Annotated in this window: 109 protein-coding genes and 1 tRNA gene (2 of these 110 cut by a window edge); 62 read left to right on the top strand and 48 right to left on the bottom strand. The window is 65.9% G+C overall.

Annotation, left to right across the window (positions count from 1 at the left end):
• Together P0204_RS14930 and P0204_RS14925 are read left to right on the top strand one after the other, a co-directional pair.
• Nucleotides 1–162, top strand: the 3' end of a protein-coding gene (locus P0204_RS14930; protein ID WP_276180650.1) for a phosphoribosylamine--glycine ligase. Its footprint begins 1,149 nt before the window's first position; only the last 162 of its 1,311 coding nucleotides appear in the window; its start codon lies off the left edge, out of view; its stop codon occupies nt 160–162.
• Nucleotides 163–254: 92 nt separating this feature from the next.
• Complete coding sequence (locus P0204_RS14925; protein WP_276180648.1) at nt 255–1,250, top strand: DUF368 domain-containing protein; 996 nt, start codon at nt 255–257, stop codon at nt 1,248–1,250.
• A gap of 12 nt (nt 1,251–1,262) precedes the next feature.
• On the opposite strand, the gene P0204_RS14920 is transcribed toward P0204_RS14925, so the two are convergent.
• The 4 genes from P0204_RS14920 to crtD form a co-directional block, all read right to left on the bottom strand.
• Entirely contained in the window at nt 1,263–2,363 is a 1,101-nt protein-coding gene (locus tag P0204_RS14920; RefSeq protein ID WP_276180646.1) for an NADH:flavin oxidoreductase/NADH oxidase, read from the bottom strand.
• 61 nt (nt 2,364–2,424) lie between these two features.
• Nucleotides 2,425–3,291: a bisanhydrobacterioruberin hydratase gene (gene cruF / locus P0204_RS14915; RefSeq protein WP_276180644.1), complete on the bottom strand. Its 867-nt coding sequence runs from the start codon at nt 3,289–3,291 to the stop codon at nt 2,425–2,427.
• Nucleotides 3,284–4,168: a prenyltransferase gene (locus P0204_RS14910; RefSeq protein WP_276180642.1), complete on the bottom strand. Its 885-nt coding sequence runs from the start codon at nt 4,166–4,168 to the stop codon at nt 3,284–3,286. The genes cruF and P0204_RS14910 overlap by 8 nt, the downstream gene beginning before the upstream one ends.
• Nucleotides 4,165–5,652 (bottom strand): carotenoid 3,4-desaturase, encoded by a 1,488-nt coding sequence (crtD, locus tag P0204_RS14905; RefSeq protein WP_276180640.1) that lies wholly within the window; start codon nt 5,650–5,652, stop codon nt 4,165–4,167. The genes P0204_RS14910 and crtD overlap by 4 nt, the downstream gene beginning before the upstream one ends.
• 139 nt (nt 5,653–5,791) lie before the next feature.
• Here crtD and P0204_RS14900 point away from each other — a divergent pair, with 139 nt between their 5' ends.
• Nucleotides 5,792–6,664, top strand: a complete 873-nt coding sequence (locus tag P0204_RS14900; protein ID WP_276180638.1) for a ZIP family metal transporter — start codon at nt 5,792–5,794, stop codon at nt 6,662–6,664.
• 50 nt (nt 6,665–6,714) lie between these two features.
• Nucleotides 6,715–7,260: a cupin domain-containing protein gene (locus tag P0204_RS14895; RefSeq protein ID WP_276180636.1), complete on the top strand. Its 546-nt coding sequence runs from the start codon at nt 6,715–6,717 to the stop codon at nt 7,258–7,260.
• A 5-nt stretch (nt 7,261–7,265) separates the two neighbouring features.
• Here the strand turns inward: P0204_RS14895 and P0204_RS14890 are convergent, their stop codons facing one another.
• Nucleotides 7,266–8,141 carry a hypothetical protein gene (locus P0204_RS14890; protein ID WP_276180634.1) on the bottom strand — a complete coding sequence of 292 codons (876 nt, stop codon included), beginning with the start codon at nt 8,139–8,141 and terminating at the stop codon, nt 7,266–7,268.
• 63 nt (nt 8,142–8,204) lie between these two features.
• A complete protein-coding gene (locus P0204_RS14885; RefSeq protein ID WP_276180632.1) occupies nt 8,205–8,750 on the bottom strand; it encodes an NUDIX hydrolase in 546 nt (181 codons plus the stop codon).
• A gap of 215 nt (nt 8,751–8,965) precedes the next feature.
• Here P0204_RS14885 and P0204_RS14880 point away from each other — a divergent pair, with 215 nt between their 5' ends.
• Together P0204_RS14880 and P0204_RS14875 are read left to right on the top strand one after the other, a co-directional pair.
• A complete protein-coding gene (locus P0204_RS14880; RefSeq protein ID WP_276180630.1) occupies nt 8,966–10,096 on the top strand; it encodes a hypothetical protein in 1,131 nt (376 codons plus the stop codon).
• A 136-nt stretch (nt 10,097–10,232) separates the two neighbouring features.
• Nucleotides 10,233–10,481 carry a hypothetical protein gene (locus P0204_RS14875; RefSeq protein ID WP_276180627.1) on the top strand — a complete coding sequence of 83 codons (249 nt, stop codon included), beginning with the start codon at nt 10,233–10,235 and terminating at the stop codon, nt 10,479–10,481.
• 210 nt (nt 10,482–10,691) lie between these two features.
• On the opposite strand, the gene P0204_RS14870 is transcribed toward P0204_RS14875, so the two are convergent.
• From P0204_RS14870 to P0204_RS14845, 6 genes are all read right to left on the bottom strand, one after another.
• The gene (locus tag P0204_RS14870; RefSeq protein ID WP_276180625.1) at nt 10,692–11,015 is read right to left on the bottom strand and encodes a transcription factor S; all 324 of its coding nucleotides are present in this window, start codon (nt 11,013–11,015) and stop codon (nt 10,692–10,694) included.
• A gap of 32 nt (nt 11,016–11,047) precedes the next feature.
• Nucleotides 11,048–11,740: a DUF8135 domain-containing protein gene (locus P0204_RS14865; RefSeq protein WP_276180622.1), complete on the bottom strand. Its 693-nt coding sequence runs from the start codon at nt 11,738–11,740 to the stop codon at nt 11,048–11,050.
• Nucleotides 11,733–12,596 (bottom strand): ribbon-helix-helix protein, CopG family, encoded by an 864-nt coding sequence (locus P0204_RS14860; RefSeq protein ID WP_276180620.1) that lies wholly within the window; start codon nt 12,594–12,596, stop codon nt 11,733–11,735. The genes P0204_RS14865 and P0204_RS14860 overlap by 8 nt, the downstream gene beginning before the upstream one ends.
• Before the next feature lie 66 nt (nt 12,597–12,662).
• On the bottom strand, nt 12,663–13,499 hold the full coding sequence (locus P0204_RS14855; RefSeq protein WP_276180618.1) for an RAD55 family ATPase: 837 nt from the start codon (nt 13,497–13,499) through the stop codon (nt 12,663–12,665).
• An 80-nt stretch (nt 13,500–13,579) separates the two neighbouring features.
• Complete coding sequence (locus P0204_RS14850) at nt 13,580–14,338, bottom strand: hypothetical protein (protein WP_276180616.1); 759 nt, start codon at nt 14,336–14,338, stop codon at nt 13,580–13,582.
• Nucleotides 14,328–15,221 (bottom strand): hypothetical protein, encoded by an 894-nt coding sequence (locus P0204_RS14845; RefSeq protein WP_276180614.1) that lies wholly within the window; start codon nt 15,219–15,221, stop codon nt 14,328–14,330. Before P0204_RS14845 ends, P0204_RS14850 begins: the two co-directional genes overlap by 11 nt.
• A 124-nt stretch (nt 15,222–15,345) precedes the next feature.
• Here P0204_RS14845 and P0204_RS14840 point away from each other — a divergent pair, with 124 nt between their 5' ends.
• The 5 genes from P0204_RS14840 to P0204_RS14820 all read left to right on the top strand — a co-directional run bounded on the left by P0204_RS14840 (nt 15,346) and on the right by P0204_RS14820 (nt 19,002).
• Nucleotides 15,346–16,239, top strand: a complete 894-nt coding sequence (locus P0204_RS14840) for a Vms1/Ankzf1 family peptidyl-tRNA hydrolase (RefSeq protein ID WP_276180611.1) — start codon at nt 15,346–15,348, stop codon at nt 16,237–16,239.
• A 40-nt stretch (nt 16,240–16,279) separates the two neighbouring features.
• Nucleotides 16,280–17,290 (top strand): N-acetyltransferase DgcN family protein, encoded by a 1,011-nt coding sequence (locus tag P0204_RS14835; RefSeq protein ID WP_276180609.1) that lies wholly within the window; start codon nt 16,280–16,282, stop codon nt 17,288–17,290.
• Entirely contained in the window at nt 17,287–18,330 is a 1,044-nt protein-coding gene (locus tag P0204_RS14830; RefSeq protein WP_276180607.1) for a dipeptide epimerase, read from the top strand. Before P0204_RS14835 ends, P0204_RS14830 begins: the two co-directional genes overlap by 4 nt.
• A 184-nt stretch (nt 18,331–18,514) precedes the next feature.
• Nucleotides 18,515–18,736 (top strand): DUF8106 domain-containing protein, encoded by a 222-nt coding sequence (locus tag P0204_RS14825; protein ID WP_276180605.1) that lies wholly within the window; start codon nt 18,515–18,517, stop codon nt 18,734–18,736.
• An 83-nt stretch (nt 18,737–18,819) separates the two neighbouring features.
• A complete protein-coding gene (locus tag P0204_RS14820) occupies nt 18,820–19,002 on the top strand; it encodes a hypothetical protein (RefSeq protein WP_276180603.1) in 183 nt (60 codons plus the stop codon).
• Nucleotides 19,003–19,022: 20 nt separating this feature from the next.
• On the opposite strand, the gene P0204_RS14815 is transcribed toward P0204_RS14820, so the two are convergent.
• The 6 genes from P0204_RS14815 to P0204_RS14790 all read right to left on the bottom strand — a co-directional run bounded on the left by P0204_RS14815 (nt 19,023) and on the right by P0204_RS14790 (nt 24,716).
• On the bottom strand, nt 19,023–19,496 hold the full coding sequence (locus P0204_RS14815) for a redoxin domain-containing protein (RefSeq protein WP_276180601.1): 474 nt from the start codon (nt 19,494–19,496) through the stop codon (nt 19,023–19,025).
• Nucleotides 19,497–19,563: 67 nt separating this feature from the next.
• Nucleotides 19,564–21,519: a glutamate-cysteine ligase family protein gene (locus P0204_RS14810; RefSeq protein ID WP_276180598.1), complete on the bottom strand. Its 1,956-nt coding sequence runs from the start codon at nt 21,517–21,519 to the stop codon at nt 19,564–19,566.
• A 13-nt stretch (nt 21,520–21,532) separates the two neighbouring features.
• The gene (locus P0204_RS14805) at nt 21,533–22,045 is read right to left on the bottom strand and encodes a gamma carbonic anhydrase family protein (protein ID WP_276180596.1); all 513 of its coding nucleotides are present in this window, start codon (nt 22,043–22,045) and stop codon (nt 21,533–21,535) included.
• Nucleotides 22,046–22,086: 41 nt separating this feature from the next.
• Nucleotides 22,087–22,641, bottom strand: coding sequence for a DUF7504 family protein (locus tag P0204_RS14800; protein WP_276180594.1), 555 nt, complete (start codon nt 22,639–22,641; stop codon nt 22,087–22,089).
• Nucleotides 22,642–24,171, bottom strand: coding sequence for an RAD55 family ATPase (locus tag P0204_RS14795; RefSeq protein WP_276180592.1), 1,530 nt, complete (start codon nt 24,169–24,171; stop codon nt 22,642–22,644).
• Between the two features lie 113 nt (nt 24,172–24,284).
• Complete coding sequence (locus tag P0204_RS14790) at nt 24,285–24,716, bottom strand: universal stress protein (RefSeq protein ID WP_276180590.1); 432 nt, start codon at nt 24,714–24,716, stop codon at nt 24,285–24,287.
• Nucleotides 24,717–24,944: 228 nt separating this feature from the next.
• On the opposite strand from P0204_RS14790, the gene thrS reads away from it, so the two are divergent.
• Genes thrS through P0204_RS14775 form a run of 3 tightly spaced genes read left to right on the top strand, consistent with a single transcriptional unit; the run spans nt 24,945 to nt 29,910 of the window.
• On the top strand, nt 24,945–26,873 hold the full coding sequence (thrS, locus tag P0204_RS14785; RefSeq protein WP_276180588.1) for a threonine--tRNA ligase: 1,929 nt from the start codon (nt 24,945–24,947) through the stop codon (nt 26,871–26,873).
• Nucleotides 26,874–26,912: 39 nt separating this feature from the next.
• The gene (locus P0204_RS14780; RefSeq protein WP_276180586.1) at nt 26,913–27,947 is read left to right on the top strand and encodes a DUF7972 family membrane protein; all 1,035 of its coding nucleotides are present in this window, start codon (nt 26,913–26,915) and stop codon (nt 27,945–27,947) included.
• 37 nt (nt 27,948–27,984) lie between these two features.
• Complete coding sequence (locus tag P0204_RS14775; protein WP_276180583.1) at nt 27,985–29,910, top strand: SLC13 family permease; 1,926 nt, start codon at nt 27,985–27,987, stop codon at nt 29,908–29,910.
• A 106-nt stretch (nt 29,911–30,016) separates the two neighbouring features.
• Here P0204_RS14775 and P0204_RS14770 read toward each other — a convergent pair whose 3' ends face one another.
• Nucleotides 30,017–30,865 carry a PspA/IM30 family protein gene (locus P0204_RS14770; protein ID WP_276180581.1) on the bottom strand — a complete coding sequence of 283 codons (849 nt, stop codon included), beginning with the start codon at nt 30,863–30,865 and terminating at the stop codon, nt 30,017–30,019.
• A 118-nt stretch (nt 30,866–30,983) separates the two neighbouring features.
• Here P0204_RS14770 and P0204_RS14765 point away from each other — a divergent pair, with 118 nt between their 5' ends.
• From P0204_RS14765 to guaA, 6 genes are all read left to right on the top strand, one after another.
• The gene (locus tag P0204_RS14765; RefSeq protein ID WP_276180578.1) at nt 30,984–31,598 is read left to right on the top strand and encodes an alpha/beta hydrolase; all 615 of its coding nucleotides are present in this window, start codon (nt 30,984–30,986) and stop codon (nt 31,596–31,598) included.
• Nucleotides 31,599–31,646: 48 nt separating this feature from the next.
• Complete coding sequence (locus P0204_RS14760) at nt 31,647–32,486, top strand: hypothetical protein (protein ID WP_276180575.1); 840 nt, start codon at nt 31,647–31,649, stop codon at nt 32,484–32,486.
• A gap of 51 nt (nt 32,487–32,537) precedes the next feature.
• Nucleotides 32,538–32,720 (top strand): hypothetical protein, encoded by a 183-nt coding sequence (locus tag P0204_RS14755; RefSeq protein ID WP_276180573.1) that lies wholly within the window; start codon nt 32,538–32,540, stop codon nt 32,718–32,720.
• Nucleotides 32,721–32,772: 52 nt separating this feature from the next.
• On the top strand, nt 32,773–33,744 hold the full coding sequence (locus P0204_RS14750) for a DUF7972 family membrane protein (protein WP_276180571.1): 972 nt from the start codon (nt 32,773–32,775) through the stop codon (nt 33,742–33,744).
• 79 nt (nt 33,745–33,823) lie between these two features.
• Nucleotides 33,824–35,485 (top strand): glutamine hydrolyzing CTP synthase, encoded by a 1,662-nt coding sequence (gene pyrG, locus P0204_RS14745; RefSeq protein WP_276180569.1) that lies wholly within the window; start codon nt 33,824–33,826, stop codon nt 35,483–35,485.
• A complete protein-coding gene (guaA, locus tag P0204_RS14740; RefSeq protein ID WP_276180567.1) occupies nt 35,485–36,402 on the top strand; it encodes a glutamine-hydrolyzing GMP synthase in 918 nt (305 codons plus the stop codon). The genes pyrG and guaA overlap by 1 nt, the downstream gene beginning before the upstream one ends.
• Nucleotides 36,403–36,432: 30 nt before the next feature.
• On the opposite strand, the gene P0204_RS14735 is transcribed toward guaA, so the two are convergent.
• On the bottom strand, nt 36,433–37,398 hold the full coding sequence (locus P0204_RS14735; protein WP_276180565.1) for a beta-ribofuranosylaminobenzene 5'-phosphate synthase family protein: 966 nt from the start codon (nt 37,396–37,398) through the stop codon (nt 36,433–36,435).
• 99 nt (nt 37,399–37,497) lie between these two features.
• On the opposite strand from P0204_RS14735, the gene P0204_RS14730 reads away from it, so the two are divergent.
• The 6 genes from P0204_RS14730 (at nt 37,498) to P0204_RS14705 (ending at nt 42,540) form a co-directional block, all read left to right on the top strand.
• The gene (locus P0204_RS14730) at nt 37,498–38,355 is read left to right on the top strand and encodes a DUF8073 domain-containing protein (RefSeq protein WP_276180564.1); all 858 of its coding nucleotides are present in this window, start codon (nt 37,498–37,500) and stop codon (nt 38,353–38,355) included.
• A 126-nt stretch (nt 38,356–38,481) separates the two neighbouring features.
• Nucleotides 38,482–40,209, top strand: coding sequence for a dihydroxy-acid dehydratase (ilvD, locus tag P0204_RS14725; protein WP_276180563.1), 1,728 nt, complete (start codon nt 38,482–38,484; stop codon nt 40,207–40,209).
• A 94-nt stretch (nt 40,210–40,303) separates the two neighbouring features.
• Nucleotides 40,304–41,050 carry a mechanosensitive ion channel family protein gene (locus tag P0204_RS14720; protein ID WP_276180561.1) on the top strand — a complete coding sequence of 249 codons (747 nt, stop codon included), beginning with the start codon at nt 40,304–40,306 and terminating at the stop codon, nt 41,048–41,050.
• 67 nt (nt 41,051–41,117) lie between these two features.
• The gene (locus P0204_RS14715; RefSeq protein ID WP_276180559.1) at nt 41,118–41,357 is read left to right on the top strand and encodes a hypothetical protein; all 240 of its coding nucleotides are present in this window, start codon (nt 41,118–41,120) and stop codon (nt 41,355–41,357) included.
• A gap of 42 nt (nt 41,358–41,399) precedes the next feature.
• The gene (locus P0204_RS14710; RefSeq protein ID WP_276180557.1) at nt 41,400–41,846 is read left to right on the top strand and encodes a peroxiredoxin; all 447 of its coding nucleotides are present in this window, start codon (nt 41,400–41,402) and stop codon (nt 41,844–41,846) included.
• A 52-nt stretch (nt 41,847–41,898) separates the two neighbouring features.
• Nucleotides 41,899–42,540: a hypothetical protein gene (locus tag P0204_RS14705; RefSeq protein WP_276180554.1), complete on the top strand. Its 642-nt coding sequence runs from the start codon at nt 41,899–41,901 to the stop codon at nt 42,538–42,540.
• Nucleotides 42,541–42,574: 34 nt separating this feature from the next.
• Here P0204_RS14705 and P0204_RS14700 read toward each other — a convergent pair whose 3' ends face one another.
• Nucleotides 42,575–43,945 carry a sensor histidine kinase gene (locus P0204_RS14700; protein ID WP_276180552.1) on the bottom strand — a complete coding sequence of 457 codons (1,371 nt, stop codon included), beginning with the start codon at nt 43,943–43,945 and terminating at the stop codon, nt 42,575–42,577.
• A 361-nt stretch (nt 43,946–44,306) separates the two neighbouring features.
• Between P0204_RS14700 and P0204_RS14695 the strand changes: the two genes are divergently transcribed.
• The gene (locus P0204_RS14695; protein ID WP_276180550.1) at nt 44,307–46,232 is read left to right on the top strand and encodes a cation:proton antiporter domain-containing protein; all 1,926 of its coding nucleotides are present in this window, start codon (nt 44,307–44,309) and stop codon (nt 46,230–46,232) included.
• 81 nt (nt 46,233–46,313) lie between these two features.
• Here P0204_RS14695 and P0204_RS14690 read toward each other — a convergent pair.
• The 5 genes from P0204_RS14690 to P0204_RS14670 all read right to left on the bottom strand — a co-directional run bounded on the left by P0204_RS14690 (nt 46,314) and on the right by P0204_RS14670 (nt 49,671).
• Nucleotides 46,314–46,384: transfer RNA gene (locus tag P0204_RS14690), tRNA-Pro, on the bottom strand.
• Between the two features lie 118 nt (nt 46,385–46,502).
• Nucleotides 46,503–47,393 (bottom strand): RNA-guided pseudouridylation complex pseudouridine synthase subunit Cbf5, encoded by an 891-nt coding sequence (locus P0204_RS14685; RefSeq protein WP_276180549.1) that lies wholly within the window; start codon nt 47,391–47,393, stop codon nt 46,503–46,505.
• On the bottom strand, nt 47,393–47,971 hold the full coding sequence (gene cmk, locus P0204_RS14680) for a (d)CMP kinase (RefSeq protein WP_276180547.1): 579 nt from the start codon (nt 47,969–47,971) through the stop codon (nt 47,393–47,395). The genes P0204_RS14685 and cmk overlap by 1 nt, the downstream gene beginning before the upstream one ends.
• Nucleotides 47,972–48,090: 119 nt before the next feature.
• A complete protein-coding gene (locus P0204_RS14675; protein ID WP_276180545.1) occupies nt 48,091–48,984 on the bottom strand; it encodes a DUF106 domain-containing protein in 894 nt (297 codons plus the stop codon).
• A gap of 36 nt (nt 48,985–49,020) precedes the next feature.
• Nucleotides 49,021–49,671 carry an adenylate kinase gene (locus P0204_RS14670; RefSeq protein ID WP_276180543.1) on the bottom strand — a complete coding sequence of 217 codons (651 nt, stop codon included), beginning with the start codon at nt 49,669–49,671 and terminating at the stop codon, nt 49,021–49,023.
• Nucleotides 49,672–49,899: 228 nt separating this feature from the next.
• Between P0204_RS14670 and P0204_RS14665 the strand changes: the two genes are divergently transcribed.
• Complete coding sequence (locus P0204_RS14665) at nt 49,900–51,624, top strand: BGTF surface domain-containing protein (protein WP_276180541.1); 1,725 nt, start codon at nt 49,900–49,902, stop codon at nt 51,622–51,624.
• Nucleotides 51,625–52,052: 428 nt separating this feature from the next.
• Here P0204_RS14665 and P0204_RS14660 read toward each other — a convergent pair whose 3' ends face one another.
• The 7 genes from P0204_RS14660 to P0204_RS14630 form a co-directional block, all read right to left on the bottom strand.
• A complete protein-coding gene (locus P0204_RS14660; protein ID WP_276180539.1) occupies nt 52,053–52,877 on the bottom strand; it encodes a M48 family metallopeptidase in 825 nt (274 codons plus the stop codon).
• A 151-nt stretch (nt 52,878–53,028) separates the two neighbouring features.
• Nucleotides 53,029–53,640: an ArsR/SmtB family transcription factor gene (locus P0204_RS14655; protein WP_276180537.1), complete on the bottom strand. Its 612-nt coding sequence runs from the start codon at nt 53,638–53,640 to the stop codon at nt 53,029–53,031.
• Nucleotides 53,641–53,678: 38 nt separating this feature from the next.
• Nucleotides 53,679–55,013, bottom strand: coding sequence for a S8 family peptidase (locus P0204_RS14650; protein ID WP_276180535.1), 1,335 nt, complete (start codon nt 55,011–55,013; stop codon nt 53,679–53,681).
• 234 nt (nt 55,014–55,247) lie between these two features.
• Nucleotides 55,248–56,384, bottom strand: coding sequence for an ABC transporter permease (locus tag P0204_RS14645; RefSeq protein ID WP_276180533.1), 1,137 nt, complete (start codon nt 56,382–56,384; stop codon nt 55,248–55,250).
• Nucleotides 56,381–57,046: an ABC transporter ATP-binding protein gene (locus tag P0204_RS14640; protein ID WP_276180531.1), complete on the bottom strand. Its 666-nt coding sequence runs from the start codon at nt 57,044–57,046 to the stop codon at nt 56,381–56,383. The genes P0204_RS14645 and P0204_RS14640 overlap by 4 nt, the downstream gene beginning before the upstream one ends.
• Nucleotides 57,047–57,051: 5 nt before the next feature.
• Nucleotides 57,052–58,224, bottom strand: a complete 1,173-nt coding sequence (locus P0204_RS14635; RefSeq protein WP_276180529.1) for a COG1361 family protein — start codon at nt 58,222–58,224, stop codon at nt 57,052–57,054.
• A gap of 157 nt (nt 58,225–58,381) precedes the next feature.
• Nucleotides 58,382–59,257 carry a homoserine kinase gene (locus P0204_RS14630; protein ID WP_276180527.1) on the bottom strand — a complete coding sequence of 292 codons (876 nt, stop codon included), beginning with the start codon at nt 59,255–59,257 and terminating at the stop codon, nt 58,382–58,384.
• A gap of 103 nt (nt 59,258–59,360) precedes the next feature.
• On the opposite strand from P0204_RS14630, the gene P0204_RS14625 reads away from it, so the two are divergent.
• A complete protein-coding gene (locus P0204_RS14625) occupies nt 59,361–60,689 on the top strand; it encodes an NAD(P)/FAD-dependent oxidoreductase (protein WP_276180525.1) in 1,329 nt (442 codons plus the stop codon).
• A 61-nt stretch (nt 60,690–60,750) separates the two neighbouring features.
• A complete protein-coding gene (locus P0204_RS14620; RefSeq protein ID WP_276180523.1) occupies nt 60,751–61,365 on the top strand; it encodes a hypothetical protein in 615 nt (204 codons plus the stop codon).
• A gap of 5 nt (nt 61,366–61,370) precedes the next feature.
• On the opposite strand, the gene P0204_RS14615 is transcribed toward P0204_RS14620, so the two are convergent.
• Nucleotides 61,371–61,973 (bottom strand): DUF6149 family protein, encoded by a 603-nt coding sequence (locus tag P0204_RS14615; RefSeq protein WP_276180521.1) that lies wholly within the window; start codon nt 61,971–61,973, stop codon nt 61,371–61,373.
• Between the two features lie 127 nt (nt 61,974–62,100).
• Here P0204_RS14615 and P0204_RS14610 point away from each other — a divergent pair, with 127 nt between their 5' ends.
• The 10 genes from P0204_RS14610 (at nt 62,101) to P0204_RS14565 (ending at nt 73,388) form a co-directional block, all read left to right on the top strand.
• On the top strand, nt 62,101–63,348 hold the full coding sequence (locus P0204_RS14610) for an NAD(P)/FAD-dependent oxidoreductase (RefSeq protein WP_276180519.1): 1,248 nt from the start codon (nt 62,101–62,103) through the stop codon (nt 63,346–63,348).
• 56 nt (nt 63,349–63,404) lie between these two features.
• Nucleotides 63,405–63,821, top strand: a complete 417-nt coding sequence (locus P0204_RS14605; protein WP_276180517.1) for a DUF7124 domain-containing protein — start codon at nt 63,405–63,407, stop codon at nt 63,819–63,821.
• A gap of 83 nt (nt 63,822–63,904) precedes the next feature.
• The gene (locus P0204_RS14600) at nt 63,905–64,750 is read left to right on the top strand and encodes a DUF7847 domain-containing protein (protein WP_276180515.1); all 846 of its coding nucleotides are present in this window, start codon (nt 63,905–63,907) and stop codon (nt 64,748–64,750) included.
• A 72-nt stretch (nt 64,751–64,822) separates the two neighbouring features.
• Nucleotides 64,823–65,590, top strand: coding sequence for a DUF7847 domain-containing protein (locus P0204_RS14595; protein WP_276180513.1), 768 nt, complete (start codon nt 64,823–64,825; stop codon nt 65,588–65,590).
• A gap of 48 nt (nt 65,591–65,638) precedes the next feature.
• Nucleotides 65,639–66,172, top strand: coding sequence for a DUF5815 family protein (locus P0204_RS14590; RefSeq protein WP_276180511.1), 534 nt, complete (start codon nt 65,639–65,641; stop codon nt 66,170–66,172).
• A gap of 36 nt (nt 66,173–66,208) precedes the next feature.
• Complete coding sequence (locus P0204_RS14585) at nt 66,209–66,991, top strand: hypothetical protein (RefSeq protein ID WP_276180508.1); 783 nt, start codon at nt 66,209–66,211, stop codon at nt 66,989–66,991.
• Nucleotides 66,992–67,086: 95 nt separating this feature from the next.
• Nucleotides 67,087–67,317 carry a hypothetical protein gene (locus P0204_RS14580; protein ID WP_276180506.1) on the top strand — a complete coding sequence of 77 codons (231 nt, stop codon included), beginning with the start codon at nt 67,087–67,089 and terminating at the stop codon, nt 67,315–67,317.
• Nucleotides 67,318–67,440: 123 nt separating this feature from the next.
• Nucleotides 67,441–70,731, top strand: coding sequence for a carbamoyl-phosphate synthase large subunit (gene carB / locus P0204_RS14575; protein ID WP_276180504.1), 3,291 nt, complete (start codon nt 67,441–67,443; stop codon nt 70,729–70,731).
• A 108-nt stretch (nt 70,732–70,839) separates the two neighbouring features.
• Nucleotides 70,840–72,522 carry a histidine kinase N-terminal 7TM domain-containing protein gene (locus P0204_RS14570; RefSeq protein WP_276180502.1) on the top strand — a complete coding sequence of 561 codons (1,683 nt, stop codon included), beginning with the start codon at nt 70,840–70,842 and terminating at the stop codon, nt 72,520–72,522.
• Between the two features lie 320 nt (nt 72,523–72,842).
• Entirely contained in the window at nt 72,843–73,388 is a 546-nt protein-coding gene (locus tag P0204_RS14565) for a hypothetical protein (protein WP_276180500.1), read from the top strand.
• A gap of 193 nt (nt 73,389–73,581) precedes the next feature.
• On the opposite strand, the gene carA is transcribed toward P0204_RS14565, so the two are convergent.
• A complete protein-coding gene (carA, locus tag P0204_RS14560; protein WP_276180498.1) occupies nt 73,582–74,628 on the bottom strand; it encodes a glutamine-hydrolyzing carbamoyl-phosphate synthase small subunit in 1,047 nt (348 codons plus the stop codon).
• Between the two features lie 102 nt (nt 74,629–74,730).
• Here carA and P0204_RS14555 point away from each other — a divergent pair, with 102 nt between their 5' ends.
• Nucleotides 74,731–75,144 (top strand): Lrp/AsnC family transcriptional regulator, encoded by a 414-nt coding sequence (locus P0204_RS14555; RefSeq protein ID WP_276180496.1) that lies wholly within the window; start codon nt 74,731–74,733, stop codon nt 75,142–75,144.
• 15 nt (nt 75,145–75,159) lie between these two features.
• Here the strand turns inward: P0204_RS14555 and P0204_RS14550 are convergent, their stop codons facing one another.
• From P0204_RS14550 to btuC, 3 genes are read right to left on the bottom strand one after another with little or no spacing between them, the layout of a single operon-like run.
• Nucleotides 75,160–77,559, bottom strand: a complete 2,400-nt coding sequence (locus P0204_RS14550; protein WP_276180494.1) for a DEAD/DEAH box helicase — start codon at nt 77,557–77,559, stop codon at nt 75,160–75,162.
• A 55-nt stretch (nt 77,560–77,614) separates the two neighbouring features.
• Complete coding sequence (locus tag P0204_RS14545; protein ID WP_379801849.1) at nt 77,615–78,793, bottom strand: heme ABC transporter ATP-binding protein; 1,179 nt, start codon at nt 78,791–78,793, stop codon at nt 77,615–77,617.
• Entirely contained in the window at nt 78,790–79,860 is a 1,071-nt protein-coding gene (gene btuC / locus P0204_RS14540; RefSeq protein WP_276180492.1) for a vitamin B12 ABC transporter permease BtuC, read from the bottom strand. The genes P0204_RS14545 and btuC overlap by 4 nt, the downstream gene beginning before the upstream one ends.
• A 60-nt stretch (nt 79,861–79,920) precedes the next feature.
• On the opposite strand from btuC, the gene P0204_RS14535 reads away from it, so the two are divergent.
• The 12 genes from P0204_RS14535 (at nt 79,921) to P0204_RS14480 (ending at nt 92,629) form a co-directional block, all read left to right on the top strand.
• Entirely contained in the window at nt 79,921–81,024 is a 1,104-nt protein-coding gene (locus P0204_RS14535) for a PGF-CTERM-anchored ABC transporter substrate-binding protein (protein ID WP_276180490.1), read from the top strand.
• Nucleotides 81,025–81,204: 180 nt separating this feature from the next.
• Nucleotides 81,205–83,184 (top strand): ABC transporter substrate-binding protein, encoded by a 1,980-nt coding sequence (locus P0204_RS14530; RefSeq protein WP_276180487.1) that lies wholly within the window; start codon nt 81,205–81,207, stop codon nt 83,182–83,184.
• Nucleotides 83,185–83,204: 20 nt separating this feature from the next.
• A complete protein-coding gene (locus P0204_RS14525) occupies nt 83,205–84,158 on the top strand; it encodes an ABC transporter permease (RefSeq protein ID WP_276180485.1) in 954 nt (317 codons plus the stop codon).
• 2 nt (nt 84,159–84,160) lie between these two features.
• Complete coding sequence (locus tag P0204_RS14520) at nt 84,161–85,201, top strand: ABC transporter permease (protein WP_276180482.1); 1,041 nt, start codon at nt 84,161–84,163, stop codon at nt 85,199–85,201.
• Nucleotides 85,198–86,298, top strand: a complete 1,101-nt coding sequence (locus tag P0204_RS14515; RefSeq protein ID WP_276180480.1) for an ABC transporter ATP-binding protein — start codon at nt 85,198–85,200, stop codon at nt 86,296–86,298. The genes P0204_RS14520 and P0204_RS14515 overlap by 4 nt, the downstream gene beginning before the upstream one ends.
• Nucleotides 86,288–87,613, top strand: a complete 1,326-nt coding sequence (locus P0204_RS14510) for an ABC transporter ATP-binding protein (RefSeq protein WP_276180478.1) — start codon at nt 86,288–86,290, stop codon at nt 87,611–87,613. The genes P0204_RS14515 and P0204_RS14510 overlap by 11 nt, the downstream gene beginning before the upstream one ends.
• A 40-nt stretch (nt 87,614–87,653) precedes the next feature.
• Nucleotides 87,654–88,190, top strand: coding sequence for a DUF7974 family protein (locus P0204_RS14505; RefSeq protein WP_276180476.1), 537 nt, complete (start codon nt 87,654–87,656; stop codon nt 88,188–88,190).
• Nucleotides 88,191–88,221: 31 nt separating this feature from the next.
• Entirely contained in the window at nt 88,222–89,088 is an 867-nt protein-coding gene (locus tag P0204_RS14500; protein WP_276180474.1) for a DUF8054 domain-containing protein, read from the top strand.
• A 2-nt stretch (nt 89,089–89,090) separates the two neighbouring features.
• A complete protein-coding gene (locus P0204_RS14495) occupies nt 89,091–89,825 on the top strand; it encodes a 5-formyltetrahydrofolate cyclo-ligase (RefSeq protein WP_276180472.1) in 735 nt (244 codons plus the stop codon).
• Nucleotides 89,826–89,881: 56 nt separating this feature from the next.
• Nucleotides 89,882–91,561 carry a response regulator gene (locus P0204_RS14490; RefSeq protein ID WP_276180470.1) on the top strand — a complete coding sequence of 560 codons (1,680 nt, stop codon included), beginning with the start codon at nt 89,882–89,884 and terminating at the stop codon, nt 91,559–91,561.
• The gene (locus tag P0204_RS14485; protein WP_276180468.1) at nt 91,528–91,809 is read left to right on the top strand and encodes a sensor histidine kinase; all 282 of its coding nucleotides are present in this window, start codon (nt 91,528–91,530) and stop codon (nt 91,807–91,809) included. The genes P0204_RS14490 and P0204_RS14485 overlap by 34 nt, the downstream gene beginning before the upstream one ends.
• Nucleotides 91,810–91,849: 40 nt before the next feature.
• A complete protein-coding gene (locus P0204_RS14480; protein ID WP_276180466.1) occupies nt 91,850–92,629 on the top strand; it encodes a DUF7847 domain-containing protein in 780 nt (259 codons plus the stop codon).
• A 21-nt stretch (nt 92,630–92,650) separates the two neighbouring features.
• Here P0204_RS14480 and P0204_RS14475 read toward each other — a convergent pair whose 3' ends face one another.
• The 3 genes from P0204_RS14475 to P0204_RS14465 all read right to left on the bottom strand — a co-directional run bounded on the left by P0204_RS14475 (nt 92,651) and on the right by P0204_RS14465 (nt 98,574).
• Nucleotides 92,651–94,054: a dihydrolipoyl dehydrogenase family protein gene (locus tag P0204_RS14475; protein ID WP_276180464.1), complete on the bottom strand. Its 1,404-nt coding sequence runs from the start codon at nt 94,052–94,054 to the stop codon at nt 92,651–92,653.
• 67 nt (nt 94,055–94,121) lie between these two features.
• Complete coding sequence (locus P0204_RS14470; protein ID WP_276180462.1) at nt 94,122–96,641, bottom strand: efflux RND transporter permease subunit; 2,520 nt, start codon at nt 96,639–96,641, stop codon at nt 94,122–94,124.
• Between the two features lies 1 nt (nt 96,642).
• Nucleotides 96,643–98,574, bottom strand: a complete 1,932-nt coding sequence (locus P0204_RS14465; RefSeq protein ID WP_276180460.1) for a COG1361 S-layer family protein — start codon at nt 98,572–98,574, stop codon at nt 96,643–96,645.
• A gap of 238 nt (nt 98,575–98,812) precedes the next feature.
• Between P0204_RS14465 and P0204_RS14460 the strand changes: the two genes are divergently transcribed.
• The gene (locus P0204_RS14460) at nt 98,813–99,439 is read left to right on the top strand and encodes a TetR/AcrR family transcriptional regulator (protein ID WP_276180458.1); all 627 of its coding nucleotides are present in this window, start codon (nt 98,813–98,815) and stop codon (nt 99,437–99,439) included.
• 12 nt (nt 99,440–99,451) lie between these two features.
• On the opposite strand, the gene P0204_RS14455 is transcribed toward P0204_RS14460, so the two are convergent.
• Entirely contained in the window at nt 99,452–100,072 is a 621-nt protein-coding gene (locus P0204_RS14455; RefSeq protein WP_379801894.1) for a HalX domain-containing protein, read from the bottom strand.
• Nucleotides 100,073–100,112: 40 nt separating this feature from the next.
• Between P0204_RS14455 and P0204_RS14450 the strand changes: the two genes are divergently transcribed.
• Nucleotides 100,113–100,712, top strand: coding sequence for a hypothetical protein (locus P0204_RS14450; protein ID WP_276180455.1), 600 nt, complete (start codon nt 100,113–100,115; stop codon nt 100,710–100,712).
• A gap of 12 nt (nt 100,713–100,724) precedes the next feature.
• Here P0204_RS14450 and P0204_RS14445 read toward each other — a convergent pair whose 3' ends face one another.
• Nucleotides 100,725–101,288 carry a response regulator gene (locus tag P0204_RS14445; RefSeq protein WP_276180453.1) on the bottom strand — a complete coding sequence of 188 codons (564 nt, stop codon included), beginning with the start codon at nt 101,286–101,288 and terminating at the stop codon, nt 100,725–100,727.
• Between the two features lie 111 nt (nt 101,289–101,399).
• On the opposite strand from P0204_RS14445, the gene P0204_RS14440 reads away from it, so the two are divergent.
• The gene (locus P0204_RS14440) at nt 101,400–101,684 is read left to right on the top strand and encodes a DUF8006 family protein (RefSeq protein WP_276180451.1); all 285 of its coding nucleotides are present in this window, start codon (nt 101,400–101,402) and stop codon (nt 101,682–101,684) included.
• On the opposite strand, the gene P0204_RS14435 is transcribed toward P0204_RS14440, so the two are convergent.
• The 4 genes from P0204_RS14435 to P0204_RS14420 form a co-directional block, all read right to left on the bottom strand.
• Nucleotides 101,681–102,532 (bottom strand): NAD(+)/NADH kinase, encoded by an 852-nt coding sequence (locus P0204_RS14435; protein WP_276180449.1) that lies wholly within the window; start codon nt 102,530–102,532, stop codon nt 101,681–101,683. The two genes, P0204_RS14440 and P0204_RS14435, sit on opposite strands and share 4 nt — an antisense overlap.
• Before the next feature lie 56 nt (nt 102,533–102,588).
• Nucleotides 102,589–102,747: a hypothetical protein gene (locus P0204_RS14430; RefSeq protein ID WP_276180447.1), complete on the bottom strand. Its 159-nt coding sequence runs from the start codon at nt 102,745–102,747 to the stop codon at nt 102,589–102,591.
• Between the two features lie 179 nt (nt 102,748–102,926).
• Nucleotides 102,927–104,027 (bottom strand): DNA topoisomerase IV subunit A, encoded by a 1,101-nt coding sequence (locus P0204_RS14425; RefSeq protein ID WP_276180445.1) that lies wholly within the window; start codon nt 104,025–104,027, stop codon nt 102,927–102,929.
• A gap of 1 nt (nt 104,028) precedes the next feature.
• Nucleotides 104,029–106,416 (bottom strand): DNA topoisomerase VI subunit B, encoded by a 2,388-nt coding sequence (locus P0204_RS14420; protein WP_276180443.1) that lies wholly within the window; start codon nt 106,414–106,416, stop codon nt 104,029–104,031.
• Nucleotides 106,417–106,637: 221 nt separating this feature from the next.
• On the opposite strand from P0204_RS14420, the gene gyrB reads away from it, so the two are divergent.
• From gyrB to P0204_RS14390, 6 genes are all read left to right on the top strand, one after another.
• Complete coding sequence (gene gyrB / locus P0204_RS14415) at nt 106,638–108,566, top strand: DNA topoisomerase (ATP-hydrolyzing) subunit B (RefSeq protein WP_276180441.1); 1,929 nt, start codon at nt 106,638–106,640, stop codon at nt 108,564–108,566.
• Nucleotides 108,563–111,013 (top strand): DNA gyrase subunit A, encoded by a 2,451-nt coding sequence (gene gyrA / locus P0204_RS14410; protein WP_276180439.1) that lies wholly within the window; start codon nt 108,563–108,565, stop codon nt 111,011–111,013. The genes gyrB and gyrA overlap by 4 nt, the downstream gene beginning before the upstream one ends.
• Before the next feature lie 94 nt (nt 111,014–111,107).
• A complete protein-coding gene (locus P0204_RS14405) occupies nt 111,108–111,308 on the top strand; it encodes a hypothetical protein (protein ID WP_276180437.1) in 201 nt (66 codons plus the stop codon).
• 57 nt (nt 111,309–111,365) lie between these two features.
• Nucleotides 111,366–112,601, top strand: a complete 1,236-nt coding sequence (locus P0204_RS14400; RefSeq protein WP_276180435.1) for a hypothetical protein — start codon at nt 111,366–111,368, stop codon at nt 112,599–112,601.
• A gap of 104 nt (nt 112,602–112,705) precedes the next feature.
• Nucleotides 112,706–113,050 (top strand): ArsR/SmtB family transcription factor, encoded by a 345-nt coding sequence (locus P0204_RS14395; RefSeq protein WP_276180433.1) that lies wholly within the window; start codon nt 112,706–112,708, stop codon nt 113,048–113,050.
• Nucleotide 113,051: 1 nt separating this feature from the next.
• Complete coding sequence (locus P0204_RS14390) at nt 113,052–113,384, top strand: DUF7521 family protein (RefSeq protein WP_276180431.1); 333 nt, start codon at nt 113,052–113,054, stop codon at nt 113,382–113,384.
• 39 nt (nt 113,385–113,423) lie between these two features.
• Here the strand turns inward: P0204_RS14390 and rocF are convergent, their stop codons facing one another.
• Nucleotides 113,424–113,450, bottom strand: the 3' portion of a protein-coding gene (gene rocF, locus P0204_RS14385; protein WP_276180429.1) for an arginase. It continues 888 nt past the right edge of the window; 27 of the gene's 915 nt are visible here — the last part of the coding sequence; the start codon falls outside the window, past its right edge; it ends in the stop codon at nt 113,424–113,426.

Raw genomic sequence — 113,450 nt, 5'->3', positions numbered from 1 at the left:
GTCACGGGCATGGGGGAGACGATGCAACAGGCCCGCGAGCAGTGTTACGACCGGCTCGACGACATCGTGATGCCGAACATGTACTACCGGGACGACATCGGCGAGCGCTGGATCGACGGCGACGGCGACCGGCTCCAGGCGTGGGGGTATCTGGGGCCGTAGGGTGACAGTGTGTCTCTCGGGACGAACCGTGACGACAGCCCGGAGTCGGGACTTCACAAGAGACTTCACCACCATCGGAGAAATGATCGCCAATGACGACCGTGCCCGAGGAGGTGCCGACGCTGCGTAGTTCGGTGCCGTCTGCCCGCGAGTGGCTCCGGACCTTCGTGATCGGAATCTGCATGGGCAGTGCCGACGCCGTTCCGGGCGTCTCCGGGGGGACGATCGCGCTCATCGCGGGGATCTACGAGCGGCTCATCGGCGCGGTCAACGCGATCACACCCGAACGCGTCGTCCGATTCCTGCGAGCGCTGACGCCCCTCGACGGCGGCCCCTCGCCCCGAGGCGCGCTCGCCGTCTTTGAGGAGGCCGACGGCTGGTTCGTCGTCGGCCTCTGTGCGGGGATCGCTATCGCCGTCGTTCTCGTCACGCGGCTCATCCACATCCTCGATCAGACGGTCCCGACGCTGCTGTTCGGGTTCTTCTTCGGGCTCATCGCCGCGTCCGCGTTCGTCCTGGTCCAGGACCTCTCGGTCGAGACGCGGCTTCAGGCCGTCGCCGGCGTCACCGGCTTCCTGCTGGCGTTCCTGCTGTCGGGCGAGGCCGAGTTTCTGGAGGGTGGCGGGCTCCTGGTAGTCTTCGTCGCCGGCGCCATCGCCGTCAGTGCGATGATCCTCCCGGGGATCTCCGGCTCGCTGTTGCTCGTCATCCTCGGCCAGTACACCCGGATGTCCGAAACCCTCAGTGAGTTCATCGACTCGCTGCTCGGCCTCGTCACCGGCGGTGGCCTCGGCGACGTGCTCGCCTACGGTACCGTGGTCGTGACGTTCATGCTGGGCGGGCTGGTCGGGCTGTTCACCATCTCGCGTGCCGTCCGGCGTGCGCTGGACCGGAACCGGCGGGCGACGCTCGCGTTCCTCGTCGCGCTCGTCGTCGGCGCGCTGCGAGCGCCCGTCCAGGAGGTTCACGACGAGGTGGGGTTCAGCCCGGAGGTCGCCGCGGCGTTCCTGGCGGCCGGCGTCGTCGGCGCGGCCCTGCTGCTCGTGCTCGACTGGTACGCCGTCGATCTGGACCTGGATTCGGTCTGAGCCGACGCGGCGTCAGAACCCGATGGCACGGCGGTACTGGGGCGGTCCCTCGATCTCGTCGGTCGCGTCCAGCGCGTCGGCGGCGTGGAGCGCGAAGTACGGGTCCCGGAGGTGTTCCCGACCGACGATCGCCAGATCGGCCCGCTCGTTGGCGATGACCGCTTCGGCCTGTTCCGGCGTGGTGATGCCGCCGACCGCACCGACGGCGATGTCGCTGTCCGTCTCGGCGCGGATGCGTTCGGCGTACCGCAGTTGGTAGTTCGGGCCGGCGGACTCCGGCCGGGACTGTGGGTGGATGCCGCCGCCGCTGACGTCGATCAGGTTCGCGCCGACGTCGGCCAGTTGGTCGGCCAGCCGGACCGAGTCCTCGACCGTCCAGGCGTCCCAGTCGGGGAGCCAGTCCGTCGCGGAGATCCGCACGAAGACCGGCTTGTCGTCGGGCCAGACCTCGCGGACGGCCGCCGTCACCTCGCGGGTCAGGCGGGTCCGATCGTCGAAGTCGCCGCCGTAGTCGTCCTCGCGGTGGTTTGTCACGGGCGAGAGGAACTCGTGGAGCAGGTAGCCGTGGGCAGCGTGGACCTCGGCGACCTCGAACCCCGCGGCGAGTGCTCGCTCGGCACCGCTCCGGAAGGAATCGATCACCCGCTCGATCCCCTGCTGATCCAGTTGCTCGGTCCGGGGGGCCTCGCCGTCGTAGGGCCAGGGCTCGCCGCTGGGGCCGACCACGTCCCAGCCGCCGTCCTCGGGAGCGACCGGTTCGTGTCCCTCCCAGGGCCGACTCGTCGAGGCTTTCCGCCCGGCGTGTGCCAACTGGATCGCCGGGACGCTCCCCTGTGCGCTGACGAACTCGGTGATCGGTTCCAGTGCGGCCCGGTGGTCGTCGCTCCAGATCCCCAGGTCCTCCGGGGAGATGCGTCCGCGCGGCTCGACGGCGGTGGCTTCGGTCATCACGAGACCCGCCCCGCCGACGGCACGCGAGCCCAGGTGGACGCGGTGCCAGTCGGTCGCCAGGCCGTCCCTGTCGTCACAGGAGTACTGACACATCGGCGAGACCATCACGCGGTTCGGGACCGTCGTCTCGCGGAGTTCCAATGGTGAGAACAGCGCTGTCATCGTTTGGAACAGGGGATCGACGCTGAAAGACCCGCCGACGGCTGTCGATCCTGCCGGTTTCTCAGCGCCGGACCGCCCGGCCCAGTCGCGTCTCCGAGAGGTCGAAGTCGAAGCGGTCGGTCCAGAGCAGACTGCCCCCCAGCAGCGCCGCTAGCCCGACGGGAACCCAGTTCGCGTAGAAGAGGTTGATCCCGCCCCACAGGAGGACGAAACTCACCAGGTCGTCGAGCATGAACTCGCAGGACTCCAGCCGGCGACGGAGGCCTGCCCGGTCGAAGCCCAGATCGAACAGCAACACGGCGATCGACCCCGACAGGAGCCACCCCTGGTAGTTCTGCCAGGGGACGCCGTAGAACTGCCCCAGTTCGTACTCCCAGAAGCCGATCGCCACCGCGCCGGGGTCCAGTATCAGGTCGACGAGCAGTACCGTCGCCAGCGTCGCAAGCAGGCGCGGGAGAGCGGACTCGGCGCGTCGGCCGAGCAGGAGCAACACGAGCAGGTAGCTGTTCAACACCAGCGGGAAGAAGAAGACCGGCAGGCCGAGCGGGACCTCCCCCAGCAGCATCGGCCCGAGGTCGACGCCGTACGTGAACTCGCCGTAGGGCCAACCGGTTCGGACGCCGTACAGTTCGATGCCGTACGAATAGGCCGTCAACAGCCCGAGGGCGGCGACGGCCTTCCGATCGAGCAGGGGAGCGATCCCGGCGACCAGCGGCAGGCGCATCACGAGCGTCCCGAAGAGGACGAAGAAGGGGTTGAACGCCAGCGGCGGCGGGAGCAGGTTCTGGGCGCTGGCAAGCAGTGTCACTGCACCGACCAGCGGGAAGACGACGGCGATCGTAAACCGATGTTCACGGACGAGCGCATCCAGCCGCCGGGTCGCCGCCGCCCTGTCTTCGGGGACTTGCCAGCCCAGCAGCTCAGCCATACAGCATCACCCACAGGCCGAGCATCGTGAACACCATCCCGACGACGGTGTTGATCGCCGGATACCACCAGTATGCCTCGTCGATGTCGACGCCGATGCCGAGGATGCCGAAGACGAGTCCGGGGTAGATCAACAGGAGCAACCCGAACACCCAGTGGGTGTAGGTGAAGACGAACGCGGCGGTGAGCCAGCACATCACGCAGTAGTAGTAGGTGTTGGACTCCCCCAGGAACGTCGCGGTCGTCTCGATACCGGCCGCGCGGTCGGGTTCGATATCGGGGATCGCCGAGAAGGTGTGCATCCCCATCGTCCAGAGCCAGGCACCGGCGACGGCCGTGGCCGGCGGCGCGACCCCCTCGATGGCGGCGTAGGCGACGACACCAGGGAGGATATACAATCCGTTCGAGATCGAATCGAGAAACGGCGTGGTCTTGAACCGCATCGGCGGCGCGGAGTACTCCACCGAGAGGACCGCCCACGCACCGAGCGCGAGTAGGCCGAGCGGCGGCAGCCACGGGACGAACGCCAGCGCGAGGAGCCCGGAGACGACGATCGTCGCGGTGACGGCGGCGTCCTCGCTCCGGAAACTCACCTCGCGGCCCTCGTCTTTCTTCGGGTTGTGCTCGTCGACATCGGCGTCGAAGACGTCGTTGACGCCGTAGAGGAAGACGTTGGCCGGCACCGTGAAATACAGGAACAGCGCGATCGACAGCGGCGAGAACAGTTCGGCCGGTCCGTCGGCCGCGTAGGTCGCTGCCACGATGACCGGACCGCCCTGGTAGAGCCAGAACCGGGGTCGGGAGAGCCGCAGTAGGTAGCCGATACGGCTCTCTTCCGAGGGGACGACCTCGGCGAGACGGTCCGTGACGGTGCTCATTGGGCGTCGTCGATCAGTGCCTGTGCCGTGTGTTCGCCGCTGATGAGACACATCGGGACCCCGATGCCGGGCGTCGTAAACGAGCCCGTGAAGTAGAGCCCGTCGACGGCCGAAGAGCGGTTGTTCGGCCGGAGCAGCGCCGTCTGGCGCAGCGTGTGGGCCAGGCCGAGCGCGGTGCCCTCCGTGGCGTTGTACCGCTCGCCGAAGTCCGAGACGGCGAACTGTTTCTCGTAGACGATGCGGTCCCGCAGGTCCACGCCCGTGTTCTCGGCGATGTCGGCCAGGATCTTCTCGCGGTACTCCTCACGGATCGCCTCGCCGTCGTGGAGTCCCGGCGCGACGGGGACGAGGGCGAACAGATTCGAGTGTCCGTCGGGAGCGACCGTGTCGTCGGTCTTCGAGGGGACACAGAGGTAGTAGGCCGGGTCGTCGGGCCAGTCGGGTTCCTCGAAGATGTCGTCGAAGTGGGGCTCCCAGTCAGTCGGGAGCACGAGCGTGTGGTGTTCCAGGGGCTCGACGTCGCCCTCGACGCCCAGGTACATGAGAAACGCCGACGGGGCGTAGGTCCGGTCGTCCCAGTAGTCGTCGTCGTACTGGCGTTCGTGGTCGGGCAACAGTTCCCGCTCGGCGTGGGCGTAGTCGGCGTTGACGACCACGCGGTCGGGGTGTGACACGTCGCCTGCCTTGGTCTGGACGAGGAACCCGTCCTTCCGGCGGGTGATCTCGTCGACTTCCGCGCTCGTCTCGTAGGTGACTCCGAGGTCGGTCCCCAGTTCCACGAGCCCGTCGACTACGCTGTAGATGCCCCCCTCGGGGTAGTAGACGCCGAGGTTGAAGTCGACGTGGCTCATCATGTTGTACAGCGCCGGCGTGTTCTTCGGCGAGCCACCGAGGAACACCAGCGTGTACTGCATGATCTGCTGGAGCTTCGGGTGTTCGAAGTAGTCCTCGACGTGGCCCTGCATCGAGCCGATGAGCTGGAGCCCGACCGGTGCGGCGGTCAGCACGTCCAGATCAATCCAGTCACGCAGGCGCGAGCGGTCCTCGTAGACGAACTTGTTCATCGCCGTCTCGTAGTGGGACTCGCTGGTCTCCAGGTAGTCGTCGAACGCCTCGCCGGCCCCGGGTTCGTAAGATTCGAACAGGTCACGCATCTCCTCGTGGTCGCCGGTCACGTCGAGTCGGTCGCCGTCCTTGAAGAAGATCCGATAGTGGGGGTCGAGGGGCTCCAGGTCGTAGAAGTCGCTCGGCTCGCGCCCGAAGTACGCGAAAAAGCGCTCGAAGACGTCGGGCATCAGATACCAGGAGGGACCCATATCGAACCGGAACCCCTCGGCCTCCAGTTGTGAGGCTCGGCCGCCGACATGGTCGTTCTTTTCCAACACACGGACGTCAGCACCGGCATCGGCCAGATAGCAGGCCGCTGAAAGCCCGCCGAAGCCGCCCCCGACGACCGTAACTGCCGTTCCGGAGAGGGAACTCATTGTCTCTACACCGGGGCGGAACGACCATAAAACGGTTGCCAAACAGCGTTGTGTGTGTGATACACGTCACTCCCCCGGACACTGCTGTCGGTCCTATCACCCGATGGATTTATTAGTAACTATGCGTTGTTAGTAGTTAATGGCTATTAACGAAGTTAGAGTTTTTAATAACCCCGATCGCCCGTCTCTCGTCGGTGTCGCCAGCGTCGTCGTGCTGATCGCGCTCTCGGCACTGGCCGTCACTGGCGGGCTCGTCAAAGTACTCGTCATCTCGTGGGTCGCGTTCGCGGCGATGGTCGCGGGTGCGTGGCTGAGCGTGCGGGCTGAACGGACCAACCCGCATCGGCTCGTCTGGGGGTACGGACTCGCCAGCGGGGCGATGGTCACCTCGGCAGCGATGTTTCTGGTCCCCCAGGCGATGGGACTGGGCGGGCAGGCCGGTTCACCCCGCATCGGCGGCATCGGCATCGCGCTGGGGCTTGTCGTCGGCTACGGGAGCCACACGATCGGCCATCGACTCACCCACGTCGAGACGAGTTTCGACACGACGACGGCGGCCATCGCCGCCCACGCGCTCTCGGCCGGGCTCATCATCGGGTTGGTCTACGGCTCGATGCCGACGCTGGGCCTCCTGCTCGGACTGGCGATCGTCTCACACAAGGGTCCCGCGGGCTACGCGGCCGCTCGACGGCTGAGTCGGAACGGGAAGTCCGCGACCGCACTCCTGTTGCCAGCAGCCGGCGTCGGTCTGACGGCGATCCCGTCGGCGCTGCTCGCCGTCCCGCAGGCACCGGCGCTCAACGCCGTCGTCTTCGGGTTCGCCGCGGGCATCTTCCTCCACGTCGCGATGGACTTCCTGCCCAACTGCGAGGCCGGCAGCGAGATCGACGAGGTCTGTTCGCTGCACGAACACTCCCACGACCTGCTCGACGAGTTGCGGACCCACGCCGTCGGCTCCACCGTCGTCGGCGCAGGCGTTGTCGTCGTCGCCTGGCTCGCGTTGCCGGTCTGAATCGGGGGAGCGTTTTTTACTCTCGTCTCGGTTGTCGGTGCTGTTCCGGTATGAGCGACGAAAGTGATTCGAACAGCCGTTCCGATCTGACCCCGCGATCCCTCGATTACACCCACCTCCCCGACCAGACGATGTACAAGGTGTCCCTCGACGACGCGAGTTGTGTCCAGCAGGGCGGCGAGGACATCCGGACGTACCCCGTCTGTGTCACGAACGAGTTCAAACAGCTGTACTTCGAGATGGGTCCCGGCGCGACGATCGACTGGCACACCCACACCCCGAGCTTCGACGAAGTCTGCCTGTGTCTGGCCGGGAGAGCCCGTTACACGCTAGCACAGGAAGACGGCACTGAGCAGGTCATCGAAGTACAACCGCGCGAGTTCGTCTACCTCCCGGGCGGCGCCCGTCACACGATCGAGGCGATCGGTGACGAGCGACACGAGGGCCTCGTGACGATGCCGCCCGAGCCGGTCGGCCGGATGGAACTGCTCGAAGGCGCTGCCCCGTACGATCCCGACAACTGGCCCATCGCCCTCTGGGTCGACCGTAAACACGACGAACTCGTCCGCAAGGACGCCGCGGCCGTCTCCGAGTGAATCGGTCACTCCGTACCGCTCGCGGTCGCGGTCCCCTCGTCGGTCCAGCCCGGCGTCTTCGTCCGTTCTGTCGGCTCGATCGTGTGTGAGCGTCCCCGGTCCTCGCCGGGGACGTCGAGCCGGTAGGTCACCGCACTCGGATCGGCATCCGGCGAGAACGGACTCCGGGCGTCGTGGCTGATCGTCCGCTCCTCGCCCGGTTCGAGCGTCCCGGCGATACGTCGGATCGGTGCCGACGCAATCAGCGGCCCGGAACGGTTGAGCGCGAGCGTATACCAGCCCGAGCGGTCGCTCTCGTTCGTCACCGTCACCAGCAGTACCGGGTCCCTGTCCGGCCCGACCCGGTCGGGGCCGCGCATCGTCACGTCGAACGTCGGTAGCGGTGCTTCGAGTCGGTCGCGCACCGGCTGTGGCGGTTCCCACGTTCGGTCGCCGAACTGTAGCCGCGCGTCGCTGGCGTCGCCGGTCTCCGGCAACCCGAACAGCACCGGCCCGCTGCCGTCACTGTACCTGACTCCCCACTCGTCGTCCCGGTAGAGCCCGCTCTGGAGCGTGGTCGACGGGAACAGCTGGCCGTCGAACCGAAAGTCGAAGGCGTCGTACGCAGGACCCGCTCGCGCGACCTGGACGACGAGGTACTGCCCGAACTCGTCGAAGACGCCGATCGAATCCGGCGTGTTCGGGCCGACGACGCCCGGCTGGACGGCTGCGCTCGTGATCTCGACAGCCGAAGGGTCCGTTCCGGATGCCGTCGTCGGTGGCGTCGACGAGCGATCCGTCCGACGCTCCGGCGGGTCGGCGGGTCCGTCGGTCCCCTGGAGACAGCCGGCGGTCCCGGCGACCAGCGAGCCACAGAGCCCGAGGAAGTGGCGGCGGCGCATACGGGACGCTTCCACCCGTCGGTGTAAGTGTCTTCAGTAGGCTTCGAGCGGGTTTTGACCGACTCACTCGGCTTCCTCGGACTTCCGTTGTGGAATCTCGTGGAGACGTTCGGGGAGGTTCTGGAACCACGTCGCCGCCAGCACGCCGTGGTCGGCCTCGCCCTCGACGATGTCGGTCGAGACAGCCGTTCCCTCGAACACCACGCTGAGCATGTGGAGCCGGTCGTCGGCGTCGGCCTCGTTGACGACCGTCTGCCAGCGGACGTAGTACAGCGAGTCCAGGTCGGCCTCAACGCCGGTCTGTTCGGTCAGCGTCCGCAGGGCCGTCCCGTCGAGACCGTCGTCGGTCCCCGGTTCGTGACCGCCACCGGGTGTCCCCCAGGTGTCGGGCTCGCCCTCGTGTCGAATGAGCAGGACACGTCCCGAATCGTCAGTGACCCAGGTCCCCGCGTCGCCCAGCCACCCCTCCTGGGCGAGGTCTCGTCCCGCCTCGAACAGGTCGGGTTCGTTGGTTACGGTCTGGCGGTCAACTTCGACCTCACCGTACCGGTCGAGGAGTCGCTGTAGTTCCGTCCGGACCGCCTCCCGGGTCCGTTCTTCCAGTGTCATACGGAGACGGCGTCGGGCAGCGGGTTAATTGTACTCCCGCCAGCGGTGGCCACAGTCCTGGCAGATGAAACAGCTTGCTGGCGTAAGCAGATTGTTTAGGTTGCCTATCGAGGAGATTCGGGCTGTTCGTACCGATCGGTGGGACTCTATCAGTCAGTCGAGAGCTGCTGGCGAAGCGAGACAGGTTTTTTATTCAGGTCCACATGTGCCGAGACGTGCCGCGAACGTACACCGCCCTCGTCGTCCAGACACGCGAACCCGACGCGTTCCACGAGAGGATCAGTACGTTGGTCGATACCGAGGAGTGGTCGAACAACTACGAAGAAACTGCGCCGCGCGACCCTGTTGAGGGTCGACTACGGTACGAGTTCAGTGGACGGACGCCACACCGCGGTGCAATCGACGACGCGATTGAACAGGGGGATCTCGGGCCGCTAGAGTGGGCGATCCTCTCGTGGACGCTGGACGAGGCCATTGGCGTCCACGCCAAGGTGTACGAAGGCGGGACGTGTATCGATGAGTTCGAGGGGGCACGGACCCACAGCGGTGCCGATACCGAGGCCTATCTGGAGCGGTATCACGGCGTCAGCGTCGAGAGTGCCGGACCGTACCGGACCTCACCGTACTACCACCCCTCGATCGACATCGCACGCCCCGAGATCGTGCCGGATAAGACACTCACAGACGATCCGCCGACTGGTCCGTTCACTATCGAGGACGCAAACGACTGGCTCATCGTCGAGGGACGGCTCGATAACCCGCATGCGTTCGCCGAAGGCTACAGTATTGGAGACGACTTCGTCGACTGGCTCCGCGTCAACTTCCGTGAGGAGGGACTTGTCCTCGTGGACCGTGGTGACCTCGTCGACCGACCCTGGGTGACCGACGGCGCAACTGACCTCGTTCGCGAACAGCCCTCCGAGGATGAGCCAGGCCGAGTCAGAGTTCGCGTTCCGCTCACCGGCGTTGCAGTCAACGACGAGGGTCCTCGGCTCGGCTTCGGTCCCGGCAGCTACGATGGCGATGTCGACTGGGTCGTGTTCTGCTACGGTGATGGGGGTACGGGCCAGGTGGACGGCTACGTCTACTTGGCGGACTCGAGGTTCACGTTCGAAGACGGAATTGACGCAGTCCGCGGCGATGAAGGACGCTACGGGGCTGACGTCGCTGCCTACTTCCGTCACTACTACGGTTGGCAGATCGACCCTACCCCGGATAGTGTCGATATGCCGACAGAACCAGACGTGGTTCCCGAAAGGATATCACCTCCCTCCTCACGAACGGCAACACGACTTCTCGACAGTGGGCTTAAGCCTGGTCCAGAGATGCCGCCCCCCGACAACTGAACGGGATAGAACGCGCTTGCGCATTGATTTCCGAGGATTCTACCAGCTCAGAGAGGTGTCCCAATAGTCGTGCAAGATACAGGGCGCGAGTCGGTCATTGGCGAAGTTTAATTCCCACAACAACTTACTTAACGATATGGCGGATACCCTCACAGAACTCTCCCAGCGGAACGAAGCCTTCTGGATTGGTTTGGCTCTCTTCCTTCTCGGGGTAATTACTCCCGAGACCCTCCTCCTCGGAGGGATTGAACTCTCACGGGTTCTCATCTGGGTTGGTGGTGGGATTCTCATGGTCAGGGTTCTCGTTGGAATATACCGAATCCTGAAAACAACGGCTGAGTCAGGAGTATTAGGCTATCGTGAAGGGAAACAGAACGACCGATAACCCTCTGTATCTCACACGCAGTTTCTGACGGAGTGTGGGTAGATCGGTGATAGGCGTCGGCATGTGGATCACCAGTACTGAGCGATTCCTGTGTAGGTGTGGGAAGACTTCTATGACACCCTCTACGATGTAATCATTGCAAGAACTAATGCCCACCCGAAAAAGCCTATTCTGCCCCTAACGGAAGTTTTGGGCCTTCTATAGCCACCTTCAGTTATATTCTCGCCAGCGGTGGCCACAGTCCTGACATTTGAAGAACCTCGTCGGCGGTTCGTCGGCCGAGCCGGTCTGTTTGATCGTATACCAGGCCTTCCCGTGGCCACACTCGTCGCAGGTGACGTCGTTGGCCGTCGGTTTCCCCTCGAAGTTCGCGCCCTCCTCGGTCTCGATGACGTCGTCGTCGCTCTGTTCGTCCGTCGTGACGAACTCGGCGGCGCGGTCCGCGTCTTTCGCCGCCCGTGTGCCACAGGACTGACAGACCATCTCGTCGCCGTCGGCGTGCATCATCGAGCCGCAGTCGTCGCAGAACTGCATGTGTACCGGTCGTCGGTCCGCGAGGAAAACCGTTACTCCTCGTTCTCCAGAGCCCGTTGCTCGGCGACGATCGGACAGTCCGCCAGCCGGACCGTCTCCATGTCGACGAACTCCAGAATCCGTGCCTCGTCGTGAGAGCAGTTCACCTCCGGCGGCCCGGAGAAGAACTCACACTGCTCGCAGTACCGGTGTTTGGACACCTCGGCGTAGCCCACGTCCGGCACCTCCGTGACTGACTCGCCTGCCGGCCCATCGTCGTCCTCGGCGGTGATCTCCTCCCAGACCGAGTCGGCGTCGATACTGCCGACGTCGACACGTTCGAAGGCACTCTCGCCCCCCTCGAAGGGGTCGCCTTCTCGGTCGTCCATCCCGTCGAAGGGGTCGTCGGCCGACCCCGGGGCCGGCCCGTCGTCGACTGTGGGACCGGTCGGTTGTGCCCCCTGTGGGTCCGAGTGGCTCCGGGTGGCACCGTCGTCTGTGGCCTCACCGGTACCCGTTCGCTCGAAGACGTCGTCCCCGTCCGCCTCGTCGGACCATCCCTGCTCGAAGTGGTCGTCGCCGTCGTCGTTGGGGGCCGGAGGGGTGTCTTCGAAGACATCGGTAACTTCCGGCGCCGTATCGTCGGTCGACTCCTCGTCGTCCCCAGTGAGCCGTTCGAACGGGTCCCCCTCCCGGTCGTCGGTGTCGAGGTCCGCAAACGGGTCCTCCGGGTCGTCGTCACTCATTCGTCTCGCCCGCTTCGAGTTGCGACGCAGTCACCAATCGTGCCTTCTTCCGGAGGAAGCCGCCGTCGGGGCGAACGTCGGTGACGGTCGTCTCACAGTGAGGACACTGGGGGTCGGTCAGCAACGCGATGTCGACCTGTTCGTCACAGCTCTCACAACTGGCCGTCGAGATCCCTTCCTGGGCAGCGGCGCGTTTGATCCGGTCGACCGCCCGCTTGTGGGTGCCCTGGCCGCCCTGTTCCTCTCGGAGATCGGTGACAACCCAGGCGACCCGCTTGAGCTTGTCTTCCACGTCGTCGAGGCGGTCGGCGAGGTCCGCTATCTCCTCGTTCTGGTCGGCGAACGACGCGTCGACCTCGTCGCGAAACGACGCCAGGTCGTCGGTCAGCAGCTCCAGTTCACGATCGAGTTGGTCGATCTCCTCGAATGCCTCATGATCGTGTGTCTTCGGTGCCTTCTGGTCGAGTTCGCGTTTGAGCTGGACAACTCGATCACGGACGTCGTCGATCTTTTCGTCGAACTCCGACTCGACCTCGGAGAGATCGGCGTCGATCCGCCCCTCGACCGCGTCTGCGATGTCCGGTAGTCGGTCGCCGATGATCCGTTCCGCCTGTTCGTTGACGCGGTCGTCGACGGTGGCAGTGATCTCTTCTCGAACCACGTCGTCGCCGTCGCCGGCCGGGGACAACGCGATGTCGTCACCCAGGTCGTCGGCGGCCCGATACGACGACAGGAGCTGGCGGACCACTTCGTCTCGGGAGACTCCGAGCCGGGCAGCCCGGTCGTCGAGCCACTCGTCGAGTTCCCCCGAAAGCTCGACGGTGATACTCACGTCCTCCGTCGACTCACTGGCCATTACGTACCGGTATTTGAACCAGACAGTTAAGCGTTTGCCGCTGATTTCAGCCGTCGAAAGTCACACCTACCGGATTTTCCGGACATCGCTGATGTCGAAGCCCGCGTCGCCGATCTCGGTCTCGAACTGGACGATGTTCTCGTCCTCGATCTCGGAGAGGACCCCGCGGAACTGTTTGATGACGAGTGTCCGGGCCCGCGTCGAGCCACCGGACTCCCAGGCGAAACTCATCGTCCCGTGGGCGGCGTCGCTGAGCTGGCCGTGTCTGACATCCGAGAGTGTGTCGTGGTTGACGTACAACAGGATGAGTCCACCCCATTCGTGGGCCGCCTTCTGGAGCCCCGAGACGAGGAAGCTGATGTCGGCCCAGTTGATCTCCTCACCCATCGCACTGACCAGGTCCGACAGCGAGTCGATAACCACGAGGTTGCCGCTTGCGACATCGTTCAGCAGGATCCCCAGCGCGCCCAGCAGGTCGTCGCGCTCGTGACGAGCCCGGAGGTCTTTGATGTTGTCCGTCCGCTCGGCGTACCACTCCCGCGGGACCGGACTGATGTGGAAGTACCGCTCCGAGAGGTCGTGGAACTCGACACCCTCGGTCCCGGCGTCGACGATATCGTCGTCCATCGCGATACGCATCTCTTCGGTGAGCTGTGAGCCACTGGCAGTAAAGGAGATGTAGTGGACCTCGTCGGGCAGGACGGCGTCGGCCGACGGCGTTCCGTAGTAGAGGTCGAACAGTTCGTCGTCGACCTCGGCCAACCCGTTGATGAGGGCGCTGGTGTGCATGAACTCACGTGCACCGGCACCTGCTTCGCCCGACAGGAGGACCACGCTACCGGTCGGCGCCCCACCGTTGACGATGGAGTCCAGTTGCCCGACACCGAACGGAATCCGCTCCATACACTCAGTCACTACCATACTCGCTTAAACCTGTGGGGACTGGACTCCCGGCATCCGTGCGGTCCCCTCGGACACGGAGCCTAGTCCCGGCGGCCCCCCGGATCGGCCGTGAGTGTCCCGTCGGGGAGCACCCACAGAAGCAGCAGCGTCAGGTAGCCGAGGGTGTAGCCGACACCGCCGGCCACGAAGACGCTGATGTCGCCACCGATCGACGAGAGGTTGACGACCTCCGCACCGCTCAGAACGAGCACCGTCCCGTAGAGCAGATAGGCCGGGAGATCGACCGTCGAGACCTTCCAGAACAACCCCAGAAGCGAGATGACGAACGTGAGGACGGTCCAGACGACGACGAGCAGGTTCCCGGCCGGCACCGAGAGCCCGTTCACGTAGAGGAGCGAACCGACGAACGCGTAGAACGCGATCATCCCGAGGAGAAACAGCACGAGCCCCCGGAGAAGCTTCTGTGTCATCGTCGTCTGCCCCGGCGTCGACCACGTCCTGCGGACCTCCGAGAAGTTGCGTGCGACGTAGGCGAGCTTCGGGTAGATGATGACCGCCGACGCCCCCTCGATCCACTTGGCGCTGAAGGCGAACAGAATCGCGTACGTCGTCGGATTGCGGACGACGAACCCCGGGAGTGCGAGCAGGTTGGTCATCGCCCACACGTAGACGAGTCCGGCCAGCCCGGGGACCAGGTACTCGAAGTTCGAACTCACACCCGTGAACAGTTGTCGCAATCCGCTCCGGAACAGCCCGATCGAGCAGACGAACAACCCGAGGACGATCACTGTCGGACCGAGCCATCCCGGGACGAACTCGACGACCCAGTCAAGAACCATACGTGTGCTCGGCTTTCCGGAGGAACTCTCTCGTGACCGCGCCGACGACCAGCAACAGGAGGAAGATCGGCGCGGCGAGGACGGTGAAGTTGCCGGTCAGCTCCACGGGAGCGTTCGGCGGGATGACCGTCACCCCGAAGACGGTGAGACCGAACACCGAGAGGACGACGGCCGGGAGGATGACGATCTGTGCACCGGCACCCGTGACGAGATAACTGTACTTCATCTGCCGCGGGCCGATGTCCCGCCCCAGCGGGAACATGGCCAACAGCGTGATCAGACCGATCACCAGGTACAGATCGAGCCGGACGACCTTGAGCAGTTGTACCACGAACTCGTAATCGTCGTGGAACAGTTCCGACTGGTAGACAGCGACTTCCGGCGCCGAGAGCAGGGACGCGCCGGAAGAGGGGATCGGCGGGAACACGACAGCGACCAGACGGGCGAGGACGAGCGAACAGAGGAAAAGCACGACGATAGCTTCCCCGCGGACGCGGGCGGAGCGGCCCGGGTTCGGACTGACAGTCCCCCGACCACTGTCCGAGCTATCGCCCCGGAGACGATCGATCCACGAGTCGCTGCGGGCGTGCCGCTCGGGATCAGAGCCGATCTCGTCTCTCACCCAGAACACGACCCCACAGAGACCGACGACGACGAGGAAAATCGCCTCCTGGAAGAGCGCCAGGTACGCACGGACCGCGAGCGCTACCGACGTAACCGACGAGAATATCATATCGAGGACGAGGCCGGTCGCGACGACCTGGCCCAGCAGATACGCCTTTACTCCGACCGGAAGCGAGGTGTAGACGTTCGCCACGATGAACCCGAACGGGAGGAGATGGAGCAGCGCCATCGTCTTCAGTAAGTTCGCGAACCCTGTCACGGACCACTGTGGATACGTTCAGAAAATATGCTCTTCGGTCCCGTCTGTTTTTCCCGGAGCCGCGATGTCCGCGCCGACGCCGACTACTGTACTTTTATACTCGTCCCTACCGGCCATCTACCACATGCTGGACAGGGTGTTGGGTCGGGCCTCGCTGAAAGAGCGCATCGCCGACCTCGAAGAGGAGAACCACCACCTCGAACGGCAACTTGCGGCCGAAGAGGAGCGGCGGGCCGAAGCAGCGACCGCCCGACAACGCGCCGAAGAGCGCGAGAACAAGCTCGAAGATCGGATCGAGGAACTGGAAGACCGCGTCGAACGCCACCGGAGCGGCGAGCGGGAGATGGGGTTCCGGGCCGAGGAACGGCTCCGGCGAGACCGACTCGCCGAGGTGCTCGATCGACTGTCGAGCGTCGAGAGTGGGCCGGAAGGCGTTCTCACGGCGTACGTCGACGACGAAGGGCGGGTCCCGGGTGCTGTCTCGACGGCGTTCGGCGACCGTGCAGAACTGGTCTCGCGGGCCGCGCCCTGTCTTGCGGTCGCCGACGACACGGGGCTGCTCTCGGCCTGCCTCTCAGTGCCGAACCCGCCGGAGCCGTTCGCCGAGTGGGGCGACCGCGTCAGCCTGGAGCGGTCGTGGTTCGAACCGTCCGGGAGCTACAGCGTGGCGTTGGTTCGTTCGGACCTGTTCGCGCTGGGCGAGTACGAGGGCCGCGAACGGACGGCCTTCCACGGGTTCGACTCCGAACTCAAGAGCCAACACTCGAAAGGCGGGTTCTCGCAGTCCCGGTTCGAGCGGTTGCGCGACCAGCAGATCGACAGCCACCTCGACCGCTGCCGGGCGGCCATCGAAACCGTCGACCCCGACCGGCTCTACGTCGTCGGCGAGCGGTCGGTCATCCACGAGTTCGAAGGGCTCGCGACCGTGACCAGCGCCGTCGACGCGACCGGCGATCCGGAACCCGCACTCGACGACGCCGTCGAGTCGTTCTGGACGGTCCAGTTACGGGTCCCGTAGCAACCGTAGCTTTACCCACGCCGGCAGCGAAGGCCGCGGCATGCGAGTGGCCCTGCTCACACACGAGGCGTTCCCCGACGAGGCGAAGACCGCCGTCGGGCTGCTCAGGTACGGCGACCACGAGGTCCGTGCCGTCGTCGACCGGGAGTTCGCCGGTCGGCGCGTCGCGGATGTCCTCGACGGCGTCCAGGACGCCCCCGTCGTCGCGTCGATGGACGATGTCCCCGAGGTGGACGCGCTGATCATCGGCATCGCACCGATCGGCGGCCGCTTCGAGGAGTCCTGGCGGCCGGACGTCCGGGCCGCGCTCGAACGCGGCTGTGACGTGGTGTCGGGACTGCACGACTTCCTGGCCGACGATCCCGAGTTCGCCGACCTGGCGGCCGAACACGGCGGACAACTCCGGGACCTCCGTAGACCGCCCGACGATTTGACCGTCGCCGAGGGCACCGCTGGTGGGGTCGACGCCACGGTCGTCACCACGGTCGGGACCGACTGCTCGACGGGGAAGATGACCGTCTCCTTCGAGTTGCGCGACGCCGCCCGCGAGCGCGGGCTGGACGCCGCCGTCGTCCCGACCGGCCAGACCGGCGTCGCCATCACCGGCTGGGGACTGTCGGTCGACCGCGTCGTCGCCGACTACGCCGCCGGTGCCGTCGAGCGACTGGTCCAGACCCCCGAGGAGAAGGACCTGCTGATCGTCGAGGGGCAAGGATCGATCGTCCACCCCGCCTATTCGGGTGTAACAACGAGTATCCTCCACGGCTCGGCACCGGACGCGCTGGTCCTCTGTCACGAGGCCGGCCGCGGAACCATCAACGGCTACGAATCGTTTTCGATCCCGCCGCTGCCCGCCGTCGTCGATCTCTACGACCGGTTGGCCGCGCCGGTCTCGGACGCCACCGTGGTCGCCGGAGCGTTGAACACCCGACACCTCGACGACGGGGCTGCCGAGCAGGCCGTCGCGGGATACGCCGAGGCCATCGACGCGCCGGCGTGTGATCCGGTCCGGAACGGTGTCGCCGACGAGGTGCTGGACGCGGTGGTATGAACTGGACTGTCCGGCTGTACGACCTCCCGCTTGCGACGCCGTTTGGCATCGCTCGCGGGACCAGCGCGACCAGCGAGACGGTCGTCGTCGAACTCGAACGGGACGACGTGACCGGCGTCGGCGGGGTCGCACCCTCGCCGTACTACGACGAGACGGCCACGAGCGTCGCCGAACTGTTGCCCGAGATGCTCGCGGTCGGTACCGATCTCGACGATCCACACAACGGCCAGCGACTCGACCGCCGCCTCCACGAGCGGTGGCCCGCCCAGCCGGCCGCACGCGCCGCCGTCTCCATCGCACTCGCGGATCTGGCCGCCCGGGAACTCGGGACGCCGCTGTACCGCCAGTTGGGACTGGACCCCGAGGCAGTCCCGCCGACGACCTACACTGTCGGGATCGATCCGCCCGAGCGGATGGCTGGGAAGGCTCGGGCCGCGGTCGACGCCGGCTTCTCGCAGCTGAAAGTGAAACTCGGGACCGACGACGACCGGACGCGTCTGGAAGCGGTCCGCGAGGCGGTCCCCGACGCCGACCTGCGGGTCGACGCCAACGCCGCCTGGACGCCCGACGAGGCCGTCGCCGCGCTGGGCTGGCTGGAGACCGCCGACGTGTCGCTGCTGGAACAGCCCGTCGGTGCGGGCGACCGCGAGGGGTTGCGACGTGTCACCGAGGCGACACCGATCCCGGTCTGTGCCGACGAGTCCTGTGTCACCCCGCGGGACGTCCCACGGATCGCCGACGCCTGCGACGTGGTCAACGTCAAACTCGTCAAGTGTGGGGGGATCCGGCCCGCCCTCCGCCTGTTGCACGCCGCCGACGCACACGGGCTGTCGACGATGCTGGGCTGTATGGTCGCCTCGAACGCCGCTATCGCCGCGGCGGTCCACCTCGCGCCCCTGGTCGATTACGTCGATCTGGACGGCGCGTTGTTGCTCGATTCGGACCCCTACGAGGGGGTGGGGTTGGACGGCGACGTGTTCGACCTGCAGACAGTGGAGCGTGGAACGGGTGTCCAGCGGAACGCAGGCTTTGGCGACTGAGTCGGGACGAGCCGGCAGTCCAAGGCTGCTGGTTCCGGTCGTATCGTCCTCGCGAGTGTGCTGTCGGGAGCGACCGGTGTGCCTCCGGCGATCGCTCGAACCACCACGCCCAGTGCCAGTGATACGCAGGCATCCGGACCGGGGAGACGACGTGGTTATCCCTGTCCGGGGAGTAGATTCGGAAATGACGCCCTCCACCGAGCCCCAGCCGACTGACAAGGCGACCCTCTATTGTCCCGAATGCGGCTACGAGAGCCGTATCAACGGCGACTGGACCATCCACGTACTCGCCGATTCGACGACCTACGAGTGTCCAGGCTGTAAGACGACGATCGATTCCCGCCGTAATCGGGCGGCACTGACTGCGGGGAGCAGTGGCTCGCTTCAGTTCGCGACCGAGGACTGAATCCTCCGCTGGAGTCGCTCGGCACGGCTCCCACGTGCGCTCGGTCTCCGTCTTCGAGCGAACGGCGACCGGGTAGCACCACTGTGACACCCTCCGCGGTCGTCGAGGCTGAGTCGGCCCGTGTGTTCGACACCGCCCTCACGCCCTGGCACGCTCCGGTGAACGGCAGGTTCGGGGAGGCGGTCGTGCTCGACGTGACGGGCGCGACCGGGGTGGTCCGGTGCCCGCTGCTACGGGGAGCCGACACCGCGTACGTCTCCGAATAGAAAGTCCGGTTACCGGAAGTTCAGGCGTCCTGGACCGCTTCGACCAGTTCCTCGTAGTCGGGTTCGACGGTCGGATCGTCGGTCGTCCAGGTGTAGCTCACCGTCCCGTCGTCGTCGAGGACGAAGACGGCGCGGTTGGCGACGCCGAGCAGGCCGAGGTCCTCGATGTCGATCTCCAGCCCGTAGTCCTGGATCGCCTGGCGGCCCATGTCACTGACCAGGTCGAACTCCAGGCCGTGTTCGTCGCGGAAGGCGTTCAGCGAGAACGCCGAGTCGGCACTGACACCGAGCACCGTCGCACCGGCGTCCTCGAAGTCGCCGATGTGGTTCTGCAGTGCGACCATCTCGTTGGAACACGGCGGTGTGAACGCGCCGGGGAAGAAGGCGAGCACGACCGGGCCGTCGCCCAGGTGCTCCGAGAGGTCGAACGCCTCGACCTCGCCGTTTGCGATCGTTGCCGTGATGTTCGGGGCGGAATCACCAGTTTCTACCATCGAGTGCTGGTAGGGCTGTCGGCAGGATAAAAGTACCCACGTCGGCCGATGCAGCCGCGGGCCGCCGTCAGAGCCACTCCTCGAAGGCGTGGTGCTGGCGGCTGTGCTCGAAGTAGTCCCGTTGCATCTCACAGATCGCGTCGTCCAGCGAGTGCCCGTCGGCGGCGTACTCGCGGACCCGATCGATCTTCCAGGAACTGGGCGTCTCGCCGGCCGCCCAGCGACGCTCGATGGGACCGAGGTACTCGTCGATGCGGGCCTCGGGGATCTCCTGTGCTTCGAGCCCGCGGCGGGCGTAGCGGAACACCTCGTCGTAGACGACCTCGGGATCGGTCGTCCGTTCGCCGTGGACGGTGACCCATGCCAGATCGGCGTCCAGGCCGTTTCTCGCGGCGTCGTAGAAGCTCCGGCGGGCCTCCTGCCAGGGCAACTCTTCGAGGGGGTGGCCCTCGACGACGAGCCCGCGGATGAGCCCGACGGTCAGGGCCTGGAGGCCGATCATGTCGTTCGCGTGTGGCTGGGTCGGCAGCGGCCGGTACTCGATACGCAGCGACTCCTCGGTGCTCGCGCCGGCCACCTCGTCGCCGCCGATCACACAGCGGAGCCAGCGCCAGTAGGTGCCGCGCTTGTGGTCGAACTCCCAGATGTCGTCGGCCAGCGACTCGCGGTCGGTCTCGTCGAGCCACTCCCGGAGGAACGGGGCGAAACAGTCGTCTTCGACGACACGGTCGACCACGTCGGTCGTGGCGTCGAGGTCGCGTGGCACCCTGACCTTGGGGTTCTCGCTGGTGTTGACCGACTGCTCGAAGGCGGCGATGCGCAGTTCGTGGTGGGTCTCCCGGCAGAGCCGTTCGGGATCGACCCCGTCGTAGCAGTCCGCCGGCAGGAACGGGGAGTTCGTCGACAGCGCCAGCAGCGGCCCCAGCGTCCGGATCGCCGCGTTGTAGTAGTCCGGGAAGGTGTCGCTGTCGGGGATCTGGAGGTGCGGTTGGATCGAGGTCGCCAGCGACTCGAAGAGGATCGTCGGGAACGCCCCCGAGTAGCCGGGCACGTCGAACTCGATCTCGCCGCCGGCGTGGTTCAGGGCCTCGTTGTCGAGTGCGACGTAGCGAGGGGCTGGTCGCATGTTGTCCGCGATCACCACGTCGTCGTGTCGCTCGTGCGCCGAGAGGTACGGCTCGCTGCCCTCTTCGGGGGGAACCGTCCACATGGCGTCGAGGATCAACTCGCAGTGCTGGTTCGACGCCTGCTGGCGGGCCTGCTTGGTCTGCATCTCGACGGCGGTCGTCTGGACCTCCATCCCGCTCTGGTCGAAGCTGTTGGGCTCGGTGTTGACCTCGGCGTTGTGCAGCCCCAGTTCCTTGTTGGCTTCGCCCTCGAAGACCACGTCGGGGAGCCGCGTCAGCCGTCCCTCCCACTCCTCGGGGTCCATGTACGGTTCGTCGTCCTCGTCGGTCTCCTCGACGGCGGGCTCCCCGTCGTCGACCGCGGTGTCCTCGGGCTCGTCGGGAGCAAGCGGGCTGTCGGGATCGACGTCCAGGGACGGCCCCTCGCCGGGACCGAACCCGTCGTCGCCAGCGTTGGCGGTGTCGGTACCCGGGTCGGTGTCGTCCTCGTCGGGCGGATCACCGAGAAGCGAATCGCCGGCGTCGTCCTCGGGTTCCAGCGACGCACCGCTACCACCCCCGGAACTGCTGGGCTCCAGCGAACTGTCCCAGGCACCGCCCCCGCCACCGCCGCCGAGGTCGGCGTCTGGATCGCCGGCTGGCTCCCCGGATTCGTCCCCCTCGTCTCCCTCGTCGTCCGCTGAGTCGGGTTCGGGTTCTTCGGGGACGCTGTTGATCGCGTACAGTTCGACCTCCAGGCCGACGGAGAACTCCTCGTTGTCGAAGGTTCCGGCCCGGATGGCCTGCTTGAGCGTCGCCGCTTGCTCCGCGACCCGCTGTTCGAAGGTCTCGTGGGTGGCGTCCGACAGCGACCGTCGGACGAGTTCAACGATGTCGTCGGTAGTATCGTCTGTCATGTTCTGGCCGTCGTCACTCGAAGAGGTCCTCGTGGCGAGCTGCGAGATTCGCGTAGTCACCCGATGAGTACGCCTCGAACACTTCGTCGGGGTCGATCGTCGTCTCGGACAGCGGTGTCACCTGTGCCGGACTCCCCCGGACGAACGACTCGGAGGGGACCTCGTAGCCCGGCGGAACCACCGTCCCCATGGCGACGATCGATCGCTCCCCGATGTCGGCGTCGCTAACGGTCGAGTTGAATCCGACGAGTGCGCCGTCGGCGACGTGTGCGTCGTTCAGAGCCGCCCCGTGTCCGACCATCACTTTCTCTCCAGCGGTCGAGGCGTGAAGGATCGCCCCGTCACCGATCGCCGTCTGGCGGCCGACCTCGACAGGGCCGACGTCACCGCGCAGAACCGCCCCGGGCCAGACGTTCGCGTTCGGGCCGATCGTGACATCGCCCACGAGTGTCGCCTCGCGGCTGACGTGTGCGTATCCATGGATGTCCGGTTTCGCCCCCTCGAACTCGTACTCGCGACTGTCCATACACGTAGGGCGGTACGACCCTCCGAAAAGTTACCGGTCGGTTACGTCTGGTCGATCGCGTCGTCGAAGACGGGCTTGAGCCGGCTGATGACCTGGTCGTCGTGGGCACCCGGATCGAGGTGGAAGTGACCGACAGCGTCGACCTGTCTGAGTTGTCCGGTGAACATATGCAGGAACTTGAACGCCGACTGGACGTCGGCGAACTGGAGCAGTTCCGTCAGCGAGTCGAAACAGACCACCAACTGGCTCTCCTCGGGGACGTCGTTGAGGTAGTTGTTCAACCGCATCCCGAGACCGGTGATGTCGTTCGGATTGGCGTCGGTGACGAAGACGCCCTCCGGGAGGTCGGTGTCGCCGGCGCTACCCACGCCGGCCCGGTCGCCGACGTCGATAATCCCCATCCGTCCCGGCAGCTCCTCGTGGTCGGCCAGCCACTCGTCGACCAGTTCCCGGGGCGATGACGAGTACGTGATACGGAGGACGTCCAGCGTGTCGAGGTCGCCCGGTGCGAGGAGGTTCAGGCAGGCCGCACGTTTCGCCTCGCCGAGTGACGGGGCGAGCACCAGGACGTTCGTTCCGGGTCGGGGGCCGGTCATCTACGAGTTGCCCTCCTCGTCCGGGACACGGCTCGCGCCGGCTCCCGGCGGCCGCTGGACGCGCATGTACGGTTCGTCGGTGACGTACTCGACGAGTCGGGTCGATCCCATGTACCCGCTTGGGGACTTCTTGAGTTCGATATACTGGAGCCCCTTCTCGTTGACCCAGGTCCGGAGGTTCTGCCAGGCGCCGTTCCGGTAGAAGGCCCCGAGTTCGTCGTCCAGCGACGCCGGATTGTAGAGGTACATCGTCGTATCGTTCGGTCGATACAGGTTCTCCTCCTCCCAGAAGCGCATCTGTCGGAGTTCGTCGTCGGTCAGGACGGGGATCTGTGCCTCGACGTTGAGCGCCGTGAACATCGGCTGTTCTCCCCGCCGGTCGTCGATCGTCCGCAACACCGCGGCGGGGTTGTCGGTGTCGTGTTCCTGTGGCTTGAACACGTTTCGTTTGGTGTTCTCCCAGATGTTCGCGAAGTCGACGAGAAAGAGCTGGTCGTCGGCCAGCAGCTCCTCCATGTCGCCGATCCGCTCGTCGATGATGGTCTGCAGTCGTTTCGGGGGTAACTCTACCGGCGGGACGATCGTGATCGCCATGTCGTCCTCGCGTGCCCGGACCAGGAGGTTCGTCAGGATCGAGTGGGGGCTGGCCTGGCCGTCGTGTTCCAGCAGGAGGGTCCCGCCGCGGACGATGCCGCCGCCCATGAGCTGGTCCAGGCCGGGGATACCGGTCGACATGTGATCCGACGGGACGAACTCGCCGGGATGGGTCCGCAGGCGGGGCGAAACCCGCAGCCCGGTTTCGGTGAACGATACCTCGTGGACGCGCGTGTCGTGGTCGACGCCGCGCATCTTGACGACCTCCAGGAACCGGTGGTAGTCGCCGCTGACGTTCTCACGCCAGAGACGGACGACGCCGTGGGTGTTGAACTGGACCGCGTCGCTCGCGGCGACGGTCTTTACGTCTTCCTGGGAAGCGCTGGGCTGGGACTCCTCGGCCGTAAAGACCGCGGTCGCGCCGAACTCGTCGTTGAGCAGGCGGATGAAATCCAGCAGCGTCCGCCGGAACACGTCCGGGTCCTCGCCGATGGCTGACAGCCCCGAGACGGAGTCGAGCACCACCCGATCCGCGGGCGCGAACCGTTCGAGGTACTGGGTGATGTACGTGCTCTCGAAGGGCGCGGAGTAGTCACCCCCGAGCATCTTCCCGCCTTCGAGGGTCTGGAGGATCAGTTCCCGCTCACCCTCGCCGTCGACGGTCTGGCCGGGTGTCGCGTGTAGTGAGGTGATCGTGAGGTTCTCGTGGTCGAGTTCGAACGGGTACGCGTCGAACGTATCGACCAGTTCGTCGAAGGTCTGCTCCGTGCTGATGTAGAGACAGTCTTCGCCCCGGTTTAGCCCCTCCTGGAGGAACTGCATCGCGAGCGTGGACTTCCCCGTGCCCGGACCGCCGGTGACCAGGACGGTCCGGTTCTCGGGGAGTCCGCCGTCGAGGATCTCGTCGAGCGTCTCTGTACCTGTAGGGACCGGCATAGTTGATACGCACCTATTGGCGTGCCGGCGGAAATGTGTACCGTCCGACTATCGGATCTAAGTCCCGGACGGTCCCCAGGGCATGGCCGAGAACTGGATGTCGGCAACCCGGCTCACTCGATGTGAACCACGAGCACCGGAACGGGTGCGCTCTCGGTGACCCGCTCGGTGACGCTGCCCAGCGTCGAGACGCGGTGGCGACCGGTCCGCCCGTGGGTCCCCATCACGATCAGGTCGATCCCCTCCCGCTCGGCGTACTCGACGATAGCCTTGTCCGGGATCCCCTCCTCCATCGACGCCGACACCTCCAGGCCCGCCTCTTCGGCCCGGACGGTGACGTCGTCGAGGGCGACCTGCCCCTCCTCTTCGAGGGACTGGCGGACCGTCTCCTTCGCGTCTGTGTCGGCCGCCCGGTACTGGCGTTTGTCGACGACGTAGAAGCCGTGTACTACGGCGTCGTTGTCGCGTGCGATCGAGACCGCGTGCTCGACCGTCTCCATCGTCCCGGAACTCCCGTCGGTGGCGACGAGGATGTCGTCGTACATACAGTTGCGCATGGACGCCGGCGGTACATAGTTGTCCGTGCCGACTCCCAGTCGTCGGCGACGGTCCCGCTTTCGGTCAGCCGCTCGACTGGACGATAGGGCCGTTCACAATACAGTAGGGATGTCGGTAGAACGGGACCAGAAACTGATAGAACCACGACCCCGTCGTCTCGGAGTGACGCGGCCGTCTCAATACACTTATCCCCGGGGACTATCCTAATCACGGATATGAGTACGGTCACGGTTACGCTGCCGGACGGCTCCACGCTAGAGATGGCCGCCGGCAGCACGGTCGAGGATGTCGCCTACGAAATCGGGCCCGGGCTCGGAGACGACACCGTCGCCGGCGTCGTCGACGGCGAACTCGTGGACAAACACGACCCCATCGAGAGCGACGTGGAACTGGAGATCGTCACACCGAGCAGCGACGAGTACCTCGACGTCCTGCGTCACTCGGCCGCCCACGTCTTCGCGCAGGCGCTCCAGCGGTGCTACCCCGAGGCGACACTGACCATCGGACCGTGGACCGACGACGGCTTCTACTACGACGTCACCGGCGTCGACATCGACGAGGACGACCTCGAAGCGATCAGCGAAGAGGCCCAGGAGATCATCGAGGCCGACTACGAGATCGAGCGCGAGCTAGTCGACCGCGAGGAGGCCTTCGAACGCTACGAAGACAACCCGTTCAAACAGGACATCCTGGAGACCGAAGCCGCCGGCGAGGACCCCGTCTCCTTCTACGAACAGGCCGACTTCTACGACCTCTGTCAGGGACCCCACGTCGAGTCGACCGGCGAGATCGGCGGCTTCGCGCTGCTCGAAATGTCGGCGGCGTACTGGCGTGGCGAAGAGGACAACGAGACGCTCACCCGGGTGTACGGCACCGCCTTCCCGACCGAGGACGAACTCGACGAGTTCCTCGAACGGCGACGCAAGGCCCAGGAGCGGGACCACCGCAAGATCGGCCAGGAGATGGACCTGTTCTCGATCGCCGAGACGACGGGACCGGGGCTCCCGCTGTACGAGCCAAACGGCAAGAAGATCCTCAACGAACTCTCCGACTACGTCGCCAAACTCAACCGTGACGCCGGCTACGACGAGATCGAGACCCCACACGTCTTCCGGACCGAACTCTGGAAGAAGTCGGGCCACTACGAGAACTACGTCGACGACATGTTCCTGCTCGACGTCAACGACGAGGAGTACGGCCTCAAACCGATGAACTGCCCGGGCCACGCGACGATCTTCGAGCAGAACTCCTGGTCGTACCGAGACCTCCCGGTCCGGTACTTCGAGGACGGGAAGGTCTACCGGAAAGAGCAACGCGGCGAACTCTCGGGGCTCTCCCGGACCTGGGCCTTTACGATCGACGACGGCCACCTGTTCGTCCGGCCCGACCAGATCGAGGAGGAGGTACTGGCGACCGTCGACATCATCCTCGACACGCTGGATACGTTCAACCTCGATTACACCGTCCAGTTCGCCACCCGGCCCGAGAAGTCCGTCGGCGGCGACGAGATCTGGGAGAAAGCCGAGAGCCAACTGGCGTCGGTGCTGGACGAGCAGGAGATCGACTACGTCGTCGAGGACGGCGACGGGGCCTTCTACGGCCCGAAGATCGACTTCGCCTTCGAGGACGCGCTGGGCCGACACTGGGACGGCCCGACGGTCCAACTGGATTTCAACATGCCCGAGCGGTTCGACCTCTCCTACACCGGCGAGGACAACGAGGAGCACCGCCCGGTGATGATCCACCGCGCGCTGTATGGCTCCTACGAGCGGTTCTTCATGGTGTTGACCGAACACTACAACGGGAAGTTCCCGCCGTGGCTCGCCCCCGAGCAGGTCCGTATCCTCCCGGTGTCCGACGACAACATCCCCTACTGTGAGGACCTCGCCGAAGAGCTCGACGGCTTCCGCGTCGAGATCGAGGACCGCTCCTGGACGGTCGGTCGGAAGATCCAGCAGGGCCACGACGACCGGGTCCCGTACATGTTCATCATCGGCGACAACGAGGAAGACGCCGGGACGATCTCGGTCCGGGACCGCAAGGAAAACGAGGAGAAGGACATCGACCTCGCGGAGTTCCGTGACCACCTGACGACCGAGGTCGACCAGAAGCGCACCGACGTGACCTTCTTCGCCGGGCGGTAGACCCCCCGACTTTTCCCGCCGGCCCACGACGGCGTTCGCATGGCAGACGACCAGCCCGACGGCCGGTTCCGCGAGCGAGGGGACGAGCGGTCGAGCGTGTTGTGGTTCGTCCTCGACGCCGACCGCTGGCTCGTCAGCGGGCTGTTCTCGGCCCTCGTCCTGGTCGGAATCGTCGCCATCGGGACCCTCCACCCGACACCGGCACGGACGCTACTGACCAGAGGTGACCCGATCGAGACGCTGTATCAGGCCCTCGTCACGGCGACGATCACGGGTGTCACTCTCGTGTTGACGCTGAGCCAACTCGTCCTCTCACAGGAACTGGGGGCGGTCGGCGATCAGCGCGAGCGCATGGAGGGCGCGATGGAGTTCCGGGCGGACGTGGCCGACGCCGTCGGCGCGGCGGCGAGTCCCGCCGAACCATCCGCGTTCCTCCGGTCGCTCGTCCGTGCGACGGCCGAACAGGCCCACGCGATCGAGGACGCGGCCGAGGCGGAGTCCCTCGACCCGGAACTCGACGAGTTGTTGTCGACGTATCTCGATTCGGTGATCGGAAACGCCGAATCGGTCGCCAGCCAGCTAGATGGGGCCGCCTTCGGCGAGTTCGACGTCGTCAGGGCGGCACTGAACTACAACTACTCCTGGAAGCTCTACGCCGGTCGGCGCATCCGGGAGACCTACGCCGGAGCGCTCCCCGGGACGGTCGACGACGAACTCGCCGAACTGGTCGAGACGCTGGAACTGTTCGGTCCGGCACGAGAGCACTTCAAGACGCTATACTTCCAGTGGGAGCTGTCGACGCTCTCCCGGACGCTGCTGTACGTCGCCGTCCCGGCCCTGGGGGTCGCGATCTCCGCGTTGCTCTTTCTGGACCCGCAGGATATCACTGGAACGACGCTCGGGATCGCCGACTCCCTACTGCTCGTCGCGGTGACCACGACGGTCGCGCTCCTGCCGTTTACGATCCTGCTGGCGTACATCCTCCGGATCGTCACCGTCACCAAGCGAACGCTCTCGATCGGCCCGTTCATCCTCCGTGAGACGGACCGGTCGGTCGACGTCACCTGGGACTAGGACTAACCTTTTCTACCCGTCGCGTGTCACGGGCGGTATGCCGCCGCTCTCGATGGATACGTTGGTCGTCTTTGCGCTCGTCGCCGTCGCCCTGGTGCTGTTCGTCACCGAGTGGCTCCCGCCGGATATCACCGCCATCGGCGTCCTGGTCGCACTGGTCGCTCTGGAGCCCTACACCCACGTCCCTCCCCGGGAAGCGATCCTCGGGTTCGCGAGCCCCGCGGTCATCACCATCCTCGCGATGTACATCCTCAGTGCCGGCGTCGAGCAGGCCGGGGTCGTCGACTGGCTCGGGGCGAAACTCGCGGACATTACCGGAGGCGACGAGGGACGGCTGCTGGCCGCGATCGTCGGGACGACGTCCGTCAGCGCCGGGTTCGTGAACAACACGCCCATCGTCGCGGTCTTCATCCCACTCGTGACCGGCCTCTCGGATCGGTACGGGATCTCGCCGTCGACGCTGCTGATGCCGCTGTCCTTCGCAGCGATGCTCGGCGGGACTCTCACACTGATCGGGACGTCGACGAACCTGCTGGCGAGTGATCTCTCAGCGGAACTGCTCGGCGAACCGTTCTCGATGTTCACGCTGACTCCCGTCGGCATCGTCGTGCTGGTCGTCGGCGTCGGCTACCTGTTGACCGTCGGTCGCAGGCTGGTCCCCGCACGGCTCCACCCCGCGGCGGACTTCACCGAGGAGTTCGACATGGATCGGCACCTGGCACAACTCCAGATCCGCGAGACGTCGCCGCTGGTCGGGCTGACGGTCACCGAAGCCCTCGAACAGTCGGTCACCGATCCGGTTGCGGCGGCGGCCACGGAGACGCGTGGCCAACCCATCGATCCCGACGCCGGGATCGAGGAGATCGCCGCCGTCGGGACCGCACTCGACATCGACGTCCTCCAAATCGATCGTAACGGGGAGTCGTTCTTCGCGACGGCGACCGATCGAACGCTGGAACCCGACGACGTGCTGACCGTCCGTGGGAACCGCCAGGCCGTCAACCGGTTCGCCGAGACGCTCGGCCTCCGACAGCTCGCCCGCGAGTCCGTCACCGAGGCGCTCCTGGCCGAGAGCGGCCACGCTGGCGTCCTCGCCGAGGCCGTCGTCGATCAGGAGTCCCGCCTCCGGGGACGGACCCTGGCTGATGTCCAGTTGCGTACCCGGTTCGACGTGACGGTTCTGGCGATCCGTCGGGGCGACGAGATATTCCGCGACGGACTGGGCGATATAGAGTTTGCGGCCGGTGACACACTCCTGCTCCAGACGCCACCCGAGGGGGTCGCTCACCTCCAGGAGGAAGGGTACCTCGTGTTGACCGAGGGGCCACCCGAGCTGTTCGACGGTATCCACGACGACGAGTCGCCCCAGCTGGCACCGGAAGCGCTGCTTCCCTTGGGCCTCCTCCTGGCGGTGATCGTCGTGGCGGCACTCGATCTGCTGCCGATCTACATCGCCGCGCTGGGCGGGGTCGTCACGATGGTCGCCACGGGGATACTGAGCGCTTCGAAGGCCTACGACGCGGTTAGCTGGAACGTCGTCTTCCTGCTCGCGGGACTGCTCCCGCTCGGACTGGCGATGCAGGAGACCGGCGGCGCCGCCTTCCTCGGTGGCCTCCTCTCGACCGCGGGTGGGGTACTCCCACCGCTGGCGTTGCTGGCCCTGTTCTACCTCCTGACCGCGGTGCTGTCCAGCGTCATCACGCCCGTCGCGACAGTGGTCCTGATGATCCCCGTCGCCGTCGCGACCGCTCAGGACATCGGGGTCAACGCGCTCCCGTTCCTGCTGATCGTCACCTTCGCCGTCGCTACCGCGTTCCTGACACCGGTCGGGTACCAGACGAACCTGATGGTGTACGGCCCCGGCGGGTACCGGTTCACGGATTACACCCGGGTCGGCCTCCCGCTCCAGTTGCTGCTCTGTGTCGTGACGACGCTCTCGGTCGCCGCGCTCTGGCCACTGTGAACCGGGACAGAACAACCACCCTTTCGCCTGACCTCGCCGTCCTGCCGGGCGTCGACACTGGCGGTCGGAAACGAACGCGGGACAGAGATCTCTCCTGTCCGGCCGCTCAGTTCGTCTTCTCGTCGTCTTTCAGCTCTTCGAGTTCCGCGTCGACCTCGCCGTCGGAGACCTCCGGTGTCTCGACGTCGACGTCACCGTCGCCCGCTAGTTCCTGTTCGAGATCGCTCTCGGTGTCGGTCTCCGTGTCGGACTCGTCGGCCTTGCCCATCTCGGCTTTCAGCGTGTCCAGTTCGGCGTCGACCGCACCCTGCTGTTGGACATCGTCGAGTTCCCGTTCGAGCGAACTCTTGTCCGAGAGTTGGTCTTCGAGGACACCGTCGTCCCGGAGTTCGTCCATCGCCTGTGCGCGGGCCTCCATGTCCTCGGTGCGCTCCTCGGCGCGTTCGATCGCGCGGTTGACGTCCTCCATCTCGTCGCCGGCGCCGGTCATCGCCTCGTTGACCCGCTTTGACGCTTTGGCCGCCTCGTGGCGGGCTTTCATCGTCTCCTTTTTCGTCCGGAACTGCTCGATCTGCTTCTGGAGCTCGTTTTTCTGCTCGACGAGCTGGTCCTGCTGGGACTGGAGCTGACTGATCTGGGACTCCAGTTCCTCGATCTGTGTCATCTTCTGTTTTTTCTTCTCCAGGGCCTGGCGGGCCAGGTCCTCGCGGTCCTGTTTGACGGCCTGTCGGGCCTGTTCGTTGTGTTTCTCGACGTTCTCTTCGAGCCGTCGTTTCTGGATCTCTAAGCGTTTCTTCTGGGTGGTCAGATCGGCGATACCCTGCTTGACGTCCTGTAGTTCGTTGCGCAGCTGTTCGTAGCTGTAATCGAGGGTCTCGGTAGGGTCTTCTGCCCGGTTCAGGACGGCGTTGAGCTTCGACCGGATGACGTACGACGCGCGCGAGAGGATTCCCATATGGTCTGATTCGTGGCTCCTGACTTAAATTTCTTACATGGTGTTTCACCCGGAGAGAGTTTTCGAGACGAACCGGCCCGGTCGACAGGTTCAGGCCGGCAGCGATCGACCGTCCGGTATGAGCGACGTGGTCCACGTCCCCGGCGGCCGGCACGTCGTGGGCTCTCTGGACGCACCCGACGCCGACGCGGTGGTCGTCGCCTGTCCGCCCCACCCCCAGCACGGCGGCTCGCGGTCGGACCCGCGGCTCCGCGGAGTCGGTGACGCGCTCGGGCCGGCCGTGGCCTGTCTCCGGATCGACTACGGCCCCTGGGACGAGGGCCACGGCGAGCGCGTCGACGCCGAGAACGCCCTCGCGTGGGCCGTCGACAGCTACGACGCGGTCGGCTTGTTCGGCTACAGTTTCGGCGCGGCAGTGGCGCTGTGGGCGGCTGCCGAGTGCCGGGGCGACGACCCGGTCGGTCCACGGGCCTGTTCCGTCCTCGCACCGCCGGCCGGACTGACCGCCGACCGTGAGACGGTCGAGGCCGTCGGCAACATCGGGTGTCCGCTCCAAGTCGTCTACGGCGAGCGCGACGAGACGGTCGCCTGGGAGCCGGTCGTCGAGCGAGCACGCGACCGCGGCGGGACAGTCGAGTCTGTCACGACCGGCCACCAGTTCGCCGGAGAGCACGACGCGGTCGCCGACCTGGCGGCTTCGTTCCTCCGAGCACATCTCACACCGGGGCCGTGATCTCGCACCCACCCGAAGACATATCTCTCAGCCGGAACGAACGCCGCTGTGCGCCGCCCGTTCCTCCCCCTCGTCGTCGCACTGGTCGTCGGCCTCGTCCACGCTGTCGCAGTTATCGGTGTCCAACTCCGGTACGGCTACGACGTCGGTCCGGCAGCGTACCCGCTACACATGAGGCTGTGGCGCTACGGCGGGCTGGTCGTCCTCGGCGCCGTGCCGGTCTGGCTCGCGCTCCGGTACCGACTGGTCACGCCGTTGGTGCTCGTCGCCGTGCTGGCCGCCCTCGCCTTTCAGGCCGAACTGACGCCGCCGGACCCGGTGTTCCGTGACGTCGCCGAACTCGAACCCGGCCTCGATGCCCCGACCGGCATCACCGTCGTCGAGAACGGCCTCCACCTCGCGAAGTACGCGGGACCGTGGTACGTCTGGACCGTCGGGGCCGGACTGCTCGGGCTCTGGGAGGCTGTCGTCCGCCAGTCCCACGAGTGGCTGCCGGATTCGCCGGCCTGGACGGGGGCGGTGGTGGCGAACCAGTGGCCCGTGGTAGCCGTGGCCGGCGTCGCCCACGCGCTCGCCTCTGTCGCGTACGCCTGGGGCTGGGGGATGTCGGGGACCCCGCTGGGAGCCATCTGGGCGTTCGTCGGCGGCGTCGCCATGGTCGGTATCCCGGTGTACTACCTCCTGGCCGACGACGTCGTCTGGCCCACGTTCGTCGCCACACTCCTGTTCGTCAACAGCGTCCACTCACAGCAGTACGCCGGTCCCGGCGATCCTCACGCGCTGTACGCCGGCGGGTGGTTCTTCTTCCTGGGGATCGCGTTGCTCCCCGGCGGGGCCGAGTACGCCCTCCGACGCGTGGGCGAACGGTTCGGCTGGCGACCGGTGTGAGAGTAGAACTCGCCCGGTATCCTTATAGTATATAATGATAAATAGGTATATATGTCGACGGCCCGCCAGCAGCGTGTCTCGCGAACGACCCGTCACGGGATGGTATCACTGACCGCCGGGTTCATCGCCGGTGTGACCCTCTTTTTACTGATCGGTGCGGGCGTCAACGACGCCGTCATCTCGGCGTTGTCGCTGGCAACGATCGCCACGATCAGCCGACTCCTCTCGCTGTGAGGCGCTGCCGAGACCCACAGCCTTTCGGTACACCATCCCTTCGTGGCGATAGATGCCAGCCCGAGAAGGTCTCGTCGGTCGGACGCGTCGGTGGCTCCTGCTGGACGGGCGCCGGCTGGTCGTCACGGCCACGCTACTGGTCGGTATCGGCCTCGTCCTGGGGCCGATCGGCCACACCGTCGCCGGCGCGACCGGCGATGGCCTCACCGGCACACATACGCTCTCGTCCCTGCTTTCGACCCAGCTCAGCGGCGTCTTCCTGCTGGTCTCGATCGTCGTCTCGATCAACTCCCTGTTCGTCTCCAACGAGCAACAACCGCTGGGCCAGCAACTCGACCGCATCCAGGAAGTCGGCGCGTTCCGGCGCGAACTGGAGTCGACGACCGACAAGGCGATCAGTCCGACCGAGCCGGCCCGGTTTCTCTCGGTGCTGACCCAGACGGTGCTGACACAGGTCCAGGCTCTGCAGGACGACCTGGCCGACGCCGACGCCGATCTCCAGGCCGACGTGACTCGGTTTCTCGAAGGTGTCACCGAACAGACCCGCGAGGTGAGTGACCGGCTCTCGGCGGCTAACACCCCCTTCGGTATCGTCCGGGCGACGATGGAGTACGACTACGGCCGGATGAGCCACGACCTCCGGCAGATCCGGACCGACTACGGGGACGACATCCCCGAGTCGGCCCGCGAGACCATCGAGACGCTGCTGGACCTCCTTGAGTACTTCGCGACCGCCAGGGAATACTTCAAAACGCTGTATTTCGCCCGTGAGTTCGCCGCGCTGTCGAAACACCTCCTCTACGTCGCCATCCCGGTCATCGTGTTGCTCGCCTTCTTCCTGTTGCATCTCGACGACTTGCCCAATACCCATCTACTGGTCCTGTCGGTTCACACGGTCGGTTACGCCCCGTTCGCGCTGCTTGCGGCCTACGTCGGCCGCGTGACCACCGTCTCACAGCGGACGGGTGCGGCCGGCCAGTTCGTCCTGGACCACTCGACGGACGGCCCCTCGCTGGACGACTGATCGGGGCCGGCGGTTGACACATGCTCACGAAGCAGGGTGGTCCCGAAACCGTTTTGACGACCCACGGCGCACCGTCGGTATGCCGACCGAACCCGAAACGGACTACGACCCTGAGCTGGGTCGGAAGTTCATCTTTGTCACGGGCGGTGTGATGTCAGGACTGGGGAAAGGCATCACCGCCGCCAGTACAGGCCGATTGCTCAAGAACGCCGGGTTCGACGTCACCGCCGTCAAGATCGATCCGTACCTCAACGTCGACGCCGGGACGATGAACCCGTTCCAGCACGGCGAGGTGTACGTCCTGAAAGACGGCGGCGAGGTCGACCTGGACCTGGGCAACTACGAGCGCTTCCTCGACATCGACATGACGTTCGACCACAACGTCACCACGGGGAAGACCTACCAACACGTCATCGAGAAGGAACGCGCCGGTGACTACCTGGGCCGGACCGTCCAGATCATCCCCCACATCACCGACGACATCAAACGGCGCATCCGCGAAGCCGCCGAGGGCAACGACATCTGTATCATCGAGGTCGGCGGCACCGTCGGCGACATCGAGGGGATGCCCTACCTGGAAGCACTGCGTCAGTTCGCCCACGAGGAAGACGAGGACGACATCCTCTTTACTCACGTCACGCTCGTCCCCTACTCCAAGAACGGCGAACAGAAGACCAAGCCCACCCAACACTCCGTGAAGGAACTGCGCTCGATCGGGCTCCAGCCTGACGTGCTGGTGGGGCGGTGTTCTGACAAACTCGACATCGACACCAAGGAGAAGATCGCGCTGTTCTGTGACGTGCCGACCGAGGCCGTCTTCTCGAACCCCGACGTCGACGACATCTACCACGTTCCGCTGATGGTCGAGGAAGAGGGACTCGACGAGTACGTCATGGAACGGCTCGACATCGCCGACGAGGCCCTCCCCGAGGCCGAACGGGAGAACCGCTGGCGGGAACTGGTCACCCAGCAGACCGACGGCGAGGTCACCATCGCCCTGGTCGGCAAGTACGACCTCGAAGACGCCTACATGTCGGTCCACGAGGCGCTGAAACACGCCGGCCTGGAGGAGAACGTCGACGTCGACGTGCGGTGGGTCGACGCCGAGAAGATGACCGATCGCCACGCCGACCGGATGCGAGACGCCGACGGCATCGTCGTCCCCGGCGGGTTCGGCTCCCGGGGCACCGAAGGGAAGATCGAGGCGATCCGCTACGCCCGCGAGAACGACGTTCCCTTCCTCGGACTCTGTCTGGGCTTTCAGATGGCCGTCGTCGAGTACGCGCGAAACGTCCTCGGCCTCCACGGAGCCCACTCGGCCGAACTGGACGAGGACACCCCCCATCCCGTCATCGACATCCTCCCGGAGCAGTACGAGGTCGAGGATATGGGCGGGACGATGCGACTGGGTGCCAACGAGACCGACATCGAACCGGGGACGCTCGCGGCCGCACTCTACGGGAGCGACTCCTGTACTGAACGCCACCGCCACCGCTACGAGGTCAACCCCGAGTACATCGAGGACCTGGAGGAGGCCGGCCTGGTCTTCTCGGGCCGGTCGGACAACCGCATGGAGATCCTGGAACTGGCCCCCGAGGAACACCCGTACTTCATCGGGACGCAGTTCCACCCCGAGTTCCGGTCGCGGCCGACCCGGGCGAGTCCGCCCTTCGTCGGCCTGCTGGAGGCGATCCTCGACGAGGAGCCACACAGTGTGGAGGAACAGGAGGTGAGCCACTGATGGTCGACGTCGAGTCGTTCATCGAGGACGCCAAAGCCGAGATCGCCGAAGAGATCGGCGACAAACACGCCGTCATCGGACTCTCGGGAGGAGTCGACTCCTCGACGGCTGCCGCGCTGGCCTACGAGGCCATCGGTGACCAACTGACAGCGGTCTACGTCGACACCGGACTCATGCGGAAAGGCGAGACCGAGGAGATCCGCGAGACGTTCGACTACATGGACTCGCTGCGGATCGTCGAGGCACAGGACCGCTTCCTCGACGCGCTGGGGGGCGAGACCGACCCCGAGGAGAAACGGCACATCATCGGCGAGCAGTTCATCCGGGAGTTCGAGACCGTCGCCCGCGAGGTCGACGCCGACTACCTCGTCCAGGGGACGATCTACCCCGACCGGATCGAGAGCGAGGGGACGATCAAGTCCCACCACAACGTCGGCGGCCTCCCCGAGCGCATCGACTTCGACGGGATCGTCGAGCCGATGCGGGACCTCTACAAGGACGAGGTCCGCGAGGTGGCGCGCGCGCTCGACCTCGAGGCGATCATCTCCGAGCGGATGCCGTTCCCCGGTCCCGGACTAGCGGTGCGGATCATCGGCGAGGTCACCGAGGAGAAACTGGAAGTCGCCCGCGAGGCCAACCACGTCGTCGAGGAGGAACTGACCGAGTACGAGCCCTGGCAGGCCCTGGCGGCGGTCATCGGGAAAGCTACCGGCGTCAAGGGCGACAACCGCGTCCACGGCTGGGTCGTCGCCGTTCGCTCGGTCGAGAGCCGCGACGGGATGACCGCCCGCGCCCAGGAACTGGACTGGGAGACGCTCCAGCGCATCCAGAGCCGCATCACCGGCGCCCACGAGAACGTCGCCCGGGTCGTCTACGACGTGACCCACAAGCCGCCGGCGACGATCGAGTACGAGTAGGCGAGGCGGTGTTTTTCGACGGGTTCGCGATCACTCGGTGAGGTCGGCCCCGGTGTTTCGCGGGGCGACGACCCGAACCGTCCCCTCGACACCCGCGGACGCCAACGCGTCCTGGCCCGCTCTGCGCGCCGTCTGCTGTTCGTCGACTGTGGTGAGTCCCCAGACGGTCGGTCCCCACGACGACTGGCCGGCACCGGTGATCGCCGGCACGTCGTTCAACCGCTCGACGAGTTCGCCCGCCGGCGGACGGTAGACGCCACCTTGCTCGTCGGCGTACCAGGCCCCGTTGAGCCGGCCCAGACGGGCCGCGGCAGCCCCGAACGCGCGCCGGTCCCGTGTGGCGATCGCGGGGAGGAGCTGTCGAGTCAGTAGCGTCGAGATCTCGTCTGCGATCCCGGGATCGGCACGCTCGACAGCGTCGCGCATACTCCGGTCCTCCGACGCGCCGCTGCGTCCGTGCTCGACGTCCGGCACGACGAGGAGGAACCGCCAGTCGGCTGGAACGTCGTGGCGGGCCAACACCGGCGGGACCTCCCAGTCGCCCTCGGCTGGCGGTTCGGCGGTGAACCGCTCGGTCGGGTGGCCCCCGTCGACGACGAACCCACCCTGGAGGAAGGTTGCGACGCCGATGCCGCTTCGTCCTCCACGACCCAGTGCCGGCGCGTAGCTCCGTGCGTCGGCGGTCAGATCGTGAGCACGGGCGACGGCGATCAGCGCCGCCAGCGAGAGCTGCGTTCCGCTCCCGAGTCCGACGTGGCGCGGGAACCGCTCGGTGACCGACACCGCCGCGCCGGGCACGTCCAGTACGTCGACCACACGCTCGACGTACGGCCGCGCAGCCTCGTCGTCACACCGGAGTTCAGCGGCAGGCTCGGCCTCGACGACGAGCAGCGGCTCCGCCAGCGCGAGTCCGACACCACCGTAGAGTCGTTCGTGTGCCAGCGCGAGGTTCTGGAACCCGAAGTGGAGTCGCGCGCCGGTCGTGACCGTCGGCATGACCGGCGGTTGGCCGCGACGAGGAATGAATGTAGCGACCCCGCGCCGGCCGGCGAAACGGCCGAAAAATACATATCGACCAGTAGACTACCTCAGCATATGTCAGTCGACACGGCGTTGCGGGCCCTGGCCGATCACCTCGATACGTCGGCCGGCGCCGGGACCGCTGTCGAGCACGTGTCGGCAGCGACCGACGGCGAAGAACTCACGACGGAGCTGACGATCGAGTTCCCGCTGGAACTGGCGGCCGGTGCCGAGACGGTCACTGTCACGGACAGCGAGTACAGGGACGGGAGTGTCCACGTCGATATCTCGATGACTGTCGACGCTGAGACCCTCTGTGGGACGACCGCCGACGGGGGAGATCGCGCCGTACCGAGCGTTCAGGACACCGAGACTGCCGCCGGAAGCGAGGAGACGGCCGAGCGGAACGCCAAAACGGGTCCCGGGGCCGGCGACACTGGGGGCGTCCCCGCGTACAAAGACCCCGAGCGGCTCCGAGAGGTCTACGAGGAGAACAACTCCTTCGCGGAGATGAAAGACGCCCTCGACGTGGACGTTACTGCTCAGACCGTTCGGCGAAACATGATCAAACACGGGATTCACGAGCCCGAGACGAACGCCGGGGCCGAAGCGGACGACAGCCCCGAACCCGACGACGCCCGTCCGGCCGCTGAGCCGGAGTCCCGGGCGTTCGACGACGCCGATCTCCCCGAAGGGATCACCCCAGAGGACGTCCGCGACGCGGCCGCGGAGTCGAGTTCCCTGCACGGCGCACAGCTCGCCCTGGACCTGGACATGAGCGAGACGCGGTCACTGCTGAAGGAGTTGGGCGTCCTCGAACACGTCACCGGACGGATCGCCGACCACGAGGACGATCCCGACCCCGCCGAGATCGAGCGCCAGATATACGACTCGCTGACAGCGCGTGCCGACGGCGGCGAGAACGACGACTGATTTGCTGGTCCCGGGCGATCGGTACGCCGTACCCTGCTCCCGAGAGGCTCTCCTGTCACGGGCAGCCGTGGGTGACGGTACCGCGACTACAAGTTATTTAAGGTCGCCCGCGGCTTCGGTGGTGATATGAGCCAGCAGGAACACTACGAGAAACCGGAGAAAAACCCCGACCTCCGGAGCAACGAAGTCACCGAAGGGCCGGAACACGCCCCCCATCGGGCGATGTTCCGCGCGATGGGCTACGACGACGAGGACCTGGCCTCCCCGATGATCGGCCTGGCAAACCCCGCGGCGGACATCACGCCGTGTAACGTCCACTTAGACGACGTGGCCGACGCTGCCTACGACGGCATCGACGACGCCGGCGGGATGCCAATCGAGTTCGGGACCATCACCATCTCCGACGCCATCTCGATGGGGACCGAGGGGATGAAGGCCTCGCTCATCTCCCGGGAGATGATCGCCGACTCCGTCGAACTGGTCTCCTTCGGCGAGCGCATGGACGGGCTGGTCACCATCGGCGGCTGTGACAAGAACATGCCGGGGATGATGATGGCCTCTATCCGGACGGACCTCCCCAGTGTCTTCCTCTACGGCGGGTCGATCATGCCCGGCGAACACGACGGCCGCGAGATCACCATCCAGAACGTCTTCGAGGGCGTCGGCGCCGTCGCCGAGGGCGAGATGAGCGAGGCCGAACTCGACGAGATGGAGCGCAACGCCTGTCCCGGGGCCGGCTCCTGTGGCGGGATGTTCACCGCCAACACGATGGCCTCGATCTCGGAGGCGCTCGGGTTCGCCCCGCTTGGCAGTGCCAGTCCGCCGGCCGAACACGAGTCCCGCTACGAGGAGGCCCAGCGGGCGGGCGAACTCGCCGTCGAGGTCGTCCAGGAACAGCGCCGTCCCTCCGATTTCCTCTCGCGTGAGTCCTTCGAGAACGCCATCGCGCTGCAGGTCGCCGTCGGTGGATCGACCAACGCCGTGCTCCACCTGCTCGCGCTGGCCGCCGAGGCCGGCGTCGACCTCGACATCGAGACGTTCAACGAGATCAGCAAGCGCACGCCCAAGATCGCCGACCTCCAGCCCGGCGGCGAGCGGGTGATGAACGACCTCCACGAGGTCGGTGGCGTCCCGGTGGTCCTGAACGCACTGTACGAGGCCGATCTCCTGCACGGCGACGCACTGACGGTTACCGGCAACACCATGGGCGAGGAACTGGAGGCCTACGACCCGCCGGCGATCGAGGAGCTAGACGCCGACTACCTCTACACCGTCGACGAACCCAAAAACGAGCAGGGCGCCATCCGCATCCTCACCGGTAACCTCGCGCCAGACGGCGCCGTCATCAAGATCACCGGCGAAGACCACCTCCACCACGAAGGTCCAGTCCGGGTCTTCGACGAGGAGGAGAACGCCATGCAGTACGTCCAGGAGGGCCACGTCGAGTCCGGTGACGCCATCGTCATCCGCAACGAGGGTCCCCAGGGCGGCCCCGGGATGCGCGAGATGCTCGGCGTCACCTCCGCCGTCGCCGGCCAGGGCCACTCCGAGGACGTAGCCCTGTTGACCGACGGCCGCTTCTCCGGCGCGACGCGGGGCTTCTCGATCGGTCACGTCGCCCCCGAGGCCTACGTCGGTGGTCCGATCGCCGCCCTGGAGGACGGCGATCAGATCACGATCGATATCGACAACCTCGAACTGTCGATCGATCTCACCGACGAAGAGATCGAACAGCGCCTCGACGACCACGACCCCGAACCCCCCTACGACAACGGCGTGCTGGCGAAGTACTGCCGGGACTTCGGTTCTGCGGCCAACGGCGCCGTGACCAACCCCGGAGTGAAGTGGGACTGAGATCGGTAGCGTGCGGGCCTGAGCGCGGAATATATTGCTACCGTCGAATTTAAATACTATCCCGAACCACTCCGGAACAATCGTGTTCGACGGAGTGACAGCAGCTGACGAACTGGTGAACAGTACCGATCGATCGGTCTCGGGCGTCCCGTTGCAGGCGTCACGACCGGCCGAACCGCTTCTCCCGGAATTAAGCGCCAAAATCGCGGGCGTCATCGGTGCCATAGAGCCGACCGTTACTGTCGTGTTTGCCGTCTTCGTCCCGCTGTTCGCTCTGTTCGTTCTCGGACCGTGGGTCGGTAACCGGGTCGTGGCCGTCACGCGACGCATCGACCTCGGGGAGGCGATCATGGAGACACCACTGGGCGGGGCGTTCGTCTCCTCTAGTGAGGTACACGAACTCCTCTCGGGGATCGTCACCGCGCTGTTCGTGCTCATCGGGCTCGTGGTATCGCTGAGTCTATTGGAGTTCAACCGGATGGTCGAGTGGGCTATCGCCGGTGCGCGGTACGTCCCGTCACTGTTCGGTGGCGTGGTGATCCTGTTGGTCGGATTCGTCGTCGCCGGCTACGTCTCTCGCTCGATAAAGGACACCGAGGTCGTCGGCGAGACCGATTTCGCGCCCCCGCTCGCACTGGCTGGACGCGCCGTCGTCTACTTCACCGCAGTGTCGCTCGCGCTGGACGCGTTCGGATACAGTACGGCCATCCTGAACACGATGGTACAGGCAGTCGCGATCGGACTCGGGTTAGGTGTGGCCATAGCCCTTGGCATCGGGTTCGGTCTCGGCAGTCAGGAGTACGTCGCCGAGCGGATCGGCGGCTGGGTCGAAGACGGGTAACGGGTAGGCGGACGGGACCACGGCCCGAGTCACAACATCCGAATATCTGGACGCCGTAGTTATCGCTGTGCCAGAGACGTATCTGTGTGCGAACTGTCGTGCGACGGTCACCAGGGAGTTCAGCGTTCGGTCGGTCATCCGGACCTGTGAGGAGTGCGGTCGGAACGGCCGGTTCCTGCACACGTCACTAGTCGACTCACTGGAGTCGATTCCCGACTCGGACAGACCCGACGAGTGGGAGACGATGCCGCTGGACGAGCGGTTCACGGACGCGCTCAAGCGAGGGCTCATCCAGTTGACCCGGTGACGGACCCGAACCCGTATTGTGTCGCCGCTCCAACGACCGGGTATGCTCGAACCCGGAGCCGACGCACCGGCAGTCAGCGCGACGAACCAACACGGAGAGACAGTTACCCCCGACTTCTCGACGCCGACGGTCGTCTACTTCTATCCCAAAGACGACACGCGGGGCTGTACCGTCGAGGCCAACGAGTTCCAGGCCGCGTTGCCGCAGTTTCGGGAGGGCGGAATCAGCGTCTACGGCGTCTCGATGGACGACGTCGAGAGCCACGCCGCGTTCGCCGAGAGCGAAGGACTGTTGTTCGATCTGCTTGCGGACCCCGCTGGCGAGGTCGCCGCTGCCTTCGGCGTCGACACGAGCGCGGGTCACACCGGCCGGCACACGTTCGTCCTCGCCGACGACGAGGTGGTAGCGGTCTACGATTCCGTCGACCCGAACGGCCACGCCCAAGACGTCCTGACCGACGTCCGCAACGAGTTCGTCCGCGGTGGCTGAGAGGGGACGTTCCGCCATTTTTAAGCCGTAGTTTGCTCGATTACGAGCAACAGTGTCCGGGGGTGGGGACGACCGATGGTCCGCCCGGCGTATCCTCTATCAGCTCCCGGTGACGGTCCTCGCAATCGCGGGGATCGGCTGGCTCCTCGTCAGCAACGGCATCGACTTCACCGACGTGTTCCACGTCGGGGGTGCCGGGACGCTGTTCAACCCGTTCGTCTACACGGTGAACGTCCTCTTTCACGACGACTGGGCACACTACGCGGGGAACATGCGGCTCTGGCTCCCGTTCGGCATCCTGTTGACGCTCATGACCAGCAACCGCCACGTGCTGGGCCTGGTCGTGGTCACCAACTTCCTGACGATCCTCGTCGCCATCACCATCGAGGGGCCGGGCGTCGGTATCAGCCACGTGGTCCTCGGGGTCGCCGCCGCGACGCTCGTCCGGTCGGCGGGGTACGCCTTCCAGAACGCCTCGACGGCCCTCTTGCAGTACGTGATCGCCGGTCTGCTGATCCCCACGGCCGGGGGACTCCTGCTCGTGATGATCCTGGCGGGGCCACGCTGGATCGGCGACTTTCATCACTTCCTCGGGTTCCTGTTCGGCGGCGCCATCGAGTCGATCTACGTCTTCGGTGACCGCGAGACGGAACAGGAGTCCGAGCGAGCAATCCCGCGTAACCTCGGGCGCTGACGGGACAGCGGCGGCCAGGCCAAAGCCCGCTCGTTCACTCGTGAAGCTCGACGTTCACGATGTCGAAGCGTATCCCACCGTCGGCAACCTCCGAGAGTTCGATCTCCCAGCCGTGGTTCTCGGCGATCGTTCGGGCGATATAGAGCCCGAATCCGGTGTTGCCCTCGACAGTCGTGTAGCCGGCGTCGAACACCCGTTCCGGCGGCTCGACGTCGACACCTGGCCCGTCGTCCGCGATGAAGAACCCGTCCGGTGTCGCTCCGACGGTAACGGTGACCGACGGACCGACGTGTTCCAGTGCGTTCTGGAAGAGAAACTGCATGAGCAGCCCGGCGGACTCCTGGTCCGCGACGAGGCGAGCATCGCTTTCGATCCGGAGTTGGGCCTGACTCTCGGCGAGGGTGTCCCAGACCTCGCGGCTGAGCCGGGAGAGCCACACCGGCTCCTGGTCGACGATTTCGGTCTCCTGTGTCGAGAGGGAGACAACGGTGTCGACGACAGCCGAGATGCGGGCGAGTGACGCCTCGATGTGGTCGAGTTCCTCGGCATCACAGTCGAGGAGTTCGAGGCGTCCGTGCGCGATCTGGAGTTCGTTCCGGAACTTGTGGGCAGCCAGGAGTGCGACTTTCACCATCCGCTCGTGTTGGCGGCGCAGGTCACGTTCACGTGTCTTCCGGGTGGTGATATCCTGGGTGAGCCCGACCAGTCCCCGAATGTTATCGTCGGCGTCGTACCAGGGGACCTTCTTCGTGAGGACGTACTCGGCACTCAGGCCGAGGAACTCCTCGACCTCGATCCGGTCGGTCTCACCGTCGAGGACAGCCATCTCGTCACGGTAGGCCGCTTTACTGTGTTCGTCGACCAGTTCACCGACTTCGAGATCCGTGAGCCCGATCCGGTCGGTCGGCTGGTTGAACCCACGCCCCATCATGACGTGTCTGGCCGCCTCGTCTTTCGCGTAGAGGTGATCGGGCATCTCGTTGAACAGCGAGAGCAACAGTGTCTCCATCGGCGACGGCTCCCGACCGGCGACCGACGGTGCAGCGCTGTCGAGCGCGGCTCGAACTGCGGCCTCGACCGACGGGTCGCGAACAGTTGTGACATCGAGCGCGGTCGCGCCGATTTCGTCGGGCACCGTCGTCGGATCGACGCCGACGAGGACCACCGGGAGATCGGGGAACAGTTTCGTTACGCCGCGTGCGATGTCGACCCCTGCCTGCCCGTCGACGTGTTCGGGGAGGACCAGACAGTGGTACACTTCGGTTGTCAGCCTGTCGAACAAGTCGGTGAGCGTGGTCAAGACAGTGGCCGAGACGGACGATTCGGCGAACGTCGCCCGAGCCGCCTCGGCGTCGACACCGTTCCCAGCGACCAGCAGAACCGATCGTTTCTCGCAGTCCCCCATCGTAACTAGGATACTGAGACGGATTCACCTCATTGTTTCGGCAGATCCCGTCGATTGCGTCCCGCTGTGAGAGAAGTCCCTGTTCACCGAGGCGACAAAAACGGCCACCGGGCCACCACAAGCCGGACCGACGGTTCGATGATGCGAAGCGCGGGCCGCCGTGTTCGGGCTGACCGATTCCCTCTCGCTGCTGAGCCCGTCACAACCACCCACCGTCGGGACAGTGCCACGGGATGATAGGTCGACTTGGAGACGGGTCGGACCCGCCAACAGAGAATAGTTAAGTTCGCCCTCTCCGTTCGTGTCGGTTGTATATGGCTGTTCGATATCCGGATAGACAGCAGTCACGACGCTCTCGACGATGAGCGGGGCTCTCACGCTCTTGGGGCCGGTCATCACCATCGTCGCACTGGGGGTCGCTGCACAGGTACTGGCCGATCGCCTGGAAGTGCCGAGCGTCCTCTTTCTGATCCTCGCGGGAATCGCCGTCGGTCCCGAGGGCGTCGGCTACTGGCTCCCGGTGGCCGCCCAGACGCTGCTGGGGTCGGAGACACCGGCGTGGATCGCGGCGATCGATCCGATCGTCACCCGAGAGTCGTTCGGCGACGCCCTGCCGGCGATCGTGAGTTTCAGCGTCGCGATCATCGTCTTCGAGGGCGCCTTTCACCTCCGGATCGAACGGCTCCGACAGGCTCCAAGGGAGACGATCCGGCTTGTCACTATCGGGGCAGCGATCTCGTTGCTCGCGACGGCAGCCGTCGTCTACGCCGTCCTCGGCGCTTCCTGGCCGATCGCACTGCTGATCGGCGCGTTGCTGGTCGCGACTGGACCGACCGTGATCACGCCGATCATGAACGTCATCGCGGTCCGGGAGCGGGTATCCTCGACGCTTGAAACGGAAGGTGTCGTCAACGATGTCGTGGCGGCGATCCTCGCGGTCGTCACGTTCGAATATATCGTACTGGCAGACAGTGGCCTTCTGCGATTCATCCGGGAGTTCGCGTTCCGTCTCGGCGTCGGCGTCCTCGTCGGCTGTGCAGTCGCCGTCCTCGTGTGGTATCTGCTCAGCCGCACCGAACTCACCGCCGAGAACGCCCCGCAGAACGCCCGCTTGATCGTCCTCGTCGCGGCCCTCGTGATGTACGGGCTCGCGGACGCGGTGGTCGCGGAGGCCGGGATCGCCGCCGTCGCGGCCGGTGGACTGGTCCTGGGGAACGTCGATCTGTCCTACCGCGAGGAGATCGAACAGTTCAAAGGCGACGTGACGCTGCTGGTGCTGGCGTTCGTCTTCATCACGCTCGCCTCGCTGCTCTCGATCGGTGACCTCCTCTCGCTGGGGCTGGGGGGAATCGTCGTGGTCCTCGCCGTGATGGCCGTCATCAGGCCCGTCGCGGTCGCGCTGTGTACGGTCGGCGACCGGTTTACGCTCGCCGAGCGGATCTTTATCGGGGCGATCGGTCCGCGTGGGATTATCCCCGCCAGTGTGGCGACGCTGTTCGCCCTAGAACTGCAACCGACGAACCCCGAGGCTGCGACGACACTGGTCGGGACGGTCTTTCTGGTCATTTTCGCGACCGTCGTCGTCGAAGGCGGGTTCGCCCGCCACATCGCCGAAGCACTCGACGTGATCCCAATGCGTGTCATCATCATCGGTGGTGGGCGTGTCGGTACCGCGCTCGCCGAACGACTGGAGGACAGGGGCGAAGATATCGTTATCGTCGATAACGACGAACAGGCGGTCGAAGCCGCCAGAGAAGCGGGTTTCGCCGCGAAGCTCGGCGACGGCGGGGACAAGGACGTCCTCCGGGCAGCCGGCGCCGAGAACGCGAAGGTCGTCGCCTGTGCGACCAGCACCGACGACGTGAACCTCCTGATCGCACAGCTGGCGACGACCACCTTCGACGTCGAGACGGTCGTCTCCCGGGTAAACGATCCGGGTAACATCGACGCCTTCGAGGCGCTGGACGTCGAACCGATCCAGACCGGCATGTCCGTCGCGTGGTCGATGGACAACGTCATCGAGCGGCCGGCTATCTCGAAGTGGATGACGGAACTCGATCGGATGGGCGACGTCCAGGAGGTCGAGATCAGCCGCGACGAACTCGACGGGATGACCGTCGCAGCCCTGACCGACGAACTCCCCGACGACTGCCACCTCGCGTTGATCAGCCGGGACGGCGACAACCACATGCCACACCGCGACGACCAGGTGTATCTGGGCGACCACGCGACCTTTATCGGTCGGACTGAAGCAGTTCGTGAAGCTATCGACTACTGTGCGGCGTGACCACTGCTCGGGCGCAGCTTACCGAGAACGGTTCTGAAGGGTGAAAAAGCGGCGACGACGGCCGCTCTCAGTTGTGTGAAGTGGGACCGCCGAGACTCGAACTCAGGTCCGACGCACCCCATGCGCCGAGGATACCACTACCCCACGGTCCCGCACTCAGGGAGAGGAGGGTCGCCCTCTTAGGGGTGTCGTTTTCCGAGCGTCACGCGTGAGTGTTGCACACGTGGACCCGCCCGACGGCAGCGCCGTCGTGCCGGTTCACCAGAGGACTCAGACCAGAACGCGTTCGAGCGTGACGACGACTCCGGAGTCAGCGTCGGGATCGCCGGTGAGGGTTCCCAGACAGACCACAGCACCGTCGGGGGTACAACAAGCGACGAGCGCGTCCTGTTCGGGCCGGTTCCCACCGACTGGTGCCGGCTCCGTGTCGATGACACCGGGCGCGTAGACCGGTGCGCCGTCGGCGATCTCGTGGGCGGCACTGGGGGCGATCGTCACCCGGGGAAGGTCGACGAGCGCGCGCTCGGCCGGCTGGATGGCCTCGCGAAGCGCCGTCTCGTCGCCCTCGTCGGCAAAGGCGAGCGCGTCGACGAGGTCGTGCATCGTCACGAGGGCCGTATCGTCGAAGCGTCCGGTCGCCGTCCGGCGCAGGTCGCCCATGTGCGCGCCGGTCCCCAGCGCCAGCCCGATATCGTGACAGAGCTTCCGGATGTAAGTGCCCGACTCACAGCGGACTCTCAGTAGTGCACGCCGGTCGCCGCGTTCGAGGACGTCCAGCGCGTGGATCTGCCGGCTCCGGAGCTGGCGTTTGACGGCGCTCTTGCGGGGCGGTTTCTGGTAGATCTCGGTCTCGAACTCGGCGACGACCGTCTCGAAATCCGCGGGAGCAGTCGCGTGGAGTTCCAGCACGGCGACGTACTCCTTGACCGCGTCGTCGAAGACACGGGCGGCGCGGGCGGCGTCCCCGAGCAACACTGGGAGACAGCCCGTGACCTTCGGGTCGAGGGTGCCACCGTGGGCCACCCGGTCCTGTCCCGTCGCGTCCCGGACCCACGCGGCGACTTGGTGGGCCGACGGACCGGGCGGTTTGTCGAGATTGACGACGCCGAACGAGCGGAGGGTATCGAGAGGACGGTCCTCGGGTGGGCCACGGAGCGTCATCAGAACTCGTAGCGGATGTCTTCGATGGGGGCTTTCCCCTCGTCTCCGTCGGTGCTGTAGGACTCGACGGCATGAAGCGTGACGCTCAACACGCCCTGTGGGTCCCAGCGGGCCGTGTTGACCGACAGGTCGTAGATCGAGAGGTCGTCGAAGTCGATGTCGTAGTAGTCGCTGTAGCGTTGGGCCTCGCTGGCCCCGCGTTCTCTGGTCTCCGTGCGGGCCTGGTCGAACGGTTTGTTCTCCCGCTGTGCGATGCGGTCGGCGCGAACGTCCAGCGGCGCAGTGAGCCAGAGCTTGATGTCGGCGTACTCGCCGGCCATCCATCCCGCGAGACGGGACTCCAGGACTAGGTCGTCCCGTTCCTTGGCGATATCCCGGAGCCGACGGTCCAGATCACGGTCGATCTGGTCGTCTTCTTCGGCGGCTTTGTTCAGTTCCAGCGGTGTCATCCCGCGTTCCTCGGCGAGCGACCGGAAGATGTCGCCGCCGCTGACGTGGTCGTAGTCCAAGGCGTCGGCAAGACTCCTCGCGAGCGTGCTCTTGCCGCTCCCGGCTGGGCCGGAGACGGTGATCAACATACACGCACTCCGGGCGGCCGGTTAAAAGAGGCTGTCTTTCGTCTCCCGTCAGCCGTGGGTTTTGCGAGACCGTCGCCACCGCCGGGTGGCGACTCCGTCGCGGGAGACAGCTAACAGGATCACCCGGCGCCGGGCGAGGTCTGGACGTTCAGCGCCTTTCGGATGACCTGGGTGAACGACAGCGAACACAGGAAGTACCAGACGATCCAGGCCTGCATCGGGCCGACGACGCCCTGTCGCCAGGCCTCGACCTCCCCGTAGATGGGGAACACTGCCACTGGTGCCTCCAGGGTCAGACCGGGGCCGAAGACCATCCAGTAGAGCCACAGGAAGATGGGGATGTTGATGACCATGATCCACACCATGGGGCGGAACTGCTTCTTGAACATCCCGAGCTGGTCGCCCATCATCTCCATCTGTTCCTCTTCGAGACGGTCCAGCGCTTCCTGGTCGTCCCGCTCTTTGGCCTTCTTCCGGCGTTCCTGGATGTCCTGCATCTTCTCCTGGTGTTGCTCCATCCCGGACATGTCCATCAGGTTGTCCTGCAGGATCGTCGAGTTCGCACCCGTGATGACCGCCAAGACGAGGATGACGACGTAGAACGGGAGGATGTCTGCGAGTGGACCCAGGGCGATGTCTAGGACGCCACCGATGGCGTTCCGGACGGAGTTCAGCGAGTAACCGGCGAACATTCCGAGCGTCGCGAGGCCGGCGAGTTTGTCCCAGGTGGTCCAGCCCCCGTCGTCGTCCTCCTCCTCGGGGACGGCGTCGGACTCTTCGAGTGCCTCCCGGACCCCGTCCGGGTCCTCGACGACGAACCCCTCGCCGTCGGCGTCGATGAGCAAGCCGGACTCGATCAGACGGCCCCACTCACCGCTTGTCATCTCGTCGCTGACGTCACTCCAGGTGACCGTCCCCTTCTCCTCGGCGACAGTGAGGACTTCCTGGAGGGCGTCGGTCAGAGCCTCGCCGTCCTCGGCCAGTCGTTCTACCTTCGGCGCGGTGCGTGCCATTGTCAGTTAGTACAGCGGTGGTGGTTTATCAACGTTTTACTCTACGCGTGCGTCGACGGCGTCACTGATCGCGGCCCAGACCTCGTCGGGCGTCCCCTCGCCGTCAATGGTGACGAAGCCGTCGTGGTCCTCGTAGTGGTCGATGACCGGTGCGGTGTTGTCCTGGAAGACATCGAGCCGGTTCCGAACGGACTCCTCGTTGTCGTCCTCGCGCTGGATCAACTCGCCACCACAGTCGTCGCAGACGCCCTCGGTCTCGGGCGGGCTGAACTCGACGTGGTAGTTCGCGCCACAGTCGTCACAGATCCGGCGGCCGGTCAGCCGATCGACCAGTTCCTCGCGGTCGACTTCGAGACTGAGGATCACGTCGAGAGCAGTCATCCCCGACAGTTCCTCCGCCTGTTCGAGGTTCCGTGGGTAGCCGTCCAGGACGAACCCGTCGGCCTGGGAGAGTGCCTCGTCGACGATAGCGTTGACGACGGCGTCGGGAACGAGGTCGCCGGCCTCCATGTACGCACGCGGCGTGTCGTACTCCGTGTCCATCTCGCTGATGTCCATGTCCTTGTTCGCCCGGAGCGCGTCGCCGGTCGTGATGTGCTCGATCCCGTACTCCTCGGCGAGGTTCGCGCTCTGCGTGCCTTTCCCGGCGCCGGGTGGCCCCAGGATCAGCAGTCGAGGGTTCGACATGGGCGCGAGTTCAGTGGCCCCGGTTAAATGGTTGTCCAAACGCCGGCGTCGTCGACCGGCTTCGTGACCGTCGTCTCGTGCCGTTCAACTACCGATTTGAGCTTCCGGCGCGGTTTTTTATATGCCGTCTGTACGACTAACTGGCATGAACCCGTGCCCTCCATCGACCACTCACGGTCGAGCACAGACAGTACAGGCAGCCAACAACCCATCCCGGGAGGTGAGACGATGAGCCGGGTCCGGACGGTCCTGATGGCCCTGGCACTCGTCGGAGCCGCACTCGCCGTACCGACGGGTGCGACCGCCGCCGAAGGGACACAGATCGGCGACGGCGAGCCCGTGACGCTCGCTCCCGGGGCGAACCAGACGCTCACCGGCGAGACCGACCTCGATCCAGGGACGACCGTGACGGTTCGGCTCCAGTCCCAGCCCAACGAGTCCTCGCCGTTCATCAAGCAACAGTCCGCGACCGTCCGCGAGGACGGGAGCTTCACCGCACAGTTCGATATGACGGTGATCGATCCCGGGACGGCGTTCAACGCCAGCGTCCGGTCCGACGGACAACGCCTCACGAACACGACCGGGACGATCGTCCCCTGTGACGGTGGCTGTGAGACGGCAGACGACGCCGGATCAGCGACGAGTGACACCGGTACGACGCTGGACTATCAGGGCGAAACACTCTCGCTGTCGGCCGCACCCGGACAGCAGATCACGGGCCAGAGCGATCTCGACCCGGGGACGACCCTGACAGTCCGACTGCGCTCTGTCGATCCGGACGCCCCGTTCCTCCGCCAGCGGTCCGCCACTGTCCAGCCGGACGGATCGTTCCAGATGGCAATCGACATGAGTGAAGTCCCCGCCGGGGCCGACTTCGAGGTGACCGTCCACAGCGGCGGTGAGACGCTGGTAGAAACCGGCGGGTCCGTCGTCGAGTGCGACAGCGACTGTCGCGACGTGACGGCGACGCCGGACGACGGAGACTACGAGACGCGGGTCACCAGCGTCGACACCGACAGCGTCGGCATGTCGCCGCTCGCTGAGGGTGTCGCCGGTGAGGCCGTCCCGATCCAGGTCTCCGTCGGGGACCGCGACAACGCTTCGATCGCCATCGGCGGGCCGAGAGTGAACTACGAGTTGAACGCCACCGTCCGGGACGGCAACGACGACCGCCGGGTCATGTTGCGGTTCCATACCGGCGCAGTCGGGTCCGACGAGCCGACCCTGACCGCCAGGGACGCCAACGATTCGGTGACGGTCACCTCCGAGACGGAGCTATCCACCGACCGACTGGACCCTGCAAGCTACGACATGGCCGTGTTCGCCAGCGAGACGCCGACCGGTGAGCCGGTCGCGGTGGGGACGATCGTCCTCCACGCCGGTGACGCGGAGGGTGATCTCCCGGCATCCAGCCAGCCCGACACCGCGGACGTGGAGAAAGAACTCGGCCTCGACGAGACGATCGTGACGACGCGGACCGGCCAGCAGACGACCATGAAGCTGTTCATGGGGAACCACAGCACTGCCACCGTCGCTATCGGGAGTCCCGAGAGCGGCGTCGCGCTGAACGCGACTGTCGAGGACGGCAACGGGGACGGGACGGTCCCGCTGCTGTTAGACACGACGGCGGTCGGCAACGAGGACCAGCAGGCCCTGATAGCCGGTCAGGAAGGTGATTCCGTCACGATGACTACCCAGCAGGCAGACGGGACACTCTCGCCCGGCGACTACGACATCGATCTCTACGCCGGTGAGACAGCCGACGGGACTCCCGACGACATCGGGACGCTGTCGGTACAGGGGTCGCTGACGAACGGCACCGATACGACCCCGCCTGCTACTCCCAGCGACAACGGTCCCCAGTCGTCGCTGCTGGGCGGCGGCGCGCTCGCTGTCGGCGGTATCCTGGCCATCGCCGGACTAGGGCTGACGCTTGGCCTGTTCCGCGACTGACGCTGCCACCGATCTAGCTCTTCGATCAGTCAGACACCACACTTTTTGACTTGGCAAGGTGTGATCCGCATGTTCTGTGCCTGGATCCAACCCAATACAGTGTCCAGTCTGTGGATGGACCGGACAACAGTCCAACCTCGAAGAAGCAACTACCGGGTCTGCGTGCCCTACGTGTGGTGAGATCGTACTGACTGAGTAGCCGGGAGCGTCGCTGGGCTCACCAGGTCCCAGCGTTCACCCCCGCTCTTTGGTGTAGTGCCCGTTCTACGACACCCGTGGCCGAGTTGTCTCTCGGGGTCGCGGGCCGCCCGGCGTCACGACTGTGTTGCCGCTGTCGAAGCCAGTGATCGATCCACGACCGACCCCGCACCGGCGGTGTCCCGATCGAGCGATCGTACTCGGAGCGCTAAATCAGCAACCAGAACGGATCAGTTCCGGAGCCGCTGGATCCGTTTCTCGGTGGGCGGATGCGTCGAGAACAGTCGTTCGAACAGCCCCGTGTCGGCGTTGAAGATACAGAGGGCGTTCATGCTGTCCTCGACGGTCGACTCGCGACCCTCCGCTCCGCGGGAGATTTTTTCGAGAGCGCGCGCCAGTGGCTCCCCGGTGCCGATAGCTCGCCTGGCGTCCGCATCAGCGACGTACTCGCGGTACCGCGAGATGGCGAGGACGAACACCATCACGAGCGCGTTCGCGACAGAGGAGGCGACCATCGCCATGATCCACGACCCGATGTTACGCTCACCGCCGAACAGCACCGCGAAGTACGCGACGTAGCCCACGAGCATCCCGATCGACTGCCCGACGACCATGGTGATCACGTCCCGGTTCTTGATGTGGGCCAGTTCGTGAGCGACCACGCCTTCGAGTTCGTCGTCGTCTAACAGCTGCATCAGCTCGGTCGAGACGACGACGACCCCGGCACCTTTCCGCCCGACAGCGAAGGCGTTCGGGACGCCCATCTCCATCGTCATGAGTCGGGGTTCGTCGATGCTCATATCGCGGCAGAGCCGCCGGACCATCTGGTGGACGTGGCCGAACCGCTGGTCGTCGGGCATGTCTTCGGCCTTCCGGAGCGCCAGCCACTTCCCGAGTTTGTACTGGACGGCCGGAACGACCAGAATACCGACCAGTAACACCGGTATCAGCGGCAGTCCCAGAAGTACCGACAGTGCGGTCCCGGCGAAGAGATAGAACGCAAACAGGATCGCACCGACGACGAGCATCCGTAGTTGCAGGCCAACGTCTGTCATAGGGAACGCTACCCCGTCTGTCTGTAAAAGCCCCTTGAACCGGTCTCGCGGCTGTTCCACTCATCCAAAAGACATCTGTAGTGCGTCGGGTATCGAGATCGCGGCAGCAGTCAACACGGAGCGCGCATCCGTCACGGAGTTGTCCGAGGGGTCACCGCCGCAATGTCAGTGCCGTCACCGCCGCGAGGACCAGACACACCATGAAAAAGAGGACGCCGGGTTCGATGACCTCGAAGACCATCCAGCCGACCGAGCCGTCGGGGAACGCCACCGACCCCTGGCTCGACGGGCCGGCCGCACCGAGCGCGGTCCGGTTCCGGACGAGCAGTTCAGCGCCCCACTGGACGAACAACGCCGCGCCGGCGAGCAGCCCGATCCCGCCGACGAGTTCGGTGATCGACTGCTCGGTCGTCTCGGCTGGCTGTTGGTTGCCGACGAAGACGAGCGGGTCGTTGGCCGGCCCGTACACCGTCATCTCGTTGCCCTTCTCGGAGTAGACCGTCTCGACGGGCTCGACTAGCCCCGTCGACTCCAGGTTCGAGAGGTGGTAGTCGACGTTCTGGATCGAGGTGTCGATCCGGTCGGCGATCTCCGAGGCGGTGCCGGGCTCCTCGAACAGCGCGCGGAAGGTCGCCCGTCGCGTCTCCGACCCCAGCGCGTCGAGCACTTCGTCGGCGTCACCGTCGGTCATCTCGATGACACGCGGCGTCTCGGCCGTGGTCGTCGTCGAACGGTCCTGCAAGCGTGAGATGAGCCCCGACATGTGACGTATCCGGACGTTCGAAGCACAGCCACAAATCCCTATCCGTTACTCAAATCGTCGTTTGAATCGTTGTGAACGACCGCGACGGCCTGTGTCGGTTCCAGGCTCCCGGCGCCGGACAGCCGATCCGGACCGGTCGGTTGGACGTCGCTGGCGGTGGTCGTCACGCTCCGTTCGACGCCTGCGGGCGAGAGCGTTCGGTTCGCGTCGAGCATCAGTGCGACCGTCCCCGCGGTGTAGGCGGCCGCCGCCGACGTGCCGTTGAACCCGTCGGGCTTGGTCGCGGCCACCTGTCCGTCGGGGGCGACGACATCGACACCCCCTCGTTCGTCCCCGGTCGGACCGCCGGAGCTGTAGGGCCTGACCGCCCCGGTCTGTGGGTCGTAGGCACCGACGGCGAGGACGCTCGGGTCGGTCGCGGGCGGGGCGACACTCCCCGGCGACTGAAACTGGAGGGCGTGGGTGGGCGATTCGAGGTCCAGATGCGCGCCGGTCGCGTTGGCAGGGCCGGTGATCCGGACGTAGTACGTCCCCGGCTGGAGCCGGGCGACGATCCGTTCGTTAGGGACGCTATCGGCCAGATACGGCTGCGAGCGGGCGACGAGTCTGTGGGCGGTCCCGTTGGTCCAGTAGAGTTCGGCCGTGTACTCCTCGGTACGGTGGGCCTCGTCCCAGGAGAGCCACAGGCGGAGCCGCGACTGGCCGGTCGTCCGCAGGTAGTTTCGCGTCCCGCCGTCGAAACTGTGGACACCGCCGTTGACCGGTTGATAGGTCCCGTTCCAGTGCCCCTGGGCGAGGTTACCCACCGGAGCGACGAAGACGACACCCGTCTCCGTCGCCCGCCGGGCTACGTCAGCGGCGTGGGACTCCCCGTCATCGGGCTTTCCGTAGAACGACATCGGCGCGACGATGACGTCGACGTCCTCGCTGACGAGCCACTCGACGGCCGACTCGTAACCGCTCGCAGTGTCGACGCTGGCGAGATAGAGGTCGCTGTCCGGGGCGTTCCGGGAGACCAGCGACGCCGCCGCGGTCCCGTGGCTGTCGCGGCCGCCGTTCGCGACCCCCTCACCCGGGGAGAACGAGCGTGCGTCGGCGACGTGGTCGGCGATGCCGGGATGGTCCGGATCGAAGCCCGTCACGTCGACGATACCGACGTCGACGCCCTCGCCGGTGATCCCCGCAGTGTGGAGTCGCTCGATTTCCGTTCCCCGAACCGGAGTCCGGGGGGTGACCGCTTGGGAGGGCGGTGCGTCGTCGGCGACAGCGTCGTCTGTGGCGAGGGTCCCACCGACCGTCGCGAGGACGCCGATGGAACCCACGAGGAGGGCGACAGCGGCAGTGAGGGCGAGCAGGGTTGTTCGTGACGACACAGTATCGGTCTGTTTTCCATAGGCTGACAAAATCCTGCTGGGTTCGGCCCGAGCGGATCGCGAGGAGATCGGCTCGGACGGCGACGAAAAGTGCCCGTCGGAGCCGGGGTGGAGCGTCAGCAGGGGAACGGTTGGGGGGTCAGCGTGTCCGTCAGGGGCGACGGGCAGGTGAACGATACACCGGCAGGAAGAAAAGCCCCGGAGCAGCGTTTCACAGTCAGAGACAGTGCCGGTTCAGTCTCGGAGTGCCTCCACAGGCCGGGCGTTAGCGGCCTTCCAGGCGGGGTAGAGCCCGCTGAGGAAGCTCGACACCGTCCCGAAGACGAACCCGACGACGGTGTAGCGAAGCGCTTCGGCGGTGAACGCGAGCGGGTCCGACAGGAGCTGGGCGTTGATCGCCATCCCCAGCAGGACGCTGAGACCGACACCGAGGACCGCACCGACGATCCCCAGTAGCATCGCCTCGTTGAGCATCAGCCGCAGGACGTCCAGCCGGTGGTATCCCACTGCTCGGAGGACACCGATCTCGCCCTTGCGCTCGATGGTCGACATCAACATCACGTTGAGGATGCTGACGGCGGCGACGAGCATCGAGACGCCCCCGACGCCAAGCAGGAACGTATCGATCTGTGCCATCTGCTGGTTGAACCGCTCGATGGCCTGTTCGGCGTCCTGAACCGCGTAGATCTCCTTGCGGCCGTTGAGTTCCGCGTCGAGCGCGTCGGCGGTCTCGAATGCCGCCTCGGGTGAGTCCGCACGGATGATCGCGGACTGGTAGCCGTCGGTCTCGACCTGGGCCTGTGGCACCACGACGGCGTTGTCGGTCCCGACGAGCGACGAACGGCCGGACGGTTCGAGGACGGCGATCACCCGGTAGCTCTCGCCGTCGATCGTGACGCTGTCGCCGACGCCGACGTCGAGTGTCTGTGCGAGTTCGGGGCCGACGGCGGCACCGGAGCGCCAGGTCTCGGGGATCTGTCCGTCGTCGGCGGCGACGAAGGCCCCGGGATCGGAGAGGCCGTACACCGTTGCCTGTTCGGTCGTCCTGAGCCCCGTCACCCCCGTGGAATACTGCTTGACGGTATGGACGGTGTCGCCGGTCGAGCGGTCGACTGCGGCGACGTGGTCCCTGGAGAACTCCTCGAACTCGGCGTCCTCGCCGGGCGTGATCCAGACGCTTCGCGTGATGTCGTCGACGCGGTTCAGCGTCGACTGTTCGAAGGCTGCCCCGAACATCCCAAGGGAGGCGATGGCGACGACACCGATGGTGATGCCAGCCATCGCCAAGGCCGTCCGGGCGCGTGCTCTGGTGAGGTTCTCCCAGGCGTAGGCGACCAGCGGCAACCGTCGAGAGAGGACCGACTCCATCATGTGTCGAGACTCCCGTCGACGAGCGTGACGGTCCGGTCGGCGTACTCGGTCACCTGCTCGTCGTGGGTGACCGTGACGATGGCGACATCCTCGTCGGCGACCCGGCCGAACACGTCCAGCACCTGTGCGCCGGTGTCCTGGTCGAGGTTGCCGGTCGGTTCGTCGGCCAGCAGGATGTCGGGGTCGTTGATCAGCGACCGGGCGACCGCGACCCGCTGTTTCTGCCCGCCAGAGAGCTCGTCGGGGTAGTGCTCCAGCCGGTCGGCCATCCCGACCCGGCACAGCAGCTCTTCGGCCCGGTCGAGTAACCGCGAGCGGTCCCCCCTGATCAGCGCCGGGACCGTGACGTTCTCCCGGGCGGTCAGGGTCGGCACCAGGTAGAACGACTGGAAGACGAAGCCGACCGTCTCCCGGCGGAGGTCGGTCCGTTCGCGGACCGACAACGACGAGACCGCCTCGTCCTCGACGGTTACCGAGCCGTCGGTGGGTTCGTCGAGCAGACCGAGCAGGTTCAACAGCGTCGACTTCCCGCTCCCGCTGGGACCGACGATGGCGACGAACTCGCCGGCCTCGACCGCGAGATCGACGCCGTCGAGCGCCCGCAGCGTCTTCTCCCCGGAGTCGTACTCCTTGACCGCGTTGGTCGTGCTGATGACGGCCATCGTGTTCACCCCCGGAGACGACGCCAGCCGAGCGCACCGAACAGGACGACCACGAGCGCGCCGCCGGCAGCCAGCGGCGGGACGGGGAACGACGACTGTCTGGTGGTCGCCTCGCCGGTGCCGGACTGTGCGGGCGTGAACGTGACCGACGTGGTCCGGTTCACGCGGGTGTCGTCGACGACGTAGCTCACTTCGAGCGGGACGGTGACGGTCCCGTTTGCCGTCGTCGTCGCCTGGACCTCGAACGACGAGAAGTCGCTGGCGGGGACCTCGCCGACGAAAAAGCGGGACTGGGACTGGGCCGGCTGGACGGCCGCCGATTGGCCGACAGTGACCATCGCACCGGTTGCGTTGCCGCCACCGAGGTTGCTCGCGCTGCCACGGATCGTGAGCTGGTCGCCGTCCTGGGAGACCCGTAGCCCCGTCAGCGTGAGGGTCGCGGGGTTCTCGACCGGATCGGCCGTCGTCGACAGCGAACGCGTGACGGTCCGGTACTCGCCGCTCTCGGTGGTGTAGGTCAGCGTCGCGGTGAACGTCTGTCTCCCGGGATCGACTTCGCTTGCCGGGAACGTCATCGTCGTCTCGTTGCCGGCCTGGAGCGACGAACGGACGCGACGGTCCTCGTCGAGTGTCATCGTTGCGTTCTGGCCCTCTAGTTCGACAGAGACGCCCCGGATCTCCTCGGAGAGCCCGTTCGAGAGCTGTAGGGAGACGTCGGTCCGGTCGTCCGGGCCGACAGCGCCGGTCGACAGCGACATCGCGGGATGGGGTTGGACGACCGTGACCGTGACGTTGCGCGTGAACGTGTAGGTGTCGCCGTGGAGCGTGTCCACGAAGACGTGGGCGACGGCGTGGTGCTCGCCTGTCTCGTCGACCGGCATCGTCAGGTCGTAGTTCGCCGACTCGCCACCGTTCAGGTTCTCGGTCGGTTTGATCCGGTCGTGCATCGTGCTGTCCGGATCGGTGGTGTTGTGCAGCGCGACCCACCGGACGTTGTACGACTCGTCGTCGGTCGGGTTCGAGAGCGTCACGTCGACGGTCACGTCCTGATCGGGCGTCGGCCGCTCCGGAGTGGCCGTCGTCTCGACGGAGATCACGCCGCCTTGCTGGCCGGCGGCGGCCGGAAGCGAAACCGACGCGGCGACGATCAGCGTCGCCAGCAACAGGGCGCGTCTCATCGGTCCCTCCCGGTGACAGTGGGTGGTCGAGCAAACGGTGCGACCTGGCGTGGGACAGCGATCATAGCGACTGAAACATCGACCCACTCGATAAAAGCCACAGGAGCAGCGTTTCAGCGCCAGAGACAGCCACAAGCGGACGGACTGTAAGCGCCGATCAGAAGAGCTGTGCCCCGCGACCGATCCGCGTCTGGTAGGCGCGTGCGTCGACACCGCGCTCGCCGAAGGCATCCAGCATGGCGCTGGCGATAGCTTTCTGGTGCCGGTCCTCGCAGGCGGCGATCACCGTCGGGCCGGCCCCCGAGATCGTCACACCCGTGGCTCCGGCGTCGAGCGCGGCCTCCCGGACCGTCTCGTAGCCGTCGATGAGTTTCGCACGCGCCGGGGTGACGACGGTATCGTGCATCCCACGGCCCACCAGCGACGGGTCGTCGCGGTGCATCCCGGTCGTCAGCGTGGCCGCGTTTCCGACAGTCTCGATGAGCTGCTCGACCCGGGCGTGTTCGGGGACGACCCGGCGGGCGTCCCGTGTCGAGACGACGATGTCGGGGAGACAGGCGACCAGCGGGATGTCGGCGTCGATCTGTGTGACGCCCGAGTCCGTGGCGATGGTGAACCCGCCCATGATCGAGGGCGCGACGTTGTCGTCGTGGGCGTCACCCGAGACCACCGCCTCGCCTTTCGCGGCGATCGGGACGAGTTCCTCGCGGGTGTACCCCCGGTCGTACAGGGCGTTGAGGCCGACGGCGGCGGCGGCGGCACTGGCCGCGGAAGAGCCCAGTCCCGAGGCGGGCCGGACGCCCTTGTCGATCCGGATGTGTGCGGGCGCGTCGAGCGCCTCGGCGACGGCCCCGACAGTGTTCTTCTCGGGGTCCTCCGGGATGAACTGGCTCCCGGCCCCGGTCACCTCGATAGTGGTCCGGTCGGACTTTGTCAGCCGAACGACATCAGCCGGGCGTTCGAGGGCGGCGCCGAAGACGTCGAAGCCGCTCCCGAGGTTCGCACTGGTCGCAGGCGCCCGGACGGTCAGCATGCCTGCGCATTTCAGCAGTGTGGTGAAAAAGGTAGCGAACCCACGTAGTGGCGACCGACAGCGAAACACAAACTAAATCCCACGACGACTGATACGGCGGAGTATGATCGGCGTCGTCGGCGGCGGGATCGCCGGCCTCTCGGCGGCCTACAGGCTCAGGCAGCGCGGCCACGAGGTCCGCGTCTTCGAGGCGAGCGAGGATCTGGGCGGCCTCGCGGCAGTGTACGAGACTGCCGGTGATCCCATCGAGAAGTTCTACCACCACCTCTCGAAATCCGAGGAGACGATCGTCGAACTGGCGGCGGAACTGGGACTCGAAGAGGACGTAGAGTGGCACGTCGGCAAGAACGGCTACTACGTCGACGGCGTCGTCCACCCGATGGACACCCCCTGGGAGATCCTGGCCTATCCCCACTTCACGCTGTACGATACGTTCCGCCTCGGGCTGTTGACGCTCGATATCGACGTCCGCGGTGGGGTCCCGAAGTTCGACACCTACGAGCGCTTGGAGGACTTCGAGGACGTTCCCATCGAGGAGTTCGTCGTCGAACACACCACTCAGGGCGTCTACGACAACTTCTTCGAACCGTTGCTCGACGCGAAGTTCGGCTCTCGCAAGGCCGACGTCAGCGCCGCCTGGCTGCTTGGCCGGATCAAGTTCCGCGGCGAGCGCGACATCCTCCGCGGGGAGATCCTGGGCTACCTCGACGGGGGGTTCGGCCGGCTCTTGGACGCGCTCGTCGACGCGGTCGGCACCGAAAACATCGAAACGGGCACGCGCGTGACAGATATCGACACCGGCGACGGGACCGTCTCGTCGCTGACGGTCGCCGACGACGACGGCGAGACCGTCCACGACGTGGATAGCGTCGTCGTCGCGGCGATGCCGAACGTCCTAGAGGAGTTGACCGGCTACAGCTGTGACATCGACTTCCAGGGGACGGTCTGTTCGGTCATCAGCATGGACGAGCCGCTGCTCGACACCTACTGGCTGAACGTCGCCGACGAGGCACCCTTCGGCGCGCTCATCGAGCACACGAACTTCGTCTCGGCCGAGCGCTACGGCGGCGAACACCTGCTGTACGTCGCCCGCTACGTCCAGTCCCCGGAAGAAGACATCTGGCAACAGGACGACGAGGCGGTCCGGGAGACGTGGCTGGCAGGTATCGAGGACCTGTTCCCGGCGTTCGACCGCGAGGCGGTCAACTGGGTTCGGACCGCTCGGAACCCCCGGACAGCGCCGGTGTACGAGCGGGGCTACCTCGACATGGTGATCCCGTACGACCTGAGCGAGGCGGTGGCCGACGGACTCTACTACGCGGGGATGGCCTCCCGCGCGCAGTACCCCGAGCGGTCGCTGAACGGCGGTATCGTCGCCGGCTACGAGTGTGCAAACCGGATCGAGGAGCGCGCTGTCGAAGCCACCCGGTAGCCAGCGTCGCGTCGGCAGAGAACGGCGTGAAACTCATGATTGCAGCGTCCGTAGTTCCGGTATGCGCCGCCGGGAGTTTCTCGCAGCGCTGAGCTGTGGGACCGGGCTCCTCGCTGGCTGTACCGACAGCGGCGGGCGCGAGCGGGTCACACCCGCGCCAGTCCCGACGGTCAGGACGACGGAGCCACCGCGGCGCGACCGGACCGTCAGCCCCTGCCCGGCGCTGCCACGGGACGCCGAGCAGTTCGTCTGTTCCAGCGTCGAGACCAGTGGCCGGCCGATACAGCTCACCGCGAGCAGGGACGTGTTCCCCGTCGATACCCTCAGCGAGGTCGGCAAGCGGATCAGGTTCGTCCTCAGTAACAGTTCGCTCGTCCCGTTCTCGACGGGGCCGGACTGGTGGACGCTGGCCCGAAAGGACCCGGACGGCTGGACCGTCGTCGACGACGGGCACCACCGGGAACACAACGACGTCGGCCCGAGCGACAGTTTCGTCTGGACGCTCGGACTGAACGGCTCGGTCGAGTCGGGACCGGCCCACCGAGACGTGGTCGTCGACACCAGAAACGGCCGCCACGCCTTCGTCGTCACCGGCTACCATCGGGACGGCGACCTGCTCGCGGTGACCGCGCTGTTCGAACTACGACAGCGGTGGACGGACACCCGCAAAGAGTAGCCGGGTCAGTCGCCGGCAGCGCTCTCGGGGTCCTCGTCGACGCCCGGCGCTTCCGTCGGCGACACGTCCTCGGGTTCGTCCTGCCCGCCGACGATCACCTCGCCGTCCTCGGTCTCGACGTAGACGTCGTCGGCGAACCCGCCCTCGGCGTGGGGGTGTTCCGGGTCGTCGAGTTTCTCCGGCGTCGAGGGTGCCTCGGTGATCCCGTCGGCGGGTTCGAACGCGCCCAGCGGGTCGGAGATGGTGATCCCGTGGCGGTCGAAGAACTCGTCGTATCGCTCGTAGTGCATTTCGAGTTCGTCGCTGGGGAACTCCATCATCTCGGTCCAGCCGTGGTTGTAGAAGTCGAAGTTGGCCTGGACGTGTGTGATCTCCCGGGCCTCCGCTTCGGGGTAGCCCGCCTCCAGGGCGGCCACGTAGGTGTCCATCGTCGCGTCGAAGAAGTCGTCGAGATGGGCACGGCGCTCGTCGGCGTACTCGGGGTCGGCCTTGTCCGCGAAGACGTTCGTGTGCAGGCCGACGAGCCGGTCGTTGACTTTCTCGCCGACTACCGGGAGTGTCAGTGCCTGCTTGGCCGCGAAGTGCTTGACGTTCTGACGGAGCTTCATCGTGGCTCTCTCGGGGCGCGAGCGTCTTGAATGGCGTGCCTACTGACCGTTTGGACAGCCCCAGCGACGGGTCAGACCTGACACGGAGATAGCAATCCACATTAAGGCCGATAGCGAACACCCTGCTATGAGCACGTCGCACGTGATTATCGGTGACGGCATCGCGGGCGCATCCGCGGCCGAAACGATCCGGGAAGCGGACCCGGACGCCAACGTGACGGTCATCACCGACGAGGGGGAAGCCCTGTACAACCGAATCCTCATCAAAGAGTTCGCCAAGGGGAAGCTGCCCGAGGCACCCATCTCCATCCACAAGCCCGAGTGGTACGAGGAGCGGGACATCGACCTCGAACTGAACACACACGTTACGGGTGTCGACGCCGACGCCCACGAGATCCACACCCACCAGGGTGACGTCTACGAGTACGACAAACTGCTGGTCGCGACCGGCGGGACGCCCTCCCAACTCCCCGTCGAGAACTCCGACGCCGACGGGATCGACCACTTCTGGACGTTCCAGGACGCGCGCAGCATCAAGCAACACGCCGAGGAGTGCGAGAAGGGGATCATCGTCGGGGCCGGTCTGCTGGGCATCGACCTGGCAGCGGTCTGTGGCGCACAGGAGATCGACGCCAAATACCTGATGCGTGGCAACCGCTGGTGGCGCTACGCGCTCTCGGAGGACGGCGCAGAGATCATCCACGACGCGATGCGGGAGAACGGCGTCGAACCGGTCTTCGAATCCGGCGTCGACCACTTCGAGGTCGACGACGACGGGCGCGTCGAGGCCGCAGTCGATCCCGACGGCAACCGCTACGAAGGCACCTGGGCCGGCGTCGCCATCGGGCTGGACTTCAACACCGAGTTCCTGGGCGACCTCGATCTCGAAGAGGACGACGGCATCGTCGTCGACGAGTACATGCAGACCAGCGTCGAGGACATCTACGCGGCCGGTGACCTCACCCAGTACTACGACACGATCCTCAACGACCGCGCACAGAACGGCTCGTGGGGTTCGGCCAAAGAGCAGGGGTCCGTCGCCGGCACCAACATGGTCGCCGACGCCGAAGAGGAGGCGTTCCGCTGGGTCTCCTCGTACTCGATCACCCACTTCGACTTCCCGTTCCTCTCTTTCGGCCATCCGACCCGTGGCGACGACGAGGCCGAGCGCAAGTACAGCGAAAACGAGTGGCGCCGCGTCGCCTTCGAGGACGGCCAACTCGTCGGTGGCGTGCTCATCGGCGACCTCTCCCAGCAGTCGGCGTTCAAACAGATCATGCGCGAAGAGCTCCAGGTCGCGGACAAGAAGGAACTCTTACTGGAGAAAGAGGTCGACGTCGAGGAAGTCAAAGCGCAGGCACCCCAGGCCGAGTGACGGCCGGGCAGCGGGAGAACGACGCCCTTTTTTCGACCGGTAGCACAGATCTAGGCATGGACGGCGGCAACGGCGATATGACCCTCGCGTTCGATCTCGACGCACTGAAGCAACTCGCCTACCCTGACAGCGTGTTCAACGACGCGCGCCAGTGGTCGGAGTACGTGGGCGTCGTCTCGGATCAACCCACCTACGTCGTGACGAACTTCACCCGGAAACACCGCGTCCGCCAGGACTTCTTCTCCGGCCCACGGAGCCGGGAAGAGAGCTTAACGAACGTCAAAGAACAGTTCGACACCGACCGACACGTCTACGTCGGGACCGACGACGAGGACGCCGCGCTGGCCGAGCGGGCCGGCTGGGAGTTCCTCTCCGTCGGGGACGCGGCGACGGCCGCCGAGTGGGAGTTGGGCGATCCCTCGACGCCGGCCGCGACAGCCAACGAGGACGACGAACGCGACGACTGGCCCTGACAGTTCGGACCCGGTGGTGGACGGGATCGCGGCGTTTCGTTCGTATCAAAGACGTTTTGTAATTTCGTGTTCCCGGGGCGAATATGGGAATCGGAGTCGTCGACTCGCTCAAAGGTGGGGCACAGAAGCTGGCGTCGCCGAACGGCCTCGGAGTGCTCGGGGCGTTCGTGGCGCTGGCGGTGGCAAACGTCGTCATCACACAGACGATCTTCCTTCGAAGCGTCGAGCGGGCGCTGTCACGCACCGGCGTCGAGTGGTCCGAGGTGGTCACGGAGGCGCCCGCGTCCGCTCCGGTGCCGATGGGTGCCGGGATAGGCGGGCCGGAACAGTTCTTCCCGGAAGCGATCGGGGTCTCGTTGCCGATTGCCGTGGCGCTATGGGTACTCACCGCGCTGCTGGCCGAAGTCGTCAGAGTGCTGGGCATCCGGGTGTTCGCGAGCGACGAGAGCGGTGTCCCCTCGGGGCTGTTCGACAGCATCGGGTTCACGACGCTGAACTCGCTGATCGCGAGTCTCGTCGCGACGGTCGTCGTCATGCTCGGTGCGGTACTGCTGCTCATCCCCGGGATCGTGCTGGCGATCCTACTGGAGTTCGTTCGCCAGGAGGTCGCGCTCAACGACGCCAACCCGTTCGAGGCGCTGAGCAACAGCTACGGGCACGTGAAATCGAATTTCCTGGCGGTGTTCGCCCTGGGAGTGATCCTGTTCACCGTGCTACTACTGGTCGGCGTCGGAGCCGGGACGGTCGCCTCCGGGCCGTCGCTCCCGGGCCTGCCGTCGTTCGTCTCGACAGTCCTCACGACCGGGGTAACGGTGTACACGCTGGCGGTGATGACCGACGCATACCAGCAGGCCGTCGACGGCGAGACGGGCGGAGCCACGTCGACGGGCAGTGACGCCCCCAGCGACACCGAAGGAAGTCCGCTGTAGCCCGGGACCACAACCGCCGTCCCACAGTCCGGGACGGATAGTTTTATTACGTTCTCAGTTCGGGAATCGAACATGTCCCTGCGAGTCGGTCAAGCCCTCCGCGACGGTATCGACGATCTGACGAGCGAACGCGGTGTGTTGTTCGTCGCCGTGTTCGTGCTCTATGGGTTGCTCAACGGCGTCGTGAGCCAGTCGCTCTCGCTGGCGATCAACCGGTCGATCGCCTCTGCGCTCGACCTCCCACCCTCGGCGATGCAACAACAGGGAGCCTTCGGCGGCGCTTCGAGCGCCCTGGGACTGGAGGTTCCGCTCGCTGTCGCAGCCGTCTTGACGGTGCTACTGTGGGCGATCGGCGTCGCGCTTCGCATCGTCGCGATCCGGTCGTTTGCCTACGAGGGGCCGAGTCCGCTCCCGTCGGCGGCGACGGAGAACCTCGTGTCGACCGTCCTCACGGCGCTGGCGGCGTCGGTCCTGATGACCGTGTTGCTGGGGATCGGGTTCGTGTTGCTGATCCTGCCCGGCCTGGCGCTCGCGGTGCTGTTTTTCTTCGTCATGCAGGAGGTCGCGCTCAACGACAGCGGCGTCATCGAGTCGCTCAAGAACAGCGTCGATCTCGTCGGAGACAACCTCGGTGGTGTCGTCGTCCTCATCATCGTCACCGTCGTAATAGGGGTCGTGATCACCATCCCGCTGGGAGCGGTATCGCTGGGGCTCCCGGCGACGGTCTCCTCGGCCGTGACGACGCTGCTCGGGCAGATCGCGTCGGTGTTCGGGATCGCCGTGGTCACCAGCGCCTACCAGCAGGCGATGGCTGACGCGGAACCGGACGAGGAGCTCTGACCGGGAGATACCGCGGCGTTTAACCCCGAGACGGTCCAATCGGGGGTAATGGTAGAACCGCGCGTGCCCGGCAGCCGCGACTCCGCGCTCGAACTCCCCTGTGGCGAACACGTCGACACCCACGACCTCCACCTGGGGATGCGGGAGTTCGACTGTAACTGTGGCGGGACGCACGCAGTCGTGCTGGACCCCCACCCCCTGGCCCGGTTCGTCCCGGAGTTTCTCGTCGAGGTCCTGCAGGCGACGGTGGAACCGAGCGACGACCACGACGAGTTCACGACCGTCCACCTCCTCGGCGTCGTCATGGAGGAGTTCCCCGACTCCGTCGCCGTCGCCGACACGAGCGAGGACGGTGCCGTGGGCTACTCGATGGCCTGGGTGACGGAGTTCGACTCCCGGCGGCTCCACGAGGTCGTCGTCGAGTTGCTCGTCGAACTGATGGAACACGCCGTCAGCCACGCCGAGGACGACGCGGTCATGGACGAGTTCGAAGCACAGATGCTGGAGTTCGACGTGGCGACGTTCGTCGACGAGTACCGCGCCGAGCGGGACTTCGAGGACCGCCACGACAGCGCCGTCTGACCCGTACTGTTTCCTCCGTCGAGCCGTAACGTCGGTATGGCCTGGCGCGTCGCCGTGGTTTTGATCGTGGTGGTGACCGCCGGATGTACCACACTGAGCGGCCAGCCCGCCCAGCCACCGACGGTGACGCCCGCACCGGTCCCCGAGCAGACACCCGGCGAGAACGGCCGCCCGCTGGCCCCGGGACTGGCCACCGAACGACTGGTCGACGCGGAGGTACTCGCGGCCGCACACGTCGACCAGGTCCGGAACCGGTCGTACACACTGTCGATCGACTGGGCGTCGGCCGGCCAACGGCAACGGAGCCTGCTGCGCGTCGAGAGCGAACGCCGCTACCACTATCAAAGCCGGACCGGAACCGGCTACAGCGACCAGTCGTTCGTCGGCGGCGAGACGCGGTTCAGCCGCCACGAGCGACCGCTTGGCGTCGAGTACACGACCGGTGACGCCGAGCCCGCCCGCGAGCGAATCAGCGGGATCACCGAGCGTCTCGTCCGGAACTTCCTCGGGGTGGGCAACAGCACCGTCACCGTCCACGAGGGCGAGGCGGGCCGGTACTACCTGGTCCGGACCAGCCACCCGAACCCGCCGTCACTGAACGACGTCCGGGACTTCCGGGGCCGTGCACGCGTCCAGCCCAGTGGACTCGTCCGTTCGATGGAGTTTCGCTTCCGGAACGCCGGCCAGAACACGACCGTTCGGTACGGCTTCGAGTACACCAAGCTCGACGAGACAACAGTGGACCGGCCGGACTGGGTGACCCAACGGTGGCCCAACGTGACGACTGACGACAGACGGGGACTGTCCGACAACGGGTGACAAACACGGACCGGTGCCGTCGTGTGGTTTCGTGAAATCGGCCGTCTGACTGCTGTCTGACGGCGTTATATGGGGAACGAGGCCGAAGGGATGGTATGCGCATACGTCACGGTGAGTTCGAGCGCATCCGGTCGGTGCTCGAAGAAGCCGACGCCGAGGAGCCCCTGACCGCGCGCGAGATCCTCGACGTGCTCGCCGCACACGACGAGGACTTCGAGAGTGCCCACCGTGTCGCGACAGTACTGGGCCGGCGCGCCCAGACCGGCGAAGTCGAGGTCATCCAGGGCCAACCGTACCGGTACCAGTTCAGCGACCACGAGACCTGAGACACCGGGCACGGATGTGAACGCCCCCCGTGTGAGGGGGGCACATTACGATATTCGAAATTCGGCTTCGAGCTTCGTACCCTTTCGCCGGGCTTATTACGATGTGTAGACTCCGGTCGGGTAATGACAGCCGAGGAAGACCGCACGATACTTCTCATCGGGAGTGGCCCGATCAAGATCGGACAGGCCGCCGAGTTCGACTACTCCGGCGCACAGGCGTGTCGCGCCCTCCAGGAGGAAGGTGCGCGGGTCGTCCTGGTGAACTCGAACCCGGCGACCATCATGACCGATCCGGAGATGGCCGACAAGGTGTACCTCGAACCGATCAACACCGAGGCCATCAGCGAGATCATCCGGAAGGAGAATCCCGACGGAGTCATCGCCGGCCTGGGTGGCCAGACCGGTCTCAACGTCACGGCCGAACTCGCCGAGGAGGGCATCCTCGACGAGTACGACGTGGACGTGATGGGGACGCCGCTCGACACCATCTACGCCACCGAGGACCGCGACCTGTTCAAACAGCGCATGGAGTCGATCGGCGAACCGGTGCCGGCCTCGACGACCATCGCCCTGGACGACGACGAGTCCGTGACCGACTTCGACGAAGAAGCGCTCCGCCAGCGCGTCGAGGACGCCGTCGACGAGGTCGGCGGGCTCCCGGTCATCGCCCGCACGACCTACACGCTCGGTGGCTCCGGTTCCGGAGTCGTCCACGAGTTCGAGGAACTCGTCGAGCGGGTCCGCAAGGGTCTGCGTCTCTCCCGGAACGGCGAGGTGCTCATCACCGAGTCCATCGAGGGCTGGGTCGAACTCGAATACGAGGTGATGCGGGACGCCGACGACTCCTGTATCATCATCTGCAACATGGAGAACATCGATCCGATGGGGATCCACACCGGCGAGTCGACGGTCGTCACGCCCTCGCAGGTCATCCCCGACGAGGGCCACCAGGAGATGCGCGACTCCGCGCTGAAGGTCATCCGCGAACTGGGCATCCAGGGCGGCTGTAACATCCAGCACGCCTGGCGCGACGACGGCACCCCCGGCGGCGAGTACCGGGTCGTCGAGGTCAACCCCCGCGTCTCCCGGTCCTCCGCGCTGGCCTCGAAGGCGACCGGCTACCCCATCGCCCGCGTCACCGCGAAGGTCGCGCTCGGCAAGCGCCTCCACGAGATCGAAAACGAGATCACCGGCGAGACCACCGCCGCCTTCGAACCCGCCATCGACTACGTCGTGACGAAGGTGCCACGCTGGCCGATCGACAAGTTCACCGACGTGGACTTCGAGCTGTCGACGGCGATGAAATCGACCGGGGAGGCGATGTCTATCGGCCGGACCTTCCCCGAGTCGCTGCTGAAGGCGTTGCGCTCCTCGGAGTACACGCCCGCGGTCGACTTCGGCGAGCTCGCCGACGAGGAACTGGAGACGGAGTACCTCGTCCGGGCGAGCCCGGACCGTCCCTACGCGATGTTCGAGGCCTTTTCGCGGGGCTACACAGTCGAGGAGGTCGTCGACCTGACCGACATCCACGAGTGGTACGTCGAGCGGTTCGAGCAGGTCGCCGACGCCGCCGAGGCCGCGATGGCCGGCGACTACGAGACCGCCGCACAGGCCGGCTTCACCGATCAGGAGATCACCGCGCTGGCCGGCGGGGAGTTCGAGGACACACACTCCTCCTGGCTCCCGGCCGCACTCGGGGACGACGGCGGCGACGGGACCGAAGTGGAAGCCGCCACCGACGGTGGCGAGGCGGCGACGCCGCCTCGGGAAGACGGTGGAACCGTCGATGGCGTCACTGTCGACTCGGTCGAGACCGACACCACCGACCGCGACTACAAACTCGTCGACACCTGTGCCGGCGAGTTCGAGGCGACGACGCCCTATTACTACTCGACGCGCGATCCCGTCTCGGGCATCGACCGCAACGAACTCCAGATCGACCCCGATATCGAGAGCGTCGTCGTGGTCGGCGGTGGGCCGATCCGCATCGGTCAGGGTGTCGAGTTCGACTACTGTTCGGTCCACGCGGTCCGCGCACTGGAGGAACTGGGCATCGACGCCCACGTCGTCAACAACAACCCCGAGACCGTCTCGACGGACTACGACACCTCCGACGGGCTGTTCTTCGAGCCGATCACCGCCGAGGAGGTCGCCGACGTGGTCGAAGCGACCAACGCCGACGGCGTGATGGTCCAGTTCGGCGGTCAGACCTCCGTCGATATCGGTCACCCGCTCGAACAGGAACTGGACCGCCGCGGGCTGGACTGTGAGATCATGGGGACCTCCGTCGAGGCGATGGACCTCGCGGAGGACCGCGACCGGTTCAACCAACTGATGGACGACCTGGGCATCTCCCAGGCCGAGGGGGGCACCGCCACGAGCGAGACCGAAGCCCTCGAACTAGCCGAGGAGATCGGCTACCCCGTGCTGGTCCGTCCGAGCTACGTGCTCGGTGGCCGTGCGATGGACGTGGTCTACAACGACGACGACCTGAAGACCTACATCGAGGAGGCCGTCCGGGTCTCCCCGGACAAACCGATCCTCGTCGACGACTTCCTGGCCGACGCCGTCGAACTGGACGTCGACGCCGTCGCCGACGAGGACGACGTGATCATCGGCGGCGTGATGGAACACGTCGAGACCGCCGGCGTCCACTCGGGGGACTCGGCGTGTATGATCCCACCGCGCTCCCAGGAGATCAAAGACGTGATGCCCCGTATCCGCGAGGTGACCGAGGACATCGCGGACGCGCTGGACACGGTCGGCCTGCTGAACGTCCAACTGGCCGTCCGTGACGGCGAGGTGTACGTCCTCGAAGCGAACCCCCGTTCCTCCCGGACGGTGCCGTTCATCTCGAAGACGACCGGCGTCCCGATCGCGAAACTGGCCGCGAAGGTGATGGCCGGCGGCTCGCTGGCCGACCTGGACGTCCAGGAACAGATCCCCGAGCAGGTCTCGGTCAAGGAGGTCGTCCTGCCGTTCGACCGCCTGCCGGGTTCGGACCCGCGGCTCGGCCCGGAGATGAAGTCGACGGGCGAGGTCATGGGCACCGCCGGTTCCTTCGGCAAGGCCTACCAGAAGGCCCAGATGTGTGTCGACAAGCCGATCCCCCTGGAGGGGACGGCTATCGTCGACCTGCCGGTGCTGGGCTACGAGGAACACTTCGACGTCAAGAGCCTCGACGACTTCGAAGACACCGAGGCGGTCGTCGAGGCGATCCAGAACGGCGAGATCGATCTGGTCGCCTCCCGCGACCGCGACGTGCTGGAGGCGTGTGTCGAGGAGACGGTGACGTACTTCTCGACCCGCGAGAGCGCCGAGGCCGCACTGGAAGCGGTCAACTCCAACGACCAACCCCTGGCCGTCCAGGCCGTCGACGAACGCCCCAAGACCCAACGCGAGTGGGGCCGCTGACGGCCGCCGGGACCGCTACTGGGTCGCCCGCCGTTCGCTCGGGTGGGACGACCCGGTCGGCGCAGGGACACAACTGCTAAGACAGTACCGCCGAAACCATCCCGGACGTTGGTCGCTGATATCCTGCTGGGTGCCGTGGTCGCCGGCGGCAGCGTCGCCGCCGGGGTCGGTGCGCTCGGGCTGGCCGGCTATCTGATCCGTCACCGCGGCAGTCCGGGAGTGAACTGGTTCATCACCTCGTTTCTGGCGACCGCACTCTGGTGTCTCACCTACGGGTTCGGTCTGCTCGTCGACATCTATCCGCTTCGTGCCTATCTGGAGGCTGTCGGGCTGGTAGCCGCCGCCTGGACCGGCCCGCTGTTTCTGATGTTCACGCTGGAGTACACCGGTCGGTCGGCGACAGCCCGGAGCTGGCAGTCGGGAGTGATCTTGGCACCGCCGGCGGCGATCTCGGGGCTGATCGTGACCTTCCCGTACCACTCGCTCCTGTGGACCGGGCTCGGGCCGGCACCGGTGTTCGGGCTTTCGGTCCCCGGATACACGGTCGGCCCGCTGCTGTATCTGATGGCCACCTTCGTGTTCGGGTGTACGGGGATCGGCGCGCTCTTGCTGGTCGAAACAGTCGTCAGCTACGGCCCCCTCTATCGAACGGAGGCGACAGCGGTCGCGCTCAGTACGCTCCCCCCAGCGGCGGGTGTACTGCCCTGGCTGTTCAACGTCGGCCCGGTTCCACAGCTCAACCTCGGGCCGTTGTTGTTCCTCCTCCACATCGCGCTGGACGGCTACGCGTTCGTCGGCAGCAACATGTTCGAGACGAACCCGACGACTGAGCGGGCGGCCCAGCGATCGGCCATCGACGACCTCGGTAGCCCGACCTTCGTCCTCGACACAGCCGACCGCGTGGTCACGGTCAACGACGCGGCCGTCGACGTGTTCGGCCTGGAACGGGAGTCGGTCCTCGGCGAGCCGCTGACCACTGCTGCCGATGTCGACCTGGAAGGTGGGGCCGACCATCAGACCGTCTCCGTCACCACCGACGGCCGTGACCGGCAGTTCTCAGTGGTCACCTCACCGTTGACCGATCCGGCAGACAGAAACGTGGGTCGGACTGTCGTCTTTCAGGAGATCACGCGGGAACGTGAACGCGAACAGCGGCTGGACGTACTCAACCGAGTCATCCGGCACAATCTCCGGAACGAGATGACGGTCGTCATGGGCCACGCGGACTTGATCGAAGGGCGTAGCGACGACGAGGCGGTCGAAGCCTCCGCGGAGACGATCAAAGCGAGCGGAAACCGGCTGCTGGCGACCGGCGAGAAGGCACGGGAGTTCGAGCAACTCCGCGGTACCGAGACGGGTACGGAATCCGTCGACGTGACCGAGCTCGTCCAGGCGCGGACGACGGAACTCAGGGCCGAGTTTCCGGACGCGACCGTCGAGGCCGTGCTTCCCTCCTCACCGACGACTGTCGAGACCGACCCTCGCGTGCTGTCGCTCGTGATATCGAGCCTGTTAGAGAACGCGTTAGCACACAACGAGACGGACGATCCCAGGGTAGTCCTGACGGTCGAACTGCTACCCCCTGGCGGGATCGAGATCACAATCAGCGACAACGGGCCGGGGATCGAAGCCGAAGAACTCGCGCCGATCCAGAAAGGCAGGGAAACGTCGCTGGAGCATACGACCGGGATCGGCCTCTGGATCGTCAGCTGGGGGGTCTCGATGCTCGGCGGAGAGATCGAGTTCGACACCGACGGCGAGGGAACCGTTGTCACCCTCCGACTGGAGTGACTGGTAGCGTTGCCCGTAGACGCTGGACAAGTGTGATAGTACACTCCACCAAAAGTTAGTTACATTACATAGTAGGAATGTCGACAAAGTTTCTCTCGCTCACCGCAGAACTGTGAGATTGTCGGTGGTCGTCTCGTCTTCTCGGGGATCGAATGCAGTATCCGCAGTCGGTTTGTACCCCTCGGTTTGACGACTCAGTAATACCGCCGCGTCCACTACTTTTTTATCCAATACATCTGACTTGTTTACAGGAACCAAGATCGCATATGTCACTGAGTAATACACACAGACCGGCGAATCGGCGCGAACGGTATCGGTTGATGGCTGCTGCTGCTACGCGTCCCTTTGCGGTCGGTGCCGTTGTCGTTCCCCTGGGGCTTCCTGTGTTGGGGTATCTCTCAAATAATATCCAGGTGATGTTTACCGTCCACCTCTTCCTGGGGGCGTTCTGGTTCGGGACATCGGTACTCGGTGCGGTCGTCCTCGGTCCCGTCATGGGAAGTCTCTCCGCGGAAGCCAACCTCGAGTTCGCCGAAGGGTTCGTCCCGAAGATGAACCTCCTCATGGAACCGGTCTCCGTTGGCGTGGTCGGGTCAGGAATCGGCCTCGCCAGCATGATGGGGCTCTGGGCATCTCCGACGCCGTCACTGTGGGCAGCGCTCGGCCTCGCTATCGCGCTGCTCGTTCTCGGGTTCGGCCCGCTTCACAGCTTCACGACCGGCATGTTCGACGAGATCGCCGCTGAAGAGACTGATCACGAGCGACTGGCCGCTCTGAACAAGAAGTACGGCATGCTGAGTCTGGTCGAACTCGTCCTCATGATCGCCATCGTCGCCACGATGTCCGGCATCCGCTGGGGATTTTAGCCCCTCAACCGTCTCAGGGGCGCTCGGCCCTAACTATCCCGTAAGAACCGGATCGTATCCGTCGCGTACATCGACGCGGAGTTGATACCGGTCGGAGACAGCCGAGATATCGTGGTAGTGCCGTCACTGCCCCCTTCAGTGCTACTTCGGGCGCAAGGTCGCCGAGAGTATCGACTGCGGATACGCGGTGGCGTTACTTCTCGGCCATCGCCAGCACGTCGTCGAAGAAGCCCAGTGAATCGTGTGGCCCGGGGTTGGCCTCGGGGTGGTACTGCCGCGTGATGATGTTCAGTTCGTCGTTCTCCAGCCCCTCCGGAGTGTCGTCGTTGACGTTGACCTGGGTCACGTCGAGGCTGTCGCCGGGATCGGCGACCGTGTAGCCGTGGTTCTGGGTCGTCATCACGACCTGGTTCGAGCGCAGGTCGCGCACTGGCTGGTTGACCCCACGGTGCCCGAACTCCATCTTCTCCGTCTCGCCGCCCAGCGCGTTGGCGACGACCTGCTGGCCCAGACAGATGCCCGCCAGCGGTACGTCTCCCACGTAGGTATCGACCAGGTCGCCGGCCTGCTCGAAGTTCTCCGGGTCGCCGGGGCCGTTCGAGATAAAGAGCAGATCGGGGTCGACATCGGCCACGTCGCTCTCGCTCGCATCGTAGGGGAAGACGTGGACGACGGCGTCACGTTCGACCAGGGATTCGATGATCGATCCCTTCGCACCACAGTCGACCAGTGCGACCGTACTCCCGTCGCCGTCGGCGTTGTACGTCTCGACTTCGTCGACGGAGACCTGCTCGCCGATGTCGGTGTGCTCGGACATGTGCTTGCACTGTGCGAGCTGTTCCAGCGCGTCCTCGGCGGTCGCGTCGGGGCCGGCCGCGATCCCACACTTCATCGCCCCCTCGTCACGGATCTCGGTGACGATGTCGCGGGTGTCGAGGTGGTCGACGGCGGGAACGCCCTCACGTTCGAGCCACTCGGCGACGTCGTCGGTCATCTCGCGGGCGACGGCCGCACGCGGGTGGATCCGGTCGGACTCGAACCGTTCCTCGCGGACGCCGTAGTTGCCGATCAGCGGGTACGAGAAGGTAAGCACCTGCTCCTCGTAGGACGGGTCGGTCAGGCTCTCCTCGTAGCCGGTGTAAGCGGTCGTAAACACCAGTTCGCCGCGTGCTGTGCCGGGTGCGCGGGCGCGCGCCTCGACGACGCGTTCGCCTTCAAGGGCCACGTATGCGTCTGCCATTACGAGATGCGTATACTATAGTGGCTGATAAGGGTTGCTTTCGAAGTCGAGTTACGAATTTCGTAATCCTCAAGAGGGGGGCCGAGGTAGCCTCTATCCTCGATGGACGAACTCGACCGGGAGATACTCTCGATCCTCCGGAAGGACGCCCGCACCCCGTACACGGAGATCGCCGACACCGTGGGGACCTCCGAGGGGACGGTTCGCAACCGCGTCGAGCAACTCGTCGACGAGGGGGTCATCGAACGGTTCACCGTCGCGACGCGGACAGGCAACGTCAAGTCGATGATCGAGGTGAGCGTCGACGTCGACGTGGACACGGAGGCCGTCTCCGACCGGATCGCCGAGTGGCCCCAGGTCGATTTCGTCTGGCAAGTCTCCGGCGAGGAGGACATCGTCGTCGTCGTCGACGCCGCGGACACGAACGCCGTCAACGATCTCATCACGAGAGCCCGGGAGTTGGACGAAGTCGCAAGCACGAAGACGAGGCTGATCTTAGACGAGCGCGTCGGGTGAGCGGATCCAGCGGCCTCAGTCCTCGGTGAGCCCGTCGAGCAGCGTGATCGCGCCGGTCTTGTCCAACGGATCGTTCGCGTTGCCACAGTGGGGCGACTGCACACAGGCCGGACAGCCGTCGGCACAGTCACAGCCACGGAGCATCGTGAGCGTCGTCCGGGCGAGGTCGTCGATGTCCTCGTAGCCGGCACGAGTGAGTCCGACACCACCGGGGTAGCCGTCGTAGACGAAGATCGTCGGCGCTCCCGTGTGGGGGTGTCGCGGCGTCGACAGGCCGCCGATGTCCCCCCGGTCACAGAGGTACTCGAAGGGGAACATCGAGATCATCGCGTGCTCGGCGGCGTGGATCGAACCGGGGAAGTCGCCGGTCGGGGCCGTCCCAGTCGCCGACTTCCCCCCGTGGCCGCCGGTCACCCGACGGATCTCACTGTCGAGATCCTCGGGGACGGTGTAGTACAGCGCCGTCGTCTCCAGGGTCGTCTCGGGGAGGTCCAGAGAGCGTTGGCCCAGCACCTCCCCGGAGGAACCGTCGCGGCGCTCGTACCCGGTGATCTGTTTGCGCATCGTCACCGACGCAAAGCGGACGGGCACGTCCGGGCGCGCCGCGAACGCCCGTTCTTCGTGGTCAGTCTCGACGGTGATCGTCTTGTCGTGGAGCACGCGCGTGAAGTAGTCCGCCCAGGTCCGGTCCAGTTCGGCGACGCCGGCACCCAGGTCCAGGTCGGTCACCTCGTAGCGTCGGCCCTGGTGGTGGTAGACCGCCCCGGGGTGGGCGTCTCGAAGCGCGTCCTCGAACGGCAGCGTCGCCAGTACGTCGCCGTCGGCGACCAGTTTCACCTCGCGGTCGTCGGCGGTCCGGAGGCTCATCCCGTGGTGGGGCGAGCCGTTCGCGAGCCAGCGGACGCCGTCGTCGGTCGTCCGTCGGTCCAGGACCCCCTCGGCTTCCAGCGCCGCGACCACGTCCGGGAACGTCTCCCCGAAGTGGCGGTCGTCGTCGGTCGAGAGCCAGTTCTCGCGGGCGGCCGCGTGAACGTGATCCGGGAGGAGATGATCGTTCTCGGGGTTGGTGACCGCCTGTTCGGGCGGTTTCTCGAACAGTTCACTGGGGGTACGCATGACGAACTGGTCGAGTTGGTCCTCGCCGCCGAGGAGGACGACGAGCGCGGGATCGGTCCCACGGCCGGCCCGGCCGGCCTGCTGGAACGCACGCATCCGCGTGCCCGGGTAGCCGTCCAGCAGGACGGCGTCGAGGCCGCCCACGTCGACGCCCAGTTCCAGGGCGCTCGTCGACCACACACCCCGGAGGTCGCCCGATTGCAGCCGAGATTCGAGGTCCCGGCGGCGCTCGTCGGTCAGGGCGGCCTGGTAAGCGCCGACGCTGTTCGCGAGGTCGTACTCGCCGCGGTCACGCAGGTCCGCGGCGCTCTCGTCGGCGTAGCGTTCGGCGGTCTGTCGTGAGCCCGCGAAGACGACGGTCTGGTAGCCCCGTTCCACGAGGTCGACGAACAGTCGCTTGGTCTCGACGTGGCTGGACCGGCGGCGGCCGCTCCCCCACCCACCGTCGGCGGAGTCCGACGAGGCTCCGCCCGCACTGCTCGCGGAGCCCCCGCCGCCGTCGTACTCCGGCGGGTTCCACAGCAGCCAGTGACGCGGGCCGCTGGCGCTGGTGTCCTCGTCGACCAGCGAGAACGACGCGGCCGGCCGGCCGGTCACCGCCGCCGCGTGTTCGACGGGGTTGCCGATCGTCGCCGAGCAACACACCCACTCGGGGTCGCTGTCGAACCGCTCGGCGAGCCGCTGGAGCCGTCGGAAGACCAGCGCGACGTGGCTGCCGAACACCCCGCGGTAGCCGTGGATCTCGTCGACGACGACGGTCTCTAACCGCTGGAAGAACCAGTCCCAGAGCCGGTGGGCGTGGGGGAGGATGCCGTAGTGGAGCATGTCCGGCGTCGTCAGCAACACCGTCGGCTGGCGCTCGCGGATCGCCTCCTTCTCCGCGCTGGACTGACGGCCGGTGTACTGATCGACGGAGACACCGGAGGCGAACCCCAGTCCCCGGGCTAGCTCGGAGAGCGTCTCCGTCTGGTCGTTGATCAGCGCGACTTGTGGGGCGATATACAGCGTCGTCGCCCGGCGGTCCAGCGCACGCTCGAAGGCCGGCACCGTGTAGGCCAGGCTCTTGCCGCTGGCCGTCTCCGTCGCCAGGACGACGTCGTCCCCGTCGCGTGTCGCCTCGATAGCGGTGGCCTGGTGGGCGTACAGCGAATCGATCCCCTCCTCGGCCAGCACGCTCGCCACCCGGGAATCGAGGGGACAGTCGGCGACGGTCGCCTCCCGGCCCGGGACGGTCCGCTGGTCGACGATCTGGCCCTCGTAGTACGGTCGGTCGCGGAGCCAGGCGATAGTCTCGTCCACACTTTCCGTCAGGGACCGACGGTGTTGAGTCCCGCGGTCGTCCGGCACAGTGAACTCAGTCGTTCCGCACCGGTGACTGCTGGTGCCGGTCGGGCCGCCCGAGCACGTCACCGAGACGGTCGAGCACCGCGTCGGTGCCCGCATCGGCACTTACGACCGTCCCGGCAGCGTCGACGACCGGCCGGTTCCCGGCGGCTACGTCGCCCGCCGTCACCACCGCGTCCGCCCGGCGCGCGAGCGCGACGGCCCGGTCCCGCGCCCCCTCGTCGATACCGGCGAAAGTCGGGACGGTCACCGTCTCGCAGTCCAGCGCCCCGGCCCGGACGGTTGCGACATCGTCGGCGGGTGCGACGCCGAGGGTGACCGTCACTCCCGCATCGGCCAGGCGAGTCACCGTCTTCGCCGCGACTCCTCCCGTTCCGACGACGTGGACCCGGCCGTCCACGTCCGGTCGAGCCGGCAACGGCGTCACCAGCGGCGCGTCGACGACCGGGTGGTCCGTGACCAGAGCGGTGGCGTCGAAAGCCTCACCGAGAGTGTCGGCGGCTAGCACCTCTTCGGGAGTGCCGGCGGCACGGACCCGCCCGCCAGCGACCAGGACGAGTTCGTCGCAGTACCGCGCCGCGAGGTTCAGATCGTGGATCGCGGCGACGGCCGTCTTCCCCTCGGTGACGAGGCCGTCGACCAGTTCCAGCGTCCGGACGGCGTGGTTGATGTCCAGGCTCGCGGTCGGTTCGTCGAGCAACAACACGGGCGTCGACTGGGCGAGCGCCCGCGCCAGCAGGACCCGCTGGCGTTCGCCCCCGGAGAGCGACGTCACCCGCCGGTCGGCGAACTCGGCGACCGCTGCTCGCTCGATCGCCCGGTCGACGGCCGCGCGGTCGTCCGGCCCGGCCCGCTCGAACCGTCCGAGATGGGGCGTCCGTCCCATCTCGACGACCTGCTCGACGGTGAAATCGAACGACAGCGCCGTCGACTGGGGGAGCCGAGCGATCAGCCGCCCGGTCTCGCTGGCGGTACAGTCGTGGATGTCCCGGCCGGCGACAGTCACGGTCCCCTCGTCGGGGGCGAGCGTGCCGCCGACGGTTCGCAACAGCGTCGTCTTGCCGGCCCCGTTGGGGCCGACCAGTCCGACGAGCGATCCCTCCTCGACTGCGAGATCGACGGCCGAGAGGATCTCCTGGTCGGCGATCGACACCGAGAGGTCCGTGGCGTCGACGATCGGGTCGGTCACAGCTCGTGGACCTCCCGTTTGCGCAACAGATACAGGAAGAAGGGGGCACCGAGCGCGGCGGTGACGATCCCGACGGGGATCTCGGCGCTGCCCGAGCGGGCGAGCGTATCCGTCGCGACGAGGAACGAGGCCCCGGCGAGCGCCGCAGTCGGCAACAGGACGCGGTGGTCCGGCCCGACGACGAGCCGCATCGCGTGGGGGACGATCAGCCCGACGAACCCGATGACGCCCGAGACGGCCACGCCGGCCGCCGTGACGACCGCCGATCCGGCAAGCAGGACCCGCTTGCTGCGCTCGACCTCGACACCGAGAGACTGGGCGTCCTCGCTGCCCAGGAGGAGGACGTTCAGGTCTCGCGTGTACGCGAGGAGGGCGACGAAGGGAACCGCGACCAGACCCGCACTGAGTGTGACATCCGCCCAGGCGGTGTTTGCGAGGTGGCCCATCAGCCAGAAGACGGCCCGCCGCATACTCTCGCCGCTCTGGAGGAGCAGGAAGGAGACGACCGCACCCAGAAACGTCTGGATCGCGACACCGGCCAGCAGAAGCGTCGCGACGGGGGTCTCCCCGTTTCGCGTCGCGATGAGATAGACCCCGAAGGCCGCGAGCAAGGCACCGACGAAGGCCGCGGCCCGCAACCCCAGCCCCCAGGGGAGCGCGAACGGCAGGACGATGAACGCGACTGCGCCGACGGCCGCCCCCGAGGAGACGCCGATGATGGAGGGATCGGCCATCGGGTTCCGGAACACGCCCTGCATCACCGTCCCGGCGGCCGCAAGCGAGAAGCCGACGATCGCACCGAGGACGATCCGCGGGAGCCGGACCTGCAACACGATCTGCCGCTGGAGTTCGCCGACCGGGTACTGAAACAGCGCGGTCGTCGTGAGTTCGGGACCACCAGCTGAGAGCGTGACACCGGTGGGAACGACGACGGCGTTCAGCAACACCTTCCCCACGTCGGCCGGGGGAATCCACACGGGACCGATACCCGCACTCACCGTGACGACAGCGAGAAGTACCCCCACGAGCGCACCGGACCAGGTGAGTGCACGTCCGGTGGTATGCATGGTTGAAAGCCAACTTGGAGTAGGTAAATATTTATTGTTCCTGTGGCCCCTCCTTAGACGATGGAACGCTACAGGAGGCTGTGTGTCGGGTTGCTTCTCGTGGTATCTGCCGTCGGAATCGTTCCGACCACGGCCGCCGGAACGACGAGTACCCACTGTGAGTTCCCGGTTACGATGACCGACGCGACCGGGACCGAGATAACTATCGAGGAGCGCCCCGAACGTGTGACGACCACGAACCCTTCGGCCGCACAGACGATGTGGGAGATCGGCGGCCGCGACCAGGTCGTCGGGCTCACCCAGTACGCCTCGTATCTCGACGGGGCCGACCAGCGGACGAACGTCTCGGCGAGTTTCGGCGTCGACGTGGAGAAAGTCGTCGGCACCAACCCCGATCTGGTCATCGCACCCAACGCGAGCGCCGGGGACGTCCAGGCGCTCCGTGATGCGGGACTGACAGTCTACCATCTCCAGGCCGCGACCGACATCGACGACATCCGTCAGAAGACGACCACCATCGGCCGACTGACCGGCAACTGCCGGGGGGCTGAGGAGGCCAACACCTGGATGGACGCGAACGTCGGGGCCATCCAGGGACTCACCGCCGACATCGAGGACCGACCCCGGATCCTCTATCCGCTCGGAAGCGGGTTCGTCGCCGCCAACAATACGTTCATCGACGCGCTGTTCGACATCGCCGGTGCCGACAACGTCGCTGCCCGCGACCACACCGGCTATCCCCAGTTGAGCAACGAGGTACTGCTACAGTTAGACCCCGAGGTGATCGTCGTCACCCGCGACCCCTCGATTATCACGCAGGAACCCTACGCCTCGACGACTGCCGGCCGGAACAACGCGACTGTCGCTCTTCTGACCCGGAACCTCAACCAGCCAGCGCCCCGAAGCGTCGTCAACACTGCCCACAACCTGACCGAACAGCTCTATCCCGAGCGGTACAGCAGCGACACGTACGTCCCTCGCTCGGCCGTTCAGTCGACACCGACGGCGACCGAGAGCCAGCCGATCACGGCCACACCGACCCCACAGGTGACGACAGCGACCGACACTGACGTATCGACCACGAGCGGGAGCGGTCCGGGGTTCACTGCCGTCACCGCGCTCGTCGCGGTGCTCGCGAGCGCGCTGCTCGCGCGGCGTCGATAGCGCCCCCACAGGCCCGTCACCGGTGCGTGTCGTCAGCGAACGCCAATTACATAACTAACACGTATTTCGATCGTTCGGTCCGATGTTCTCTCCGCATTACAGCGTTTGCGTCGGGCGTAAACACACATAACATTCTTAATTTAGGGGTTTCAGTGTCAACGTAGCTCAGGAGATTCCAGTATGGATAACGTACCTGAAGACATCCTCCCCGACGCACTGTCACGACGACGATTGATGCAAAGCGCAGCCGGGATAGCCGCCGCGACCGTGGCCGGCTGTCAAGGTGACGGCGGCAGCGGTGGCAGTGACGGCGGTAGCGGTTCGGTCGACCCCGTCCAGGACCGGGTCGAAGTCACGCCCAGCGAGATCCAGGAAGGTGGGACCTTCCGGACGGCGGTTGGCGCCAATCCCGACACCTTCGAGTTCGCCGAGAGTTCCTCCGCGCAGGCGACGATCATGCACAACCTCATCTTCGAGGGATTGACCACGACCAGCGCGAGCGGCGAGATCTACTCGTGGCTCGCCGAATCCTACGAACGCGTCGACGTCCAGGAGGCGAGCCCGGCCGATTACACGGACTATATGACGACGGCTCCGTACGCGGAAGGCGAGGAGGGAGCCGTGTTCATCGACACGGACGAACAGATCGTCCTCCAGGATCCCGACAACCCGGACAGTCCCTCCGCCGGTGACGAGGCCCGCATCCTCACCGTAGCCGAAGCCCCCGATGCGGTCGCCGACGGCACCTACGGGATGCACTTCCGGTTCCAGCTCCACGAGGGCGTGCCCTTCCACAACGGCGAGGAGATGACCGCCGACAACGTGGTCGCCTCCTACAACCGCCTCCAGAACTCCAGTTTCTCGGGGCAGGTGTACGACTCCTTGCTGCACATCGCCGCTGACGGCGACTACACCGTCGACCTCTACGTACAAACCCCCGACGCCGCTGCGATCCGGGAACTCAGCGATCTCCCGATCTATCCCTCGGAGATCACGGACAACCTCGAACTGGGCCAGATGGACCCCCGCCAGGGGAACATGCCCCTCGGAACCGGCCCGTTCCAGTTGGCCGAGTTCGCCAACGAGGACTTCGCCCGCTTCACGAAGTTCGAGGACCACTGGTTCGAGACCGGCATGAAAGACTGGTTCGACGGCCCCTCCGAGTTCCCGAACGGCCCCGTCGTCGACGAGGTCGACATCTCGATCATCTCCTCGGACGCCCAGCGGTCGGCCGCACTCCAGAACGACGAGATCGACATGGCCTTCGGGCTGACCGCCGGCACGCTGACCAACTTCCAAGAGTCCGAGGAGTACCGGACCGCCCCGACCAACGGCGCCGGCTACACGTTCCTGCAGTTCCCGGTCCGGCAAGAGCCCTGGACCAACGCGAAGCTCCGCCGTGCCGTCAACAAACTGATCCCGCGCCAGACCATCTCCGACGAGATCTTCCAGGGGTGGGAGCAGCCGGCCTGGGTCCCGCTGCCGCCGCTTGCCGCGGGTGCCGGCTCGACCGACTACGACGCGATGGTCGAAGACCTCCGGAGTTACAACACCTACGACACCGAGGAGGCCACCCAACTCGCCCAGGAAGCGGTCGACGAGTTGGGCATCGAGACGCCCATCGAGATCACGCTGGAGACGAACTCTGACAACGACGACCGCGTCCGGACCGTCGAACTCATCGCCGAGTCGATGAACCAGACGGAGTTTTTCGACGTGACGGTAAACACCAAGGAGTTCCTCACGTTCATCAGCCAACTGCTCAGCGAGAACTACTGGCAGGAGGGGAAACTCGCCTTCATCGGGCTCTCCGGCGGGTTCAACCCCCACGGCTACGCGAAGTCGGTTCACCACCCGGACAACTTCGCCCAGTGTTGTAACTTCCAGAACATCGACATCCAGGAGCTCAACGAGCAGCTCCGGGAGGCACGCTACGGGGTCGACGTGGTCGAGGACCCGTCGCTCCGGGCCGAACGCTACGAGACGGTCTGGGAGACGGTCCTGGAGCAGAACGCGAACTCCTACGGAACCCACAGCACACTTGTCGGCGTCGTCAACGACTCCGTCAACGGGTTCAACACCTATCCGAGTACCCAGGACATCGTCGGCTACGCGATGTACAACGCCCCCGACCAACAGGTCACCTACCTCGATCAGTGAGGGTCTCCCCGCGTTAGATCATGAGCCTGCGACGATTCATCCTCAAGCGACTGTTGCTGGTGTTCCCGATACTGTTCGGTGTCTCGGTGATCACGTTCGCGCTCGTCCAGTTGACACCGGGTGATCCGGTCGACGTCGTGGTGGCGTTGAACCCGGATATCTCGCCGGCCGAGGAGGCGCGACTGCGCGCACGGTACGGGTTGAACGACCCCATCTGGTCGCAGTACGTCCAGTGGCTGACCGACATCCTTCGAGGGGACTTCGGGACGGTTATCGCGACCGATCGGGCCGTCAGTACGGTCATCGTCGAACGACTTCCCGAGACGATTGCACTGGGACTGTTCGGCTGGGTGTTCGCGGTCGTCATCGCGATCCCGACCGGGATCTACGCAGCCGTCCGGAAAGACGAGTTGGGCGACCACGTCAGCCGCTTCGTCGCGCTGTCGGGCATCTCGATCCCGAACTTCTGGCTGGGGCTGATGTTGATCCTGATCGGGGCACTCGTCATCGATGCGTGGCCGGTGTTGCCCCCGCGGAAACCCCTGTATCACCCTGCGACACTGTGGTATCTACTGTTGCCGGGCATCACTATCGGGACCGCGTCGGCGTCGACGCTGATGCGTATCATGCGCTCGTCGATGGCCGAGGAGATGAACAAAGAGTACGTGACGGCCGCCCGCGCCAAGGGCCTGCCCGAACGGACGGTCGTGCTCAAACACGTCCTCCGGAACTCGCTGATCTCGGTGACGACGGTCGCGGCGTTCCTGACCGCGAGCATCGTCGCCGGATCGGTCGTCGTCGAGGCCGTCTTCGGCTGGCCGGGGCTGGGACAGGCGCTTGTCGGGGCCGTCAGGAACCGCGAGATCGACCTCATCCTGGCGATCACGCTCTTCATCGGGGTGGCGATCATCCTGGCGAACCTGGCGGCTGACATCATGTACGCGGTACTGGACCCACGGATCAGGTACGATTGACAATGTCTACTGACCGAGGACGGATCCGGGTAACCGGGTTCGACACGGATCGAGTGACCGAGCGAGAACCACTGTCGGACTGGAGCGAAGCCACGGGTGCGGAGACCATGAGTCGGTGGCGGCGAGCACTCCAGCGGTTCCGCCAGAACCGGGTCGCGATGCTCGGGGTCTACGTCGTCGCGGCGATGTCGCTGCTGGCGATCTTCGCCCGCCCGATCACGATCAGCGGGATCACCGTCCAGCCCATCGCGATCGCGCCCTACGACCCGAGCAACATCCTGTATCTGGACCCCACTGCCGACGTGGGTCGGTACGACCCCCCGACCCTCGCACACCCGATGGGGACCGACGCATCCGGGCGTGACCTGTTCTCACGAGTCCTCGTCGGCGGCCGCCGCAGCATCTCGATCGGCTTCGTCGTGGTGGGGATCACCGCCACGTTCGGCCTCGTCTACGGGGCCGTCGCGGCCTACTACGGCGGCTGGATCGACGAGGTACTGATGCGTTTCGTCGACGTGATGATCGCGTTCCCCGGGCTGGTGCTGGCGCTCGTGATCGTCGCGCTGCTGGGCGGCGGCTACTGGCCGCTGGTCATCGCCTTCTCCGTGCCCGGCTGGACCGGCTACGCACGGATCATCCGCGGGGAGATCCTCTCTGTGAAGGAAAACGAGTACGTGCTGGCCGCACAGGCGCTGGGCGCCCGCGACCGGTCGGTCATCTTCCGGCACATCGTCCCGAACGCGATGGCGCCGCTGATCGTCCAGGCCTCGCTGTCCATCGGGACGGTCGTGATCGGCGTCGCCGCGCTCGGGTTCCTGGGCCTGGGCTTCGAGCCCGGGACGCCCGAGTGGGGGACGATGCTCGACCAGACCCGCGAGACGCTGATCCAGGGGCCACAGGGGACGATCCCCTGGTGGGCGACGGTGTTTCCCGGCGGCGCGATCTTCCTGTTCGTGATGGCGATGAACATGATCGGTGACGGCGTCAACGACGCCTTGGACGCCCAAGAGGTCGGCAACGTCGACCAGGGAGGTGGCGGATGAGCCTGCTGGAAGTCGACGACCTCACGGTGAACTTCTACACCGAGGACGGGGTCGTCACGGCCGCCGACGGCCTCTCCTACCGCATCGACCGAGGCGAGACCTTCGGCGTCGTCGGCGAGAGCGGGGCCGGCAAGAGCGTCACCGCCCTGTCCCTGATGCGCCTCATCGAGGACCCCGGCCGGATCGAGAGCGGCGAGATCCGGTTCAAGGGCGAGGACATCCGCTCGATGAGCGAGGAAGAGGTCCGGTCGGTTCGGGGCAACGAGATCGCGATGATCTTCCAGGACGCTCAGACCGCGCTCAACCCCGTCTACTCCGTCGGCGAGCAGATCGCCGAGGCGATCCGCCATCACATGGACTACGACGACGAAGCCGCCCGCAAGCGGACGGTCCGCCTGCTGGATCGGGTCGGCATCCCGGACGCCGAAAGTCGGTACGACGACTACCCCCACGAGTTCTCCGGCGGGATGCAACAGCGGGCGGTCATCGCGATGGCGCTGTCCTGTGACCCGGACCTGCTGATCGCCGACGAACCGACGACGGCCCTGGACGTGACCACCGAGGCGAAGATCCTCGACCAGATCGAGGACCTGGCCGAGGAGTTCGACACCGCGGTCCAGTTGATCACCCACGACCTGGGCGTCGTCGCGAAGATCTGTGAGCGCGTGATGGTGATGTACGCCGGCCGCCCCGTCGAGAAAGCGCCGGTCGAGGAGTTGTACTACGATCCGAAACACCCCTACACGGTCGGGCTGATGAGTTCGATCCCGCGGATCGGCGACGAGCGCGAACGGCTCCAGACCATCCCCGGGACGATGCCGGATCTCGTGGAGGTCCCGCCAGGGTGTAGCTTCCACCCGCGGTGTCCCTACGCCGAGGAGTCCTGTACCCGCAAACAGCCTGGGCTGGTGGACCCCGAGACCGGGGAGCCGGCCGCTGACGACGCCGAACGCGCTAGCGCGTGTCTGGCCTACACCGGGGACCTCGACGGGGAACTCGACTACGAGGTCGTCGTCGACAGGGAGAGAGACGGAGGCGACGGGAGCGAAGACAGCACCGATAGCGGGACCAGAGAGGAGGAACAGGATGCCTGGTGAGGAGCCGATCCTCCGTGCGGAGAACGTCACGAAGTACTACGACGCCTCCAGCGGGTTCATCGACAGCCTACTGGGCGGCGACCAGTACGTCAAGGCCGTCGACGGCGTCGACCTCGAACTCATGGAGGGCGAGACCTTGGGAGTCGTCGGCGAGAGCGGCTGTGGGAAGACGACGCTCGGTCGCACGCTCCTGCGGCTCACCGAACCGACCGACGGCTCGGTGTACTACCGCGGCGACGACCTCACGGAGATGGGATCGAGCGAACTCCGTGGCCTGCGGACGGACCTCCAGTACATTTTCCAGGACCCCTTCGCCAGCCTCAACCCGCGGCTCACCGTCGGCGACATCATCGGCGAACCGCTGGACATCCACGACATCGCGTCGGGCGAGGAACGGACCCAACGTATCTACGACCTACTGGAGACCGTCGGGCTCAACCCCAGCCACACCCACCGGTATCCACACGAGTTCTCCGGCGGGCAGCGCCAGCGCATCGGCATCGCGCGGGCGCTGGCGGTCGATCCGGAGGTCATCATCTGCGACGAGCCGGTGTCGGCACTGGACGTCTCGGTGCAGGCACAGATCCTCAACCTCTTAGAGGAACTCCAGGCGGACTTGGGGCTGTCGTACGTCTTCATCGCCCACGATCTGAGCGTCGTCGAGCACATCTCGGACCGCATCGGCGTGATGTATCTGGGCGAGTTCGCCGAGGTCGGCACCACCCGGGAAGTGTTCGAGCCGCCACACCACCCCTACACCGAGGCGCTGCTGTCTGCAGTGCCCGAACCGGACCCGTTGTGGGAGAGCGAGGAGATCTTCCTCCCCGGGACGGTCCCCTCGCCGATGGACCCGCCGTCGGGCTGTCGGTTCCACACGCGCTGTCCGGAGATCATCCAGCCGGAGGGGTACGACATGTCACAGGCGGTCTGGCGGTCGGTTATGGATCTGAAGCTCCGTCTGCGCCAGGCCGAGGGGCTGGAGTCGGTCACCGCCGTCACGGAGGCGGCCGACGACCCGGCCACCGTCGACCGGGCGACGCTCGGTGACCTGGTCCGCGAGGAGTTCGACCTCCCAGAACGGGTGTCGGACTCCCAGGCCGAAGACGAACTCTCGACGGCCATCGACGAGTTGCACGCCGGCGACATCGCCGGCGCGACCGAGCAGTTAGCCGACGCCTTCGAGTCGCCCTGCGAGCGACGGCACCCGGAGATGATCGAGACCGGCGAGAGCCACGCGATCGCCTGCCTGCGCTACGAGGCGGAGTTCGACGACGGCCACGCCAGCGCGACCGACGGGGCGACCGCCAGCGACTGACCGAAGAAACGGTTTCAACGACCGACACCCTAGAGAACCAATGCGTCGCATCTACGAATCCCAGGCCGTCTCGCGAGACGACGAGGACGCCTTTACCCCCAACGAGCGCGACGAGGGGGTCCAGCCCCAGGCGATGCGGTCGGTGCCCGGCCGGCGGTTGAGCGGCCTGCTCGTCCCCGAGTGGCTGTGTTACCGCGCGCTGTCGGTCGCCGTCGAGACACCGAAGGCGACCTTCGAGGTCGGGGAACCCGTCCCGATCCGCGTGACGATGCGCAACGCCCTGCCGATTCCCGTGACGGTGGCCACGGAGTCGCCGCTGCTGTGGACCTGGCACGTCGACGACGTCCCGGAGGCCTCACACGTCGAGCGGCCCATCGCCGACGACCCCGGGGAGTTCGCCTTCGACCGCGGCGAGCGCAAGACATTCACCCGCAACTGGCACCAGTCGTTCCGCGTCAGCGAAGACGAGTGGGAACCGGCCGGACCGGGCGAACACACCATCGGGGCGCACCTGAACGTTCCCGAGGCGGCCGAGAAGGGCGTCGACGCCGAGACGACGATCCGCGTCGAGGAGTGACCTTTACTTTCGGCCCGTACGATCCTGCGCTATGAGCAGCGACGGTGCGTCGGTGATCGACCGGCTCAGAGATCCCGAGTACACTGGCGACAACCGCTGTTGGCCGTGTACGGTCGTCAACCTCGGGATCGCTGTGGCCGCCTGTGGAACGGTCGCAGTCCTGTGGGTGGAACTGGGTGCGGTCCTGTTCGGGCTCTCGCTGTCGGCGATCTATCTCAAGGGGTATCTCGTCCCCGGGACGCCGACGCTGACGACGCGATACCTCCCCGAACCCGTGTTGCAGGCGTTCGGAAAGGGGTCGGCGACACCGCGGGACCCAGGGGCCGACCGGGAGTGGGAAACCGTCGCGAAGGTCAGAGCCCACCGCGAGAACGCCGTCGACGTCGACGAGTTCCTCCGGGACGCCGGCGTCGTCGAGAACGGCGACGGGAAGCCGGGGCGGGAGCTATCCGTCGGGTTCCGGTCGGCGCTGTGGGAGCGGGTCGATCCGGAAGCCGGCGAGTCGGCCGTTCGAGAGGGACTCGTGACCCTGTTCGACGTGTCGCCGGCCGAGATCACCGCCGAGGACGAGCCCTATCCCGCCTTCGTCGTCGACAAACGGGTGCGTCACTGGCCCTCCGAGAGCGCGCTGGCGGTCGACCTCGCTGCCGACGCGATCCTGCGGGAACGAAGCGAAGACTGGCCGGCGGTGCCCCTCGAACAGCGGCTCGACGCGCTGGGGACGGTACGGACCCTGACCGAGCAGTGTCCGGCCTGTGGCGGGGCCGTCGCCGAGACCAGCGACACTGTCGAGGCCTGTTGTGGCGTCCACGAGGTGGTGGGCGTCCAGTGTGTCGACTGCGGGGAGCGACTGGCCGAGCTGGACGCGACAACCGACGACGCGAAACTCACCTCCTGACGATGGACAAGCAAGCTCTCCGCGAGCAGGTGTGGGACGCGCTGGAGGCCGAGGGGATCGCCCGCTTCCCGTTCCCGCCACACGGACGCATCCCGAACGTCGCCGGCGCCGACGAGGCGGCCGAACGGCTCGCCGAGACAGCCGTCTGGACCGACGCCGAGACGGTCAAAGCCAACCCGGACGCGCCACAGCTTCCGGTCCGACGCCGCGCGCTCCGGGCGGGCAAGACCGTCTACATGGCAGTCCCGCGGCTCCGCGAGGCAGACTGTTTCTACGAACTCGACCCGGCACGGCTCGACGATATCGAGCGGGCGCCGACGGTCTCGAACGTCGCCGACCACGCTCGGCAGGTCGGCCCCGAGGCGGTCGGTACCGTCGATCTCGTCGTCTCGGGCTCGGTCGCCGTCACCGAAGCCGGGGCACGGATCGGCAAGGGCGAGGGGTTCAGCGACCTGGAGTTCGCCGTCCTCCGGGAACTCGACCTGGTCACCGACGAGACGGCGGTCGCCACGACCGTCCACGAACGTCAGGTCGCGGGCGGCCCTTCGGGTGCCGTCGAGTCGGCGTCGGTCCCCGTCGACGACCACGACGTCCCGATGGACTGGGTCGTCACGCCCGACCGCACCGTCGAGACCGAGACGCCCTACAGACGCCCGTCCGGTGTCGACTGGGGAGCGCTGCCCCCCGAGCGGATCGACGAGATCCCGGTGTTGGCCGCTCATGCGCCGGATCGGTGAACTCCCTGGCGTCACGTGGCCCCGTGTTCTTTACGCACGGCACCCTAGAGATGAGTATGGACAACCCCGGACACGTCGGGGATATACGAACCGACAGCGAGGAATCGAACGCCGTCGGGCTGTTGTACGTCGGTGGTAGCGACGGGTCGGAGACGGTGACCGCGGCAGTTAGCGCCGCGACCACGCCCTTCGAACTCTACACCTGCAGCCGCGTCTCCGAAGCCTTGGAACTCATTGCGACGGAGCCGATCGACTGTGTCGTCACGGAGCAGACGCTCCCCGAACGGACCGGACTGGCACTGCTGGGGGAGATCAGGGAGCGAGCGGACGATCTCCCCGTCATCCTGTTTGCCGACGACGGGGACGAGTCGGTCGCCAGCGAGGCGATCTCCCTGGGCGTCACCGACTACATAGCGAAGACGCCGAGCGAAGAACAGACCGACCTGCTCCTGCGTCGAGTCGCGGCGGTCGTCACGGAGCGGGACGAACGGCAGGCGATCCTCGATCGTATGACCGACGCGTTCTTCGCGCTGGATCGGAACTGGGAGTTCACGTATCTCAACGACCGCGGCCGGGAGATCGTCCGAGAGGCCGCAAGCGAGCACGTCTCGACCGACGAACTCGTCGGACGCAACATCTGGGAGGTCCTCCCGGAAGCCATCGGCACGGAGTTCTACGAACAGTACCACGACGCGATGGACGAGCAGTCCCCCGTCGTGTTCGAAGCCAAGTACGAGACACTGGACACGTGGTTCGAAGTCCGCGGGTACCCCTCCTCGACAGGGCTGTCCGTCTACTTTCGGGACATCACCGACCGGGTAGCGCGCGAACAGTCGATCACGCGACGGGAGCGGGCGCTCAGGGAGATGTACCGTGTGACGGCACAGAAGGAGACACCGCTCGAAACGAAGGTCGAGTCGCTGCTTGCCATCGGCAAGGACCTGCTCGGAACGGAGTTCGGTGCGCTCTCCCGTATCGAGGGCGAGACGTACGTCTTCGAGATCACCGACACCCCCGAGAACGGCCCGAAACCCGGTGATACGGTCCCGCTGTCGACGACCAACTGTGAGCGAGCGATCGTCGAAGAGGAGACACTGGTCCTCTCCGACATCGCCGAACAGGCACCCGAACTGACCGACCGAGCGGGCTTTATCGATCAGGGGGTTCGTTGTTATCTCGGGACGCCCGTCGTCGTCGACGGGTCGGTGACCGGGACGTTCTGTTTCTACGACCAGGCGGCCCGGACAGAGCCCTTCTCGGAGTGGGAGGTCACGCTGGTCGAACTGATGGGGAACTGGGTCAGCTACGAGCGCGAGCGCCAGCGTCGCGAGCAGGCGCTGACACGCGAGCGAAACCGGATGGCCGACTTCGCGAGCTTCGTGAGTCACGACCTTCGCAACCCGCTCAACGTCGCAGTCGGTCGCCTCGACCTGATCGAAGACGAGTACGACGGCGACCCGGAACACGTCAGCACGGTCGAATCGGCACTGGAACGGATGGACGACCTCATCGAGGACGCGCTGACGCTCGCTCGGGCGACCGAGTCGTCGAGACGACGACGGTCGACGCCGGTGCGGTCGCCCGCTCGGCCTGGGCCGGGATCAGTGACGAGTCGGCGACGCTGGACGTCGTCGACTCGTTTACGCTGGAAGGCGACGAGAACCGCCTCCGACAGCTGTTCGAGAACCTCTTTCGGAACGCCGTGGAACACGCCGGAGACGGAACGGCGGGAGTGACCGTCCGCGTCGGCCCGCTTTCGGACGACAGTGGCTTCTTCGTCGCCGACGACGGCCAGGGGATTCCCGCCGACGAGCGCGAGCAGGTGTTCGAGAAGGGGTACACCACGTCCACCGAGGGGACGGGGCTTGGACTGCGGATCGTCAACGAGATCGCGACGGCCCACGGTGGCGAGGTGACCGTCACCGAGAGCGAGGACGGTGGCGCGCGCTTCGAAATCCGCGGGATAACTGTCGATAGCTCTTGAGTCAGGTATTTTTAGTACCACCGTCGAAAGTACTAGCGGTATGGGAGCTGCAATCAAAGCGCTCTCCGACACGGGGACGTTGCTGCGTCACAACCCGGTGATCGTCCTGCTGGGTGCGCTCTCGATGGCGGTACTCGCGGTCGTCAACTTCGTGTTGGGGCTCATTCCGCTGGTAGGAACTCTCGTATCGTTGTTCGTCTATCCGGCCTTCATCGCTGGACTGCTCTCGCTGATCTACGCCGGTCGGGACGGGAGAGCCGACGCCTCGGACTTCACCGACGGCCTGGGCGAGCACTACCTCCGGATGCTCGGGGCGTACGGACTGCTGGCGGTCCCGTCGGTCGTCCTGATCGTCGTGGCCGTCGCGGTGACCGTTACCGTCGGTCTGACGGCGACGGAACCCGGATCGGCGGCATCGGCGTCCTCGGCGACGCCGATGCTCCTCGTGTTCGCGCTGGTGGGTCTCGCCGTCGCCGTTGGCTACCTGGGACTCCAGTTTTTCAACGTCGCTATCGTCAGCGGCGCGGGCGTTCTGGAGTCGTTCTCCACGTCGCTATCACTGGCCGCCAGCGCGCCGTTGAGTACGCTCGGGTTCACGATACTGAAGACGGGACTGGGGGCCGTCATGCTCGGTCTCCCGCTCGCGGTCCTGGTCGTGACCGGCGCCGGACTGAGCGAACTCACCGCCGGCAGCAACCCGCTCGCCGGCGGCGTCCTCGTGTTGGGACTGCTCGCGTACTGGCTCGTCGGGATCCCGCTGTGGCGGGTCGTCAGCAACACCTACCACGTGGCGTACTTCAACCGCCGGCAGTTCGCCTGACGGTGGGGTCGCGACGACGCGTTACTCCAGTTGCGCCGTACAGTCCCTGATCAACCCGTCGAGGTTCTCGGGAAGGGTCGGGTGGTAGGCCCGGTCGGGCAGGTCCCGGACGTCCAGGCCGAGTTCGACGACGATCTGGAGCGCCTTCGCGAAACTGTCGGCGTGGTAGTGCAGCCCCTGCCAGCCCAGCACCGTCCCGTCGTCGGCGTCGACGACGAGTTTCGCGAGGCCGTCCGGGACGTCCTTGGACTTGAACACCCCGTCGTCGCTGGCCTGGCGGGTCGCCGTGACAACGTCGTAACCGGCCGCGGTGGCGGTCCCTTCGGTGTGGCCGACGCGGGCGAACGGATAGATGCCGAGCCCGGAGAAGATGACGTGGTGGTGGACGTTCTCGTAGGGTTGGGGCTGAGCACCGGCTTCCTGGCGACGGATGTTCTCGGCGGCCGTAAAGCCCTGCTCCTTGGCGACGTGGAGGATCGGTTCCTTCCCGTTGACGTCGCCGATCGCGTAGACGTGGTCGGCGTCACGGGACTGCATCGTCTCCCGAGCCCAGTCGCCCTCGGGGGAGACGCCGGCGTTTTCGAGCCCGAGGCCCTCGACGGTCGGCCGGCGCCCGGTGAAACAGAACAGCTGGTCGGCCTCGTAGGTCTCCTCGCTGCCGTCCTCGAACTCCACGTACAGGCGAACGCCGCCGTCGTCGGTCGGTTCGAGTCGCTGTTCGTAGCAGTTCGTCGGGATGTCGATCGCCCAGTTGTCCTCGTAGATCCGGCGGGCCTCGTCGCCGAAGGCCGGGTCGGCCTCGTCGATCGGCCGCTCGTCGTGTTCGATCACGGTTAGGTCCATCCCGCCGGCCTCCGCGAGGTAGGGGACCATCTCCATCCCGATGTAGCCAAAGCCCATCACGATCCCCGAGTCCGGGAACTCCGTGGCGTGGAGGACGTCCTTGCTCGTCATGAACTCCACGTCCTCGATACCGGGGACGTCGGGGACGTTGACGGACGAACCGGTCGCGACGACGATGTAGTCGGCGTCGTAGTCGGTGCCGCCGGCCCGGACGGTGTGGTCGTCGACGACGGTCGCGGTGTCGTGGACGAACGTCACGTCGTCGCGTTCGGCCATCTCGTGGATCGAGTCCCGGCGGTGGCCGGCCCACCCCCGCGTCCGGTCGTTTTTCGTCTCGACGACGGCCTCCAAGTCGACGTCGGGGATATCCCCGACGAGGCGGTCGTCGTGACGAGCCTGGAACCGGTGGGCCGCCGCCGACAGGACCTCTTTCGAGGGCATACAGCCTTCGAGGATACAGAGCCCACCGCCGGGATCACCGTCGTCGATGAGTGTGAGTTCGATCCCGTCCATCTCGACGAGGTCGCCGGCGGCCGCAGCGCCGGCGCTCCCGTACGCGCCGATGATGACGACGTGAGTCATACCGAAGGCACGGCCTCCGTGGGGATAAATTCTGTAGAAGTGTGTCCGGCCCGGACACGACCGGGCGTTAGTCGTCGGTCCCGGCCGCCTGGTCGGTGACGGCGGCCGTGTCGTCGTCCGGCAGGACTCCGAGCGGGCGGTCGCGATTGAACAGCCGGTCCCAGACGACGAGCACCGACGGGAGGACCAGCAGCGACGTGAGGAAGGCGTAGGCGACCGACATCGCCGTGAGGATGCCGAACTGGCCGATCGCCGGGAACACCGCAAGCGCCAGGACGCCGATGCCGAACACCGTCGTCAGCATGCTGCCGAGCAATGCCCCACCGGTCCCCCGGACGGTCCGGTCGAGCGCCGTCGTCATGTCGTATTCCTCGATCTCGTCGGCGAACCGGTGGGTGACGTGGACGGAGTAGTCGACCCCGAGTCCGATCGTGATCGCCAGCATCGTCGCGGTCAACGCGTTGAGCGGGATCTCCAGGTAGCGCATCGTTCCGGCAAGTAGGGCGACAGTGACGATCACCGGGGCGACGTTCGCGATCCCCAGGGTGGCCCGCCCCTCCAGGAGGTAGTAGATGAGCACCAGGAACAGCGACGCCCCGACCAGTGCGATCGCGAGCGATTGGATCGCCGACTCGAAGATGACGTCCGAGACAGCCTGGAAGACGACGATCGATCCCGTCGCAGTGGCGTCGAACCGGAAGTCCTCCGCGACGGTCCGGGCGTCTTCAGTCACCTCGGAGTTCGAAGCGTCGGACTCGACCGTGTAGACGACCCGCGTGCTCCGGTAGTCCTCGGTAATATAGTTGAGCGCCTGTCCGCGGACCGGGGAGTCCAGCAGGTAGTCGTAGATCTTCTCTAAGTTCTGGTCGGGGACCCCGTTGTCGTTAGCGTCGTTGCGCTCGACGAGTCGCCGGAACTCCTCGTCCCGTTCGGCGTGGTCCTGGATGACCGTCACGATCGACGTCGAGGACGCACGGCCGTCCTCGCGGACGAACGAGTCCGGTGGGTCCGACCCCGCCTGATGGATCTGTTCGAGGGCGCTGTCTTTCCGCATCGGCCCCTCGACGTATATCGTCGCCTGACTGCTCTGGGTCGAGGAGAACTTCTCTTCGAGGAAGTTGGTGATACCGGTCACCGTGTACTCGCTCGGGGCGAACGGTTCGGGTAACTGTTCGAGGTAGTCGGGGTTGTCCTCAGGCGGGAGGAAGTCCTCCTGAGAGAACGACGTGGAGACGCCCGTCGCGTACGCACTCGCGCCGCCGGTGACGACGAGCACGAGCAACAGGAAGACGACCGGTGCCCGCTGGGAGATGACGACACCCCCACGGAGGACGCCACCGAGTGCCGATCCTTCCGAGCCCAGCGGGCTCTGGCTGAACGTCGGGATCGGATACCGTTCCCGCAGACGGTCCAGTTCGACCTTCGCGGCCGGGAGGAACACGCCGAAGATGGCGAAGGTAAACAGGATGCCGACCGCAGCGACGTAGCCGAAGTCCTGGATCGGCGGGAGCGAACTGGTGAGGTTCGCCAGGAAGCCGATCACCGTCGTCCCCGTGACGATGAAGAAGGCGACGATCAGCTGATCGGTCGTGATCTTCATCGAGGTCTCGATGCCTGTCCCGTTCTCACGTTCCTCGCGGTATCGGTTGATCGCGTGAATCCCGAAGTCGATGCCGACCGCCAGCAACAGCGGTGGAACCGCGATGAGCATCTGGGAGAACGGGATGCCGGCAAACCCCATGAACCCGAACGTCCAGATGATCGTCATAAACAGCGAGAGCAGGCCGAGCGCCATGTCCGCGAGGTCCCGATAGGCGATGGTCAGGAACAGGAGGATGAACAACACCGCGGCCGGGACCGTCAGGATGAGCGAGTCAGCGACGACGTTGGAGAACTCGTCGGCGAGGATGCCCGAGCCGAACACCGTGATCCCGTTGGGGCCGGTCGACGAGACGGTGAAGTCCGCTTGTTTCTGGATTCCTGTCAGCGGGCTCGACCCGCCCTGGCCCGACCCCGAGGAGATGCCGGCCGGGACCTCGTGGGTGACGAGCCCGATCGTCGCGGAGGCGCTGGCGGAGCCACGGTTGAAGTCGTTGCTCACCAGCGAGTTGAACTGCGGTGTCTCCGTGGCCGCATCCCGCACTGCCGCGTCGATCTCGCTGTCGGTCGCGCGCTCGACGGCGCGGATCTGTGCCTCGGTGGTGGTCGCCTCAGGGTCGAGCTGTTCGGCGACGAGTCCAGCGGCGGAGGATGTCGACGTGACCCGGAGATTCGCGTGGTCGTTCAGGCGCTTCTGTGACCGGAGCATCCGCAGCATCGACTCCTTCGAGAGGACGTTGTTGCCCTCCTGGATGAGCTGTGTGTTTCCGGTGTCGGTCTCGAAACTGGGGGAGAACTTCGTGTTGACCTGCTGGAGGGCCTCCTCGGCCGGGAGCCCGGTCGTGAACTGTGACGTCCCGGCGTTCGTCGAGACGCCGCCGAGTCCGGCACCGAACAGGAGCGTCACCACTAGGAAAGTGATGACGACTCTCCTGGAGTCATCGACGATGCGGTCGTCGATCCAGTCGATATACCGCTGGTGCTCCATCTTATCGGTACCTGATGTATCCTGCGACGGCGAGCACACTCAGCAGGACGACGGCGCCGATCAGTCCGAGCGGGAGTCCGCCGCCACCGCTGCGTTCCGTGACGGAGATCGGGACCCGGTAGGTGTCAGAGATCGGCGTGTCGCCGTCGGGTTCCTCGTACTGGAAGTCCATCGAGACGGGGTAGGTCTTCTGCATCGCCGTCCCGCTGGCGCTGATACCGAACGTGAGTGTCTCGGACTCACCCGGTTCGAGGCTCGCGATGAACGCCTCGTCGTCGGTTGCCGAGATCGGCGAGTCGGTGAACAACTTCGCCTCGATGTTGGTCAGCCGTTCGTTGTTGACGTTGGTGATCGTGAGTTCGATCGTCTTGGATTGGCCGACAGTGACGTTGACGTCGGTGGTTTCGAGACGGAACTCGTCGGTCCCGTCGGCGACCGACTGCTGTATCTCGATCGTATCGCTCTCGCGGCGGTCACCCTCGCGGTTGCGGTAGCGGGTGGCGAAATCGAACTGGCGGGGGCCGCCCTCGGCGGCGTCCGAGACATCGACACCGAACGAGACCTCCGCCGAGGCCCCGGGTTCGAGGTCCCCGACGGCGTATTCGGTCTTCTGTGGCGAGATGTTGGTGTTGTCGCTCTGCCAGACGAGGACGACGTTGCGAACCGTGTTCCTGCCCGTGTTCGTCAGTGTCGCGTTGAGCCGTCCGTCGTCACCGGCCCGGAGGTTCGATTCGACATCGCTCAGGCTGAACGTCTGTTCGGGTTCGGGCTGGAGTCCGAGTTGGATGTTCTCGTCGGCGCCGGCGTCACCCTCCGGATCGGTGTAGCCGACTGTGGCGACGAGCGCGTAGGGACGCACCTGTGCGTCCTCGCTCGTGGTCGCTTCGACGCGGACCGTCCGGGTCTCGCCGGGCTGCCAGGCCCCGACGTACTGGGTCGACGATTCGGAGCCGCTGAACGAGATATCACTGCTCTGTGAGGTGATCTGGACGGTCGCGTCGTTGACCGCGACAGGCCCGTCGTTGCGGAACGTGACGTTGTAGGTCCCGGTGTCGCCGATGGAAACGTCGCTTTCGAGGTCGGTGACACTGAAGGTCTGTTCGCGCTCCAGATCGACGCCGACGGACCGACGGGCCGAACTGCGGTCCGCCCCCTCTTCGTCCTCGAAGTTCACCGAGAGGTCGAACTCGTAACTGTCGGCTTCGGCGTTGGCCGTCGAGCCGACCCGGTAGCGGAAGGTCCGAACCTCACCCGGTTCCCACTGGGAGACGTACCGGGAACTGGCCTGTTGGCCGCCCACAGAGAGGTCGGAATTACTCGCCTCGAAGGCGACCGACGCGTCACTGGCGGCCTCCGAGCCGGTGTTCTCGACCGTGACCGCCACCGTCCCGGTCGAGGCGACGCGGGCGTTCGAGTCGATGTCGGTGACATCGAACTTCGCACGGTCCGAGACTTCGACCGTGACGTACTCCCGAGTCGTCGCGGTTCGCTCGTCCCGGTCGCCGGTGGTCTCGGAGATGTACTCGGTGTACTTGTACTTCAGATCGACCGGGACTCGGTATGTCCCCGGTTCGGCGTCGTCATGGACTACCACGTTGAAAGAGATGGGCTGGGTGGTCGTCTCGGGCAACGAGCCGTAGACCTGCTGGTCGGTCGTGATCGTGAACGGTCCACCGCCGTCCAACACGTCGACCTGCAGGCCACGAGCGGTGGTTACCTGGCTGTTGTAGTTCGGGTTCCGTGCGGACGCCGTATCCAACGATCCGGTGTTGGTCAACACGACGTCGAAGCTCGTCTCCTCGCCCGGAACGACCGTCGAGTCGGTGAGCGTGGCTGTGATGTCGGGGCTTCCGACGACAGCACCGGCGGCGATGCCGGGAACCAACAACAACAATGCGACAACTGCCAGCGTGAGAAGTGTGCGTGAGTTCATAGCTGTGACTGAGGGCAAACGATACGGGTACTACTCGCGGAACGAAACAGCGTGAGACGGTGGAAACGCGACGTCAGCGACGGACGGGGCAGGGTCGTCTCAGCCCCCCCACGGATGTCTCGGCTGTCGTGATCCATTCCGCGTTCTCGGCTCGAATGAACGTTCGGTTGGTTATCAACGTTGTGGTTCACCCGTCATCTACAGGGTATTTATGCGACCGAACGAATATTCGGTCAGGATGGTCGACGGGGTTCCGTTCAGCGGCGAACCGAGAGATTCACGGGAGGCAATCATGCAAGCGACGTTCTGCGCGCTCCAGGAACACGGCTACGCCGGACTCTCGATCCAGCGTATCGCCGACCAGGCGGAGTTGAGCAAGTCGACGTTCTACCACCACTTCGACGGGAAGGACGACCTGCTGCTGTCGTTTCTGGAGTACATCCTCGATACGTTCGACCAGCTGTTCCAGCTCGAATCCTCGGGGGACCCCCACAACGACCTGAAGACGTTCATGAGCCTGATCCTCGGCGACCTCCCGCACGCGGAGGAACTGCCCGATAGGGACGCCGCGCTACGGGCCTACGTGGAACTGCGCGCACACGCTGTCCGAACCCCCGAGTTCCGCGCGAAGTTCACGGAGACCGACCACCGGTTCACCGACCGGGTGGCGACGATCATCGAGGAAGGGATCGACGAGGGCGTCTTCGCCGACGCCGATCCGGAACTGACGGCCCAGTTCCTGCTGACCATGCTCGACGGGATCGTCCTCCAGAGCGCGACCCGGGAGGACGATCCTGTCGAGCCGATGCGAGAGTCACTGGAAGCGTATATCGACGAGCAGCTTGTGGTCCAAGACGAGACGTAAGCCCGGCACACTCTAGTCGTTCTCGCGGCGGATCGACTCGTGGGCGTCGACGATCCCCTCGAAGTCGTCGATCGCGTCCCGGAGCCCCGCTTGCAGTTCGTCGGCACGGTCCCGCAGTGCCCGGTACTCACTGCTGTCTTCGAGTTGTCTGGACGGCTTCTCCGCTTCGAGGACCGCCAGCTTCGCCGTGATCTGGAAGTACTCGTCGAGACGGTCGTCCTGGTCGGATTGCGAGAGGTGCTGATCGAGTGTCGCCAGTAGCGTCTCCCGGTCGACCGGCTTACAGAGGTAATCGTCGAACCCCATCTCCAGGATGTTCAGGTCGGGATCGACGGCCGTTATCATCACGACAACCCCCTCGTAGCCGCGCTCGCGGAGTCGGTCGAGCACGTCGTCGCCGTGGACATCGGGCATTCGCCGGTCGAGCAAGACCGCGTCGAACGACGGCCCGGCCCTGTCCAGGGCCGCCTCGCCCCCGTAAACCGTCTCCGTCTCGTAGTGCCCCGCGAGGCGAGCAGCCTGCGTGTCCGCGACCGCTGGCTCGTCGTCGACATCAACACGCGACCGCGGGTGGAGGCTGACACAGTCCCTCGCTACGGCAGCGCAGTAAGTATGTCTGGCGGCTCGCCGGATGCGGAAAACGTTAACCCGTGGCCGGGCGACTGACCGGATGATGGCCGGGACATCGGACGAGCAGGACGGGGGTCGGTTCGGGAGCGTCGCGACGATGGTGGTCTGGATCGGGGCCGGTGCGCTCCTCGTCGCCGGCGGGGCGCTCGCCGTCGGTGCGGCCGTCGAACTCCCGCTGTCACAGGCGGTCCTGGGCGGACTGGGGGTCGCACTCGGCGGCGGCATCGGCGCGGTCGGATATCTCGTCTCGGCCGACGACATCCAGCGAGCCGACACGGGACGGACGGGAGACACCGTCGAACTGAACGAAGAGGAGATCCCGTCCCCGGAACCGATCGACCTGTTCGGCGGCCACCCCGATCCGATCCTCTACTACACCGACGAGGGGTACGGCCCGGTCGTTCGGGCCGCAAACGAGGCGTTCGGGGACACGTTCGACGTTCCACCCGCCCGGATCGCCGGGACGCCACTCGGAGAGACACTGATGACGGTCGACTCCGGGGCGATCGACGCCGAATCGGTCACGGACGATGGGTTCGAGACGACCGTCGCCTGTGAGACAGCGGCCGGTCGGAAACAGTTCCGAGTCCGGTCGGTCGGGGACGGGACCGACGGCTACCTGTTGTACACACCGGTAGAGTAAGGGACCAGTCGGTCACCCGGGTCGACGACCGATCTCTTCGAAGGCCGTCTCGATGTCCTCGAACTCCGCGAGGGCCTCGTCCATCTCACCTCTGAGCCGTTCGGCACGCTGTTGGAGCTGTCCCATCTCGTCGCTGTCTTCGATCGACTGTGGCGTCTTCTCGGCTTCCAGGAGCGCGAGCTTCGACGTCGCCTCCAGGTACTCGGTCAGTCGCTGGTCGTAGCGGCGAGCGGCGAGTTGCTGTTCGATCGCGGCGACGAGGTCGTCCTTGTCGACGGGCTTGCACAGGTAGTCGTCGAACGGCATGTCGATGATGTCGAAGTCCGGATCGACGGCTGTGATCATGATGACGCGGATCCCGAGATCGCGGTCACGGATCTCGTCGAGCACGTCGTCGCCCGAGATGTCCGGCATCCGTCGATCTAGCAGGACGACGTCGATGTCGTCGTCGATCATCTCCAGGGCTTCCCCACCGCCGTAAGCTGTCTCGGTCTCGTATTCGTTCCGGAGTCGCAACGCGTAGACGTCCGCGACCTCCGTCTCGTCGTCGACGACGAGGACAGTAGCCTCTGTCACAGTATCCTGTAGTGCCCGCTGTGTACATATAACTATAGCGGGGAACTCCCGGCTCCGGTACGGCTGTAACGGAAGTTTAATGATCGCGTCACGGCGAGATTCGGGATAGGAATGCTCGCGCCGCTGCAACTCATCGACAGCTTCCTGCTGAACTACAACGTTGGCGACGTCCTGTTACTGAGCTTCGTCCTCGGCGCTGTCGGAGTGCTTCCGACGCGATCGCTCCGTCTGCTGGGGCTGCACACGCTTGGCATCGGCGTTGTACTGCTGATCCTCCCGACAGCCACGATGGAGCCCAGCACCGGAAGCGTCCTGACGTCGGCGTTCCAGTACAAGCTGTTCGGCCTCGTGTTGCTCGTGATCGCACCCGTGCTGTTCTCACTGGGTCGGCGCTAGGCGAGTTTCTCCAGCGCGGTGAAGAAATCGAGCGGCGGTCCCGCGAGGCGGATCGGATCACTCGCCCGCGAGATAACGACCTGACACGGCGGTTCGAGCTTCTGTCTGACGCGTCCGTCACTGACCACGACACCCGTGTCTCGATCGCTGACTTCGACGACGATCTCGCTGTCGGCGTCGACGACCAGCGGTGGCATCCCCTCCGCGCCGGCCATCTCGGTGACGATGAGTCCGTGGAGATCGGGGTGGACCAGCGGCCCGCCCTCGCTCAGATTGTACGCCGTCGAGCCAGTCGGTGTCGCGACGAGGACGCCGTCGGCGTGGTTGTCGGTGTAGGTCGCGCCGTCGACTCGAACCCGAAACGTCGCGCCGCCGCCGTGACCGCGATGGGACCCCTGGACGACGACTTCGTTGAGTGCTGGCGAGAGTGTCCACCCGTCGCCACTGGCTCGAATCCGTGCCAGGGCACGGGTCCGTGCGCTACCGGTCTTCTGGATGTGTTCGACCTCGGCGACGACTGTCTCGATCGCCTCCTCGGGTGCGATAGCGTTCAGGAACCCGACTTCGCCGAGGTTGACGCCCATGATCGGCGTCGATCCTGCCCCGCGGGCAGCGTAGAGGAAGGTCCCGTCACCACCGATACTCACGACGAGATCGCAGTCGTCCATGGACTCGACGGGAGCCGTCTCGGGTGGCGCACGCTCCCAGTCGTCGTGGTCCACAGCCGTCTCGCCGGTGGTCTCGTCGACCACGACGGCGGCGGAGACCTCGTCGAGACGGTCCGAGAGCGTACTCGCAAGCGAGATGGCCCGGTCGTTGTTGCGCTGGGCCACGATGCCGACGGTCATACCGATAGCTACGGCGCTGCGGTCATAAACCAGCCACGGGTTCGGACCCTGTCGGACTAGATCTCCTCAAGCGAGGCGAACTCGCTCCAGCACGTACAGTCCAGGTCGTCGATCGAGGTCACCTCGTCGGGGAGCGACGAGATGGGCATCCCGTCGTCGAACTCCTCACACCCTTCCCGGTGGATGGAGAAGTCACCACTCGCCATAACTGGCATACAAGCAGCCACGTAGCTCGGGAGTATAAATCCCGCTATCCGGGGCTATCGGCCGGATGTGTCGGACATCCGAACAGTTTCGACCCGGGCTTTTCGACGGCTACTCACCGTTCATCACGGCACACCCCCGATCAAGAGTGATAGAGGCCGGGCGAACTGTTCGTGATACGGACAGCCGCCTACAGGACGCCCATCTCGGTCAGCCGTTCGGGGAGATACGTGTCGGTCACGAAGTCCAGCCCGCGGGAGGCAAGCGCCTGCTGTTCGGCCTTCTTCCCGATGTCCAGTTGGAGTTCGATCTGTTCCTCCCAGAAGTCGGTCTGGAACCGTGGATCTTCCAGTTCCGACTCCAGCGCGTTGATGTCCGAGTCCGACAGCGGGTCCGTCGGGAGGTCGTACTCAACGATGTCCTCCGGTCGGATGCCGACGAACTGGGCCTGTGGGGTCGCCAGATACTCCGAGAGGTGGGCGGACTTGATCGACCCGTAGGCGACCGAACCGTAGATGCGGTACGACCACGGGTCACCGTCTGTAAAGACCACGACCGGGAGAGCGAGTTCGTCGTGGAGCCGCTTGGTGATCCGCCGTGTCGCCCGGGCCGGCTGGCCCTTCAGGTGGACCACGATGACGTTGTACTCGTCGTCGAAGCCGTTCTCGACCAGCCGATCGCGCATCCCGCCGGTCTCGACACAGAGGACGAAGTCGGCGTCGTTGTCCAGGAACTCGATGGTGTCGGGGTTGTTCGGGATCTGGTAGCCGCCCTCGCCGACGTCCTTCTGGCAGTGGATGACCCGTTCGCCCCGCCGGGTCTGCTCGCGTAGTTCCAGCGGTCCCATGATCGTCGCGCCCGACTCCTCGGGGCGCATGTGGAAGTCCTCGCGGGTCACGTCGGAGACGATCTCCAGGTCCTCGATGAGCTGGTTGGACTCGTCCTGGCTGTTGAACTGGGCCTCTTCGAGGTCCCAGGACTCCGAGAGGTAGTACAGTTCACGTAGCGTCGACGAGCGGTCCTCTTCGAGTTGCTGGGCGAGGAAGTCGATCGCGTAGGTCGCCTTCAAGAGCTTCTCGGCCCCGGAGACGGACTTGGCCGACCGCGTGGAGGTGCGGTCGCCGTAGACCCAGACGTTCTTGTCCTCGTCGTACTCGATGTTCGATTTCGTCCGCGTGGGGATCGACATCGTCGGGACGTCCCCCTCGGCGAACTGGTCGTAGAACTCCGCCGCGAGGTCGATGAGTTGCTCGCGGGCCTCCTCGGTGTCGGGTGTCGTGCTCTCGCTCATATCAGGCATCCACCGTCAGTTTCTCCGCTTCGATACCGTCGACCGAGACGGTGAACTCGGCCTCCTCCGTCACGCTGTACTCCAGGACGGCCCGGTCGCCGGCGGCGACCGTCGGCGACCACTTGACGAACCACTCGCCGTCCATCTCGACGACCGTCGCACCGTTGGTGTCCTGCGGTTCGGCGGTGACGATGTCGGTCAGTTCGATGTCGGCGTTCGTGTCGTCGTTGTTCTCGACGACGAGCCGAACGGTCCCGTCCTCGACCTCGCGCTCGACGAGGACGTTGTTCATGATGCGGGCCAGCGAGTCATCGATGTGTAGCTCGTCGTTGCCGGTGACCTCGGTGAGTTTCTCGGCCATCTCCGGGAGGATGGTCGCGAGCTTGTCCTGTTTCTCCCGGCGCTGTTGCATCGACCGGCGCTTGTTGAGGTAGCTCTTGAGTTCGCGGGCCGCCTCCCGGATGGCGAGTTCGATCTCGTCTTCCATCTCCGGGACGTTGGCGATGGCGTCCTTGGACTCGCTGGTGAACGGGACGTTCGTCGAGGCGACGTGGACCATCAACACGGCGGGGCCGTTGGGAATGCCGGAGCCGCCGGGCTGGTCGAGGTTGTAGTTGCGCCAGTTGATCGACTTGACCACGTCGGTCGTCGCACAGGCGCCGCGCTGGTAGACCAGCGGGACGCGGTTGGCGAAGCGCATCACGTCGATGTTGCCCTCTACCGGAACGTCGCCGCCGTAGGCGATCCCGGCCTCGACGATGAACGGGTCGCCGCCGTGGACCGAGGCGTCCCGCGTCGACGCCGCGTAGAAGTCCGCGTCGAACTCCTTGCGCAGCCCCTGTTCGACGAGTTCGGCGTCGATCGGCGCGAGACAGTCAGTCGGCGGTGCGATGATGTCGGTCTCGCGCATCGCCGAGAGCAGTTCGCTGGCCGTGTCGCGGTCGTCGGCCACGTCCGCGACCTTCGGCGGGTCGTCGGGGACGCGGACCGCGATATCCCACAGCCGGTCGAGGATCTTCTCGCGGGCCGTCTCCCCGAAGGTCTCGCCGTCCTGTTCCTCGGTCATGTCGGCCGCACGGTCGACGTACTCCCCGAGCGCGTCCCGGGTCAGGACGTGGGTCCCGTCGCCGAACTTGTCGGCCAGTCGGCCGGCCAACCCCTCGATGGCGGCGTCGTCCTTCCGGGTGGTCGTCGCCGCGTCGACGAGTTCGTAACAGTCGCTCGCCCGCTCGGCGGTGACGGCGTCCCAGGCCGCCTCGACGGCGTTTTCCCGGACCGTCGAGCCGAAGGTCGTGTCGTACTCCGTCTCGACGTCCGCGGCCGCCCCGTCGACGATCGCCGCGATCTCGTGGTGGGCCACGCGGTCGCGCTCCCCGATCGCGTCGGCCACCGCCGTCGCGAACGCGGCGGTCGCCTCCGCACCTTTGTTCGCGACGGCGGCCTCGACGGCCGTCTCCACGTCGACCTCTTCGTGAGCCTGTGGCGGGCTCCAGGCCATCCCGCGCCCGTAGTGGCGGTCGTTGAGGTTCGCGATGACCTTGTCGGCGGTCTTGCCCCCGACCCTGGTGAACTCCTCCTGGAGGAATCCGGAGATCGAGTACGAGTCGGTCGCCTCCAGCATCTTCAACAGCGTGCCGAGTTCGACGCCGTGGGGGTGTGGCCGGATCTCCTCGGTCTCCTCCGGCAGATCCGCGCCCTCGACGCGCTCGAACTTCTTCGGTTCCTCCAGCCCGGGCTCGTCGAACTCGATGCGGGCGTGGGGGTTGACGACCGCCGTGTCCTGGATGTAGTCGTGCAGCGACGACCGGGCGCGCATGTTCGCCTCCATCTCCAGTTCGATGCGGGTGCCGTGGGGCCGTTCCCAGGTGGTCGTCTCGTCGGCACTGATCTCCGGTTCGTTCGAGTCGGTGTCGACGATGAGTTCGAAGTATTGTGCGTCGGACTGGCCTTTCGGCCGGGACGTGATCTTCGCCGGCTTGCCCGAGGTGAGCTGCGAGTACAGGACCGCGGCCGAGATCCCGATTCCCTGCTGGCCGCGGTTCTGCTCGCGGGCGTGGAAGCGAGAGCCATAGAGGAGCTTCCCGAAGATCTTAGGCAGTTGCTCTTTCGTGATCCCGGGGCCGTTGTCCTCGACGATCAGGCGGTAGTAGTCACCGGCCTCCTGGATCTCGACGTAGATATCGGGGCGGATGCCGGCCTCCTCGCAGGCGTCCAGGGCGTTGTCGACGGCCTCCTTGACCGCCGTCACGAGCGCCCGGGCCTCCGAGTCGAACCCCAGCATGTGTTTGTTCTTCTCGAAGAACTCGGCGATGGAGATGGCCCGTTGGGACTCGGCCAACTCCTCGGCGATCCCCTCACCGTCGCCGAGTCGGGACTGATACGAAGTCATTGTCGTGCGGTAGGTACCGGCGTCGAGGTTAAAAGGTGTTCGCCGCCGGAGTGAAAGTGAAACTGCCGCCGACAACGACGGTGATCGGACAGTTATTTCGTTTGACGAATAGACGGAAAATTTATTAAAAGTCACCGTCTTCGCCGGGTTTTACTGCGAGCCCTCCGCACGCGCGTGCGGGAGTTTTATCAACCCCCATCTACTAACAAGAGTAAGTTCCTATGTCAGGAGAGTCCGATGAGTACGGCGCAAAGTCGATCCAGACCCTCGAAGGGCTGGAAGCCGTCCGGAAACGACCCGCGATGTACATCGGGTCGACGGACGCCAGAGGCCTCCACCATCTCGTCTACGAGGTCGTCGACAACGCTATCGACGAAGCCCTCGCCGGCTACTGTGACACCATCGACGTGACCATCCACGAGGACGGCTCCGTCTCCGTCAGCGACGACGGGCGGGGCATCCCGGTGGACGAACACGAAGAACACGGCCGCCCGGCCGTGGAGGTCGTCATGACCATCCTCCACGCCGGCGGAAAGTTCGACAACAAGTCCTACCAGGTCTCCGGTGGCCTCCACGGCGTCGGCGTCAGCGTCGTCAACGCCCTCTCGAAGTGGCTCGAAGTCGACATCAAACGCGACGGCGCGCTGTGGCGCCAGCGGTTCGACCACGGCACGCCCGAGTACGATCTGAAGAAGATCCGTGACTTGGCGCCCGACGAGGGGACCGGGACCACCGTCCGGTTCTGGCCCGACGACGAGATCTTCGAGACCGGCGAGTTCTCGTTCTCGACGCTGTCTTCCCGACTGCGCGAACTGGCCTTCCTCAACTCCGGTGTCGGCATCACGATCAATGACGAACGCGACGGCACCGAGGAGACCTTCGAGTACCAGGGCGGAATCAGGGAGTTCGTCGAGTACCTCAACGAGACCAAAGAGCCCCTGCACTCGGAGGTCATCTACTTCGAGGACGAGGACGACATCACCGAGGGGACCGTCCAGGTCGAGATCGCCATGCAGGGCACCGACGACCTCCAGGGGTCGATCCACGCCTTCGCGAACAACATCAACACACGCGAGGGCGGGACACACCTCACGGGGTTCAAGACGGCGCTTACACGCGTGGTCAACGACTACGCGACCGACAACAATCTGCTCAAGGACTTGGACGACACGCTCAAAGGCGACGACATCCGTGAGGGGTTGACCGCGGTCATCTCGGTCAAACACCCCGACCCGCAGTTCGAGGGCCAGACGAAGACGAAACTCGGGAACAGCGAGGTCCGGGGGATCGTCGAGTCGGCGATGCACGACGGCCTGGCGACCTTCTTCGAGGAGAACCCCGACACCGCAGAGATGGTCGTCGGCAAGGCCGTCGAGGCCGCGAAGGCACGCAAGGCCGCCAAGAAGGCCGAAGAACTCACCCGCCGGAAGTCCGCTCTGGACTCGACGGCACTGCCCGGGAAACTGGCCGACTGCCAGACCCGCGATCCGGAGGACGCCGAACTGTTCATCGTCGAGGGTGACTCCGCGGGCGGGAGCGCCAAACAGGGGCGCAACCCCGAGTACCAGGCGATCCTCCCGATCAAAGGGAAGATCCTCAACGTCGAGAAACACCGCCTCGACCGCATCTTGGAGAACAACGAGATCCGGAACCTCATCACCGCGCTGGGCACCGGCATCGGCGACGAGTTCGACATCGACGACCTTCGCTACGAGAAGATCATCATGATGACCGACGCCGACGTCGACGGCGCTCACATCCGGACATTGCTGTTGACGCTGCTGTACCGGCACATGAAGCCGCTCATCGAGGCCGGCTACGTCTACGCGTCCCAGCCCCCGCTGTACCGCGTTCGGTACCGCGGCGAGACCTACGACGCGATGACCGAGCAGGAGCGCGACCGGATCGTCGAGGAGCAGTGCAACGGCAACCCCACCCAGGTCCAGCGGTTCAAGGGACTGGGCGAGATGAACCCCCAGCAACTCTGGGACACGACGATGGACCCGGACAACCGCATCCTCAAGCAGATCACGATCGAGGACGCCGCGGCGGCCGACAAGATGTTCAACGTCCTGATGGGTGATGCCGTCGAGCCCCGCAAGGAGTTCATCAAGGAACACTCGCCGGAAGCGGAGTGGGTCGACATATGAGTTCGGACGTTCCGGACGACGCGAACGCACCGGCGGACCGCATCAAACACGTCCGCATCGAGGACGAGATGGAGCAGTCCTACATCGACTACGCGATGTCGGTCATCGCGGGGCGGGCGCTGCCGGACGTCCGCGACGGGATGAAACCCGTCCACCGGCGCATCCTCTATGCGATGCACGAGATGGGTGTCTCATCGGGGTCGAGCCACCGGAAGTCCTCCTCGATCGTCGGGGAGACGATGGGTGATTACCACCCACACGGGGACTCGGCGATCTACGACACGCTCGTCCGGATGGCACAGGACTTCTCGATGCGCTATCCCTTGGTCGACGGACAGGGGAACTTCGGCTCGATGGACGGGGACCCGCCAGCGGCGATGCGGTACACGGAGGCCCGGATGGCCCCCATCGCCGAGGTCCTGCTCGAAGACATCGAGAAAGACACCGTCGACTTCTCCAGTAACTACGACGACCGCCTCCAGGAACCGGAGGTCCTCCCGGCGAAGGTCCCGAACCTCCTGTTGAACGGCTCCTCGGGTATCGCGGTCGGGATGTCGACGAACATCCCGCCGCACAACCTCGGCGAGTTGGTCGACGCGACGATCCACCTCATCGAGAACCCCGACGCCACCGTCGAGGACCTGATGGAACACGTCAGCGGGCCGGACTTCCCGACCGGCGGCAACATCGTCGGCCGGGACGCCATCTACTCGGCGTACGCGACCGGCCGGGGACGGCTCCGAGTCCGGGCCGAGTACGAGGTCGACCGCGAGGACGGGCGGATCGTCATCAGCGAACTCCCCTACCAGGAGAACAAGGCCCGCATCGTCGAGCGGATCGCCGACGACGTCAACGAGGGCAAGATCGAGGGGATCGCGGACCTGCGTGACGAGTCCGACCGCAACGGCGTCCGCATCGTCGTCGAACTCAAACGCGGCGCGAACGTCGACGTCGTCGAGAACCGCCTGCTGGACCACCACCTCGAATCGACGTTCGGCGTCATCAACCTCGCGCTGGTCGACGGCCAGCCACAGGTCCTCTCGCTGAAAGAGAGCCTCCAGCACTACGTCGAGCACCGCCGGGAGGTCGTCCGCCGGCGCTCCGAACACGACCTGGCCGAGGCCCAGGACCGCGCACACATCCTCGAAGGCCGGCTGAAGGCCCTAGAGAACGTCGAGGACGTCGTCGAACTCATCCGAAACAGCGAGGACCGGGACGCCGCCCGGGCCGGCCTCCACGAGGCGTTCGACTTCTCGGAGGACCAAGCCGCTCACATCGTCAGGATGCAGTTGGGGTCGCTGACCTCGATGGAGTCCGCGGAGATCGAGGAGGAGTACGAGGAGGTCCAGGAGACCATCGACTACCTCCAGGCAGTCCTCGACAGCCAAGCGAAACTCGACGGCGTCATCACGGACGAACTCCGCGAGGTCAAAGCCGAGTACGACGACGACCGCCGGACTTCGATCATCGAGGACGAGGGCCAGGTCACCCACGAGGACCTCATCCCCGAGCAGGACTGCGTGGTCGTCATCACGGAAGACGACTACATCAAGCGGATGCCCGTCGAGAACTTCGATCCACAGAACCGCGGCGGCAAGGGGATCATCGGCGCCGACCCCAAGGAGGGCGACCGCGTCTCGAAGGTCTTCCGGGCCAACAGCCACGACTACCTGCTCTGTTTCACCAACCGGGGGCAGGTCTACCGGCTGAAGACCTACGAGATCCCCGAGATGTCACGAACCGCCCGCGGGAAGTCGGCGGTCAACATCATCAACCTGGACGACGGCGAGGAGATCACCGCCGTCGTCTCGACGGACGACTTCGAGCCCGAGGAGTGTCTCACGATGGTCACCCGCGACGGCTACGTCAAGCGGACCTGTGCCGCCGACTTCGAGAACATCCTCTCGACGGGCATCCGCGCAGCGAAACTGGAGGACGGCGACGAACTCGTCGACGTCGAGGTGACCGACGGCACGAAGGACCTGGTCATCGCCTCCGAGGGTGGGATGACGATCCGCTTCGACGAGGACGAGGTCAGCGAGATGGGGCGGTCCGCACGCGGCGTCAACGGGATCAAACTCGAAGACGGCGACAAAGTCGCGGCGATGGTCGCGACCGACGACGACGACGAGCGTGCGCTGTTGACCGTGACCGAACACGGCTACGGCAAGCGGACGAAACTCACCGAGTACCGCGCCCAATCCCGGTACGGAAAGGGGCTGGTCGACATCAAGACCGACGATCGAAACGGCCGGGTCCGCACTGCGAAGGCCGTCACCGGCGACGACCACCTCGTCATCATGTCCGAACGGGGCCAGATCATGCGCATCCGCGCCGACGACATCTCGCAGGTCGGCCGCAACACCAAAGGCGTCACGATCATGGAACTGGAAGACGGCGACGGTGTCGCGAGTGTCACCGTGGTGCCGGCCCGCTCCGAAGAATAGCAACTGCGAGCGCAGCGATCAGCTTTCTCGCCCGTCGAGACCTCGTTCGGGGGTGATCGTAACGAATAGCAGTGTCCCGTCGGTACGGTGGCACATGTCCCCCGGCAGGTCCCCCTCGGACTGGACAGATCCGGAGTACGTCGCGACGGTCGTCGGCGTCCTCGCGACCGGGGCGCTCGTGTGCTACAGTTCGCTAACCCCGTCCGGTCCGACTGTCGACGAGATCGTGTTCGTCGTGCTCGCGATCACCCTCCCCGCGACTGTCGCGTACGGACTCGCACGCCGACTGGGCTGATCCACAGTAATAATTCTGTCGCCGGTTGCGCTGAGCCGCAGCCCAGCCTTTTATCTAATGGACACGGGGTCCGATAGTCGACACGCGATGGTTCCCGACGAGATGACACGACGCGAGGCCCTCCGACTCGCCGCGGGGTCGCTCGCGGCCGGAACGGCAGCGGGCCTGAGCGGTTGTGCCTCCGCACTGCCGCCGCTCGGCTCGCAACTCGATTTCGGCCGTGTCGACGTCCCCGACCCCGACAAACCGACGTACAGACAGTGGCTTCCAGCGCCCTCCCGGATCGCCAACGACCGTCGACACTACAACGTGTTGTTCCGGCGGCCGACAGCCATCGACTACATCGCTCCCGTGCGCTTTGCCGTCCCGAAGAAGTCCCTGCTGACCGATCTCGACTACGTCGGCGTCGACTACGCGGACTACGACCGCCTGCTCTCGACGCCGTTCGGCGTCGTCCTCGAAGGACAGTTCGACGCCGCGACGGTCACCGAGGCGCTTGCCGACACCGGCTACGGCGGCGAGGGGTCGTACCACGAATACGACCTGTTCACCCGAAGCGACGACCCCCGAACGGTCGCGCTCCGGGACGGGACCGTCGTGTTCGCCAGCGAGCGCGCTCACGAGGCAGCGGACGTCCGGGCGCTCGTCGACGCCGGGGCGGGCCGGACCGACCGCTACCACGAGGTCAGCGACCGGTTCGCCCGGGCGAGCGCGGCCATCGGCGAGAGCCGGATGGTCGAGTTCCTCCGGCCGTTCGAGGCCCGCAGTTGGCTCAAAGCCGAGGCGTTCCGCTTCGATGGCGAGGCTGCCTACCACGTCCTCACACACCACTACCCGGACGGCGAAGCGGTGCCGACCGACCGGCTCAAACGGCGCAGCGTCCAGAAGAGGCTGCTGACCCGCGAGGTGGACGCGTTCCACTACGAGGAGCGCGGACAGATGGCGACGGTCGCCGGGCGGGTTCCACCCGGCGAGGGACTCGACCCGTCGGCGGAGCCGTATCCGCCACACGCCACCTGGGGTGGGGCCGTCGACTCCGGGACCGTGACGCTCCGTCACGAGGCCGGCGAGGCCGTCGGCGCGGCGAACCTCCGGTACGAACTGCGCTCCCCGGACGGAACCACCGTACAGAGCGGGACACCGTGGTCCGGCACCGAGACAGTCCGGGCCGGCGATACCACGACCGTCTCCCGGGACGGATCGACCGACGTCGCCCGGTTTGTCCTCCAGTTCACGGCCGAGGGTGCCAGCTACGGCTCGGTGTTTACCCTCGAAACGGAGGGGGACGGATGAGTGTGGCGACCGCATCCGCCGGCCGGCAGGCCTGGTCCCCGTCGCCAGCGGTCGAGCCCCGACACCACGGGAGGTTATTTCACCAGCGCATGACAGAGACACCTGTGTCAGAGGACACCGACCTGTCGACCGTCGTCGGCCTCCTCGACGACGAACACGCCCGGTCGATCCTCGTGGCGACGAGCGAGGAACCGCTGTCGGCGACGGAGCTGAGCGAACGGTGTGACGTCTCCGTCTCCTCGATCTACCGTCGCCTCGACCGGCTGGCTGAGGCGGGCCTGCTTGACGAGCAGACCCGGCCGCGACGCGACGGTCATCACGAGACGGTGTACGTCTCCCTGCTGGGCCGGTTCGAACTCACGATCGAGGACGGAACCCTGGAGTGGACCGTGGAGGGGACCGAGACCGACGTCGCCGACGAACTCACTCGCCTCTGGGGGAACTTCTGAGATGGTCGCTGTCGGTTCACTCACCGGCGTACTCACCGGCGCTGCGGCGACCGGATCGGCGGTGATCGGCCTCTACATCGGATATCACGCCTACCGGGGGCTCCGTCGCCACGGCGATCCGGCGATGCGGTATCTCTCGGTCGGCATGATCGTCTTGTTCGGCGTCACCTATCTGGTGGCCCTACTCGGACAGGGATTGATCGCCGCCCACGTCGTCGGCATCCGCTACCAAGACAGCTTCCGCCTAGTCGTCAGACTGCTCCAGTTTACCGGACTGGTGCTCATCGCGTACTCGCTCCGCCTCGCAACCGACAGCGGCCTGCTGTCTCGCTGATCTCCACTTAGCTTCGACGGCGGAACAGTCCCGGCGAACTCAGAGAATCCGCTCGCCGAACGCACT

This window comes from Haloarcula halophila (assembly GCF_029278565.1).
Classification (GTDB): domain Archaea; phylum Halobacteriota; class Halobacteria; order Halobacteriales; family Haloarculaceae; genus Haloarcula; species Haloarcula halophila.
This window is presented reverse-complemented; position numbering and strand designations above follow the sequence as displayed.

Bases quoted from the DNA above. Each gene is read 5' to 3' on its own strand.
- P0204_RS14925 (WP_276180648.1), top strand. From the start codon at position 255: ATGACGACCGTGCCCGAGGAGGTGCCGACGCTGCGTAGTTCGGTGCCG.
- P0204_RS14920 (WP_276180646.1), bottom strand. From the start codon at position 2,363: ATGACAGCGCTGTTCTCACCATTGGAACTCCGCGAGACGACGGTCCCG.
- cruF (WP_276180644.1), bottom strand. From the start codon at position 3,291: ATGGCTGAGCTGCTGGGCTGGCAAGTCCCCGAAGACAGGGCGGCGGCG.
- P0204_RS14910 (WP_276180642.1), bottom strand. From the start codon at position 4,168: ATGAGCACCGTCACGGACCGTCTCGCCGAGGTCGTCCCCTCGGAAGAG.
- crtD (WP_276180640.1), bottom strand. From the start codon at position 5,652: ATGAGTTCCCTCTCCGGAACGGCAGTTACGGTCGTCGGGGGCGGCTTC.
- P0204_RS14900 (WP_276180638.1), top strand. From the start codon at position 5,792: ATGGCTATTAACGAAGTTAGAGTTTTTAATAACCCCGATCGCCCGTCT.
- P0204_RS14895 (WP_276180636.1), top strand. From the start codon at position 6,715: ATGAGCGACGAAAGTGATTCGAACAGCCGTTCCGATCTGACCCCGCGA.
- P0204_RS14890 (WP_276180634.1), bottom strand. From the start codon at position 8,141: ATGCGCCGCCGCCACTTCCTCGGGCTCTGTGGCTCGCTGGTCGCCGGG.
- P0204_RS14885 (WP_276180632.1), bottom strand. From the start codon at position 8,750: ATGACACTGGAAGAACGGACCCGGGAGGCGGTCCGGACGGAACTACAG.
- P0204_RS14875 (WP_276180627.1), top strand. From the start codon at position 10,233: ATGGCGGATACCCTCACAGAACTCTCCCAGCGGAACGAAGCCTTCTGG.
- P0204_RS14870 (WP_276180625.1), bottom strand. From the start codon at position 11,015: ATGCAGTTCTGCGACGACTGCGGCTCGATGATGCACGCCGACGGCGAC.
- P0204_RS14865 (WP_276180622.1), bottom strand. From the start codon at position 11,740: ATGAGTGACGACGACCCGGAGGACCCGTTTGCGGACCTCGACACCGAC.
- P0204_RS14860 (WP_276180620.1), bottom strand. From the start codon at position 12,596: ATGGCCAGTGAGTCGACGGAGGACGTGAGTATCACCGTCGAGCTTTCG.
- P0204_RS14855 (WP_276180618.1), bottom strand. From the start codon at position 13,499: ATGGAGCGGATTCCGTTCGGTGTCGGGCAACTGGACTCCATCGTCAAC.
- P0204_RS14850 (WP_276180616.1), bottom strand. From the start codon at position 14,338: ATGGTTCTTGACTGGGTCGTCGAGTTCGTCCCGGGATGGCTCGGTCCG.
- P0204_RS14840 (WP_276180611.1), top strand. From the start codon at position 15,346: ATGCTGGACAGGGTGTTGGGTCGGGCCTCGCTGAAAGAGCGCATCGCC.
- P0204_RS14835 (WP_276180609.1), top strand. From the start codon at position 16,280: ATGCGAGTGGCCCTGCTCACACACGAGGCGTTCCCCGACGAGGCGAAG.
- P0204_RS14830 (WP_276180607.1), top strand. From the start codon at position 17,287: ATGAACTGGACTGTCCGGCTGTACGACCTCCCGCTTGCGACGCCGTTT.
- P0204_RS14825 (WP_276180605.1), top strand. From the start codon at position 18,515: ATGACGCCCTCCACCGAGCCCCAGCCGACTGACAAGGCGACCCTCTAT.
- P0204_RS14815 (WP_276180601.1), bottom strand. From the start codon at position 19,496: ATGGTAGAAACTGGTGATTCCGCCCCGAACATCACGGCAACGATCGCA.
- P0204_RS14810 (WP_276180598.1), bottom strand. From the start codon at position 21,519: ATGACAGACGATACTACCGACGACATCGTTGAACTCGTCCGACGGTCG.
- P0204_RS14805 (WP_276180596.1), bottom strand. From the start codon at position 22,045: ATGGACAGTCGCGAGTACGAGTTCGAGGGGGCGAAACCGGACATCCAT.
- P0204_RS14800 (WP_276180594.1), bottom strand. From the start codon at position 22,641: ATGACCGGCCCCCGACCCGGAACGAACGTCCTGGTGCTCGCCCCGTCA.
- P0204_RS14795 (WP_276180592.1), bottom strand. From the start codon at position 24,171: ATGCCGGTCCCTACAGGTACAGAGACGCTCGACGAGATCCTCGACGGC.
- P0204_RS14790 (WP_276180590.1), bottom strand. From the start codon at position 24,716: ATGTACGACGACATCCTCGTCGCCACCGACGGGAGTTCCGGGACGATG.
- thrS (WP_276180588.1), top strand. From the start codon at position 24,945: ATGAGTACGGTCACGGTTACGCTGCCGGACGGCTCCACGCTAGAGATG.
- P0204_RS14780 (WP_276180586.1), top strand. From the start codon at position 26,913: ATGGCAGACGACCAGCCCGACGGCCGGTTCCGCGAGCGAGGGGACGAG.
- P0204_RS14775 (WP_276180583.1), top strand. From the start codon at position 27,985: ATGCCGCCGCTCTCGATGGATACGTTGGTCGTCTTTGCGCTCGTCGCC.
- P0204_RS14770 (WP_276180581.1), bottom strand. From the start codon at position 30,865: ATGGGAATCCTCTCGCGCGCGTCGTACGTCATCCGGTCGAAGCTCAAC.
- P0204_RS14765 (WP_276180578.1), top strand. From the start codon at position 30,984: ATGAGCGACGTGGTCCACGTCCCCGGCGGCCGGCACGTCGTGGGCTCT.
- P0204_RS14755 (WP_276180573.1), top strand. From the start codon at position 32,538: ATGTCGACGGCCCGCCAGCAGCGTGTCTCGCGAACGACCCGTCACGGG.
- P0204_RS14750 (WP_276180571.1), top strand. From the start codon at position 32,773: ATGCCAGCCCGAGAAGGTCTCGTCGGTCGGACGCGTCGGTGGCTCCTG.
- pyrG (WP_276180569.1), top strand. From the start codon at position 33,824: ATGCCGACCGAACCCGAAACGGACTACGACCCTGAGCTGGGTCGGAAG.
- guaA (WP_276180567.1), top strand. From the start codon at position 35,485: ATGGTCGACGTCGAGTCGTTCATCGAGGACGCCAAAGCCGAGATCGCC.
- P0204_RS14735 (WP_276180565.1), bottom strand. From the start codon at position 37,398: ATGCCGACGGTCACGACCGGCGCGCGACTCCACTTCGGGTTCCAGAAC.
- P0204_RS14730 (WP_276180564.1), top strand. From the start codon at position 37,498: ATGTCAGTCGACACGGCGTTGCGGGCCCTGGCCGATCACCTCGATACG.
- ilvD (WP_276180563.1), top strand. From the start codon at position 38,482: ATGAGCCAGCAGGAACACTACGAGAAACCGGAGAAAAACCCCGACCTC.
- P0204_RS14710 (WP_276180557.1), top strand. From the start codon at position 41,400: ATGCTCGAACCCGGAGCCGACGCACCGGCAGTCAGCGCGACGAACCAA.
- P0204_RS14700 (WP_276180552.1), bottom strand. From the start codon at position 43,945: ATGGGGGACTGCGAGAAACGATCGGTTCTGCTGGTCGCTGGGAACGGT.
- P0204_RS14695 (WP_276180550.1), top strand. From the start codon at position 44,307: ATGAGCGGGGCTCTCACGCTCTTGGGGCCGGTCATCACCATCGTCGCA.
- P0204_RS14685 (WP_276180549.1), bottom strand. From the start codon at position 47,393: ATGACGCTCCGTGGCCCACCCGAGGACCGTCCTCTCGATACCCTCCGC.
- cmk (WP_276180547.1), bottom strand. From the start codon at position 47,971: ATGTTGATCACCGTCTCCGGCCCAGCCGGGAGCGGCAAGAGCACGCTC.
- P0204_RS14675 (WP_276180545.1), bottom strand. From the start codon at position 48,984: ATGGCACGCACCGCGCCGAAGGTAGAACGACTGGCCGAGGACGGCGAG.
- P0204_RS14670 (WP_276180543.1), bottom strand. From the start codon at position 49,671: ATGTCGAACCCTCGACTGCTGATCCTGGGGCCACCCGGCGCCGGGAAA.
- P0204_RS14665 (WP_276180541.1), top strand. From the start codon at position 49,900: ATGAGCCGGGTCCGGACGGTCCTGATGGCCCTGGCACTCGTCGGAGCC.
- P0204_RS14660 (WP_276180539.1), bottom strand. From the start codon at position 52,877: ATGACAGACGTTGGCCTGCAACTACGGATGCTCGTCGTCGGTGCGATC.
- P0204_RS14655 (WP_276180537.1), bottom strand. From the start codon at position 53,640: ATGTCGGGGCTCATCTCACGCTTGCAGGACCGTTCGACGACGACCACG.
- P0204_RS14645 (WP_276180533.1), bottom strand. From the start codon at position 56,384: ATGATGGAGTCGGTCCTCTCTCGACGGTTGCCGCTGGTCGCCTACGCC.
- P0204_RS14640 (WP_276180531.1), bottom strand. From the start codon at position 57,046: ATGGCCGTCATCAGCACGACCAACGCGGTCAAGGAGTACGACTCCGGG.
- P0204_RS14635 (WP_276180529.1), bottom strand. From the start codon at position 58,224: ATGAGACGCGCCCTGTTGCTGGCGACGCTGATCGTCGCCGCGTCGGTT.
- P0204_RS14630 (WP_276180527.1), bottom strand. From the start codon at position 59,257: ATGCTGACCGTCCGGGCGCCTGCGACCAGTGCGAACCTCGGGAGCGGC.
- P0204_RS14625 (WP_276180525.1), top strand. From the start codon at position 59,361: ATGATCGGCGTCGTCGGCGGCGGGATCGCCGGCCTCTCGGCGGCCTAC.
- P0204_RS14620 (WP_276180523.1), top strand. From the start codon at position 60,751: ATGCGCCGCCGGGAGTTTCTCGCAGCGCTGAGCTGTGGGACCGGGCTC.
- P0204_RS14615 (WP_276180521.1), bottom strand. From the start codon at position 61,973: ATGAAGCTCCGTCAGAACGTCAAGCACTTCGCGGCCAAGCAGGCACTG.
- P0204_RS14610 (WP_276180519.1), top strand. From the start codon at position 62,101: ATGAGCACGTCGCACGTGATTATCGGTGACGGCATCGCGGGCGCATCC.
- P0204_RS14605 (WP_276180517.1), top strand. From the start codon at position 63,405: ATGGACGGCGGCAACGGCGATATGACCCTCGCGTTCGATCTCGACGCA.
- P0204_RS14600 (WP_276180515.1), top strand. From the start codon at position 63,905: ATGGGAATCGGAGTCGTCGACTCGCTCAAAGGTGGGGCACAGAAGCTG.
- P0204_RS14595 (WP_276180513.1), top strand. From the start codon at position 64,823: ATGTCCCTGCGAGTCGGTCAAGCCCTCCGCGACGGTATCGACGATCTG.
- P0204_RS14590 (WP_276180511.1), top strand. From the start codon at position 65,639: ATGGTAGAACCGCGCGTGCCCGGCAGCCGCGACTCCGCGCTCGAACTC.
- P0204_RS14585 (WP_276180508.1), top strand. From the start codon at position 66,209: ATGGCCTGGCGCGTCGCCGTGGTTTTGATCGTGGTGGTGACCGCCGGA.
- P0204_RS14580 (WP_276180506.1), top strand. From the start codon at position 67,087: ATGCGCATACGTCACGGTGAGTTCGAGCGCATCCGGTCGGTGCTCGAA.
- carB (WP_276180504.1), top strand. From the start codon at position 67,441: ATGACAGCCGAGGAAGACCGCACGATACTTCTCATCGGGAGTGGCCCG.
- P0204_RS14565 (WP_276180500.1), top strand. From the start codon at position 72,843: ATGGCTGCTGCTGCTACGCGTCCCTTTGCGGTCGGTGCCGTTGTCGTT.
- carA (WP_276180498.1), bottom strand. From the start codon at position 74,628: ATGGCAGACGCATACGTGGCCCTTGAAGGCGAACGCGTCGTCGAGGCG.
- P0204_RS14555 (WP_276180496.1), top strand. From the start codon at position 74,731: ATGGACGAACTCGACCGGGAGATACTCTCGATCCTCCGGAAGGACGCC.
- btuC (WP_276180492.1), bottom strand. From the start codon at position 79,860: ATGCATACCACCGGACGTGCACTCACCTGGTCCGGTGCGCTCGTGGGG.
- P0204_RS14535 (WP_276180490.1), top strand. From the start codon at position 79,921: ATGGAACGCTACAGGAGGCTGTGTGTCGGGTTGCTTCTCGTGGTATCT.
- P0204_RS14530 (WP_276180487.1), top strand. From the start codon at position 81,205: ATGGATAACGTACCTGAAGACATCCTCCCCGACGCACTGTCACGACGA.
- P0204_RS14525 (WP_276180485.1), top strand. From the start codon at position 83,205: ATGAGCCTGCGACGATTCATCCTCAAGCGACTGTTGCTGGTGTTCCCG.
- P0204_RS14520 (WP_276180482.1), top strand. From the start codon at position 84,161: ATGTCTACTGACCGAGGACGGATCCGGGTAACCGGGTTCGACACGGAT.
- P0204_RS14515 (WP_276180480.1), top strand. From the start codon at position 85,198: ATGAGCCTGCTGGAAGTCGACGACCTCACGGTGAACTTCTACACCGAG.
- P0204_RS14510 (WP_276180478.1), top strand. From the start codon at position 86,288: ATGCCTGGTGAGGAGCCGATCCTCCGTGCGGAGAACGTCACGAAGTAC.
- P0204_RS14505 (WP_276180476.1), top strand. From the start codon at position 87,654: ATGCGTCGCATCTACGAATCCCAGGCCGTCTCGCGAGACGACGAGGAC.
- P0204_RS14500 (WP_276180474.1), top strand. From the start codon at position 88,222: ATGAGCAGCGACGGTGCGTCGGTGATCGACCGGCTCAGAGATCCCGAG.
- P0204_RS14495 (WP_276180472.1), top strand. From the start codon at position 89,091: ATGGACAAGCAAGCTCTCCGCGAGCAGGTGTGGGACGCGCTGGAGGCC.
- P0204_RS14490 (WP_276180470.1), top strand. From the start codon at position 89,882: ATGGACAACCCCGGACACGTCGGGGATATACGAACCGACAGCGAGGAA.
- P0204_RS14480 (WP_276180466.1), top strand. From the start codon at position 91,850: ATGGGAGCTGCAATCAAAGCGCTCTCCGACACGGGGACGTTGCTGCGT.
- P0204_RS14475 (WP_276180464.1), bottom strand. From the start codon at position 94,054: ATGACTCACGTCGTCATCATCGGCGCGTACGGGAGCGCCGGCGCTGCG.
- P0204_RS14470 (WP_276180462.1), bottom strand. From the start codon at position 96,641: ATGGAGCACCAGCGGTATATCGACTGGATCGACGACCGCATCGTCGAT.
- P0204_RS14465 (WP_276180460.1), bottom strand. From the start codon at position 98,574: ATGAACTCACGCACACTTCTCACGCTGGCAGTTGTCGCATTGTTGTTG.
- P0204_RS14460 (WP_276180458.1), top strand. From the start codon at position 98,813: ATGGTCGACGGGGTTCCGTTCAGCGGCGAACCGAGAGATTCACGGGAG.
- P0204_RS14450 (WP_276180455.1), top strand. From the start codon at position 100,113: ATGGCCGGGACATCGGACGAGCAGGACGGGGGTCGGTTCGGGAGCGTC.
- P0204_RS14440 (WP_276180451.1), top strand. From the start codon at position 101,400: ATGCTCGCGCCGCTGCAACTCATCGACAGCTTCCTGCTGAACTACAAC.
- P0204_RS14435 (WP_276180449.1), bottom strand. From the start codon at position 102,532: ATGACCGTCGGCATCGTGGCCCAGCGCAACAACGACCGGGCCATCTCG.
- P0204_RS14430 (WP_276180447.1), bottom strand. From the start codon at position 102,747: ATGCCAGTTATGGCGAGTGGTGACTTCTCCATCCACCGGGAAGGGTGT.
- P0204_RS14425 (WP_276180445.1), bottom strand. From the start codon at position 104,027: ATGAGCGAGAGCACGACACCCGACACCGAGGAGGCCCGCGAGCAACTC.
- P0204_RS14420 (WP_276180443.1), bottom strand. From the start codon at position 106,416: ATGACTTCGTATCAGTCCCGACTCGGCGACGGTGAGGGGATCGCCGAG.
- gyrB (WP_276180441.1), top strand. From the start codon at position 106,638: ATGTCAGGAGAGTCCGATGAGTACGGCGCAAAGTCGATCCAGACCCTC.
- gyrA (WP_276180439.1), top strand. From the start codon at position 108,563: ATGAGTTCGGACGTTCCGGACGACGCGAACGCACCGGCGGACCGCATC.
- P0204_RS14405 (WP_276180437.1), top strand. From the start codon at position 111,108: ATGTCCCCCGGCAGGTCCCCCTCGGACTGGACAGATCCGGAGTACGTC.
- P0204_RS14400 (WP_276180435.1), top strand. From the start codon at position 111,366: ATGGACACGGGGTCCGATAGTCGACACGCGATGGTTCCCGACGAGATG.
- P0204_RS14390 (WP_276180431.1), top strand. From the start codon at position 113,052: ATGGTCGCTGTCGGTTCACTCACCGGCGTACTCACCGGCGCTGCGGCG.